Raw genomic sequence first — 110561 nt, 5'->3', positions numbered from 1 at the left:
CTGCACGACTTCTCGTCGTCGAGCATGCGGATCGACCACAGCTTGCGCGCCAGCTGAGCCGCCTTCTCCTTGGTGTCCTCGTGGGTGACCCCGACCAGGACACACAGGCCCTCGCCCTCGATCGCGCCCACCGTCTCGCCGTCCACGACGACACTCGCGCCGTCCACCCGCTGTACCACCGCTCGCATGCGGCCATCATGCCGTGCCGCCCGCAACCCCCGTTACCGGGCCTCTTTTTGATCCTTTAGCCACCATCTGGGGCCGTTCGGGGGCACTCGGTCACATAGCGGCCACTTGGGGTGGCACGATGCTGTCCACACGCCGGTTCGAGGGGACGCCAGAGGCACATGAGCACACCGAGTACCGGGCGGCTGGGCGCGACCACCCAGCGCACGCCCGCGCAACGCAGCGACAGTCCACCGCCCGCCGGCGGTCCCCGGCTGCCCGTGGATCCGCCGGAGTACGACCTGTCCCGGATGAGCCTTGCGGAACTGCGCACCCTGCGCCGGGACGCCCAGCGCGACGAGGCCGACCTCAGCTACGTACGCCGGCTCCTCCAGGGACGTATCGACATCCTGCGCGCCGAACGCGCCCGCCGGGGCACGGCGCCCGCCCCCACCGCGCCCGGCGCCTCCGTCGTCGCCCGGCTCTCGGAGATCCTCACCGACGCCCCGGCCCGCCAGCGCTCCTCCGCCCGCCATGTCACCGTCGGCACCCCGCAGCGCGAGGAGTACGGGCAACTCGCCGCCGACATGCTCGCCGAGGTCGAACTGTCCGACCTGACCGCCCGCACCGACCCCGAGCTGGACGAGGCCATGGCCCGCCTGGTCCGCTACGAGCAGCACATCTCCCGCCACCGGCAGGCCCTGCAGCGCACCCACGACGACTGCAGCGCGGAGATCGCCCGCCGCTACCGCGAGGGCGAGGCCCAGATCGACGACCTGCTCGTCTAGGGCCTGTCCGGCGGATCCGGCCGCAGACGCGGGGCCTGGCACGCCCTCCCCCACTGCCTTAAAGGCGTGGGGGGACCCCCAGCGGCGTTGTCGTCGGTTGCCGATGCTCCGCATCGCCGCCCTCCTCCGCCTTGCAGCTGGACGCTCCCCCACGCTCGAACTTCGCTCGCGCGGGAGGTACCCCCATCGGCCCCGCTCACCTGCGCTGACGAGGTACCGCCGATCTCCTGCGACCTGATTCGCCGGACAGGCCCTAGGGCCTCTCTCACGGGAAAATTGCCGCGACACGGCACCCGCTCCCTCCTACCGTGGCCCCATGACGACCTCTCCCGGCGGCATCGACGTACGCCCGATCACCGAAGCGGAGATCCCCGACTGGATTCGGGCGATGCGCGTGGGGTTCCTGCGCGGCCCCGAGGTGTCCGAGCAGGAGCTCTCCGACCGCGGCGCGATCATCGACCCGGCCCGCACCCTGGGCGCCTTCGAGGCGGGACGGTGCGTGGCGACGTACCGCTCCTTCCCGCAGGAGCTGACGGCGGTCGGCGGCCGTACGCTCCCCGCCGACGCCATCTCCAACGTCACGGTCACCCCGACCCACCGCCGGCGCGGGCTGCTCACCCGGATGATCGCCCAGGACCTGGCCGCCGCGAAGGAACGCGGGGACGCCCTCGCCACGCTGATCGCCGCCGAGTACCCGATCTACGGCCGCTACGGCTTCGGGCCCGTCACCACCACGACCCAGTGGACGATCGACGTGCCCCGCTCCGGCCTCGACCCGCGCTGGTCGGGGCCCGAGGACGGCGGCCGGATCGACCTGATCGACGCCGCGGAGGTCCGCAAGACCGGCCCCGAACTGCACGATCGGGTGCGGCGGGCCCAGCCCGGCGCGATCGACCGCGACGAGCGCTGGTGGCGGATCAACACCGGCGCCCTGCGCATCGGCGGCGACTGGAGCGCCCCCTACTGGGCCGTGTACCGCTCGGCGGACGGCCAGGTCGAGGGCATGGTCGCCTATGAGACGGACAGCAGGTGGGGCGACGGCAAGCAGCCCCTGAACACGGCGTCCGTGGACTGGCTGATCGCGACGAGCCCGGCCGCCGAGCGCGCCCTGTGGTACTACCTGTGCTCGATCGACTGGGTGACGACGGTGAAGTCCGGCGACCGGGCTCCCGACGACCTGCTGCCGCACTTCCTGCCCGACCCGCGCGCTGCCCGCGTCACCACCCAGGCGGACTGGCTGTGGGCCCGGCTCCTGGATGTCGTACGGGCCCTGGAGGCGCGGACGTACGAGGGGGAGGGGGCGCTGGTCCTGGACGTCCGGGACGGGGACGGGCTGACCGGCGGGCGGTATCTGCTGGAGGCCTCGCCCGAGGGCGGCGCCTGCGTCCCGAGCACCCGGAGCGCCGATCTCACGCTCGATGTCGCCGACCTGGCGTCACTGTGGCTGGGCGACGCGTCGGCGGTGCGGCTGGCGGCGCTGGGCCGGGTGCGCGAAGAACGAGCGGGCGCCGCCCGGAAGGCGGACGCCCTGCTGCGTACGTCCAGGCGGCCTTGGTGCCCGGACCAGTTCTGAGTGCGGCTCCTTTCCTTCCCGGCGACGACGGCGGCTCATTCATCCGTAGGTGGGGCTATGAAGTTGTCGGTGTTCAGTTGTGACTGTGCGCGATCTTCGGTTGTGGCTGTTCCCGGTGTTCAGTTGTGACGGTGCCGTCGTGCTGGTCGCGATGCCGGGCTCCCGGCTCCCCTCCGGAAGAGAGCCCGACCAACCATCAGGAAGCTTGACCATGTTCCCGAAGTTGGCTGCCAACTTCACTGTTCTTATGTCCGCTTGGAAGCGGCCTATAACCATCTCTTGGTGAACTGCCCAAAGATGGCGGGAAGTTGTACTGTTTGGCCGTGGAGCCGGAACTCCCCTCCGCCAATGGGCGGAAGAGGCAACAGCGGCCACAGAAGTCACATCGCGAGGTGGCCGACGAACTGCGCACCCGGATCAGGACCGGAGTGCTGCGGCCGGGCCAGCGCATGCCCACACAGGCCAAGCTGGCGGACGAGTTCGGTGTGGAGCGCGGCGCGGTGCGCCAGGCCCTGCGCATCCTCCAGTCGGAGCACCTGCTCACCGACGCCTCCAGGGGCGCCCCGGCGACCGTGGCCCCGGACCTGGGAACGAGCCGGATCGGGTTCGGCCCGGCGGCTTCGCCGCAGCCCACGATGGTGGCGCTCGCGCCGCGCATCGCCGACGCGTTCGCGGCCGAGCACGTCGAGATAGACGCGTTGTGCCTGACCGCCGTCTCGCTCACCCTCGCCATCGGCGAACCGCTGCGGCAGATTCACGCGGAGCGATGGAAACCGGCCAAGGTCGACGTCCGCGTGCTGCTTCCCTCGCGCAACATCGACCTCGCCTTCCCCGCCCCTGTCGACGCCGCCTCGGACGCCGACCGGCTGCGCCACCACTGGCTGCGGCACCGCAACGCACAGGTCCAGGTGCTCGGGCACAATCTGCTGGCCCTGCGCAGCACGCACGGCATCGATGTGAACGTGACGTTCCGGGCGCTGCCCTTCACCCCGCCCGTGAAGCTGTATCTGCTGAACCGGGCGGAGGCGCTGTTCGCCTACTACCGGCTGGAGCGGCGTGAGCAGGTCGTCGATCACGAGCAGTTGGTGATGTACGACGCCGAGGGCACCCAGTCGATGCTGTTCGCGTTCGAGCAGGGTGCCGGGGCGCGGGACACGACGTTCGTCGAGCAGTCGAGGCTGTGGTTCGACGCCCTGTGGGGGACCATCTCCTCGGAGCTGGTGCTCACGAGTTGACGGCGGGCCCGGTGACCAGGACGGCGAGGATCACGGCCCCCGCGGAGCTGAGGCCGGGGCTCTTGGCCTTCAGGCCGATGGTGAGGAGCAGGAGACCGACGGCGCCGGCGGTTCCGTACTTCCACTGGACGGTCTGTTCCAGGACTGCTGAGAGGAGGGTGAGAGCAGGCACGGTGCTTACCTCCTTTCGCCAACTCGGGGAAGTTGGCAACCAACTTTGACTATGTTGTCCCCACTTGGTGACAACCCTCAAACAACTTTCAAACAACTCCCCATAGATGGATCTCAGTTGTAGCGTTTGGTCGTGACCCAGGAGAACGTGGCAGTGAACGGCAGCAGAAGGCTCACGCCCCAGGAGATCGCCGACGCCCTGCGCGAGCGCATCCGCGTCGGCGACCTGAGGCCGGGAGACCGCCTGCCCACCCAGGCCGAGCTCGCGGACGAGTTCGGCGTGGAGCGCGGTGCCGTGCGCCAGGCCCTGCGGGCACTCCATGAGGACGGTCTGCTGACCAACGTGAGCAAGGGCAGCCCCCCGAAGATCGCCCCCCAGCCGGCCCCCGCGCGCGACGCGCCCCAGCCGACGATGGTCGGGCTCGCGCCCCGGCTCGCGGAGGCGTTCTCCGCCCGCGAGGTACACGTCGACGTCGTCTGCCACACCTCCCAGACGCTGCTGCTGGCCCTCGGCGAACCCCTCCGCATGATCCACGAACACCGGGTCACCCCCGAGTCGATCAAGGTCCGGGTCCTGCTGCCGTCCCGCGACATCAACCTCGCCTTCCCGGTGCCGGTCGAGCCCCACGACGAGGACGACACGGTCCACCGCCGCTGGCTGGAGATGCGCAACGCCCAGGCGCAGGTGCTGCGGCACAACCTCCAGGCCGTCCGCGCCACGCACGGCATCGAGGTCGAGGTCACCTTCCGCGCGCTGCCCTTCACCCCGCCCGTGAAGCTGTACCTGCTCAACGGCGACGAGGCGCTGCTCGGCTACTACATGCTGGAGCGGCGCGAGGAGGAGTACCACAGCCAGACCCTGGAGATGTGGGACGCCCTCGGCTCGCAGTCCCTGCTGTTCTCCTTCGAGAGGCGGTCCGGCCAGAAGGACGCGGCGTTCGTCGACGAATCCCAGAAGTGGTTCGACGCCCTCTGGGAAACCATCACGACGGACCTGACACTCTCCTAGTGACTTCTACCGAGACCGAGAACGAGACCATGGAGCTGCCAGAGCTGCGGGAGCTGATCACTCGTACGCGGGTCGTCCTGTGGGACTTCGACGGGCCGATCTGCCGGCTGTTCGCCGGGCACAGCGCGGAGAACGTGGCGAAGCTCCTGGTCGAGTGGCTTCAGACGCGCGGACTGCGGGACCTGCTGGCGCCCGAGGAGCGGGACTCCCCGGACCCGCACGTCGTCCTGCGCGCGGTGGACCGGCACCGCCCGGGCAGCGACCTCGTCGCCGAACTGGAGCGGTACCTCACCGACGAGGAGCTCAGGGCCGCGAGGGTGGCCAGGCCGACGCCCTGGGCCGACCCGCTCATCCAGACCTGGCGGGCGACGGGCTCCCGGATGGCGGTCACCACGAACAACTCGCCCGTGGTGGTGCGCGAGTACCTGACGCGCCGCGGCCTCACCTCCTGCTTCGAGCACGTCTACGGCCGCACCGACCAGCTCCAGCTCCTCAAGCCCGACCCCTACTGCCTCAACCGCGCGCTGAGCGTGATGGGTTCGGCGCCGGCCGACGCCCTGATGATCGGCGACGCGGTCACGGACTACGTGGCCGCGACGGAGGCAGGCGTCCCCTTCCTCGGCTACGCCCGCAACGAGCGCAAGGAGAAGCAGCTCAGGGGGGCGGGGGCTACGGCGGTGGTGAACACGCTGGAGCCCCTCCTCGAGACGATCAGGTCCCTCTACACCTGACCTTCGTACGCCTGGCCCGTCGGTGCCGGATCCGGGTCCCCCTACGCCTGACTCATGAGCACCACCAGCGCCATGGCGGCCCCCACGGCCAGCCCCTGGTGCCGGGCCCTGATCCCCACGCCGAGTCCGAAGAGCAGGACCATGCCCACCGGGCCGAGTCTGGACTGCGTCAACGACGCCGCGGTCAGCTCGGCCAGTCCGCGCAGTGCCGCGAGCAGAAGCATTCCCTCCACCTCCCTGCCATTCCCAGTGAACCGATCAACTCCCGGTCCAATTGGACTGGTTGTCGTGAGGTGGATTTCCCCGGCTGGCGTGATCCTCTAACCGGCCGACCGCAACCGGCTTTCAGCCAGGCTGATTTGACTGAAAGTGGTTTGGTCACCGGGGCGTCGGCGGTACGGTCGGGGTGTGGACGCACAGCAGAGCGGTGACGGAGGCGGCAGGGAGTTCCAGCGGGTCTTCAGCGCGGTGCTCGCCCGGCTGGCCGAGGGCACGTACGCGCTGGGGTCCTTCCTGCCACCCCAGCGCCACCTGGCCGAGGAGTTCGACGTCTCCCGCGACACCATCCAGCGCGTCATGCGCGAACTGGTCAACGAGGGCTGGATCGAGACCCGGCAGGGCAGCGGATCGAGGGTGGTCAAGACCCAGCGCATCCAGTCGCCGAGGACCAGGGCCCGGCAGGGCATCACGCTGGGACCGCTGCTCGGCGACATCTTCGAACAGCGCGAAGTCACCCTCGACGTCTACACGTTGACCTCCGAGTCGCTGGACGCCCACATCCGCCTCCAGGTCGAGCGGATCCGGGCCGGCGAGATCGCCCCGGAGCGGATCGCCCTGCGGATTCTGCTCCCCGACGACACGGCGCCCCTGCCCTATCCGGCGGTCAAGGACGCCCCGGACGACACCCGTGCCTTCGAGCGCATGCGCGTCATCACCCGCCGGCACACCGCGTCGCTCCTCCAGGCCCTGAACGACCTGAGGACCGAGCGATTCGTCCCCTCGGTCGACATCGAGATCCGGCACGCCCCGCTGACCCCGGCCTTCAAGCTCTACCTGCTGAACGGGACCGAGGCGCTGTTCGGGCCCTACGAGGTGCTCGAACGCACGGTCCAGCTGGACGACGGGGAAGAGGTGACCATCCTCGACGTACTGGGCCTGGGCGCGACCCTGATCCATCACGTGAAGGACGCCGACCCGAACTCGTCCGGCACCGTCTTCGTCGAATCCATGCAGACCTGGTTCGACTCGGTCTGGAAGCGACTCGCCCGGTAGGCGCAACAACGGTGCGCTAGCATGCGCGGACCGCGGCCGCCGACGGCACTCTGGTCGTGCGGCGCATTCCATCCCAGCGTGAGTACCCGGAGCGGCCCAGTGGTCGACCCCCTTGTTCCCCAGGATCTTCTCGGGGATCGAGCCTCCGACGGCCCGTCCGACGCCGTCCTTCTCCGGAGATTCGCCCAGGACGCCCGGCGGCGGGGACAGGCCAGCAGCGGCTTCCACAACAGCAACTACGTCGCCCCCGTGACCGAGGCCGTGTCCCGCCTGCTGGGCCTCGCTCCGGGCACACCGGTGACGGTCCGCGTGCCGCGTGCCGACGCGCCGTCGGTGGTCATCAGGACCTGGAAGGACGAGGCCGCGATTCTCCGCGCGCTGCGCGGGTGGCTGCCGCACGCCCCCCACTGCCTGGCCAAGCAGCCGGGCTTCGCCATCCACAGCTATGTGGAGGGAACGCCGCTGTCCGCCGTCTGCCTCAACGGCAAACCCGTGGACACCCTGCTGGTGCACGCGCTGTGCGACCTGCTGGCCCGCATGACCGAGGTGCACCCGCGCGCGCTGCCGCCGCTGCCGGACTCCTGGCCCGCCGGCCGCACCGACAGCCAGGGCTTCCTGCGCACCCTGGCCGGGCTCGCCGACCGCCAGATCCGCCAGTCCAATTGGCAGGAGTTCGGCGGCCTGTTCACCGCCCTCGGGATCCCCGAGGACGCCCTCCTGTCCTTCGCCGAGCGGGTCCCCTCGATGACCCGCAGGCCGTTCAGCCTGCTCCACGGCGACCTCCACCGGGACAACCTGATCCTGTCCTACGCCGGTGACCCGCCCCTCATCTGCGTCGACTGGGAACTGGCGACCTACGGCGACCCCCTGCACGACCTCGCCACCCATCTGGTCCGCATGCGCTACCCCGACCATCAGTGGGAGGACGTGATCGCCCTGTGGGCGGCGAGCATGGAGCGGGTCCGCCCGGACGCCGTCCGGGGCCTGGACCGGGACCTGCGGCACTATCTCGACTTCGAATGGGCGCAGTCCGTCTGCCCCGATGTGATGCGGGTCGCCCGCTCGCTGGTGGAGTCCTGCACCGGCCGGCGGCTCGACGAGGCCACGACGGAGGTGCACCGGGCCCTGCGGACCGCGCAGCGCCCCCTGGGGCTGAGAAACGTTCCGGCTGAGCGTGAGATCGAGAAGGCCCTGCTGCGCTGGCTGGCCTCACGCGGGGAGGGAACGCACAACGCCTGGATCCGCGACGCCCGGAACTGGCAGTTCGACGAGCGGGTCCCGGAGAACCCCGGTTTCGACCGGCAGGCCGTACAACAGGCCCTGCTGGCCGAGGGCGGCGCCCCCGCGGCGCGCGTGTTCAAGGGCTCCGCGCACCTCAACACGGTGGTCCAGCTGCCGGGCGGCCACCAGCCGGTGGTGGTCCGCCGCGAGCTGCCCAACGTCGTGCGCAGGGAACCCCGTTACCTCAGCGAGCACGCGGTCCTGCGGGCGATCGAGGAGGACTGCCCCCGGGTCGCCGCGCCGAAGGTGCTGGCCCTCGGCAGGAGCCACCTCGGGGACCCCTTCACCATCCACACCTACGTCGGCGCCCGCCTCGACCGGCCACCCGCCCACCCGGTCGACGGACTGCGCCCGAAGGAGGCGGACGGACTGATCGACCAGTTGTGCGCGCTGACCGGCGTCGACTATCTGCGGCTCGACCCGACCGCCGGCGAGGGCGGCTTCTACCGGTGGCTGACCGAGCAACTGGTCCTGCTGATCGGCAACCTGCCCCGTGAGTCGCTGCGACTGGCGCGCACCCTCGGCCTGCCCGACCCCGTCCGCCTGCGGGAGATCCTCGCCCTGCACCGGGTCGGTGAGCGACAACCCACCCTGCTGCACGGCGACCTGAACCCGTGGAACCTGGTACGCCGTTCCGGCCCTCCCGGCGTCACCATCATCGACTGGGAGATGGCCGTCGTCGGCGACCCCCTCTACGACCTCGTCCGCCATATGCACCTCACCCCGACGCGGGGGGAGATCAGGGACCGCATGTTCCACCGCTGGGAGCGGCGGCTGCCGCCGGCCTACACCCGGGGATGGCGACGGGACTGGCCGGTCTACCGCCGGCTGGAGATCGTCCGTTCCGCCTACATCGACCTCGACCGGCTGGTGACCGGCGCGAGCCTCGACGTGCCGAACGTCCGGCGCGCCGTCGAGTCGTACGGCACCACGCTGGCGGCGGCGCGGGCCGCGCTGGGGCTGCCGATGCCGGAGCAGGCGAACCCGTACCTGCCGAAGGCGCTCTCGTAGGGTCGGTCGGCCGGTCCTCGTAGGCTCGACCCCATGACTGACCCCGGCCTGCGTGAGCGCAAGAAGCAGCGGATGTACGAGCGGGTCTCGGAGATCGCGATCGGCCTCTTCATCGAACGCGGATTCGACGCCGTGTCGGTCGCCGAGATCGCCGCCGCCGCCGAGATCTCCAAGCCGACCCTCTTCCGGTACTTCCCGGCCAAGGAGGACCTCGTCCTGCACCGGATCGCCGATCACGAGGACGAGTCGGCGCGGGTCGTCACGGGCTCGGAGCTGCCGCCGCTCAAGGCCCTGCGCCGGCATTTCCTGGAGCGCCTGGCCGCCGAGGACCCGGTCACCGGCCTGAGCGACCACCCGGCCGTCCTCGCCTACCACTCCCTGGTCTACGGCACCCCGTCCCTCGCCGCCCGCCTGCACGCCTACCAGGAGCGCTCCGAGGAGGCGTTGGCCGGGGCCCTCGGCGGCGACCTGGAGGCACGACTGGCCGCCGGCCAGATCAACGCCGTGCTCCGGATCCTCGCGCTGGAGAACTGGCGGCGGATCTCCGCGGGGGAGCCGGTGGCCGAGGTGCGCCGGGACGCGGTGACGGCGGCCGAGCGGGCGTTCGGCCAGCTGGCGGAGGGGCTGCGGCGGTACGCGTAGCCCGTCACCGCTCTCCGTTCCTCGGTAAAATATGTAACCCGGTCACGTTTTCGCGTACCCTCGTGGCATGGACTACCGCATGGACCACGGCATGGACCACGAACTCCAGCGCGAACGAGCCCATCACGAGAACTGCCGTACCGCCCTCGCCGCGATGGTCTCCGGCGCCGCCGAGCAGGTCGTCACCGGCGAGGACGTCTCCGCCTCGGGAGCCGACGCCGAGGTCCTCGGACACCGGCTGCGCAGCCACGCCAAGGCGATGCGCGAGCTGCCCGAGGGGCCGCTGTTCTTCGGGCGGCTGGACTTCGACGGCGAACAGGAGGGCCGGCTGCACATCGGCCGGCTGCGCATCAGCGAGCACCCGGCGGCCCCGCCCCTGGTCGTCGACTGGCGGGCACCCGTGGCCCGCGCCTTCTACCAGGCGGGCGCCCGCGACCCGCAGGGCGTGGCCGTCCGCCGCCGCTTCGGCTGGGCGGCCGGCAGCGCCGGCGACTCCGCCGACCTGACCGGCCTGGAGGACGAGCACCTCGGCCGGGGCGAGTCACGGCACAGCGACATCGTCGCGCGCGAGATCGAACGGCCGCGCGTCGGCCCCATGCGGGACATCGCGGCGACCATCCAGCCCGAACAGGACGATCTCGTACGGGCCGGCCTGGCCGAGTCGGTGTGCGTCCAGGGCGCCCCCGGCACCGGCAAGACCGCGGTGGGCCTGCACCGCGCCGCGTACCTCCTCTACACGCACCCGCAGCGCGTCCACCGCGGCGGCATGCTCGTCCTCGGCCCCAACCGCACCTTCCTGTCGTACATCGCGGAGGTGCTGCCCGCCCTCGGCGAGACCGGCGTCCGGCAGTCGACGCTGCACGACGAGATCGCCCGCCACCCCGTGAAGGGCACCGACGCCCCGCTCGCCGCCGCCGTGAAGCACGACGCGCGCATGGCGGAGGTGCTGCGCCGGGCGCTGTACGCGCGCGTGGCCGCCGACCGGGCCGCCGAACTCGCGGTGCCCGACGGGTCGTACCGCTGGCGGGTACGGACCGAGGAGGTCGCGGAGATCGTGACCGACGTGCTCGCCGAGGAGCCGCCGTACGAGGTGGGGCGCGAGCGCGTACGGGCCCGGCTGGTCCGCCGCGTGCTGGAGCAGGTGGAGCGCAGGGCCGGACCCCCGCCGAACGCCTGGCTGCGGCGTATGGAGCGCTCACGGGCGGTCGGCGCGTGCGTGGAGGCCGTGTGGCCGAAGGCGCGACCGGAGGAGGTGCTGACCGGACTCCTCACGGACGAGCGCGAGTTGGCGCGCGCGGCGGAAGGGCTGCTGGACGCGGACGAACAGCGGGCGCTGCTCTGGACCCGCCCCCCGCGCTCATGGAAATCCGCCCGCTGGACGGCCGCCGATCTGGTCCTGCTCGACGAACTCGCCGGCCTGATCGAGCACCCCGAGAGCTACGGCCATGTCGTGGTCGACGAGGCGCAGGACCTCTCCCCGATGGAGTGCCGGGCCATCGCCCGCCGGGTGCGCTTCGGCTCCCTCACCGTCCTCGGCGACCTCGCGCAGGGCACCACACCGTGGGCGGCCCGCTCCTGGCGGGTCCAGCTGACCCACCTGGGCCGCCCCGACGCCCCCGTGGTGCCGCTGACCACCGGCTTCCGGGTGCCGGGCGCGGTGGCCGACCTCGCCAACCGGCTCCTGGAGCGCCTGGACGTCGACGTACCGCAGGCGCGCTCCCTGCGCACCGACGGGGACCTGCGCATCCGGCGGGCGGCCGGCGATCTGCCGGCGCAGGTCGTGGCGGCCGTGCGCGATGCGCTGGCGCTGGAGGGCTCCGTCGGGGTCGTGACGGCGGACGCGCAGACCGGGACGGTCCGCGAAGCCCTCACGGCGGCCGGCCTGCCGGAGACGGACGGGCGGCTGAGCGTGGTCCCGGCCAGTGTGGTGAAGGGCCTGGAGTACGACCACGTGGTCGCCGTGGAGCCGATGGCGATCGTCGAGCAGGAGGAGCGCGGACTGAACCGGCTGTACGTGGTCATCACGCGCGCGGTGTCGCGGCTGGAGGTGGTGGAGGGGCGGGGGCTGCCGTGGGAGGCTGCTGTGACATGACCGTTGAAGCACCTGTCGCAGAGGCGTTTGCCGCCATACCGACCACCACCCTCGCCGACCTGCTGGGCCGCGCGCAGGTCATGGACATCGGCGTACGGCCGTTGTGGGGGCCGGCCGCCCGGGTCGCCGGACCGGCGTTCACGGTGAGCTGCCCGCCCGGCGACAACCTGATGCTGCACGCGGCCATCCATCGGGCGCCGGCCGGCTCGCTCGTGGTCGTGGAGTCGGGAGACCTGGACTGGGCGCTGGCCGGCGGCAACGTCTGCGCGGTCGCCCAGCGCCGGGGCATCGCCGCCTTCGTCCTGGACGGCCTGATCCGCGACCTCGCCGAGGTCCGGGAGATGCGCTTCCCCGTGTTCGCCCGCGGGGTCATCCCCGTCCCGGGCGCCAAGAAGGCCGTACGCCCCCTGGGCGAGCCGGTGACCTGCGGTGGCGTACGGGTCGCGGCGGGCGATGTCGTCGTGGCCGACGAGGAGGGCGTGGTCGTCGTCCCGTCCTCCCGCGCCGAGGAGACCCTCGCGGCGGCCCGCGCGAAGCTCGCGAAGGAGGCCGCGGAGACCCTCGACGCCTGGGAGACGGCCCACCGGACCCGCATCGACACGATCCTGACGGAGCAGGGCTACGACGGCTGACGCCGCGCTAGCGCACGCCGGAGAGCCAGTCGAGGAGGGCTCGGGTGCCGCCGGCGATCACTCCGCTGATCACGAGCCTGAGTACTTCCTTGAGTTCGCGCGTCGTGCGCCGGGTGCGGGGCATGAGGACCTCCGGGGTGAAGTGGCCTGCCGGCCGGGATGTCGAGGAATAGGGTTGGCTCAGGGGTGGCCGGAGGTCCGGGAACCTGACGAGGACCGAAGCGGTGGGGCGAATCGCCTGGTCGGGGCAGGTTTCCGGGTGCAGGCCCCGAACGTTTCCGAACGGCGGGCGGCGGTGAGGGAGGACTGCGCGCGGGATGGTGAGGACCCCCCAGGAGCGGTTCGCCGACCAGCTCAACGAACTGCGCGTCTCGGTCGGCAATCCGACGTACGACGCGCTGGTGCGGCACAACCGGACGGCCGCGCCCGCCGAACTGCGCGGCGCGCTCACCCCGGCCGGCCTCAGCGCGCTGTTGAACGGCAAATTCGTGCGAGCGCCCCGCTGGGAAGTCGTCATGGGGTTCGTGGACGCCTGCCACGCCTCGGTCCGCGACGCCTACGGGAACGTACCCGCGCACGTCCTGCCGCTCGTCGCGACGCAGCTGTGGCGTGACCGGCACACCGCGATGATCGAGGTGCTCCGGCTGCGCGGCCCGAGCCCCGCACCGGAGCCCCGACCGGCGGCGGTCGCGTCCGGCGACCGTTACGGCGCCACGCGCACCGCCTTCGAGCGGTACCACGCGAACGTCTTCGACCGCGAGCGGGAGCTGCGGGAGTTGATCGACTCCCTGCGCGGACCGGGTACGTATCACGTGATCGAGGCACCCGCGTTCGCCGGCAAGACCGCCTTCATGGTCGAGTCCTACCGTCGGCTGCGCGAACTCGGCTGCCCCGTGGCCGTGTTCTACGTCGTCGACCGCTACTCCAACCGCGCCCAGCACTTCCTCGAAGCCGTCATCGGCCAACTGCTGTCCGTCCTGGGGGTGCCGGACGACGTCGGCCCTCCCGAGCGGCAACCCGCCCAGTTCGCCCGGCTCTGGGAGGACTTCGCGGCCCTGGGCACCGTCGAGCGCCCCGCCGTCCTGCTCGTCGACGCGCTCGACGAGCAGCTGAGGGCGGACGGCATCAGTCCGCTGCTCCCCGTGCACCTCTCGGGCCACGCCCATGTCGTCGTCGCGACGCGCAGCCTGCCCGACTTCCGGGCCGCGGTCCCACGGCACCACGCACTGGCGAGCACACCGGTGGCCGTCGTCCCCCTCACCCCCAGCCCGCACGCGGAGATCCGGCACGACGACGCGCGGCGGCACCTGGAGGAGTGGCTGTCGTCGCCGGACCCCGTGACGGAACGCATCGCGACCCTCCTGTGCGTGACGGAGGAGCCGCTGACCCGGCTGGACCTGGCCGACCTGCTGGGCCTGGGCGTCGGGCAGATCGCCCGCCTGCTGAGCGAGGTGGAACGGTGTCTGCTGCCCCTGGCCATGGAGGCCGGGGGAGTGGGCTACCAGTGGGCGCACACCACCTACGGCCGCTTCGTCGACGAGCGGGTCGGGAAGGGGCGGTACGAGCGGGAGGTCCGCGCAGTGCTCGCGTGGGCCGACGCGTACGCCGAGCGCGGCTGGCCCGAGTCGACCCCGCCCTTCCTCCTGCACGGCCTGCACCACTTCCTGCGTACGCACCGGGCCCTCGTGGGCGGGCAGCGACTGGTGGACCTGGTGACCATCGCCCGCCGGCAGCGCCTGCTGGCGGCCTACGGCCACGACGGCGTCTTCCTGGAGACCATCGCCTGGGCCCGCGAGGACCTGGCCGGCGACTCCACGGACGTCCTCGCAGCACTGTTCCGCCTCGGCCTGCACGAGGTGGTCGTCGAGGCCGGAACCATCGATCTGCCGCCCGGTCTGCTCGCGCTCCTCGTCCGCTCGGGGCAGCACCGGCAGGCGGAGGGGATAGCCCTCTGCATGGAGGACCGGTACCGCGCGCGGGCGATGGCGGAGGTGGCCGGGGCACTGGTGACCGTCGGGGCAGCTGCGCGGGCCGCCGAAATCACCGACCAGGCATGGAAGTTCACGGCACGCCCGGAGGACGAGTACTGGCAGCTGGTCTCCCTTCAGGACTGCGCGCGAGCGGCCGTGGCGGCGGGCGCGGCGGTACCGGCGTCGGCCCCGGACACGTACGTCGGCCGGGAGGACCAGCGCCTGCTCATCGCCTGCGCGGAGTACTTCCTGGCGGTCGACGAACCGGCGCGGGCGCGGGCCGCCCTCGACGGCCTCTTCGCGTACGAGCGGACCCACGGTGACCTGTATCTGTGGGCGCTGGCCGACGCCGCCGCGGTGCTGAGCGAGCTCGGGGATCACGACACGGCCCTGCGCGTGGCGCACAAGGCCCTCACGAAACGGGGTTCCTTCTCCCTGGGCGCCGGACAGGGAGTGGCACGGCTCGGCCGGACCGTCCGCGCACTGGTACGGGCGGGGCGTACGGAGGACGCGGTCGCCGTCGCCGCCGCGAGCGACATCGGCGGCGACTACCTGCGCGCGGGAGTCCACGGGGCGCTGATCGAGGCGCTGTCGGCCCAGGGGCAGGGCGCGCGGGCGGAGACCGTCCTGAAGCGGGAGGTGGCGCTGGCCGCGGCACTGGCGCACCCGGCGACCCGCTGGGTGGCCCTGGCCCATCTGAGGGCGGCGCAGGCCCGCGCGGGACGCCCCGACCTGGAGGCGATGCGTCGACTGCGCGAGGAGGCGGACGAGTTCGAGCAGATGGACGCCGACGACGTGTCCGTCGGCCTGGTGGAACTGGGCGACGGGTTCCTGGCGGCCGGTCGGCGCGAGGACGCGGTCGAGACGGCTCGACGGGCCCTCGCGATGAGCGGCCACTGGAACATCGTGCTGGTCACCGACATCGCGGAGTCCTTGATCGCCGCCTCGATCGAGTCGGGGGACCTCGTCGGCGCGCGCAGGGTGGCCATGGCGGATCCCGAAGCGGCGTGGAGAGACGCCCTGCTGCGCCCGGTCGAGTACGCCGAGGCGCTCGCCCGAGGCCCGCGACCGGCTGCGGAGTACGCGAAGTGGCCGGTCCGGGAGCGGGCGCGACTGGCCGTCGCCCTGGCCGCCGACGAGGGGACGGCCGCTTACGCCCGGGAGATGGCCCACGCGGTCGGGGTGGAGGTCGGGTTGCTGGGGCGGCCGGTGGAGTCGTTCGACCGGGGCGAGCGATGGTTCGCCGCCCTCGACGTCGTGGCGGCACTCGAACGCACCGACGGCGTCGAGGGCTGTACGGCCGTCGTGTCCCGCATCCGGCCCGCCGCCGAACGGGCCGAAGCCCTCGCCACGCTCTCCCGGTGCCACCGGCGGACGGACGGCGGCGCGGCCGACGCCCTGTTCGAGACGGCCGTGGAGACGGCGGGCCGGCTGAGGGACCGCGACAGCCGTGTGTCCGCGCTCTGTGCCGTACTGTCGGCCGCCGGACCGCTCCCGCACGAGACGACACCGGGTGTGGCGCGCGTCCTGAAGCTTCTGCGGCAGACGATCGGCCACCCCCCGGACCCGGACGACCCGGCCGGGATCGGTCTCGGCGCGTCGGCGGCCATCGCGCTGAGCCGCGCCGGACTGCACGGCCCGGCGCGCGACTTCGCCCTGGCGGCGCACGACGCCTACGAGGCCCACGGGGCGGCCTCGCCGGACGCGGTCCGGCTCTGCGACGCACTCATCGACTCCGGCGAGCACGACCGCGCCTTCCGCCTCGCGGAACGTCTGGCGAACCCCTTCCCCTTCGTCGCCATCGGTACCGGCCTCGCCAGGGCGGGCGACCCGCGCGGCGCCGAACGGGCCGCCGAGCGTGCTCATGAGGTCTGGCTGGCGGATGCCGACCGGGACTTCGACGGGAGCGAGAGCCTCTTCGAGCTGCTGCTCGACGTGGGACGTACGGACCTCGCCATCTCGCTGTTCAGGGCGTTCGAGAGGTCGGGGGCCGAGAAGGGGGACGACGTCCAGGTCTTCTTTCAGCGCCTGGTCACGCACGGGCTCGCGCGCGAAGCCCTGTCGATGGCCTGCGGGCTCGAACTCGTCTCCTGGCGCATGGCGGCACTTCTCGGCTGGTGCACGTCCCCGAGCTGGCCGCAGGAGACGCGCCGACGACTCCTGCGTCTCGTACAGGAACAGGCCATCAGCAGCTCCGGCGGCGCGTGGTCGTGACAGGGGCCGATCAGCGGCCTTCGGTCCGAGCGGGTTCCCAGACCGAACAGTCGTGAGCGAAGAGCACACGTCGCGGGTCGAAGTCGGCGATTCGGTCCAGCCAGGGCTGATAGGGGGGAAGCGGCTGCTCCACGCCCTGAAGTGCCGCGTGACGGGCCAGCTGCTCGGACGCGAAGTGGGCGGCGAAGTCGTGTGCCTGCCCGGCGAGGACCACGGTGCCGTCGTCCTGGCGGAGGACGAGCGACTGATGTCCCGGGGTGTGTCCGGGCGTCGGAATGATCCAGACTCCTGGCCAGACCTCGGTTTCGCCGGCGACCTCCTCGTAGGTCGCGCCGGGGAAGTCGATCAGTTCATCGACGGTGTAATCGCCCCGGCGGGCCGTGGCCAGCTCGACGTCCTGAACCAGGATGGGCTTGCCGCCCAGGAGGGGATTCCCGCCGCAGTGGTCGAAGTGCAGATGGCAGTTCACGACCAGGGAGATGTCGTCGAGGGCGACTCCGGACGCCGACAGGGCGTCCCGCAGGGCGCGGCGCCGGGGGCGGTAGTGCGCCTCGGTTTCGGGGCCGGCGTCACCGATGCCGGTGTCGAAGAGGATCAGCCCGTTGTCGTGCCGCACGAGGTAGGCGAGGACGGGTTCGACGCGTGGTTGTGGTCCGCCCGTCTCCGACGCGGGCCGGATGAAGTACCCGAGATCGAGCCGACGCACCGTCATGTTGTTCCCCATGCGGCCATCCTGGGCAGCTCGTCGCAGCACATCCAGCCGGTCTGCCGACAGCAGAACGGCTCTGGCTCGTGGGGCCCGTGTGACGGCGACACGTGGCGTGGCGCACTCTTGCAAGCAGGTGCTTGCAATAGTTAGCGCAAGGGTGCACTGTGGAGTCATGGCATCGCTCAACGTCGGCAATCTCGGTGAGTACCTGCGCGAGCAGCGGCGCAACGCCCAGCTGTCGCTCAGGCAGCTCGCGGAGGCCGCCGGGGTGTCCAATCCGTATCTGAGCCAGATCGAGCGCGGGCTGCGCAAGCCGAGCGCGGAGGTCCTCCAGCAGGTCGCCAAGGCCCTGCGGATCTCCGCCGAGACGCTGTACGTGCGCGCGGGGATCCTGGACGCCGAGCGCGACCGCGACGAGGTCGAGACGCGCGCCGTCATCCTCGCCGACCCCACGCTCACCGAGCAGCAGAAGCAGGCGCTGCTCCAGATCTACGAGTCCTTCCGCAAGGAGAACGGATTCGGGCCCGACGGCGCCGACCCGGGCGACGGCGGCAGCGAAGCCGATCCGCAGCGGACGGCCAGTTGACCGGACCAGGGGACCGGCCGCCCCACTGCGGATCCACACAACCCTCAGCCGACATCGACCAACGCGAAACCGGGAGGACCCTCACCATGGCCATCACCGACGACCTGCGCAAGACCCTCAGCGACCCGACTCCGCTCTACTTCGCCGCCGGTGCCGCCGACCTGGCCTTCCAGGAGGCGAAGAAGGTGCCGGGCCTGGTGGAGCAGCTGCGCGCCGAGGCCCCGGCCCGCTTCGAGGCCATCCGCAACACCGACCCCAAGGACGTGCAGGAGAAGGCGACCGCCCGCGCCAAGGAGGCCGGTGCCAAGGCCCGCGAGGCCCAGGAGAACCTCCAGACCAAGGTCACCGACTTCTTCGCCACCCTCGACGGCGACCTGAAGAAGCTCGGCTCCACGCTGGACGCCGACATCAAGAAGCTCGGCGAGTCCGCCCAGGACCTCGCCCTGCGCGGCGTGGGCGTCGCCGCGGAGTACGCCGTGAAGGCCCGCGAGACCTACGAGAAGGTCGCCGAGCACGGCGAGCAGGCCGTACGGCAGTGGCGTGGCGAGGCCGCCGAGGAGATCGAGGAGCTGGCCATCGCGGTCGAGCCGGAGCCGGCCTCCGCCCCGGCCGAGCAGAAGACCGGGCCGACGACCGAGTCGAAGACCGAGTCGACGACCCAGGAGGAGCCGAAGTCCGCCGAGGCCGAGGCCGCCGCCGCGAAGAAGCCGGCCCGCAAGGCCCCCGCGCGCAAGACCACCGCGAAGAAGACCACCCCGCCCGCGAAGTGACCCGCGACGGGATGTGACGGGCCGGGCACTCCTGGGGTGTCCGGCCCGTTCTACGGGTAGCGGTACCGCGGATGCGGGTACGGTGACCGCGTAAGGACAAGCCGAGTCGGGTGGTGGACGACGTGCTGATGCAGGGCTTCGCAGGGTTCATGTGGCTGCTGTACCTGGCCATGCTGGCCCTCGCCGTGGTGGCCTTCGTGGTGGCCGCCCTGTTCCGCGAGGACGCCTATCGCGCCGCGGACAAGCAGAACAAGGGCTTCTGGCTGATCATCCTGGGCATCGCGGTGGCCGTGAACCTCCTGGTCCCGATGCTGTTCCTCCAGCTGGCGGGCCTGGTGGCGTCGATCGTCTTCTTCGTCGACGTACGCCCCGCACTCCAGCAGGTCTCCGGCGGCAGGGGCCGAGGCCGAGGCCGCGGCTCAAGCAGCGACGGCCCGTACGGCCCGTGGAACGGCGGCAGGTAGAGGTCTTTCAGGGGCCCGGGGGCGAAGCCCCCGAAAGGGGCGCGGGGAACTGCGTGACCAGCCCCCACCCCGCCGCACCCGGCACCCCACCCCAACCCTCTACCCGCTAATCCGCACGCTCCCGCTCCAGCAAGAGCAACGCCACATCATCGGTGAGCTCACCCCCATTGAGCTCCCGCACCTCATGCACAGCCGCCTGCAGCAACTCCTCCCCCCGCAAGCCCTCGGCCAGCTGCCGCCGGATCATCGCCACCATCCCGTCCTGCCCCAGCCGCTCCCGCCCCCCGGACCCGTCGCGCCCCTCGATCAGCCCGTCGGTGTACAGCAGCAGACTCCACTCGGCCCCCAGCTCCACCTGCATCCGAGGCCACTGGGCCCCCGGCAGCAGCCCGAGCGCGGGCCCGTTGTTGTCATAGGGCAGCAGCCGCGCGACCTGCCCCGGCCCCGCCACCAGCGGCGCGGGATGCCCGGCGAGATACAGCCCCGCCCGCCGCCCGTCTGCCGAGATGTCGACCGTGCACAGGGTCGCGAAGATCTCCTCGTCGTCCCGCTCGTGTTCGAGCACCTGCTGGAGCGTGTTCAGCAGCTCGTCCCCGCACAGCCCCGCCAGGGTCAGCGCCCGCCAGGCGATCCGCAGCTCGACGCCGAGCGCCGCCTCGTCGGGCCCGTGCCCGCACACGTCACCGATCATCGCGTGCACGGTCCCGTCGGGCGTGCGCACGGTGTCGTAGAAGTCGCCGCCGAGCAGCGCGCGCGAGCGGCCGGGCCGGTAGCGCGCGGCGAAGCGCAGCGGGGAGCCCTCCAGGAGCGGTGTGGGCAGCAGCCCCCGCTCCAGGCGGGCGTTCTCCTGGGCGCGCAGCTTGCCCTCGGCGAGCCGGCGCTCGGCGGTGTCGGACCGCTTGCGCTCCACGGCGTAGCGGATCGCCCGGCTCAGCAGCCGGCCGTCCAGCTCGTCGCGGAAGAGATAGTCCTGCGCGCCGACGCGCACGGCCTCGGCGCCGCGCTCGGCGTCGGCGGACGCGGTCAGCGCGAGCACGGCCTGCCGGGGCGCGAGCCGCAGCACGCGCTCCAGCACGGCGAGCTCGCCGTCGCCCTCCTGCGCCCGGCCGGAGACCGGCAGCGCGAGGTCGAGCAGGATGCAGTGGACGTCGTCGGTGAGCAGCCGCTCGGCCTCGGTGAGGTTGCGGGCGGTGCGCACGCGGATCGGCTTGCCGGACGAGTCCATCAGGTCCGGGACGAGCGGCGACGCGGCCGGGTCGTCCTGGATCAGCAGCAGGGTCAGGTTGTGGTGGGCGGCGTCCGCGGCGCCATGGCCGTGCGGAGCGTTCCCGGCGGGAGCGGTGTGGTGGGTGTCGTCGTGGGGAGTGATGTTCTTCTCGACCGCCTGACCACTCTCCACGACGGGGATCGCTCTCTGCCGCGGTACGGGTACGGGCATCGTTATGGGTTCCTTCCCTCCCCCCGAGGGCACGGCGGGACCGAGGGACCTCGATCCACCGACGGGGACCATAGCGGGAGAGGCCGCCGCAGCGGAATGGTGTACGGCACGTCGCTTGAACTCAGGTCAGCGTCATATGCCGCTTTATCCGCCGCAGTTGGGCGGCCCGCCGCATGGGCGGGGATGACGAACGTCACGTCCGTGCCCCGTTTGAACGGCGGTTGAGGTGGGCCAGGTCACGTGGCCCGGGTCACTAATCCGTCAAGTCCGACATGCGGCGCACGTGAACCCGGCTCACGCGTCCGGCCGCACATGGCTCACGCGTCCGGCCGCACGACCCCGAGTATCGGCATCGTGCCCGCTCCGGCCATCGTCACCGTCCGCCCCGGCCGCGGGGCGTGGATGATCGCGCCGCCGCCGATGTACAGCGCGACATGGCTGGCGTCGTCGAAGTAGATGATGAGGTCGCCGGGGCGCATGTCCCTGATGTCGACGTGCCGGAGCTGCTTCCACTGCTCCTGCGAGGTGCGCGGAATGCCCACCCCCGCGTTCGCCCACGCCTGTGAGGTCAGCCCCGAGCAGTCGTACGTCTTCGGGCCCTCGGCGCCCCACTCGTACGGCTTGCCCATCTGCGCGGTGGCGAACCGGACCGCCTTCTCGCCCTGCGCGGAGGCCGATCCGTGCACCCACGACAGGATGCCGGAGTCCAGCCAGGCGGTCTGGGCCTGCCGCGCGGCCTCCTCCTCCAGCTTGGCGAGGCGCTCGATCTCCTCCTTCTGCAGCTGGGCCTCCAGCTGCTTCGCCGCCGCGATCTGCTGCTCGATCCGCTTCTGGGCGGCCGCCTTGGCCTTGCGGTTCGCCTCCAGCTTCTGCCACTGCGCGGAGGCGTCCCGGGCGTACTGCTCCAAGTCCTGCTGGGTGCGGGTCATTTCCTCCAGCAGGTCCTTGGTCGCCTTCTCACCCTGGAGCACCCGTCCGGTGCCGTCGAGGAACGCCTCCGGGTCGTCGCTGAGCAGCAGGTGCGCCTCGTCGGGCAGTCCACCGGTGCGGTACTGGGCGCGGGCGGCGGCGCCGGCGCGGTCCTTCAGCGCCGCCAGCTTCGCGCGGCCGTCGACGATCCTGCGGGCCAGGTCGACGATGGCGGCGGACTGCTTCTTCGCCGCCTCCTCGGCCGCGTTGTAGGCGTCGGTGGCGACGGCGGCGTCGTGGTAGAGCCCGTCGAGCTTCTCGCGGACGGCTTCCAGGTCCTTGCTGGCGGGCGGGACGCGGGTCGTGGACGCGGTGGTGGGGGCGGAGGAGGTGGGGGCCGGCTCAGGGCTTCTGGCGAACGCCGTGCCCGGCGCCGCCAGGACGGTGACCGCGCAGACCACGGTGACGGCCATCGCGATCAGGCCGCGCTTGCCCGTACCCATACCGCTCCCCCAAACTGATTTCCCGTCAGTAACATACGGATTCCTGGGGGATCGTGCCATGTCGCGCCGGAAAACGACAGAGGCGGCGCCACGGTCGGCACCGCGGACAGTACTTCCCGTCACCGGGGCCACCCATGACGATCCTCCCGCCTGTGTGACGAACACCCCACGGAGATCGTTCCGTATCGGCCCCGAATGCCCGCGAACGAGGGATGAAGCCGTCATCGCGCCGGTGCCAAGGCCCCCCAGCGCACCGACACTTCACCCTGCCGCCACCGCACCGGCCCGTCCGTCACCGGCCAGTCGGCCGTGAGATCGCGCACCGCCCGCATCCACCGCTGCCGCGCCCCGTACGAGGCGTAGGGCGCCGCGGCCGCCCAGGCGCGGTCGAAGTCGCGCAGAAAGGCGTGCACGGGCTCCCCGGAGACGTTCCGGTGGATCAGCGCCTTCGGCAGCCGCTCCGCGAGGTCCGAGGGCCTCTCCAGCGATCCCAGCCGGGTCGCGAAGGTCACCGTGCGCGGACCCTCCGGCCCGAGCGCCACCCACACGTGCCGCCGCCCGATCTCGTCGCACGTCCCCTCGACGAGCAGCCCGCCCCGTGAGCCCGACGCCGGGTCGGCCGGCGCGAGTCGCGCGCACAGCCGCTCCCAGACCGCGGCGACCTGGTCCTCGTCGTACTGCCGCAGGACGTTCGCCGCGCGCACGAGGTGCGGCCGCCCCGCGACCGGGATCTCGAAGCCGCCGTGCCGGAAGACGAGCCCCTCGCGCTCGTACGGCCGCGCGGCCGCCACGCGCGCGGGATCGATCTCGACGCCCACCACGCGCGTGTGCGGCGCCGCCGAGCGCAGCCGGGCGAGCAGTTCCACGGCCGTCCAGGGGGCGGCGCCGTAGCCGAGGTCGACGGCGACCGGGTCGGGGGCACGCCGCAGCTCGGCGCCGTGGACGGCGGCGATCCAGCGGTCCATGCGGCGCAGCCGGTTGGGATTCGTGGTCCCGCGCGTGACGGTGCCCACGGGTCGGGCGGCGGGACGGGAGGGCATGGATACGAGGGTATGCGGCGCGACGGGCGCCTTCGGACCGGCGTACAGAACGCGCCCCGCGCTCGAACGGTTGATCGATCAGCGGTAACCCTTCGGCAAAAAACCACTTGACTTCGCGTCCCGCCGGAATGGGAACACATCCCTCCGGTGTTCCACCCCGTGGAGGGAGCCCGCCCTCCTGTCCGGCCTGCCCGCAGCAAGGAGGATCGCCACGTGAGCCAGTACGTCAGCAGGCTCGGGCGTCGCTCCCCGGCCACGTCCTCGCGGCTCAGGCTGCCGCACCGCCGGCCCCGCCGCATCGCCATGCTCTCCGTGCACACCTCACCGCTGCACCAGCCCGGCACCGGCGACGCCGGCGGCATGAACGTCTACATCGTGGAGCTCGCCCAGCGCCTCGCCGCGATCAACATCGAGGTCGAGATCTTCACGCGGGCCACCACCGGCGCCCTCCCGCCCGCCGTGCAGCTCGCCCCCGGCGTGCTCGTCCGGCACGTCGACGCGGGCCCCTACGAGGGTCTCGCCAAGGAGGACCTCCCGGCGCAGCTGTGCGCCTTCACGCACGGCGTGATGCAGGCGTGGGCCGGCCACCGCCCCGGCCACTACGACCTGGTCCACTCGCACTACTGGCTCTCCGGCCACGTCGGCTGGCTCGCCGCCCAGCGCTGGGGCGTCCCCCTCGTGCACGCCATGCACACCATGGCCAAGGTCAAGAACGCCAACCTGGCCGCCGGCGACAGCCCCGAGCCGCCCGCCCGGGTCATCGGCGAGACCCAGATCGTCGCCGCCGCCGACCGGCTCATCGCCAACACCGCCGAGGAGGCCGACGAACTCGTCCGGCACTACTCCGCCGACCCCGCGAAGGTCGCCGTCGTCCACCCCGGCGTCAACCTCGACCGCTTCCGCCCCGCCGACGGCCGCGCCGCCGCCCGGGCCCGCCTGGGCCTCCCGCAGGACGCCCTCGTACCGCTCTTCGCGGGCCGCATCCAGCCCCTCAAGGCCCCGGACGTGCTGCTGCGCGCGGTCGCCGTCCTGCTGGACGAGCGCCCCGAGCTGCGCTCGCGCCTGGTCGTGCCGATCGTCGGAGGCCCCAGCGGCAGCGGCCTCGCCAAGCCGGAGGGGCTGCAGAAGCTGGCCGCCCGCCTCGGCATCGCCGACGTCGTACGGTTCCGTCCGCCCGTCGGACAGGATCAGCTCGCCGACTGGTTCCGCGCCGCCTCCGTGCTCGTGGTGCCCTCCTACAGTGAGTCCTTCGGCCTGGTCGCCATAGAGGCGCAGGCCGCCGGGACGCCCGTGCTGGCCGCCGCCGTCGGGGGACTGCCCGTGGCGGTGCGCGACGGCGACACCGGCTTCCTCGTCCAGGGGCACGATCCCGCGTCGTACGCGCGCGTGCTGGAGCGGTTCGCCGACGACCCGCAGCTGGTGCCGCGCATGGGCGGGGCCGCCGCCCGGCACGCGCGGTCCTTCGGCTGGGACGCGTCGGCCGCGGCCACCGCGGAGGTCTACACGGCCGCGATGCATGCCTACCGCCGTCGCGTACGCTCCCACCATGGCTGACGCGCACAAGGTCATCGAGGACGCCCTCAAGGACGCCGAACTCACCTGGGAGAGCCCCGAGCCCGGCGCCTACGTCGTCACGCTCCCCGGCACCCGCAAGCTGTCGACGACCGTCTCCCTCCGCGTCGGCCGCCACTCCCTGTCGGTCAACGCCTTCGTCATCCGCCACCCCGACGAGAACGAGGCCGGCGTCCACCGCTGGCTCCTGGAGCGCAACCTCAAGCTGTACGGCGTGAGTTACGCCGTCGACCACCTCGGCGACGTCTACGTCACCGCGCGCCTCCCGCTCGCCTCCGTGACCGCCGACGAGATCGACCGCCTCCTCGGCCAGGTCCTCGAAGCCGCCGACGGCGCCTTCAACACCCTGCTGGAGCTGGGCTTCGCCTCGGCGATCCGCCGCGAGTACGCCTGGCGGGTCTCGCGCGGGGAGTCCACCCGCAACCTGGAGGCGTTCAGCCACCTGACGCGGCCCCCGAGCGAGGGGTGACCACCGGACCTGGGGTGCCCAGCACGTCGTAGCCGACGAAGGTGAACATGCGCCGCCCCGGCTGCAACGGTCCGCCCGGCCCGAGATAGCGGTGCGCGCCGACGCCGTACGGCACGTCCGGGCCCGACACCCACAACGGCTCGAAGTCGCGCTCCTTGAGCCAGTCGCACACGCCCGTGTCGTAGTGCCGCGTCCGCGTCCACACCAGGACGCCGCCCGGCCGGCACAGCCGCGTGCAGTGGTCGAAGGTGGTCCGTACGTCGGCGTCGGTGATGTTGCCGAGCACCCCGCACAGCAGCACCAGGTCGGCGGGCGCCATGCCCGCGTAGGCGTCGGTCGAGGAGGCGTCCCCGGCGACCACCTCCACGCCGCCGAGCCCGGCCGCCCGGGCGGCCCGCCGGGTCACCGCCACATTGCGCTCGTCCAGCTCGACCAGCCGGGCCCGCACATCGGCCCGCCGGGGATGCCGGGCGAGGACGCCCAGCAGGTCACGCCCCTGCCCCGCGCAGACGCTCACCGCTCGGAGCGGCCCCGGCGGAGCCGTGTCGAGCGCGTGCGCGATCCGCTCCTGGACGAGGGCCAGGCGCCTGCTGAGATACGAGTCGGGCGTGTCGTACGAGTGGTGCCACTCATGCCAGTCCACGGGTCCCCCGGAGCCAGATGAAGCGTCAACAACCGGGATCCCTTTCCGCGGCGGGGTCAGCGCATGCGCGGTCTTGCGGCATCGGATAGCGGTGTGGTAGCGCGGTACCGCCCGGGCGTCACGCCCACCAACTTCCGGAAATGACGGGTGAGATGGGCCTGGTCGAAGAAGCCCGTCGCCGTCGCGACCTCGCCCGGCGCGAGCCCGTCCAGCAGCAGCCGACGGGCCCGGTCGACCCGGCGGGACGTCAGATACTGGTGCGGGGCGATGCCGTACGCGGTGCTGAACGCCCGTACGAGATGGGCGGGGTGGGCGTGCAGGAGCACCGCAGCCCGGTCGAGGGTGAGCCCGTCGACCACGTGTTCGTCGAGGAGTTCGCGCAGCCGGCGGGCGAGGGCGGGGTCGGGTCGCGGCGCGGCCGCGGGTGCGGCGCCCAGGGCGGCGCGCAGCCGCTCGGCGACGAGGGTCAGCCTGCTCTCCGCCTCCAACTCCTCGCCGCGCGGCACGAGCGCGCTGTGCAGCTGCCCCACGCGCCGCCGCAGCAGCGGATCCCGCAGATCGGGCCCGTCGACGGCGGCCCCGACCAGGTGCGCGCCGAGGACATCGGTGTCCAGATACACGACCCGCTTGCGGAAGCCGTGCGGGGTGGCGGGGGAGCCGTTGTGCGGGACGTGCGGCGGGAGCAGGGTCACGGTGTCGTCCGGGGTGCCGTGCTCATGCCGGTCGAGGTCGTACCGTACGGCCCCGTCGTCCACGATGAGCAGCGTCCACGCCTCGTGGACGTGCATCGGGTAGGCGTACTCGGTGAAGTGGGCGTGGAAGACCTCCACGACGCCCGGTATGCGCGGGCGCCACGCGGAAACCTCCTGCCGGGGGTGCCGGGGGTGCCGGGGTTGCCGGGGGGCCATGCAAAGAACGTACAAGACGGGGCCGTACGGCGGCCCGCATCCTCGGATCATGAGCGACGACGCACCCATCCGATTCGACACGAAGATCGCCGTGCTGCTGCGGGACGACCTGGAGCCGTGGCAGCGGCTGAACGTGACCGCGTTCCTGGTCAGCGGCCTCGGAGCGGAGCTCCCCGAGGTGATCGGGGAGCCCTACGAGGACGCCGACGGGGTGGGCTATCTGCCCATGTTCCGCCAGCCGGTACTCGTCTTCGAGGGCGGCAAGGAGACCCTGAAGGCGGCCCACGCGCGCGTACTGGCGCGGTCCCTGCCGAGAGCGGTGTTCACGAGCGACCTGTTCGCCACCGGCAACGACCGGGACAACCGGGCGGCGCTGCGGGCCGTACCCACGGACCAGCTGGATGTCGTGGGACTCGCGGTGTACGGCGCGCGGGGCGCGGTGGACAAGGTGCTCAAGGGGGCACGGATGCACCCTTGAGCTCAGGGAATCCTCAGGGGGTCGGACCTCAGGGAGTCGCGGTCGCGCCCGTGAGCTCCTTGCCGGCGGTGGGCTCCGGCGCGGTGGACTCGTCGGGCAGCCGGCGCATGAGGACGCCGTACCCGACGCCGGCCACCGTGCCGATCACCGCGCACATCGCCCACAGCCACCCGGCGCCGAAGTGGTCGATGACGTACCCCGACATCAGGGGGGCGACCAGCGCGGCGACCGACCACGACATCGTGGCCATGCCCTGGTAGCGGCCGCGCCCCTGCGCCGGGGAGAGCCGCACGACGAGCCCGGCCTGGGTCGGCGCGCTGACGATCTCGGCGAGTGTCCACACGCAGACGGTGAGCGCGAACACGCCGACGGATCCGGCGACGGCGGTGAGGCCGAAGCCGTACCCGGTGAGGAGCGAGGACACGACGAGGAGGCGGCGCGGGTCCCGGTGTTCGATGAACCGGGTCACGGGGATCTGCAGGGCGACGATCAGGATGCCGTTGACGGCGATGGCCAGGCCGTAGTCGGCGGGGGAGAAACCGGCCTCGCCCATGGCGACGGGGAGTCCGACGGAGCCCTGCTGGAAGATCAGGGCGACCAGGAAGGTCAGTCCGACGACGCTCATGAACCGCCCGTCGCGCAGCACGGTCCCGAGCGAGACGGAGTCCTCGGCGGCCGCCGACGCCGTGCTCTCCACCGGCTTGGACTCGGGCACCTTCAGAAAGACGACGATCGCGCAGACGAGGGTCATGCCGGACTCGATGAGGAAGCCGGCGAGATAGCTGACCTGGGCGATGAAGCCGGCGGCCATGGACGAGACGGCGAAGCCGAGGTTGATGGCCCAGTAGTTGAGGGAGAAGGCGCGGACGCGGTCCTCGGGCCGGACGATGTCGGCCATCATCGCCTGCACGGCCGGCCGGGAGGCGTTGGAGGCCATGCCGACGAGGAAGGCGACGGCGGCGATGGCGACGGGATCGCGCACGAAGCCGAGGAGGGCGACGGAGGCGGCGGTCGAGAGCTGCGCGATGAGCAGCGTGGGCCGCCGTCCGAGCCGGTCTGCCATGACACCGCCCCCGAGCGAGGAGACCACACCGCCCAGCCCGTGCAGGGAGGCGACGAGACCGGCGTAGGAGGCGGAGTAGCCGCGCCCGATGGTGAGATAGAGGGCCATGAAGGTGGCGACGAAGGCGCCGAGCCGGTTGACCAGGGTGCTGGTCCACAGCCACCAGAACTCACGGGGCAGCCCGGAGACGGACTCCCGGGCCGCTCGTCTGAGACCGGCGACGGACATGGGACCCCCCGAAATCGATGTAAGCGCCGAACGCGGAGTTCACAACTTACGAGGGGTGGGCCGGGGAAGGCCACTCAATTAACAGGAGCCGTCAACCGTCCACAGGCCGGGCACGGGGCACCCCACCCCAAAACCTTCGATTACGCTCGGACGCATGGCCGACGCACCGTACAAGCTGATCCTCCTCCGCCACGGCGAGAGCGAGTGGAACGCGAAGAACCTGTTCACCGGCTGGGTGGACGTCAACCTCAACGAGAAGGGCGAGAAGGAGGCAGTCCGCGGTGGCGAGCTCCTGAAGGACGCCGATCTCCTCCCCGACGTGGTCCACACGTCCCTCCAGAAGCGCGCGATCCGCACCGCGCAGCTGGCCCTGGAGGCCGCCGACCGCCACTGGATCCCGGTCCACCGCAGCTGGCGCCTGAACGAGCGCCACTACGGCGCCCTCCAGGGCAAGGACAAGGCACAGACCCTCGCCGAGTTCGGCGAGGAGCAGTTCATGCTGTGGCGCCGCTCCTACGACACCCCGCCCCCGCCGCTGTCGGACGACTCGGAGTTCTCCCAGGCCGCCGACCCGCGCTACGCCTCCATCCCCCCGGAGCTGCGCCCCCGCACGGAGTGCCTGAAGGACGTCGTCGTCCGCATGCTCCCCTACTGGTACGACGGCATCGTCCCCGACCTCCTGGCCGGCCGCACGGTCCTGATCGCCGCCCACGGCAACAGCCTGCGCGCCCTGGTCAAGCACCTGGACGGCATCTCGGACGCCGACATCGCGGGCCTGAACATCCCGACCGGCATCCCGCTCTCCTACGAACTCGACGCCGACTTCAAGCCGCTCACCCCGGGCGGCAAGTACCTCGACCCGGAGGCGGCGGCAGCGGCCATCGAGGCGGTCAAGAACCAGGGCAAGAAGAAGTAATCGCCCACGCGTAAGCCCCCTGCCTGCGGTTTCCCCGCTGGGAGGGGGCTTTCCGCTGCCTCTGGGCCGTCTCTGGGCCCGTCAGGGCGATGGAGCCGCGTGCTCTCGGGGCTTTGGGTCCTGCTCTTGTCTCCACTCCGCTCTGGCGCCGGCGCTCTGGAGCAAAGCGACAGCGGACTGGGCCCTGCATGCAGACAGCCCCTTTTGGAGGGTGACGGGCGCTTGGCGCGCCAGGTCCCGGCTGCGCCACAAGCTGTGCCCGGTCACCTTGCGCACCGCCAGGATCACATCCATCTCGCGGGGCCCGCAGTCGACGAGCACCCCGTGGCCGGAGTTGGGGTGCCCGTCGATGCGTGGTGGGGGCGAACTAGGGTTTCGGGTATGGCCTTGGGACCCGATGAGTTTTATGAGCACGCGATGGTGGCCGCCGATCGTGACGGGCGGCTTCCGTTGGCGCGGATGACGGGGTGGGACATCAGCCCCTTCGAGTCGGACGGGTTGCGGGTCTCGCCGCTGCGTCCCCCGGTTCTGCCCGAGCCCGCGCGGCACGGTGAGGACCCGGCGGACTGCGAGGCGTGCCGCGCACGGGACGTGGGGATCTGGCTCGACGACCGCTGGCGGCTCATCCGGATCCCGGGAGTCGGCGTGCCCCTGGTGCTCATGCTGTATCCGCGGGACCACTACGACATGGCCGACCTGCCCGACGAGCTGGCGGCCGAACTGGGCGTGCTGTCCACGCACGTCGTCCGCCACGTACAGGCCCTGCCGCACATCTCACGGGCCCACGTCTACCGCATCGGGGACGGCGGCGCCCACCTGCACATCTGGTTCTTCGCCCGGCCCGAGGGGCAGGCCCAGCTGTACGGATCGTGGATGCCGGTCTGGGACGATCTGCTCCCGGAGTACCCGGCGGACGTCGCGGACGCGGACGCGGCGATCGTGGCGGACGCGCTGGCCGCATCGTACGGAGGACATCGTACGAACGGCCAACGCGGCGACGACGCCTGACAGGGCGTCACCGAGACGTGCGCCGGTCTCAGACCGACAGCGGTACCGCGTGGATCTCGTCCGCCTTGTGGCCCGCGCGTTCGTGCACGCGCTGGACCGCTTCCGCCGACGGGCCCTCCGAGAGGCAGTAGACGAGGCCCGACTCCGGGTCCGCCCACGCCTGTTCGAAGTGGACGTTCTCGTCCTTCTCTATCGCGAGGTCGGCGTTGTGAGCCTCGCGCAGCTGGTCCGCCGTGATGCCCTGCATCCCGCGGTGGACGTCCATGAACTTGGCCATCGCCACGCACCTTCCTTCCTCTGCCCCGCCCGTTGCACTCCCTCCATGCTGCGCCTCCTCCTCGCGACCCGCAGACGATCAAGGGGCCCGGTGATCGCGTCACCGGGCCCCTCGGAGGGTTCCGCTCATCCGCACTGGCAGGGATTTCCCGCCTGGCACCCGCATCCGCACCCCGAGCCGCAGCCGCAGGCGCCGATCAGGGTCAGGTTCCCGATCTCCGAGGGCTGCTCGGTCGGGCGCTCCTGGGTGGGGTCGGGGTTCGTGCTGGGGGATTCGGCCATGGTTCCTCCCGGCTAGAGGCTGGTGCCTGTGCCCATTGCATGCCCGTTTCCCTGGGCGCATCAACGGCGCACAGTGGCTCGCGCAAGCCCCCCGGCTCCAAGCGCAAGCCCCCCAACCCGCCACCCGCAGGCCCCCGCCCACGGCGACACCGCCCCACCCGCAAGCGGCGCAGCCCTACGCCCCCTCCACCTCCCCCACCCCCGCCTGCACCGCCGGCAGGTCCTGCTGGAGGTCGTCCGCGTGTTCGCCCGTCACCAGGAACACCACGCGCTTGGCCACGGCCACCGCGTGGTCGGCGTACCGCTCGTAGTAGCGGCCCAGCAGCGTGACGTCCACCGCGGTCTCGATGCCGTGCTTCCAGCGGTCGTCCATCAGGTGCTGGAAGAGCGCGCGGTGCAGCAGGTCCATCGCGTCGTCGTCCTGCTCCAGCTGCATCGCCAGATCGACGTCCTTGGTGATGATGACCTCGGCGGCCTTCGCCATCAGGCGCTGCGCCAGCTGCCCCATCTCCAGGATCGTCGCGTGCAGGTCGGCCGGGACCGCGCGCGCCGGGAAGCGCAGCCGCGCCAGCTTGGCCACGTGCTGGGCCAGGTCGCCCGACCGCTCCAGGTCGGCCGACATGCGCAGCGACGTCACGACGATGCGCAGGTCCGTCGCCACCGGCTGCTGCCGCGCGAGCAGCGCTATGGCCCGCGCCTCCAGGTCGTGCTGGAGCTCGTCGACCTTCTGGTCGGCCTCGATCACGCTTTCGGCCAGCTTCAGATCGGAGTCGAGGATGGCGGTGGTGGCGCGTCCGATCGCCGATCCGACCAGGCGGGCCATCTCCACCAGACCGTCGCCGATCGAGTCCAGTTCCTCGTGGTACGCGTCCCGCATCAGGCTTCCCTCTCGTACGTGGTTCCTGGGGTTTTCCGGCTCCTGCCAGTCTCCTGCCAACCCCGACCCTGCCACCATTGGCCCCGCACGCGTCGAATTCCGCCACCCCAAATGAACCGACCCTGGCTCCAAGGTGAACTCTGGGCGACGAGTGTTCGAGGTCGCACCTCCATGGCTGTGGCCACGACGTATCCCATGCCTAACCTGGATGCATGGACGTGAACGCGGCGGTCGCCGCAGCGGCAGCGATCGCCGGGGTACTCACCGGTGTCATCGCCATGCTGGCGTTCCGCTGGAGCGAGCGCGACCTGAAACGCCCCACCCGTACCTCCCTGCACACCGACCCCGTGCTCCCGCCCGGGGTCGACACGGTGCTGTCCGTGCTGCGCTCCTCGGCCGTCGTCCTCGACGAGGCCGACGCGGTCGTCAAGGCCAGCTCCGCCGCGTACGCCCTCGGGCTGGTCCGCGGCGGCAAGCTCGCCGTGGAGCCCATGCTCCAGATGGCCCGGGACACCCGGCGCGACGGAGAGATACGCCAGGTCGAGCTGGACCTGCCCCGGCGCGGCACCGGCCGCGGCGAGGCCCTCGCGGTCTCCGCGCGCGTCGCCCCCCTCGGCTCCCGGCTGGTGCTGCTCCTCGTCGAGGACCTCACCGAGGCCCGCCGTATCGAGGCGGTCCGCCGCGACTTCGTCGCCAATGTGAGCCATGAGCTGAAGACCCCGGTCGGCGCGCTCTCCCTGCTCTCCGAGGCCGTCCTCGACGCCTCCGACGACCCGGAGGCCGTGCAGCGCTTCGCGGGCCGTATGCAGATCGAGGCGACCCGCCTCACCAACCTCGTGCAGGAGCTCATCGACCTCTCCCGGGTGCAGAACGACGACCCGCTGGAGGACGCCGAGCCCGTCCGGATCGACGAACTCGTCGCCGAGGCCATCGACCGCTGCCGCCACCAGGCCGGCACCAAGCAGATCACCATGGCCACCGGCGGCACCGCCGACCTGCACGTCTGGGGCAATCGCGGCCAGCTCGCCGCCGCCCTCGGCAATCTCGTCGAGAACGCCGTCAACTACTCCCCGGCCCGCACCCGCGTCGGCATCGCCGCGCGCCGGGTGTCCATGCCCGGCGGGGACCTGATCGAGATCGCCGTGACCGACCAGGGCATCGGCATCTCGGACAAGGACAAGGAGCGCATCTTCGAGCGCTTCTACCGCGTCGACCCCGCCCGCTCCCGGGCCACCGGAGGCACCGGTCTGGGTCTCGCGATCGTCAAGCACGTGGTCGCCTCGCACGGCGGGGAGGTCACGGTGTGGAGCGCCGAGGGTCAGGGCTCCACGTTCACCCTGCGGCTTCCGGAGGCGGGCGCGGCCCGCGACCGGGCCCAGCAGCATCCCGAGGTCGACGACGAGGACGACGTCGTCCACCCCTCTGCCGGGCCGGGCTCCGCCGACCCGTCCCCTGTCACACCCCCCGACTCAACCGCGTACGAAACGCTTTCCGCCCCGGAGGTCCTTCCGTGACCCGTGTGCTCGTCGTCGAGGACGAGGAGTCCTTCTCCGACGCCCTGTCGTACATGCTCCGCAAGGAGGGCTTCGAGGTCGCCGTGGCGGCCACCGGGCCCGACGGCCTCGACGAGTTCGAGCGCAACGGCGCCGATCTCGTGCTCCTCGACCTGATGCTGCCGGGGCTGCCCGGTACGGAGGTGTGCCGTCAGCTGCGCGGCCGCTCCAACGTCCCCGTGATCATGGTGACGGCGAAGGACAGCGAGATCGACAAGGTCGTGGGCCTCGAAATAGGAGCCGACGACTACGTCACCAAGCCCTTCTCCTCGCGCGAGCTGGTCGCCCGTATCCGGGCCGTCCTGCGCCGCCGCGGGGAGCCGGAGGAGGTCACCCCGGCCGCCCTGGAGGCCGGCCCGGTCCGCATGGACGTGGACCGCCACGTGGTGACGGTCTCCGGCTCCAAGGTCGACCTCCCGCTGAAGGAGTTCGACCTCCTGGAGATGCTCCTGCGCAACGCCGGCCGCGTCCTCACCCGTATGCAGCTCATCGACCGCGTGTGGGGCGCCGACTACGTGGGCGACACCAAGACCCTCGACGTCCACGTCAAGCGCCTGCGCGCCAAGATCGAGCCGGACCCGGGCGCCCCGCGCTACCTGGTGACGGTCCGCGGCCTCGGCTACAAGTTCGAGCCGTAAGCCGTACGACGGTCGACGTCGAGTACGACAAGGGCGGCACCCCGGCGAGGGGTGCCGCCCTTGTCGTCATACCGCTACGGGGCGTGCCGCTACGGCCTTCAGCTCGCCGACGCCGACGGGCTCGCGGTGCCGTGGCCGGCCGGGGACTGGGACGGGCTGCCGCTCGGCTTGGTGGAACCGCTCGGCTTGGCCGAACCGCTCGGGCTGGCGGAGCCGGTCGCCGCGGGGCTCGTGGAAGGGCTCGCGCTGGGGCTGGGGATCTCGCTCGGGCCCCACTTCGAGAAGTAGCTCTTGGCCGGGACGACGTAGGCGCTCAGGGTCACGTCACCGGTCTCGCTGAGGGTGAAGGTGACCTTGCGGACGCTGGCGTTCCGGGTGGCTTCGCTGCCCTTGGCCAGCGTGGCGCTGGCGTTGCCCTTGCCACCGATCACGACGGAGCCGTGGGCGGGCACGATCACCTTGCCGTTGCCCTTGGCCGGCTTGACCTCGGCGGTCTGGCCGACGTTCGGAAGCTTGATCGCGTCGACGGTCTGGTCGTCGTCCCCGCTGTTGAAGAGGGTCGCCGAGATGACGGCCGGGCCTTCGGTCTCGGTGTCGGGCTGTGTGATGACGAGGGCGTTCTGGATCTTGATGGCGCCGACGCTGATGGCCGCGTTGTCGGGCTTGATCTCCAGCGTCTGTGCGTTGTTGCCGGCGCCACAGGCGGCGAGCGAGGCGATCGAGAACGCGATGGCGGAGGCGGCGAGGGCGCCGCGTCGAAGGCTGCTGCTCACGGCGGCGGCAACTCCTTGAACGCAGGGGCGGCTTTCCTTATAAAGCCGCCCTAAGTGTCTGTCAGCGGCCTTAGGTTACCGAGCCGTTCCCGCGCCACCGCACCCGACCCGCCTCTAAGGCCCACCGGGCCGCACGCGACGCCCTCGGCGCACCCGTGGACAGCCGTCCCGAAGCACACACCACAGCTCGCACCACAGCACCCGCCGGAACACGCGCGGAGGCGCGCACCGGAGCGCACAAGTGACTCACGAGTCACATTGCCTTCTTCCTGGTAGTTCCGTTCCGCGGGTTCTCCCGGTTCTCTCCCGTAGCACGCCATTCACATAAGCGCCGTGATGCGGACGCGCGGATTTTCCGTGAAGGAATGCGTGGTGAACCCGGGAATTGATCACCCGGTCGGAGCTTCCCGGACCCTTCCGCGGGTGGCTTGATCAATTCGCGGAAACGACGCGCAACCGTCACGGCTCGCCGAACGGAGTAGCGGAAGTCGCACATCTGGAACCGGACATTTGCGGACGTTCGACCGGCTGCGCGGACCTCCGGGGGTGGGTAACGTGTGCGTTTCTCCCACCTCGGACAGCGGCTCCGACCTGCGAATACCCGCCTCCGGGGCCTCGCCGCAGCACGTCCGTGTCGCTGTTGTCAAGCCCCGAGATATGCCCTGACCTGCGAAAACGCCATTCAGGAACCGCCGTTTCCGTGTTACTCTGGATAGCCACGGAAGGGGTACCTGTCACATGACGTTCAAGGTTGGCGACACCGTGGTCTATCCCCATCACGGGGCCGCGCTGATCGAGGCCATCGAAACTCGCCAGATCAAAGGCGTGGACAAGACCTACTTGGTGCTGAAGGTCGCCCAGGGTGACCTGACGGTACGTGTGCCAGCGGACAATGCGGAGTTCGTCGGCGTGCGTGATGTGGTCGGTCAGGATGGGCTGGACCGGGTCTTCGAGGTGCTGCGCGCGCCGTACGCCGAGGAGCCCACGAACTGGTCCCGTCGCTACAAGGCAAATCTGGAGAAGCTCGCCTCCGGCGATGTCATCAAGGTCGCGGAAGTCGTGCGTGACCTGTGGCGTCGCGAGCGTGAGCGCGGACTGTCCGCCGGTGAGAAGCGCATGCTCGCCAAGGCCCGCCAGATCCTGGTGAGCGAGCTCGCCCTCGCGGAGAACACCAACGAGGACAAGGCCGAGGCCCTGCTCGACGAGGTCCTCGCGTCCTGACGCCAGGGCCCCGGTCCGGCGCAGCACACCTCAGCACATCGAAATGCCGCGGTGCCCGATGACAAAATACTGTCGCCGGGCGCTGCGGCATGTTCGTACACGTGGTGCGCCTTGCCCGGCAGAGGCTGGTGCGCGAGTCCCCCGCCGTACAGGTGTTACGACTGCGGTGCGGTGTGCCGGGCCCGGGCAGCTGCCTCGACCGGCGCGTCACGGAAGGGTCCGTTCAAGGAGTCGCGCCCGGCACTCCTTCCAGGCCATACCCACGTAGGCTCAAGCCACAAACCTGACAGGTACCGATGTCTGACGATTCGCTTCCCGCACGGGCGGCCGCCCGCACGGCGGCGGTGATTCCCGCCGCCGGCCGCGGTGTCCGCCTCGGCCCCGGCGCCCCCAAGGCGCTGCGCGCGCTGAACGGCACCCCCATGCTCATCCACGCGGTGCGCGCGCTGGCCGCCTCCCGCGCGGTCGCCCTCGTGGTGGTCGTGGCCCCGCCGGACGGCACGGCGGAGGTGAAGTCGCTGCTCGACGCGCACGCCCTGCCGGAGCGCACGGACTTCCTGGTGGTCCCCGGTGGCGAGAGCCGCCAGGAGTCGGTGCGGCTCGGCCTGGAGGCGCTGCCGCCCGAGTACGAGATCGTGCTGGTCCACGACGCGGCCCGCCCGCTCGTGCCCGTCGACACCGTGGACGCGGTCATCGAGGCCGTCCGCGAGGGCGCGCCGGCCGTGGTCCCCGCGCTGCCGCTCGCCGACACGGTCAAGGAGGTCGAGCCGGCGGCGACGCCCGGCGCGCCCGAGCCCGTGCTGTCCACGCCGGAGCGGGCGCGGCTGCGCGCGGTGCAGACCCCGCAGGGCTTCGACCGGGCCACGCTGATCCGCGCCCACGAGACGGTCACGGACGACGTCACCGACGACGCGAGCATGGTGGAACAGCTCGGCGAGCGGGTCGTGGTCGTGCCCGGTCACGAGGAGGCGTTCAAGGTCACCCGGCCGCTCGACCTCGTCCTGGCCGAGGCGGTCCTCGCGCGCAGGAGGCTGAACGATGGCTTCTGAGCGGCCGCCGCTGCCGCGGGTCGGCATCGGTACGGACATCCACGCCTTCGAGGAGGGCCGCGAGCTGTGGTGCGCCGGCCTGAAGTGGGAGGGCGAGGGCACCGGCCTCGCCGGCCACTCCGACGCGGACGTCGTCGCGCACGCCGCGTGCAACGCGCTGTTCTCGGCGGCCGGCCTCGGCGACCTGGGCCGGCACTTCGGCACGGGGCGCCCGGAGTGGTCCGGCGCCTCCGGCGTCACCCTCCTGAGGGAGGCCGCCCGCATCGTGCGTGAGGCCGGCTTCGAGGTCGGCAACGTGGCCGTGCAGGTGATCGGCCCCCGCCCGAAGATCGGCAAACGCCGCGACGAGGCGGAGGAGATCCTCTCGGAGGCGGCGGGAGCCCCGGTGAGCGTGTCGGGCGCGACGACGGACGGCCTGGGCTTCCCGGGAAGGGAAGAGGGCTTGATGGCGGTGGCGACGGCACTGGTCGTCCAGGTCGTCCCCGTGGGCTGAATGGTCCTGTCCCCCGCACTCCCCGGTGCCCACTACCCTGGTGTCGTGACTATTCGCCTGTACGACACCAGCGCCCGGCAGATCCGTGACTTCGCCCCGCTCACGCCGGGTTGTGTCTCGATCTACCTGTGTGGCGCCACCGTGCAGGCGGCCCCGCACATCGGCCACATCCGCTCGGGCCTGAACTTCGACATCATGCGCCGCTGGTTCGCCTACCGCGGCTACGACGTCACGTTCATCCGCAACGTCACCGACATCGACGACAAGATCATCGCCAAGTCCGCCGACCAGGGCCGCCCCTGGTGGGCGATCGGCTACGAGAACGAGCGCGCCTTCACCGACGGCTACGCCGCCCTCGGCTGCCTCCCCCCGACCTACGAGCCGCGTGCCACCGGGCACGTGACCGAGATGGTCGAGATGATGCGCGGCCTCATCGAGCGCGGCCACGCCTACGAGTCCGACGGCAACGTCTACTTCGACGTGCGCTCCTTCCCCGGCTACCTCCAGCTCTCCAACCAGGAGCTGGAGAACCTCCTCCAGCCCTCCGGTGAGGGCGAGACCGGCAAGCGCGACCCCCGCGACTTCGCGATGTGGAAGGCCGCCAAGCCGGGCGAGCCGACGTGGGAGACCCCGTGGGGCCGCGGCCGCCCCGGCTGGCACCTGGAGTGCTCGGCCATGGCGCACAAGTACCTCGGCTCCGCCTTCGACATCCACGGCGGCGGCCTCGACCTGATCTTCCCGCACCACGAGAACGAGATCGCCCAGGCCAAGGCCTACGGCGACGAGTTCGCCCGGTACTGGGTGCACAACGCCTGGGTCACCATGAGCGGCGAGAAGATGTCGAAGTCGCTCGGCAACAGCGTCCTGGTGTCCGAGATGGTCAAGCAGTGGCGTCCCGTCGTCCTGCGCTACTACCTCGGCACCCCGCACTACCGCTCCATGATCGAGTACAGCGAGGAGGCCCTGCGCGAGGCCGAGGCGGCGTACGCCCGCATCGAGGGCTTCGTGCAGCGCGTCGTCGAGCTGACCGGCAATGTCGTCGAGCCCGCCGCCGAGGTGCCGCTCGCCTTCGCCGAGGCCATGGACGACGACCTGGGCGTGCCCCAGGCTCTCGCCGTGCTCCACACGACGGTCCGCCAGGGCAACAGCGCCCTCGCCGCCGACGACAAGGAAGCCGCCGTGGCCCGCCTCGCGGAGGTGCGGGCCATGCTGGGCGTCCTCGGCCTCGACCCCCTCGACCCGCACTGGGCGGGCGAGGCGGACCGGGGCGAGGACCTGCACAGCGTGATCGACGGCCTGGTCCGCATGGTCCTCGACCAGCGCGAGGCCGCCCGCGCCCGCAAGGACTGGGCGACCGCGGACGCCATCCGCGACCAGCTCGGCCAGTCGGGCCTGGCCATCGAGGACAGCCCGCAGGGCCCGCGCTGGAGCATCGCCCCGCGCTGACAAGAGAACGCGAATGTGCCGCCCGGCCTCTCGGGCGGCACACTTGCACTGACGTACGTACACACGCTTTCACGGAGACAGGTAGGTCATGGCCGCTAACAACCGCCGCATGTCCGGCAAGAAGGGCGCGCAGGTCGGCAGTGGCGGCCAGCGACGCCGGGGCCTCGAGGGCAAGGGGCCGACGCCGCCGGCCGAGATGCGCAAGGGGCACAAGAAGAACCGCATCGCCACTGCCAAGACCAAGCAGGCCCAGCGCCGCCCGGTGGCGCGCGGCCGGGGCGGCAAGGGCACGTCCGAGATGGTCGTCGGCCGCAACCCGGTCGTCGAGGCGCTGCGCGAGGGCGTCCCCGCGTCGACGCTCTACGTCCAGCAGTTCATCGACAACGACGAGCGGGTGCGCGAGGCGCTCCAGCTGGCGGCCGAGCGCGGCGGGATCAACCTCATGGAGGCGCCCCGCCCCGAGCTGGACCGCATGACCAACGGCCTCAACCACCAGGGCCTGGTCCTCCAGGTCCCGCCGTACGAGTACGCGCACCCCGAGGACCTGGCCGACGCCGCCTACGACGAGGGCGAGGACCCGCTGATCGTCGCCCTCGACGGCGTGACCGACCCCCGCAACCTCGGCGCGGTCGTCCGCTCCGTCTCCGCCTTCGGCGGCCACGGCGTCGTCGTCCCCGAGCGGCGCGCCGCCGGCATGACCGCCGGTGCGTGGAAGACGTCCGCCGGCACCGCCGCCCGTACGCCGGTCGCCCGCGCCACGAACCTGACGCGCGCGCTGGAGTCGTACAAGAAGGCGGGCATCGTGGTCGTCGGCCTGGCCGCCGACGGCGAGCACGAGATCGGCGAACTGGAGGCCCTTCAGGGCCCCGTCGTCATCGTGGTCGGCAGCGAGGGCAAGGGCCTGTCCCGCCTGGTCGGCGAGACGTGCGACTTCCGCGTCCGCATCCCCATGCCGGGTGGCGCGGAGTCGCTGAACGCCGGTGTGGCGGCGGGGATCGTGCTGTACGAGGCGGCGCGCAGGCGCGTCTGAACACGCGTCCGTACGTTCACTCGTACGGGTCAATTCCGGCGTCCCGGACAAGCTTGACGCGGTCCGGACACATCCGGCGGGTCAAAGCAGTGTCCTAAACACACGTCACTCGGTTAGATGAGTGTGGACACCAGAACACCCCGCACGCCCATGGGGGGCCGCTCGTCGGGATTCGATTCCGGGTTCGACGACGCTCCCGCGCTGAGCATGGTGAAGGTGCCGAGCGACCCGGCGCAGATCATCGTCAACCACGCGAGCTTCCGCGTGCAGTTGGGCGCGTCGTCGGTGCGGCGCGCCCCCTCCCGGACCGCACGGCCCGGGAGCGCCGAGGACACGGCGAGGATCCCCGTCGGCGCTGCGGGCAGAGCCGGCGCCGCGCGGCGCCGGCCCGTCGTGTGGAGCGGCCGGTCCGCCCCCGACGACACCGGCGCCCACCGTCTGCTCCAGGCGGTGCGGGCCGGCAGCGTCGGCCACGGCGAGGACACGGGCGCGGACGCCGGGGCCACGCAGGTCATCCCGCGCGTCGACGTCGGCGGCGGCTACCCCGGCGACGACTACGACGGCGACCTCGCCTCCCAGACCCTGGAGACACCCGTCGTCGGCGCCCAGCGCGGCCCCGGCGACGGAGAGCACCGGCTGCTCCCGCCGATGCGCACCGTCGACAGCGTCTACGACGAACAGCCCTACGCCGACCCGGAGTTCCCCGCCGACCCCGAGCGCACCGGCGCCGGCCAACGCGCCAAACGGCACGGCGACGACCCGGCACGGCACGCCTACTACCCGGGCCGCCGGATGAACCTCGGCGTCGTCCTGCTCCCGCTGCGCGTCTTCCTCGGCTTCATCTCCATCTACGCCGGCATGGGCAAGCTGTGCGACCCCGTCTACTTCGACGGCGGCAAGCGCGGCTCGATGGTGAAGTGGCTCAACACCCTGCACCCCTGGGAAGTCGCCGAGCCGCTGCGCCAGTTCGCCCTGCACCACCCGGTCGGCTCCGGCCTCGTGATCGCCTTCTTCCAGGTCATCGTCGGCGTCCTGACGATCCTGGGCTGCTGGCAGCGGGTGGCGGCGGTCGTCGGCGCCCTGCTCTCGGCCGCCCTCATCGTCACGGTCAGCTGGAAGACCGTCCCCGTCTACGACGCGCCCGACATCATCTACCTCGCCGCCTGGTCCCCGCTGATCATCGCGGGCGCGCCGGTGTACTCGATCGACGGCCGCCTCGCGGCGAGCGCCTGGCGCCGGCTCGGCCCGCGCTCGGAACTGTGGGAACTCCGCCGGTTCGTGCTGCGCAGGGGCGCCCTGATCACGGCCATCGTCATCGGCCTGACGCTCCTCATCGGCTCCCTGCTCGGCGGCGCCGTACGCGACGCCGACCGCGTGGTCGTCCCCGGCCCCGGCGAGGCCCCGCGCAACGAACTCCCCGGCTCCCCGCTCCCGGAGTCCTCCGGCAAGCACAAGGCGAGCCACGGCCCGTCCGCGTCGACCTCCCCGACCCACGGCGCCACGTCGGCCCCCACGACCGGCGACGCGGCCCCCGGCTCGACCCGCGACACCGACGAGGCGACGACGGGCGCCCCGAGCCAGACCCAGGGCACGGTGGGCGACACGGCCCCCCGGCAGTCCGACACCTCCGACGACACCCCGAGCACCACGACGACCTCCGGCGGCTCCAGCAGCACCGGCGGCTCGACGAGCGGCAGCCCCGAGGGCGGAACCGGCGGCTCGTCGAGCGGCCGGCCGGGGCTGGTGGGCGGCCTGCTGGGCTGACACCGGCCACAACGACGAGGGGCCCCGCGTCGCTATGACGCGGGGCCCCTCGTCGTCGTGCGGGACGTATCAGCGCCCCAACGCCGCCAATTCCTTCGCCGCCTCCGTCAGATCCTTCGCCGTGTCGATCGCCCGCCAGTAGGCGCCCTGCGGAATCGGGAACCCGGCGAGCCGCCGCTCACGGGCGAGGTGGGGAAACGTCGTCCGCTCATGGTCCCCCCGCTCGGGCAGCAGCCCCGTGAACTCGGGCGAGAACACATACACACCCGCGTTGATCTCGAACGTGGACGGCGGCGCCTCGATGAAGTCGGTGATGTGACCGAACCCGTCGGTCTGCACCGCGCCCCAGGGAATCCGGGGCCGGGCCAGGGCGAGCGTGGCGACGGCGTCCCGCTCGGCGTGGAAGCCGGCCATGTCCCGCAGGGAGAAACGGGTCCAGATGTCGCCGTTGGTGGCGTACCAGGGCCGGTCGGGGTGGGGGAGGTGCTGGGCGGCGTACTTGAGGCCACCGCCGCGCCCGAGCGGCTCGGGCTCCACGACGGTGTTCACCCGCACGGGCAGCGTGGCCGTCTCCAGCCACGTCTGGAGCACGTCGGCGAGGTGGCCGCAGGACACGACGACGTCGGTGACGCCCTCCTCGGCGAGCCAGGTCAGCTGATGGCCGATGATCGGCGTCCCCGTGCCGGGGATCTCGACCATCGGCTTGGGCCGGTCGTCGGTGTAGGGGCGCAGCCGGGATCCCTGGCCACCGGCCAGGATGACGGCTTGTGTGGGGCGTGCGGCGGCGTGCGGGTGAGTCATGCGCCGCAGGATACGCCGGGCCTCGGCTCGACTCCGGGCCTGGGGCACGGCGCCTCAAGGGGCACGGAGCCGCATATCGATACAGCCCCCGCCCCTTTCACGCCGGTCAGCTCACGCCGGTCAGGTGTGCGCTGCCATGACTCCCGAGGCGAACGCCGTGTCGCAGACCGGGCGGGCGTAGGACTGGGCGCGGGACGGGCCGTAGATGCGGACGGCCGCCTGTCCCAGGGCGCGGGCGATGGACGCGCAGTGCTTGGCGAGCGACGGCTTGCCGTTCACGGCCTCCTGGAGGTGGGTGAGGGCGACGCCCGGGTCCTTCTCCTGGAGCTCGGACAGCAGCTGGTCGCGCAGGACGTCCTGCGGGGCCCGGGGGGCGCCGTGGGCGGCGCGGTGCGCGGTGGAGACGTCGGAGGCGGTGAGCACCGATTCCGAGGGGTTCCCCGACCAGTTGACCCGGGTGACCGCGAGGGTTCCCGAGAGCACCATGACGACGGGCAGGACGAGGGCGAGAGAGCGACCGATCCGTCGGGCGGGGCCCCGGCCGCGTCGCGACGGTTGCTGGGTGGAGTGGTTCACGGAGTGCTTCACGCGAGTGAGGGTAGCGCCCGGTAATGATTTGGCGACATTTAGTCACCCAGATGGGGGATGATGGAGTGCCTCTTTTTGGGTAATGCGTTGACGGAACGGCTTCCGGGCGGACGAGAAGGGGCCCCGCAGCGTGCTGCGGGGCCCCTTCTCACGTGGGAAGACGGATGCCTCAGTCCGACAGGCGCTCGCCCGTCGAGGTGGAGAACACGTGGGTCTCGCCCGCGCGCGGGACGACGTGGAGCGTGCTGCCCTTCTCCGGGACGTCACGGCCGCCGACGCGGACCACGAGGTCCTGCGTCTCGCCGCCGACCTGGGCGCTGCCGTAGACGAAGGCGTCGGAGCCGAGCTCCTCGACCACGTTCACGGTGACCGCGAGACCCTGCTCGGCGTCGGTGGTGACGTCGAAGTGCTCGGGGCGGACGCCGACGGTGACCGTCTTGTCGGTGGCGGAGGCGAGCGCGTCGCGCTGCACCGGCACCACCGAGTTGCCGAACTTCACGCCGCCGTCGGCGATCGGCACCTCGACGAGGTTCATCGCGGGGGAGCCGATGAAGCCGGCCACGAAGAGGTTGGCGGGCTTGTCGTACATGTTGCGCGGGGTGTCGACCTGCTGGAGCAGACCGTCCTTGAGGACCGCCACGCGGTCGCCCATCGTCAGGGCCTCGACCTGGTCGTGGGTGACGTAGACGGTGGTGATGCCGAGGCGGCGCTGGAGCGAGGCGATCTGCGTACGGGTCGAGACACGGAGCTTGGCGTCGAGGTTCGACAGCGGCTCGTCCATGAGGAAGACCTGCGGCTCACGCACGATGGCGCGGCCCATCGCGACACGCTGGCGCTGACCGCCGGAGAGGGCCTTCGGCTTGCGGTCCAGGTACTCGGTGAGGTCGAGGATCTTCGCGGCCTCCTCGACCTTCTGCCGGATCTCCGCCTTGTTGACGCCGGCGATCTTGAGCGCGAAGCCCATGTTGTCGGCGACCGTCATGTGCGGGTAGAGGGCGTAGTTCTGGAACACCATGGCGATGTCCCGGTCCTTGGGCGGCAGGTGGGTGACGTCGCGGTCGCCGATGCGGATGGCGCCGCCGTTGACGTCCTCAAGACCGGCGAGCATGCGGAGCGAGGTGGACTTTCCGCAGCCGGACGGGCCGACCAGGACGAGGAACTCGCCGTCCGCGATCTCGATGTCGAGGCCGTCGACGGCGGGCTTGGTGGAACCCGGGTAGATCCGGGTCGCCTTGTCGAACGTGACAGTGGCCATGGCTCAGAGGCCCCCTTCTACCGGCAGGAACGTGCCGGACGATCCGTTGTAGGAAGGTGGTTGGTGTAGTCCACATGAGTGAACTGGGTCAGGACGGTACCTGGCATTCACCTGCTCTGTCAGTACCCCGAGGACCGTGAACTTCGCGGAAATTTTCGACAGAACGCTCCGCGGACCTGGGTACACTGCACGGGCGCGTGTCTCGCACACCCGCGCATGCCTCCTTAGCTCAGCTGGTCAGAGCGCCGCTCTTGTAAAGCGAAGGTCGTCGGTTCGAATCCGACAGGGGGCTCTGCGATCCACCTGCGTCAACGCCCGCACGGTCCGGGACCGTCAGGGCGTTGACGGCAAATCTTGACGGCAGTCCGGCTTAACGGCGCCGTTTCAGCAGACGATCCATGTGGCCCATGGCCTCTCGCCGGTGATCGTCGCTCACGTGTGTGTACACGTTCATGGTCACCGCGATCTGCGAGTGGCCGAGGATCTCCATCACGGTGCGGGGCGCAACGCCTGCCGCGAAGAGCAGGGACGCGCAGCCGTGGCGGGTGTCGTGTAGGCGCACCCTCGGCAGGTTCGCGGACTCCGAGATCCGGAGGAACGACCGGTAGAGGTTCCGGGGCTCGATCGGCCGGCCGCTGCGCGTCGTGAACACATGATCGCTCTTGTGCCAGTCAGCGCCGGCCGCCGCGCGGCGCACGGACTGCCGCATGCGGTGCCACCGGAGCGGCGCCACGCACATCGTGGGAATCGGGATCACCCGCGACCGCCGGTTCTTGGTCGTGTCCAGGTAGAGAGCCTTTCCACCCCGGTTGAGGGTGGTCCGGACCGTGAGGGTGCGCCGGTCAAGGTCGACGTCCCGCCACTGCAAGCCGAGGATCTCACCCCGGCGCAGACCGAGGGCGACGGCGAGGACGAACGCGGTGTAGAGCGGATCCGTCCGCGCGGCCTCCAGGAACGTGAGGGTCTCGTCGAGCGCCCAGGGACGGAGCTCCCGTGGCTCGACCCGGGGCGCGGGAACGAGTTGGACGACGTTGCGGCTGATCAGTTCGTCGCGGCACGCGGCGGTGATCGCCGTACGCAGCACGCGGTGCGCTTCCTTCGCAGTCGCGGCCGACGACTGCGCGGTGACCTTCGAGATCATCTGCCGTACGTTCGCCGTGGTGAGCGACTCCAGCCGACGACTGCCCAGCAGCGGCACCAGGTAGAGCCGTACGTGCATCTCGTACTTCACGTACGTCGTCCGCTTCCGGTTGGGCCGGATGTACTCCTCCAGCCAGTACGGCAGCCACTCCGAGAGCTTCGCCGACCGTGAGGGCGTCGGGATCCCCTGACGGTCGCGGCGCACGAGTTCCTGCCGCTTCTCGTCGCACTCCTCCCAGGTGGAGCCGTAGACGGTCTTGCGCTTGCGGGTGCCGTCGGGCTGGGGGACGTAGACGCGCGCCTCGAAGCGTCCGTCCTTGCGCTGCCAGATGCTGCCGGCGCCGTTCGGGTTCCTCTTGCGGGGGGCCATCAGGCTGCGTTCTCCTCAAGTCGGTTCTGCATGTACTCGCGGACGGCCTCCACCGGGATGCGGCGGGCACGGCCGGACGTGTAGCTCGGGAGTTCCTTGGAACGGATCAGGTCGTAGACCTTGCTGCGGCTGAGGCGCAGGGCGGTCATGACCTCGGGGACCATGAGCGCTTGCGGGGGCGGGGGCACGGTGATGCTCACGCGAGATCTCCTCAGGGGCGGGGTGGTCCGTGCTGTCCGAAGCGGGGATTTCTGCGTCATCGCGTCACCTGCGTCAATCAGGGTTCTGACCTGCGGGTTCCTGTGACGCAAGGGGGCGGGTCCTGCGTCACCCATGACACGGCCGCTCGTCACGGGGGTGACGCTGATGACGCGGGATGACGCAGGATTCGCCGTCTGCGTCACCGCTGTCGCCGCAGGTCAGCGGCCGTCTGTCGGGCAGGTGGTGACGCAGTGACGCAGACCTTCCCTACTTAGGACAAAGAGGGGTGGGTGTCTGTGGGTCTTTACGTCCGCTCAGGCTTGAAGAATGGGCCGCTTCGCGGCGCGACCTGTGCAGGGGCGGCTGTCGCCGCCGAACGGCAAGAGGAGCACCCCGGGCGCGGCGTGCTCCTCTTGCTTGTCCGACTGTCCGGGCGGGCTGTCAGAACGCGATCTGCTGCTCGGGCGGCGGGGGCGGGGTCTGGCGGCTGAGTTCGATGTAGCGGGCGGCGCTGGTGCGGCCCCAGTCGACCAGGACGCCCCGCGCGGCAAGGGTGGGCTGGATGCGCCTCAGCCGGTCGGAGAGCACCTTGCCGGTGGTGGGCCAGCCCTTGGGCAGGGGGCGGCATTCCTCGCCGCTGTAGAGGGCGGTCAGGGCGTACAGCCACTCCGCCGACGTCATCCGCACCTCTTCGCCGGGAGGGAGTTCGGCGGCGTACTTGAGGACCGTCTGCGCCAGGAGGTCACCCTCGATCACGTCGTCGTTGAGGTCGTCCAGGCTGGCCCGGTACGCCTCCAGCGTCCCGAAGCCGGTGGCGCTGTCGAGCTGCGCGCACAGGTGGGCGAAGTCGGCCATCCGCAGATCGGTCGGGGCCTCGGCCTGCACCGCGCGGACCTTCACGGTCAGGTCGAGCAGAGAGCCGAGGACGACGGGCAGGATCTCGGCGTACTCCGCCCACAGCTCCGCTTCGGTGCGCCGCACCCGGGGGCGTTCCAGCCGCAGGGTGAGGAGCCGCTCGGCGAGGTCGGGCCGGATGACACCGACGTCGATCCCGGTCAGCAGCATCGGTCGGCGGTAGCGGGAGCGGACGACGTCGCCGTCGGTGAACAACGCGCGCTTGATGCTCTCGGCCCCGGTGATGACGCAGCACATGAGGTCGGACAGGTCCGGGGGCAGGTGGGAGAGGTTGTCCAGGGCCGTGATCCACCCGGCCGCGACCGCCGTGATCATGTTCTCCTCGTCCTTGGGCGCCCGCCGCAGGTCACCGGTCATGCCCTCGATGATCCGCACGAGCATCCGCCCGCCGGTCGACTTGCCGGCGCCCTGCGGTCCGGTGAGGAACGGGGCCGGGACAGGCACGGACGGCTCCAGGCAGCCGATGAGCCACGCGATGGCGAGGGCTTCGGTCTTGGCGTCGGCGAAGTTGCACAGCCGCATCAGCAGGTCGATGCCCTTGCCGTTGGTGTCCTTCGCGGGCAGGGGGAGTTCCCCGGTGAGCTGGGTGCGCCGCCAGCACACCTCCTCGGGGTCGGGGACGCGGATGTCCCAGCCCGTGGGGTGGATGCGGACAGACTGACCGTCGTCGCGGCCGAGGTCGAGCCAGGTGGCCCCGTCGAAGCCGGGGGCCACGCGGATGTGGGTGGGCTGAACCCGCTCGGTCAGGGCGAGAGCCTCGATCAAGTCCAACGCCTCCTTGAGGGCGGTTCCGTTGAAGACGCCGACCCCGTCGCGGAAGAGGCCGACCATGAGTTCCTGGCGGTGGCTACCGGTCGTGCCCTGGGAACGGATCGGGCGCGCGACGGGGTGGCCGTTGCGCTGCGCGTACACGGTTCCGTCGGCGGTGCGGAAGTAGCGGAAGTGCGCCTGCGCGTAGTCGGTGATGACCTGCCGGGCGGGGTTCTTCTCTTCGTCGGACACGGTCACAGCCCCAACGTGGTGCGGGCGTTGGACCACGCGTCGGCGCAGTGTCTCGGTGATTCGCCTTTGGCCCACGCGGCGGTGAACAGCCGTGCGACATGGGCTTCCGTGAGGCAGCCGCACCGGCCGTGCGTCGACAGCACCGCGAGGAACGTCCGGTACACCGTGGCGTGGATTGCGCTGGGGGCGTCGGTGATGCGCTGCTCGGCCATGGCGATCCCACGGTCCAGGTATGTGGTGGTGCGGTGAGGGCACTCCCCCTGTCTGCCCCTCAGGGGCACTGTGGGCGTCTGTGGCGCCCTGCGAGCCGGAGACGGCTTTGCTGCCAGCGCGCGCACAGCGTCCGGGAGAGCGGCGGTGGCGCCGATGCCGGGGCCGAGCCAACGGGCGTAGGACATCGCGGACTTGATGTCGACGCCCTCACGGACGCCGTTCACGGACCGCATGACGCCCTGGTAGATCCAGTGCTCTCCGCGCGTAGTGGTCACGGTTTGGGTGGCGGGCAGGGTGGCGCGGGCCCAGTCGACGGCTGCCTCGTCGTCGAGGTCGACGACGGTCACGCCGGCGCCGCCGGGGTGGTAGGCGAGGGCGGCGGCCCTGCGCCACGCGGACGCCCACGGTGGGGAGGCGAGGACGTGGGGGTCGGTGGTGGCGGCGGCCCAGCCGTGGCACGGGCGCGGGCAGATGCAGGGACCGGGAGCCTTCATGTTCGATCGGCCGCCACACGCGTTGTCGGCGCAGTCGGGGCAGTTGCCGAACGGCACCTTCCCTGCCCGCAGGGGCAGCACGGGGACGCCGCGCGCGGCGAGGGCGAGCGCTCGCCGAAGGTGGGGTGGTTGCGTCATGCTGGGAGACCTCCAACAGGTCTGTTGAGGACTGGTTGGCAAGGGCGGCCCCGTGATCTTTGGCGAGATGAGGGGGGCCGCCCTTGGCGTAGCTAGAAGGGCGGTTCGTCGCTGTAGCCGCCGGGGGCCCACGGGTCACGGCCGGCGCCGGTGCGGCGACGCAGCCACCGGGGGCGGCGCGGGAGCGGCAGCAGGACGATGCCCCATTCCGTCCAGCAGGGGCAGGACTCCCACTCGGTGCCGGCGTACTCGCCGGTGTGGTCGCCGTAGTCGTGCGGGATGCCGCCCCCGCCGTCGCAGTCGACGCAGTCGGGTCGGGGTGTATCGGTGAGGATCAGGGCGTTGCGGGGCAGCGCGGTGCGCTGGATACGCAGTCGCATCACGGGATGAATCTCCTTGTCAGCCGTAGAACTTGTTGCGCTTGATGACGGCTTTGCGGATGTTGACCGTGGTCCCGGGGGTGCTGTGGCCGCGTGTGCTGAACACCTGGACGGCGATCCACCCGCCGAAGATCACGGCGGCGAGGGTGATGAGCTGGGTGATCAGCGCGGTGAGCGCGGCGATGAACGACGTGAGGATGAGCAGTCCGCCGCACACGGCGAGGAACCCCACGCCCCCGAGGGCGACGTTCACCGCTGCGCGGGAAACGGCTGGCTTGGCGAGTACGGGTTCGGGCTGCGTGGGGGTGATGGCGTAGCCGGTGACGACGCGGCCGTCGGGCAGGACGACGCTCGCTACGGCCGGGGCGGCGCCCGGCTGCACTGGGATGAGCGGCGCCGTTTGGACGACGACGGCGGGCTGTCTCGGGGTCGGCTGGTGGACCTCCACGGCCCCCGGTACGGGGGCGTGGCTGGTGTTCTCGGGGTACATGCGGAATCCCTTCCGGCGCGTAGGCAGGGAGGCGGAGACACCCCCTTCGGAGTGCCGTGTGGAGGGGTGTTTCAGGGGTCTGACCTGCGCGCCTCCCTGACTCCCTGAACGATCATTTGTGCAGGTCAGAGCGAGGGAGGCGGGTCAGGGAGGCGTTCAGGGAGTTCTCCCTGTCTCCCTGACCCGTCGACGGTCGGCTCCCTGCCGTCAGTCGGCGGAAGCGGAACCCTCGGTGTCGCGGTTGGCGAGGGCGCGGGCCACGCGGTCGCGGGCGACGACCATCACGCCGTCGGACTTGTAGGGCTCCGCGCCGGCGTCGTCCAGGACGCGCTTGAGGTCGATGAACGACCAGCCGCCGTAGGCGTCCGCGTTCCGGGTGGCGAGCCGCGCCAGCACGTCCTTGGTCCGCACGCGGGGCGCGTCGCCGAGGACGGCGGCGATGTCGGCGAGCGGATCGTGCTCTGCGCCGTGCTCGATGGCGTGCAGGGTGGTCACGCCGTCGCGCAGGGCCTTGGCCCGGTCGGTGATGGCTTCGGCTGCGTCGTCGTCGATGTAGTGCGTGCGCACGGTGATGGACGACTGTCCGGCCGGGATGGTGATGCCGTCGGAGGCGACGACCAGGGTTCCCCGGTCCAGGCCCGGACGCAGCAGGTTCGGGGCGGCGCCGCCGTCGACGGCCTTGTCCCCGAGTGCCATGCGGGCCTGGGACTCGGTGCCCAGGGCGAGGGATGCGCGGGTGTGGGCGCCCTCGCGGACCAGCTTGGGAAGGTTCTCGTTGGTCGGGTCCTGGGTGCCCTGCCACATCAGCACGTTCACGGCCCGTCCCTGGTTGTGGATCTTCCGGACGGCCATGAAGTACCGGGAGTTGGCCTTGGAGCCGCCGTAGGGGCGCTTGTCGGCGTCCTTGGCCGGGCACATGAACGCCACCTGTGCTTCGTCGACCAGCACGATCAGCGGCGGGAACACCGTGCCGGGCGGCGCCTGGATACGGCGGTTCATCTCGTCGACGGCGCCCTCGACCATCTCGGTCACCTGGATGACGTGCTCATCCGTCGGTCCCTGGATCAGGGTGGTGGCGAGCCCGTCGAACATGGCCCAGTCGCCCACGCCCTTGAGGTCACCGATCAGGAACTGCACCGACTTGTCCAGCGCGAGCCACAGGGCCAGGGAGCGCAGGGCCACGGTCTTGCCCTGGTTCGACAACCCGGTGATGAGCAGGTGGCGCTGATACAGGCTCAAGGCGGCGGCGTCGCCGCGCAGGTCCTGACCCCACGGGGCACGCCCCTTGGCGTAGTCGGCGGTCATGGTGTCGTCGGTGACGAGCGGGGACGGGCCGATCGGCTCGTCCAGGGCGCCGGAGTCGGCGATCCACAGCCGCACCGTCCGCGCGGCGGTCGGGATCGTGATGAACACCTCGTGCTCGTGCCGGGTCAGGTTCTCCGCGAGCTTGCGGCGCCTGTTCTGCACCTCATTGGTCGACACACCGGAGGGAAGGGCCACGTCGACCTCCACGCCGCATCCGGCGATGGTGATCGGTCCGAGCATGGACGCGCCGGCGTCGCCCATCTCCTTGATCGCGTTGCGCAGGGCGGGCACGCCGAGGTCGCGCAGGGCCTTGACCACGATGGACGGCGTGATCGGCTCGCCCTCGCCGTTGCGGACGTTCGCGGGGAGGGCCCACTGGGGTGCGGCTTGCTGCTTGCTGCCGACCGCCCACAGGGCGAGCAGGGCGAGGAACGGCCCGAGGGTGAGGGCCGGGCCCCACACCACCTGAACGATCGTGATGAGGAGATTGACGAACTCCACCGTGGCCATGAGTGGCGTGACGACGTGCGTGACGTCCTTCGTCGCGATGGCCATGACGACGCCGAGGGCGACCAGGGAGCCGATGCCCATGCCGGCGGTGACCGCAGCGCCCTTGGCGGCTTCCAGGGGCGCGTGGAGGAGGTCCATGCGGCGGTGGTGGCGGGCGGCGCGGTAGCGCTGGCCCCGCTCCTCCCACTCCATGGCCGCGTCCATGTTTCCCGCGGCTTCCGCCGCGCGCATGAACCGCTCGTAGCGGGCGGTCGTCTTGCCGTCCCAGGTGCGGCGGCTCACGATTCGCGCCCCGCCCCACACGTACAGGCCGTGCCGGGCGACCGCGCGGGCGGCGGTCTTGGTGGTCTCGTGCGTGACCGCGTGGCGGACGGCGCGGCCGGAGCGGACCCACAGCGGGACGGGTGCGGGCGGGGCGGGGTCGGGGACCACGGTCAGCGTGGTCACGGCGGCGGGTTCGATGGACGGGTCGGTGTTCTTGTGCAGGTGGACGACGGTGTCACCCATGATGGGAGCACTCCTGACTGCCCCATGCGGGGCGGGAAGTGGAGGGAGCCCCGCCCGGCAATCGGGCGGGCGGGGCGGTGGTTCAGCGGCCGTGGCGTGCATGGTGAGCGATCTCGCTGAGCTGGGACGGCTCGACGCGGGGGCCGTCGAGCCAGCAGAACGGGCGCAGGCCGGCGGCAGCTTTGAACACGCGGATGGCGGCGCCGGGCGGGGCGTCGGGCAGGGGGTAGACGCGTCCGCCGGCCAGGGAGGCGAGCAGGCGGGCGCCGTGGTGCTCGCACCCGTCGGCGCCCGCGTTGGCGCGGTCCAGCACGGTCACCACGACCCCACCCACGCACGGGGTCGGGTCGTCGGGGTGAGCAGCCGGGCAACGGCCGTACCCGGGCGGGGTGTTCACCACCACCGCGACGCGCCCTTCTTGGCGGCCTTGGCGCGGGCGGCCTCGGTGATCAGGCGCTGGCGCTCGCCGTGCAGCGCGGTCAGCTCCGCGTTCAGCCGCGTCTCGGCGGCCGTGCCGATGGAGTCCATGCGGTTCTCCGCGCCCTGCGTGCTGCGGCCCTTGTAGACGTTGCGGGCGCCACCGGCCATCGCGCGTGTCATGGCGAGGCGTTCACGGCTGGTCAGCGGCCACCACTCTCCCCGCTTGACGGCTTCCAGCTTCTTCGTGGTCTTTTCGATCTCGCGGTCCAGGCGGCGTATCTCGGAGTTGCCCATCAGGTATTCCCTTCGGACCCATCCGGGTCGGGGTAGGCGCAGGGCACGCACATGCCGAGCGAGGTGGGAATGATGTATCCGGCGTCACGCCGGCAGGCGGGGCAGGTACGGCGGGCGGCGTTGGCCCGCTCCAGCGCCGCCCACCGCGCCGGCGTCATGGGCCGCACCGGCAGGGCGCGGTCGACGCGGTAGAGGTAGGCGACCAGCGGTCCCCGGCGGCGGCGCGGCCGTTCGAGCTCAGCGGCCACGCCTTGACCGCCCGGGCGCAACCCTTGTGCGCGGAGTTGGCGGCGTGTGGCGTAGCCGTCCGGGGCGAGCCGCCACCGGAACACTGGCAGCGCGGCCATCAGGCGACGACGCGCTTCCACGCGGCGCGCAGGCGCATCTCGGATGCGGAGTGGCCGGCCGCGCGGAAGCGGATGGCCATCTCGCGGTAGGACAGCGCGGGCGTCTGGCTGTGCCGGATCTCGTCGACCAGCGCGTCAAGCGCCGCGTCCGACAGGGCGTTGCCGTCCCCCGCCGGGAGCGCGGCAACCGGCTCTGACGGCCCCCACACGGGCAACTCCCACGCGGGCGTGACGTCGGGCGTGACGCGGGCCGTCACGCTGGTCAGCGCCCTGCCGGTGTCCTCACCCCGCCGCGCCGCCTCCAGCGTCGACCACGCATCCGCGAGGGTCGCGGCGGTCTCGGCCTGGACGCGTGCGACGCGCGCCCCCGCCTGCGTCACGGCCGTCAACCGGGTCTCCTCGGTGGAGGCTTCGGCCCGCAGTCGGGCGCGAGCCACGGCCGCCTCATCGCGGGCCTCCTGCTGGATGCCGGCGATGGCGTCCAGCGCGGCCGGGGTCAGCGCGGTGCGCTCCCACAGACCGTGCACCAGCCACAGCGCCTTCGCCGCGACCGGGAGCCACGCCACGGCCAGCCACGCGCCGCGCGAGTGGTCGACCATCAGCGCGTGCGCGACCAGGACGCCCGTGGCGACCAGGCCGAAGCACCAGCCGACGGCGGTCACCGGACGGCTGTGGTCGCCCTGCGCGGACAGGCGGCGCTCGTAAGCGAGGGTGGCAAGCCATCCGCCGTCGATGCCCAGACCGACGACCAGGGCGACGGGCCACGGCATCGCAGTGCCCAGCCACATCACCACCACGGCGAGGGTGAGCACCATGGACACCGCCGTCATCGCGACGGCGGGCAGAATCGTCCGGACTTTCACGCCGCACCGCCCGGCACGCTCGCGCCGGCCGGGCGGTTGGTCAGATCGCGGCGGGCGGCGAGGACACGGTTGCGGGCCCGGCGGATGCGGCGCGTGTCGACGTCGTTCGCGGGGCGGTCCATGGCCTTGATCTGCGCGTCGAGCAGGTCGACCTCCGCCAGGATCAGCGGGGACTCCAGCTCGATCGCGTCCAGCTCCGCAAGCGTCGGCTCACGGTCGAACTCATCGGCGGTAACAACCACCTGAACAGCACCGATGTGCTTCATGGGTCAGTGTTCCTCTCACACAGGAACGGCCCGACAGCGGTCCCGGGTCTAGCCACCCGGGGCCGCGCGCCGTTGAACGGGAACCGCGTGCGATACGCGGAGCGACCGCAGGACAGCGGTCGGAGTGCCCCGGGCGGGATTCGATCCCGCGCCCTTCACGGCTGCATGCCGGGGCTGAGGTCGTGCAGTAGTGCAGGTGTCTCCTTCGGGAACACGGGCTCCCGTTTGTAGGCGTATGGAGACGTTGGCCTTTCGGCCTAGCCATCCGGTTGACCAGGGATCCGGTGCCCTCAGCCCGCTCTGTCCCGGGCCCCTAGCCGTGCGGAAGGCAACCCAAAGAAGGCCCTTCCGTCTCGCTGTCCTAGGACTGCGAGCGGCCTGAGACGAAGATGGCACGCAGTCCTGGGACTGTCAACAGTCCTAGGACTGTGCTTCACTGGTTCGCATCGAGAGGAGTTCTGCGTGGCACCGAAGTGGCGCGACCTGGCAGACAGGCTCGCGGAGCAGATCAGGAACGGTCAGTACGCACCGGGCGCCCAGTTGCCCCAGATCCGGGAGCTAGTTGAGGCAGGGGAAGGCTCGAAGGCCACGGTCCATCAGGCATACAAGGCACTGGAGGCCGAGGGGCTGGTGACGTCCACGCGTGGCCACGGAACCGTTGTGCGGCCGCGCACTCCCCTCAAACGACTCGGTATCGCCCGCTATGACAAGGTGAAGTGGCGCGATGGGGACGAAGTCGCGTTCATCGCCGACCGCGTCGCGTCGGGTCGCTCGTACAAGCGCGACGAGCAGACGCAGACGGTGACTCGCGAGCAGGCGAGCAGCCTTGTGGCGGAAGGACTTGGAGTCCCCGTCGGCTCCGACGTCTACGCGCGCGCCCGCCTTGTGAAGGAGGGGACGCAGCCGACGCATTCTCTGACCAGCTACTACAGGCCCGAACATGTCGAGGGAACGCGCATCGTCAACCCCGCCCCCGGTCCGGCCGGCCGGGGCGGCGGGTATCGCGTCCTTTACGACGCCGGATACGAGATTGACCACATGAAGGAGGCGCTGTTCGCGCGCGTTCCCACGGCGCACGAGGTGCAGCTCCTTCAGCTCCCCGCCGGTGAACCTGTGGTCGAGCTGCACCGGACGACGTACACGGCGGACGGTACGGTCGTCGAGTTCGCCGTCGGCATCCACTCGGCATCCCGCTTCGCGTGGGAGTACGAGTTCAAGGTTCCCGACTCCGCCAACGACAATGGCGCGGAGGGTTCAGCGTGATCTCCGAACAGGACTGGCAGGACGCCCAGCTCTTGTGGGACTACCAGCAGATGCACCACGAGCCGCGCCCCTGCTCGGTCGCTATCGGTCTCGGCAGCCATGATCTGGGTGTTGCCGACACCACCGTCGACCTGTACCGGCGCGGCATGATGCCGCTGATCGTCTTCACGGGTGCCACCAGCCGGACCACACAGGACCGCATGCCGCGCGGTGAGGCTGAGCACTACCGGGATCGAGCCCTTGAGCTCGGTGTGTCTGCCGACGTCATCCTTGTCGAGCCTCACGCCCGCAACACCGGCCAGAACATCACGCTGTCCCGTGCTTTGCTCGAAGAGCGCGAGATCGATGTGTCGTCAGTCCTCCTCATCAGCAAGCCGTACGAGGAGCGCAGGGCCTACGCCACTGCGCGGAGGTTGTGGCCAGGCGTGGAATTTGTCAGCGCTTCCACGCCCATGGCACTTTCTGCGTACGTCGAGACTATCCAGGATGCGCACCTGGTGATTGACATGCTGGTCGGTTCGCTGCAACGGCTATTGATCTATCCAGCCCAGGGATTCATGATCAAGCAGGACGTGCCAACCGACGTGATCCGGGCCTACGATCGACTCGCCTCCCGTGGCTTCACCAATCGCCTTGTCTCCGAGGCGGTAGGGAGTGTCACATAAGCAAGCAAGTATCCGTATTTTCCATGCATCCCTGTCGAGGATTATGCGGGCCATCAAGTCAGGGTCATTGGCCTACGAACAATCCTGCAACATCATCCCACCCAGAGATCGTGCCGATTGTGTTTAGCAACTCCTCTGCGATCGGCGCAGCGAGGGAGGGGTCTTCCATCGCTGCACGCACCATGGCCAGCAATTGAACGGTTGTTACCAGGCAGTGCTCTCGGGGAGCGCTGAAGGTAATCATCTGGTGAGGAAAAGAAGGATTTGATCTTGCCTCAGGCGGAGTCTGTCGGTAGCTATTAACTACCAAAATCCCCTTTGCTTTCCCTGTTCCCGACAACATCTCTTCTGAGATCCATTTTTCGAGCTGTGCGGCATTCTTTTCGGCCGCGCTTCCATTCAACCCCTTCACTTCGGCTACAGCTCGATTTGACTTGTACTCAAGGACGATGTCAGCGCGCCCTTCTGGCCCCCTATTCGCCTCGAAGCCGAACAGTCGAAAGGCTTCGATGACTTGATCCTCCAATTCGTCGCCGGTGGCGTACAGTAGTCTTTTCCATCGATCGGAAATCTCGCTTGATGACTTCAGCGCCTCGATCTCGGCAGCGATTTCAGCAGCCTTTTCTTCAAGATCTGCCATCTTTGACGCGGTGGCGGCATCCTCGGCGAAGCGGTAACGGTGTAGCCAGGCTGGCGGCGGTTCCTGATCGCTGGTGCGCAGCGATTCTATCCAAGTAAGTAGCTCGACGGCTGCCTGGTCCGGCTGCTCAACTGTAACTTTGTCCTCGGCCTCCAACTCTGTGTCAGAATAGGAATCCTCGGTGTTAGAGATGTCTTCGACGTCTTCTTCTGGCTCCGGGTAATCAGGACCGATTAGATCCGGCAGGAAGAGTAGCATTCCTCCTTTGTCGTTTCGGTATACTGACCCAACACACTTGTTCGTCCCTGAGACCACTGCGATGGAATCTCCGGGAAATTCTTCGAGGATTGCCCGATACCACCATCTATCGGGGTTTGAGTCCAGAAGTGAGCGATAGTTATTTGTGCGTGCAGATATGCGCGTCCCTTCTCCTGTCGTGACTTTGAAACTCGCTGGAACCGCTCTCTCTGTCAGTTCCATGTGATCCAGAAGGGTTGTCACCTTCTGATTTCTCCCAGTGCCGGATTTCTCGCGGTTTCCCGTATCGAACCAGAAGTGTTGCTGGGGGGCGACGAAAATCGCCAGGGTGCGACCCATTTCTAGGAACTCTGCAAACTCCTTGCGTCGCCTGATGATGTCTTGCAGGAGGGCTGTCGATTCATGGTCCGCAATGCGGGGGTGCCCCTTGTAGCGGGAGCCACCCGCCGCCCACTCGTAGGTGTCCAGGGTATTTGCTGGATCCCAGACGACAACGTCATATTCAAAAATTGAGGCTCTGGCCCTAAAGTTTCCATTCACGGCACTCGGAGCGCCCAGGTATGCATCAAGTGTTAGAACGCGCATTTCTTGTCCTGGTAGGTAGTATTTGAGTGTGACATGGTGCGGGTGGTGGGATTATGCATCAACTTATTCAAGGGATGCGAGTTGTTTCCAGTAAGTCATGATGGTGATGGTTTGGGTGCTTTAAGGCTTCCGGTGCCCTTGCGTAGCGGGTCCGTCTTCGTGTCCCCTTTGACGGCAGCCTCTGACGGCAACACCGTTACACGTTGCCGTACTAGGAGGGTCGGCTGCGCACCCTGCTATGCAGGCCCAGGGGTCGAGTCCCTGGCTCCTCGGCCGCTGGGGTGAACTTGTAAAGCGAAGGTCGTCGGTTCGAATCCGACAGGGGGCTCAGGGAAAGCCCAGGTCGGAGCCCGTCTTCGGCCTGGGCTTCGGTGTGTCGGCGGTGGCTCGTCCGCGGAGCCTGCGGGCGATCTCCAGATGGTCCGGGACCGGTGGCCGGCCGCCCTCGATCTGCCACAGGCTGGTCTGCAGGACCCGCCCCAGCGTCCAGGCCCGCGCCCGTTCCCGGTCGAGCCCGAGGACGGCGGTCATCGCGTCGAAACGCCAGCGGATCTCGTCGGCGTCGAAGCGGTTGTCCAGCGCCGGGAACAGTTCGAAGCCGGGGTCGCCGGCGAGCGGCTTGGGGTCGATGGCGAGCCAGGGGCCGCGGTCGCCGGCGAGGACGTTCTCGTAGTGCAGGTCCCAGTGCAGGAGGCGGTCGCCGGGCTCGTCGGCGACCTCGCGCACGGCGGCCGCGCAGTCGGCGAGCAGGCGTCGCTCGGCCGGGTCGGGGACCCGTTCCAGCGCCCCCGGGGTGCGCTCCAGCGCGGCCGCCGCGATGTCGCCGAGCCGCCGTAGCCCGTCGGGCGCCGGCCGCGCGGTCAGATGGGCCAGCAGCCGGGCGATGACCAGGGCGGCTTCCCGGCTGTCGGGCAGGTGGGACAGCATCCGGGCCGGGTCGAGGCGTTCGAGGAGCAGGGTGCCGGTGGCCTCGTCGTGGTCGAGGAGCCGTACCGCGCCGTCGCCGTCCCACACCCGCAGCGCGACCGGCTCGCCCGCGGTCTCCTCGTCGAGGAGTTGCATCTTCAGCACGGCCGGGTCGCCGTCGGCCCGCAGCACCGGCAGCACCAGCGCGCACTGGCCGTACATCGACGGCCCGTCCAGGGTGAGGTCCCACCGCCGCAGGAACGCGTCGGCCAGGGCCGGCAGGCCGGCGACGAAGTCGCGTCCCGCCCGCCCCTTGTATCTCTCCTGCGTCCGTATCAGTTCGCCAGGAATCTCGATCACGCCTCGGACGATACTGAGGGAGATGAACCGGCTCCGGCGAATTCTTCGCGCGGCCCCGGGAGCGGTGTGGGCCTATGTCCGTGCCGCCCCGGGCACGTACGTGTGGCTCGGCATCCTGTTCATCACCACGGTCGCCCTGCACCACATGTCCCCGGAGTTCGAACGGGAGTTCCTGCGGCAGCGCTCCACCAACATCCATGAGCTGTCCAGCAACCCCGTGCGGGTGCTGGTCGCGAGCGCGATGTGGATCGACGGGGGCCACTGGGTGCCGTACGCCGTGCTGTACAGCGTCTTCCACGCCCAGGCCGAGCGGCGGCTCGGTACCGCCCGCTGGCTCCTGGTCTGCGCGGCCGCCCACGTCCTGGCCACCCTGATCAGCCAGGCCGTCCTGCTGATCGCCATCCGGCGGGGCATCGCCCCCCACTCGTACGTCGACACCCTCGACATCGGGGTGAGTTACGCGCTCGCGGGCGTCGTCGCCGTGCTCACGTATCTGATCCGGCCGCCGTGGCGGTACGCCTATCTGGTGGCCGTTCTCTTCATGTACACCGAGCCGCTGGCGGGCGCCCCGACCTTCACCGACGTCGGTCACTTCGTCTCCGCGCTCATCGGCCTCGCGTGTTATCCGCTGGTCAGAGGGCGGAAAAGTCTACGGAATCCGAAGGAGACAGTGCCCGTCGGCGACGGTTAACGTCCGGCCATGAACAGCTCGGCACCCGGTCTCGTCAACGGCGGCATCTCCTTCTGGTTCGCGCACGACGGCCTCCCGGCGGCCCGCCCGCCCCTGTCCGGCGACGCGCGCGCCGATGTCGTCGTGGTCGGCGGCGGCTACACCGGCCTGTGGACCGCGTACTACCTGAAGAAGGCCGACCCGGCCCTGCGCGTCGCCGTCCTGGAGCAGAAGTTCTGCGGCTACGGCGCCTCCGGCCGCAACGGCGGCTGGCTCTACAACGGCATCGCCGGCCGCGACCGCTACGCGCGCGTGCACGGCCACGACGCCGCCGTACGCCTGCAGCGGGCCATGAACGACACCGTCGCCGAGGTCGTCCGCGTGACACGGGCCGAGGGCATCGACGCCGACGTGCACCAGGGCGGCGTCCTGGAGGTCGCCCGCACCCCCGCCCAGCTGTCCCGGCTGCGCGCCTTCCACCAGCACGAGCTGTCCTACGGCGAGACCGACCGCGAGCTGTACGGAGCCGCCGAGACCGCCGAGCGGATCCGCGTCGCGGACGCGGTCGGCGCCTCCTGGACCCCGCACGGCGCCCGGGTGCACCCGGTCAAGCTGGTCAAGGGCCTCGCGGCGGCCGTCGAGGCGCTCGGAGTGACGGTGTACGAGTCGACCCCGGTGACCGAGATCCGCCCCGGGCGGGCGATCACCCCGTACGGCACCGTCCACGCGCCGTACGTGCTGCGCTGCACCGAGGGCTTCACGGCCGCCCTCAAGGGCCAGAAGCGCACCTGGCTGCCCATGAACTCCTCCATGATCGCCACCGAGCCGCTGACCGGGGAGCAGTGGGCGGCGATCGGCTGGGAGGGGCGGGCCGCGCTCGGGGACATGGCCCACGCGTACATGTACGCCCAGCGCACCGCCGACGGCCGGATCGCGCTCGGCGGGCGCGGAGTGCCGTACCGCTACGGGTCGCGCACCGACAACGACGGGCGGACGCAGCCGGCGACCGTCGAGGCCCTGCGCGGCATCCTCACCGACTTCTTCCCCGCGCTGGCCGGGGTGCGCATCGAGCACGCCTGGTCGGGGGTGCTGGGCGTGCCGCGCGACTGGTGCGCGACGGTCACCCTGGACCGCGCGACGGGCCTCGGCTGGGCGGGCGGCTACGTCGGCTCGGGCGTCGCCACCGCCAATCTGGCCGGTCGCACCCTGCGCGACCTGGTCCGCCTCGACTCCGGCCAGGACGGCCCGACCGAGCTGACCGGGCTGCCGTGGGTCGGCCACCGGGTGCGCAAGTGGGAGCCGGAGCCGCTGCGCTGGCTGGGCGTCCAGGGCCTGTACGCCACCTACCGGGCCGCCGACCGCAGGGAGCGGGAGCTGCGCGGGGCCGGAGGTTCGTCCCGGCTCGCGCGGGTCGCGGACTGGGTGTCGGGGCGCCACTGACCCGGCGCGGCCGCGGTGGCGTCCGGCGGGCTGTGCCGCAGGCGTGACGTGATCCGGCTGCGGTGGTGTCTGTGGGACATGCCCGCAGGCGCGACTGGATTCGGCTGCGGTGGTGTCTGGCGGATCATGCTGGCAGGTGCGACTGGATTCGGCTGCGGTGGTGTCTGGCGGATCATGCCCGCGCGCGACTTGATCCGGCCGCGGGGGTGTCCGGCGGGACCGTGCCGCAGGCGCGACCTGATCCGCCGGACAGGCCTTAGCCTCGGGGCATGATCCGTGTCGCCGTGCCTGCCGACGTCCCCGTCATCCACGCCCTCGTCCGGGAGCTCGCCGCCTACGAGAAGGCGCCGGACGAGGCCCGGGCCACCCCCGAGCAGCTGCGCGAGGCGCTGTTCGGGGAGCGGCCCGCCGCCTTCGCGCACATAGCCGTCGACGACACCACCGGCGAGGCCGTCGGGTTCGCGCTGTGGTTCCTGAACTTCTCCACCTGGCGCGGCGTCCACGGCATCTACCTGGAGGACCTCTACGTCCGCCCCGAGGCGCGCGGCGGCGGTCACGGCAAGGCGCTGCTCACCGAACTGGCCCGGATCTGCGTCGAGCGCGGCTACCAGCGCCTGGAGTGGTCCGTCCTCGACTGGAACCGGCCGGCCATCGACTTCTACGAAGCCCTCGGCGCCCGGCCCCAGGACGAGTGGACGGTGTACCGGCTGACGGACGGGGCGCTCGCCGCGCTGGGCGCGACCCGCGGCTGAGGCGGGCGGGCCGTCGGCGCTCAGGCCACCGACTCGGGGACCGGCGCCTCCGCCGCCCCGTGCTCCGGGGGCTTCGTCGTCACCATCAGGCCCGCGACCAGGCCGGCCAGGAGCATGATTCCGGCGGCCCACCAGATGGCGACCGTATAGCCGTGCACCAGGCCCTGCGGGACCACCGTCGCCTTGTCGGCGGGGTTCTGCAGATGGGCGCTGATGTACGCGGAGCTGCTGGTGGTGGCGATGGTGTTCAGCAGGGCCGTGCCGATCGAACCGCCCACCTGCTGCGAGGTGTTGACGGTCGCCGAGGTGACGCCGGAGTCGTGCGGGGCGACACCGGCGGTGGCGGTGGCGAACACCGGCATGAAGGTCAGGCCCATGCCGAGGCCCATGAGGACGAGGGCGGGCAGGATCTCGGTCGGGTAGGAGGAGTGGACCGTCATCCGCGTCAGCAGCATCATGCCGCCCGCGGCGAGGACCATGCCCGGCGCCATGAGCATGCGCGGGGCCACGCGGGGCAGCAGCCGGGCGGAGATCTGGGTGGAGCCGGTGATGATCGCGGCGGTCAGGGGCAGGTAGGCGAGGCCGGTCTTCAGCGGCGAGTAGCCGAGGATGGTCTGCAGGTAGTAGGTCATGAACAGGAACAGCCCGAACATGCCGATGACCGCGAGCATCATGGTCAGGAAGCAGCCGGCCCGGTTGCGGTCCTTGATGATGTGCAGCGGGAGCAGGGGGCTCGGCGCCCGGGTCTGCCACCACACGAAGGCCGCGAGCAGGGCCGCCCCGCCCGCGAACAGGGCGAGGACCAGGGGGTCGGTCCAGCCGCGCGGCTGGGCCTCGCTGAAGCCGTAGACGATGGCGACGAGTCCGCCGCAGCCGAGAATCGCGCCGGGGACGTCCAGGCGGACCTCCTTGTGGCCGGGGCGGTCGTGCAGGAGGGCGAGGGCGCCGAAGACCGCGATGATCGCGATGGGCACGTTGACGTACAGGCACCAGCGCCAGTCGAGGTACTCGGTCAGCAGTCCGCCGACGATGAAGCCGATCGCCGAGCCGCTGCCCGCCAGGGCGCCGTAGATGCCGAACGCCTTGCCGCGTTCCTTCGGGTCGGTGAAGGTCGTCGTCAGCAGGGACAGCGCGGAGGGCGCGAGAAGGGCGGCGAAGGCGCCCTGGAGGGCGCGGGCGCCGAAGAGCATGCCCGAGGTGGTGGCCGCGCCGCCGAGCGCGGAGGCGCCGGCGAAGCCGATCAGGCCGATGACGAAGGTGCGTTTGCGGCCCACCAGGTCGGCGACGCGGCCGCCGAGCAGGAGCAGCCCGCCGAACGCGAGCGTGTAGGCGGTGATCACCCACTGCCGGTTGGCGTCGGACATGCCCAGGTCGCTCTGCGCGGACGGCAGCGCGATGTTCACGATCGTCGCGTCCAGCACCACCATCAGCTGAGCGAGCGCGATGATCACCAGTCCCCACCAGCGGCGGGGATCGGCGTCCACGGATTCACCTGTTCGGGTGCCGGTGCCGCTCATCTGGTCAGAAGACCATGTTTCAGGATGTATCGCATCTGGGAGTGACTTGTGCCTGGTCATGGTTCCAGGACCACCTTTCCGGTTGTTCCACGGGTTTCGAGCGCCCGGTGCGCGGCCGCCGCCTCGGCGAGCGGGAAGCGCGTCACGGCGGGGACCAGCCGGCCCGCCGCGGCCTCGGCGAGGGCGCGCAGTTCGAGGGTGCGCACCGGGTTCGGGCCGCCGGCCCTCTGGAGCATCACGGGCCCGAGGACCTGCTCGGAGACGCCGTCGACGAGGTATCCCTTGCCGTCGCGGATCCCCTCCGCCGACCAGCCGAAGACGAGGTGTCGCCCGCCCGGCCCGAGCAGGGCGACGGCCTCGCGGGCCACATCGCCGCCGACGCCGTCGAAGACGACGGTGGCGTGCCGCCCGCCCAGGTGGGCGCGGACCTTCCCGGGCCACGCCGGGTCCTTGTAGTCGACGGCGAGATCGGCGCCGTACTCCCGTACGAGCGCCACCTTCTCCGGGCCGCCCGCGAGGCCGATCACGGTGGCGCCGGCGTGCCGGGCGTACTGCACGAGCAGGCCGCCGATGCCCCCGGCGGCCGCCGGGACGACCGCCACGGAGTCCGGGCCCAGCTCGGTGAACTGGAGGATCCCCATCGCCGTGCGGCCGGTGCCGATCATGGCGACGGCCTGGGCGGCGTCGAGGTCGCGCGGGATCTCGTGGACGCGGTCGACGTCGGTGACGGCGAGTTCCGCGTATCCGCCCGGCGCGAATCCGAGGTGCGCGACCACGCGCCTGCCCCGCCACAGCTCGGCAACACCTTCCCCGAGCGACTCGATCACGCCCGCGACCTCGCGGCCGGGGATGGTGGGCAGGGTGGTCGGCTGGGGCGAGGGGCCCTGCATGCCCTCGCGCAGGGCGGTGTCGAGCAGGTGCACACCGGCCGCCTCGACGGCGATACGGACCTGGCCGGGGCCGGGTACGGGGTCCGGCACGGTCTCGTAGGTGAGGTTCTCGGCCGGGCCGAAGGTGTGCAGGCGGATGGCGTGCATGGGGACCCCAGTGGTGTCGTCGTGATGTCGTCGTGGATGGCCCAGCGTCCAACCCCAAGTGCGCTTGAGGTCAAGGTGCGTTGGTGATCACGCGCGCCTAAGGTGAGGCCGTGCCTGCCTGCTCACGCGTGCGTGACGTCAGGCCGTCCTCCGGCTCACGCGGGCCTGACGGCCAGGGGGCGTCGGCCGCGGCCGGAGCCGAGGGCCAGTGATACGGCGGTCAGCGCGCTGTTGAAGGAGACCTCCGACAGGACGCCGGGCGCCGCGACCTGGTCCCCGGCCAGATAGACGCCGTCGCCCCGGTCCACCGAGGGCCGGTCCCGCCAGCTCGTGCCGGGCAGGTCGACGGCACCGGTACGGCCGGTCGCGGTGGCCTCCCGCCGCCAGGTGACGCGCTCGCGCCAGCCCTCGAAGGCCAGGTCGAGCAGGTGTTCGGCGCGGGCGATGCCGTGGTGGCGGGACTCGTGCGGGGCGATCGGGATCTGGCCCTGGACGAGCTGCTCGCCCGCCGGGGCCAGGGTCCGGTCCTGCGCGGTGAACCGCTCGATCCAGCCGGGCGCGTCCAGATCGGACACGGCGAACGCGTCGCCGCGCCGGGTGCGCAGGGCGAGGTCGATGAGCACGGTGCGGCCGCTGGTCCAGGTCAGCGAGTCGTCCCGGAGGAGGCGCCGGGCGGCGTCGAGAGAGGTGGCGACCACGACCGGATTGCCGGTGGGCAGGGTGTCGACCCGGGACAGGGTCTCCATCCGGACGCCCAGATTCCAGGCGCGGGCGGCCATCCGGTCGATGACGGTCGCCCAGCCGCCGCGCGGATAGTGCGCCTCGGGCGGCAGCTTGGTGGCCCGCCGCAGCCGCTCCTGCACGAACGCGGCGGACAGGGCGCCGGGATCGTGGTGGAAGAGGGCGACGGCGGAGTAGTTGGCGGCGGCGACGGCCGCCTCCTCGCCGGCCTGCTCGGTGGCCCAGGTGCGGAAGTCGACGTCGACGGGGGCCTGCCGGGCGGTGCGGCGCAACAGCTTGAGCATCGCGAAGGGCGGGGTGCGGCGCAGCACGCCGTGATGGCGCAGCCGCAGCCGGGCCGCCTCCAGCGGCGGGAGCGGTGCGAGCGGGCCGATGAGGTCGCGCTGCTTGAGCCACGTCCAGTGCGGGCCGCCGCTGTAGAGGGCGTGCGGGCCCTCGTTCGTCCGGTACGGCCCCTCGGCGGTCCGGGCTCGCCCGCCGAGCGTGTGGTGCGCCTCGTACAGGGTGACGTCGGCGCCCGCCTCGGCGGCGGTGATGGCCGCGGTGAGCCCGGCGAGGCCGCCGCCGATGACGGTGATGCGGTGATGCATGGAGAACTCCCTCGGACTGGAACGCTGGAACGCCGGAAGGCCTGTCCTGAATAGGACCGATCGAGGGGGCCGGTTTGTGACATCGGGCGGATTTGCGCAGGTCAGGGGGATTGTCAGTGGTGGGGTGCACGATGGGGGCATGGCGAGGACAGGGCAGGCGGGCGGGTCGGGCGGGTCGGGCGGTGGGCGGCGGTCGGTGAAGGGCGCGCGGCGGCCGGAGCTGAGGCTGCCGGCGCTGGAGCCGTTCGCAGGAGGCGAGCTGGAGCCCGACGGGGACTACGACGGGGTGGAGTTCAAGGAGCTCGACCTCGCGGGCCAGGACGGCGCGGGCGCCCGCTTCATGGACTGCGCGCTGCGGGGGTGCGCGCTGGACGAGACGGGGCTGCGTCACGCGCGCTTCCTGGACTCGGCGCTGAGCGATGTCAGAGGCGTCGGCACGGACCTGGCGGAGGCCACGCTGAGAGACGTGGAGCTGACGGACGCCCGGCTGGGCGGCACGCAGCTCTACGGCGCGGTCCTGGAGCGGGTGGTGATCCGAGGCGGCAAGATCGACTACCTGAATCTCCGTCAGGCGCGCCTGAGAGACGTGGTCTTCGAGAGCTGCGTCCTGTCCGAGCCGGACTTCGGGGGCGCCCGGCTGGAGCGGGTGGAGTTCGTGGACTGCGTCCTGAAGGGCGCGGACTTCACGGCGGCGACCCTGACGGACGTGGACCTGCGGGGAGCAGCGGAACTGACCATCACGAGCGGCGTGGACCGCCTGTCGGGCGCCGTGATCAGCACGGCCCAACTGATGGATCTGGCGGCCGTGCTGGCGGGGGAGCTGGGGCTCAGGGTGGAGGACTGAGGGGCGGGGGAGGAGGGGGACCGGGTGGAGGGCTGGGGGTGACGGGCGCCGGGTGGAGTGCTGGGGCCAGCGGGCGCCGGGTGGGGTGCCGGGGGGGGGGCCGGGCTCGGGGGAGTGCGGGGGCGCCGGGCGTCGGGTGGAGTCTCGGGGCGGCCGGGCTCGGGGGAGTGCCGGGCCGCCGGGCGCGGGGAAGTGCACGGGCAGGAGCGCGTCGAGCACTTCGGCGGCCCGCGCGCGAACGCGATGTGGGTCATGGTGACGGACGCACGGGGGGAGTGCTCGGGCTGAGGGTTGCGGAGTGCCGGAGTTGGCGCGGCGACGGGCGCGGGTGAGGAGGGGGATAGGTTGCGCGGGTGATTCTTGAATCGTTGCGTCTCGGGCCCGACCATGACATTCCGGCCGTGCTGCTCACCGAGTTGACGGCCCTCTACGCCTCCAACCGGGAGTTCCACGCGCTCAGCGGGGACTTTCCGGATGCCGACGACGTCCGGCCGGAGCAGGTGGCGGCGGCCTTGGCCGACGATCTGGCGCATCCGGACGCCGAGGTGCTGCTGGCGCGGTCCGAGGGGCGGCTCGTCGGGGTCGTGGCCACCCTCGCCCGTCATCCCGATCCGGCGGACCCCGATCCATGGATCGGTCTGCTGATGGTGGACGCACGGGTCCACGGCAAGGGGCTAGGGCGGCGGATCGCGCAGGCCGTGGAGGAGCGGCTCCGGCGGGACGGCCGGGACGCCGTGCGGCTCGCCGTGCTCGACGCCAACCCCAAGGGGCTCGCCTTCTGGACCGCGTTGGGCTACGAGGTGATCGACCACCGCGCCGACCGCGCGCTCGCCCGTCCCTGCAGTGTCCTGCGCAAGCGGCTCACCGGGTGACGTTCCGCGCCCCAACGGCGCTGTTGCGAGTAGGGAGTTGACCCACTCCCGGGCGTCCGGATAACGGATCCGATGACCCGTTATTTGGCTACAAACACGTAAAGTCTTGTCGGTGCTCTGTCAAACAGGGTGGTCGGAATGCCAGTCTCTCCCCGCCGCCGCAACTCTGTGCCCCACCTGTGCCTCCACCTATGAGGCCCGTCCTGCGCCTCCACCCGAGGCCAGTGAAGAAGGAGACCGAGTGAGACTGCAGTCCCCCACTCCCCGGACCACCGCCCTGCGCACCGCCGCCCTGATCGGCTCGGCGGCGATGGTCGTGCTCGCGATGCAGAACGGCGCCGCCACCGCGGCCCCCGAGAAGGTCAACGGCGCCACCGCCCTCCCCCTGACCGCCTCCGCCCGCACCGTCGCGATCGCCTCCGCCCAGGACGCCGCCCCGGCGACCGCCCGCGAACTGGGCCTCGGCGCGCAGGAGAAGCTGGTCGTCCGGGACGTCGTCAAGGACGCCGACGGCACGGTCCACACCCGCTACGAGCGCACCTACGCCGGCCTCCCCGTCCTCGGCGGCGACCTGGTCACGCACGTCGCGAAGAGCGGCTCCCTCAAGAGCGTCAGCAAGGCGACCGGCGCCCGCATAGCCCTGGCCTCCACCGACGCCGCGATATCCGCCACCTCCGCGCGGAAGTCCGCCCTGTCCGCCGCGGCGCACGGCACCTCCGCCACGGCCCGCAAGGTCGTCTGGGCCGGCGACGGCAAGCCTGTCCTGGCCTACGAGTCGGTCGTCAAGGGCCTCCAGCACGACGGCACTCCGAGCGAGCTGCACATCGTCACCGACGCCACCAGCGGCAAGAAGCTGTACGAGTACGAGGCCATCGAGACCGGCACCGGCACCAGCCGGTACAGCGGCACGGTGACGCTCGGCACCACCGCCTCCGCCTCCGGCGGCTACGACCTCACCGACTCCGGCCGCGGTGGCCACAAGACGTACGACCTCAACGGCGGTACGACCGGCACCGGCACCCTCTTCCACGACGCCGACGACGTGTGGGGCGACGGCACGGTCACCAACCGCCAGACCGCCGCCGTCGACGCCGCCTACGGCGCCGCCGTCACCTGGGACTTCTACAAGACCGCGTTCAACCGCAACGGCATCGCCGGCGACGGCAGGGCCGCCTACTCGCGCGTCCACTACGGCAACGCCTACGTCAACGCCTTCTGGTCCGACAGCTGCTTCTGCATGACGTACGGCGACGGCACCGCCAACGCCGACCCGCTCACCTCGCTCGACGTGGCCGGCCACGAGATGAGCCACGGTCTGACCGCGGCCACGGCGAAGCTCAACTACAGCAAGGAGTCCGGCGGCCTGAACGAGGCCACCTCGGACATCTTCGGCACCTCGGTGGAGTTCTTCGCGAACAACTCCTCCGACCCCGGTGACTACCTCATCGGCGAGAAGATCGACATCAACGGCAACGGCACCCCGCTGCGCTACATGGACAAGCCCAGCAAGGACGGCGGCTCCGCCGACTACTGGTCGAGGACGGTCGGCCGGCTCGACGTGCACTACTCGTCGGGCGTCGCCAACCACTTCTTCTACCTGCTGTCCGAGGGCAGCGGCGCGAAGACGATCAACGGGGTGTCCTACAACTCCCCGACGTACGACGGCTCCACGGTCACCGGCATCGGCCGGGCCAAGGCATACCAGATCTGGTACAAGGCCCTGACCACGTACTTCACATCGACCACCGACTACGCCGGCGCCCGCACCGGCACCCTTCAGGCCGCGGCCGACCTCTACGGGTCGGGCAGCGCGGAGTACAACGCCGTGGCGGCCGCCTGGAAGGCCGTGAACGTCAAGTAGACGCCGCGCGGCCGAGGCCGTACGGACGGCCCCGCGCCCCAATTGGGGCGCGGGGTCACGGCTTTCCCTCTCCGTACAGCCAGGCGTCCCAGATCGGGTCCCAGTCCTCGTCCGGGGCCATGTCCTCCACGTAGTCCGTGAAGTCCTCCGTGTCCGCCGTGCCGTGGCGGTGCCGGGTCGGCCAGCCCTGGAGGATGTCGTAGAAGGTGTCGTCGCCCACGGTCTGGCGGATCTTGTGGAGGACCATCGCGCCTCGCTGGTAGACGGGATCCGAGGAGATCTCCGAGGCGTCCGGTGGCTCGGCGGGCGGGAAGGCCCAGAGGTCCTTGTACTCCTTCTCGCCGTGCGCGTAGAGGTCGTCGAAGGTCTCCTGGGCGGTCGCGCCGTCGTGGTCCTCGTCCCAGAGCCACTCCGCGTAGGTCGCGAAGCTCTCGTTGAGCCACATGTCCTGCCAGGTGCGGGGGGTGACCGAGTCGCCGTACCACTGGTGGGCGAGTTCATGGACGAGGAGTTCGATGACGGGGGCGCCGGGGAAGACGGGCCGGTTCTGGGTCTCCAGGGCGTACTCGGCGTCCTCGGGGCGGTCGACGATCGCGCCGGTGGAGGAGAAGGGGTAGGGGCCGAAGTTCTCCTCGGCCCACTCCATGACCTCGGGCAGGCGGGCGAGGACGGTGCGGCTCGCCCCGTCGACCGACGGGTCCACGGCGACGTAGACCGGCAGTCCGTCGCGGGTGGTGGAGCGCCGGACGGTGTAGCGGCCGATGGCGAGGGTGGCGAGGTAGCTCGCCATGGGCTCGCCGGTGTGCCAGACGAAGGTGGTGCGCCCGCCGGTGGTCCGCTCGCTTCTCAGCTCCCCGTTGGAGACGGCCGTCAGCCCCTCGGGGACGGTCACCGTGAGGTCGTAGGCCGCCTTGTCGGACGGGTGGTGGTTGCCGGGGAACCAGGCCATGGATCCGGTCGGCTCGCCGAGCGCGAGGGCGCCGTCGGCGGTGCGCAGCCAGCCCTCCCGTGTGCCGTCGGGGTCGGTGATGGCCGCCGGGTGGCCGGAGTAGCGGACGGTGACCTCGAAGTCGTCCCCGTCGTCGAGGCCGCCGGTCGGGCGGACGGTCAGTTCCTGGCCGTCGCGCGTGGTGCGGGCGGTGCGCCCGTCGACGGTGACCCGCTCGACGTCCAGGCCCTTGAGGTCGAGATGGAACGCGGAGAGGTCCTCGGTGGCGCGGGCGGTGAGGGTGGCGGTGCCGGTGAGGAGGGCGGTGGCGGGGTCGTAGGCGAGGGTGAGGCCGTAGTGCGCGACGTCGTAACCGCCGTTGCCCAGCTTCGGGAAGTACGGGTCGTCCACGCCCGCGGCGCCGCTTCGCGGCCCGCCGTCGCCGTCGCACGCGGTGAGCGCGAGCGCGAGGAGAGCGGCGACGGCCGGGACAAGGCGCGCGGATCGGGACATGTCAGGGATCCTACGGGCGTGATCGCCGCGGCGGACGTGACACCATCGCGTACGTGCTCGACATCGGCTACGCCCTCTCCAACCGTTTCCCCGATCCGCCGCAGACGGACTACCGTCGCGCGGATGTGCGCGCGCTGCGGCACGACCTGTTCTGCGGAGACGTCTATCTCGCCGACACCGAGAAGGACACCGAGCTGTCCACAGCCTGGGGATGGGTGCCGGTGCTGGACTTCGCGTGGGCGCTGTGCGACATCGTGGAGCAACTGGACCGGGATCCGGCGGGCTCCCGCGCCTCCCGCCCGCAACACGCCGAGCTGGACTTCACCGAATCCACCGACCGCATGCTCTTCGAGCGCCGCTTCGGCTGGGTGGACATCGAGGCCGACTGGATGCCCGCCGAGGAACCCCCGCTCAGCTTCTCGCACGCCGAACTGCGGCGCGAGGCGCGGGACTTCCTGCACGACCTGCTCGCCGACCTGATCGACCTGCACGAGGACCTGGGGGAGAACCCGGCGATCTGGACCCTCCAGGCGAAGTTCCCGCGCGTGGGCTGAGCGGGCCCCCGGCCGATGAGCCGGGGGCCGAAGCGCCGGCGGACGTCTCAGACGTTGACGCCGAAGTCCTGCGCGATGCCCACCAGGCCGGACGCGTAGCCCTGGCCGACGGCGCGGAACTTCCACTCCGCGCCGTTGCGGTACAGCTCGCCGAAGACCATCGCCGTCTCCGTCGCCGCGTCCTCCGAGAGGTCGTAGCGCGCGATCTCGGCGCCACCGGCCTGGTTGACGATGCGGATGTAGGCGTTGCGGACCTGGCCGAAGTTCTGCGAGCGGTTCTCCGCGTCGTAGATGGAGACCGGGAAGACGATCTTGTCGATGTCCGCGGGGAGGGCGGCGAGGTTGACGTTGATCGCCTCGTCGTCGCCGGCGCCCTCGCCCGTGCGGTTGTCGCCGGTGTGGACGATCGTGTTGTCCGGGGTCTGCTTGTTGTTGAAGAAGACGAAGTGGGCGTCGGAGTAGACCTTGCCCTGGGCGTTGACCGCGATCGCGGAGGCGTCGAGGTCGAAGTCCGTGCCGGTGGTGGTGCGGACGTCCCAGCCGAGGCCCACGGTGACGGCGGTCAGGCCCGGAGCCTCCTTGGTGAGCGAGACGTTGCCACCCTTGGACAGGCTTACAGCCATTGTTGGGAGTCCCTTCCCTCGTTGCGTACGGGCTGCGTACGGCTTCGTACGGCACGAAGCTACAGCTACCCCTATGAACGCGGAGAAGGGCGTGCAAGGTTCCAGCTCTCTTTACTTTCTTTACTCGAGCCGCTCTTTGCCGAGCCGCGCCTCGCATATTCGCGTGACGTGGACCGGACAGGGCGGGACCATAGGGGGCATGTCTGGTCCGTACGTCATCCGTGGCTCCGTCTCCCTGCCCGAGGCCGAGCTCATGTGGCGTTTCTCGCGGTCGTCCGGGCCGGGTGGGCAGCACGTCAACACCAGCGACTCCCAGGTGGAGCTGCGCTTCGACCTGGCGAGCACGGAGGCGCTGCCCGAGGTCTGGAAGCAGCGGGCGCTGGAGAGGCTGGCCGGCCGTCTCACCGACGGCGTGATCTCCGTACGCGCCTCCGAGCACCGCTCGCAGTGGCGCAACCGCGAGACCGCCGCCGTCCGCCTGGCCGCGCTGCTTGCCGAGGCCACCGCCCCGCCGCCCAAGCCCCGCAGGCCGACCCGCGTCCCGCGCGGCATCAACGAACGCCGCCTGCGCGAGAAGAAGCAGCGCTCCGAGACCAAGCAGGGCCGCTCGCCGCGCAACTGGAGCTGACGCTCGCCCCTGTCACACCGGACAGCCGCGCTGACGGTGTCAGTCGAGGTCCAGCACGCCCACCGTCTGGTCGCCCGCGGTCTCGCCGGTCTCGCGGAAGCCGAGGCTCCGGTAGAAGCCGCCGGGGCCGGTCGGGCCGGGGTGCCAGGAGACGTGGAGCCGGTTGCCGCCCCGCGCGCGGATCAGGGCCGCGACCGACTCGACCGCGTAGCGGCCGTAGCCCCTGCCCTGTTCCCCGGCGGCGATGTTCAGGCGCCAGAGGCCGGAGCGGTGCTCGGTGCCGTCGCCGTGCCAGTCGATGTCGAGGAAGGCCATCAGGAAGCCGACCGGCCGCTCGCCGTCGACGATCAGCCGGGGCCAGGCGACGCCCGGCGGATGCGCGTACGCCTCGGCGAGGGAACGGATCACGGGTGCGACCGCGTGCTCCTGGTCGGGGCGGACCCGGATCCCGGTGGCCGCGTCGAAGTTCACCGGGGTGACCTCCTCCAGGCGGAGTGCCGATGCCGGGCCGAGTCCTGATGCGATCATGCGGGCACCCTAAGCAGCGGCCACGCACGCGTGCGACCGGTTATCGACCGAGGCGAGGGCGACGGACACCGCCGGGAACAGCCGAACGCCGACGCGAGGGCCGCCGGGGACAGCGGACCGCCGACGCGAGGGCCGCCGGGGACAGCGGACCGCCGATGCGAGGGCCGCCGGGGACAGCGGACCGCCGATGCGAGGGCCGCCGGGGACAGCGGACCGCCGATGCGAGGGCGCCCGCGGAGAGCCGACCGCCGACGGGCGGGCGCCCGGGGACAGCCAACCGCCGATGCGAGGGCCGCCGTAACAGCCGGTTGCCGAAGCGACGCCCCCCGCGGAAAGCCGACCGCTGACTCGACGCCCCCTGTGGAAAGCCGACCGCCGACGCGCCCCCCGGGCGGGGACAGCCAGCCGCCGACGCGACGCCCCCCGGGCGGGGACAGTCGACCGCCGACGCGACGCCCCCGGGGACAGTCGGCCGCGGAAGCAGTCCGTCAGCCCAGCTGCCGGTACTGGCCCCGGAAATCGTCCCAACTGCCGGTACTGGCCCCGGAAATCGTCCGTCAGCCCAACTGCCGGTATCGGCCCCGGAAATACACCAGTGGGCCGCCCTCCGCGCTCGGTACGTCTGCCGTCAGTACCCGGCCGATCACGAGGGTGTGGTCGCCCGCGGGGACCCGCTGTTCCGTGCGGCACTCCAGGGTGGCCAGCGCGCCGCCCACCAGAGGCGCGCCGGTCGCCTTCCCGCGCGCGTAGGCGATGTCCTCGAAGAGCAGGCGGTCGCTGATGCGGCCCTTCATGGCGAAGCGGCCCGCGATGTGGCGCTGGCTCTCCGAGAGGACCGACACGGCCCACAGGGGCTGTTCGAGGAGCAGGTCGTCCATGCGGGAGCCCTCGCGCAGGCTCACCATGACCAGGGGCGGGTCGAGGGAGACGGAGACGAACGCGGTGGCCGTCATGCCGACGTCCTCGCCGAGCGGCGCGGCGGGGTCGTCGGGGTCCAGCGGCGGCTCCTGCGCGGTCACCAGGACCACACCGCCGGCCAGCCGGGCCATGGCGGCACGGAACTCGTCGTTGCTCACCCCCTCAGCATGCCCGGAGGCGGCGGAGGGCGGCGTCGGTACGGCCGGAGGCACGGCGGGGGGAGTCGTCAGCACGCCCGAAACGCTAGTCTCCGCCCCGCACGGCACGCATCGGACCTCTGGCCGAGCGGAGTCCTAGGACCCCGGTCCGACCGCGGTCCGAGGCCCTTGCGGCGCTGTTCCGACGACCTTCGGGTGACCTTCCGACGAGACCGGGCCCGGAATGGTCGGGGGATGCCGCATACTCGCACAGTGTGCGTTCAGTAATCGCACAGGAAACACGCGGTAAGCGCAGAAACTCCACTCAATTGTTCACGTTTTCATGTGACTTGAGTCACAAGAGCCAGGAATTGTTGACCCTGTGTACCGAGTGAGCAGCGCGCTGTGATTCAGTGGCTGGGACGCTGCAGGGACGGTACGCCGTAGACAACCCTTGATTCGCTGCGAAGTCTCGGGGGGAGGGCGAGCATGGAGACCGAGTCGGAGCCGTACGTCCGTCTTGCGTCCCTGCGACAGCTGCACCAGGTCATGGCCGACATGAACACGGCCCGCAGCCTGGCGGACACACTGCAGACGGTCGCCGACGGCGTGGTCTCCGCGCTCGGCTACGAACTCGCGGCCGTGAACCTCGTCCGTGCCGACGGCGACCTCGTGGTCGCCGCCCTCTCCGGCAACCCCGCCGCCGAGGCCCTCATCACCGGCCGGGCCGGCTCCCGCGAGTCCTGGGAGCGCCGGCTGAACATGGGCGAGCGCTGGGGCGATCTGGTGTTCATCCCGCACACCGAGGGCTGGGTCCTCGACGACGACGACGTCCCGCAGTGGTACACCGACGGGCCCGCGCCCCGCTTCGAGGACGAGTGGCACCCCAGCGACCGGCTCTTCGCCCCCATGTACACGCCGTCCGTGCCGGGCGGCTCCGGCGGTGAGCTGATCGGCGTGCTGTCCGTGGACCGCCCGCGCAACGGCCGGCTGCCGGGCGCGTGGGGCCGCGAGGCGCTCCAGATGTACGCGTTCCAGGCCGCCATCGCCATCAGCAACGCGCGTCTACGTGCGAACATGCAGCGCGCCCTGGTCCGCCTGGAGCGCGAGCAGCAGGCCCTGCGCGCCAGCGAGGAATCCTTCCGGCAGGCCTTCGAGTACGCCCCCTCCGGCATGGCGATAGCCGAGATGGGCGGCGAACAGCACGGGCGCATACTCCGCACCAACGACGCCCTGTGCCGGCTGCTCGGCCGCCCCGCTTCCGCGATGCGCCGCTACTCCTTCTCCGACCTCGTGCACCCGGAGGACATAGGCACCCTGCTGCGCACCTCCGCCGAGGGCGGCCGCGCCGAGCTCCGCCTCGGCCGCCGGGACGGCACCTACGTCTGGGTCAGCCTCCGCAACTCCGTCGTCGCCGACGCCGCCGACGGGCCCCGCTTCCTCCTCACCCACGTCGAGGACATAGAGGAACGCAAGCGCCGCGAGCTCCAGCTCGCCCACCGCGCCTCCCACGACTCCCTCACCGGCCTGCCGAACTCCGCCGAACTGCGCTCCCGGCTCTCCGCCCGGCTCTGCCAGCGCCCGCAGTCCACCCACCCGGCCGCCGTCGACGCGTTCGACTCCCACGACGCCGCCTACGGGCACGCCGCGCACGACGCCAACGGCCACGGCTTCGACTTCCGGCCCGCCGGCTTCGGCACCTACGACGGTTACGACCACCACGTCCACACCATCGCCCCCGAGGACCTCCAGGACGACGGCACCAAGGGGCTCGCGGTGCTCTTCTGCGACCTCGACGGCTTCAAGTCGATCAACGACCGGTTCGGCCACAACGCGGGCGACGCCGTCCTCATCGAGGTCGCCCGGCGGCTGTCCCGGGCCGTCCGTGACGGCGACACCGTGGCGCGGCTCGGCGGCGACGAGTTCGTGATCCTCGCCGACGGCCTCGGCCGGGCGGACGCGCAGGACCTCGCCGTACGCCTGCGCAACGAGATCATCCAGCCCATCCGCGCCGAGGGCCGGGCCGTCCGGGTGGGCGCCAGCTTCGGCATCGGGTGGGCCCACTGCGGCATGACGGCGGACGAAGTGCTGAAGTCGGCCGACGAACGGATGTACGTCGAGAAACGATCTCGTCCCAAACAGCACCGACGCGCCGGATGACCCGCAGGTCAGGGAGCTGAAGCGATCCGAGTCACCCGTTCGGGTGCGTGGGAGCGGGTAGGCTCGCACTTCGCCACACGTATTTGAAGACGTACCGCATCCACCCTGCACCTGTTGAGGAGTCGAAAGGATGACGCCCGGCAACAACGGCGCGAGCACGCCCGAGGACGACGACCCGTTCGGCTACCTCTACGCCGACGGACAGGCCAACGGAGCCCAGCCGCCCTCCGGGGGCTACGGCTACCCGAACTCGGTCAGCCGGGTGCGGACGGTCGGCGAGCGCCAGTACGGCGGCCCGCAGCAGCAGTACGCCCAGCCCGGCCAGCAGGCCGGAGTGCCGCACCAGCAAGGCGCGTACGGGCAGCCGAACGCGCACTACGCGGCGCCGGAGAGCTTCGCCGGGGGCGGCGGTGCCTCGACGACCCGCCAGCAGCAGGTGCCGTCGGGCGGCCGCCGCGGCCCCAACACCAAGGGCCTGCTGATCGGCGCGGTCGCGGTGGTCGCCGCGGTCGTGATCGGCATCGCGATCGCCATGACCAACGGCAACACGGACAAGGAGAGCAAGGGCGGCGGCACGTCGACGTCCCCGAGCACCGCCCCGAGCGCCTCCCCGAGTGAGTCGAGCACGAGCGAGGCGAGTGGGGACGAGCTGCCGAAGATCGACGCGAAGGCGCTCCGCTTGGAGGGTTCCGCCACAACGGCCTCGGACGTCCAGGGCGCCAAGGCTGGCGGCGGCGTCTACGTGGCCGGGTTCAATCAGGTCGGAGCCGCGCTCACCTGGACGGCCAACGCCATTCCCGAGTCGGGGAAGTACACGCTCTACGTTGCCTACGGCGTTCCTGGCAAGGACTCCAACGCCACGATCACGGTCAACGGCACGGCCCAGACCAGGCCCGTCAACATGGCGAACTTCGCGAAGGCCCCGGCGGGCGACTACGCGAAGGGCTGGACCTCCACCTGGGTCAACATCGAGCTGACCAAGGGCACCAACACGATCAAGATCTCCTGCGAGCAGGGCAACACCTGCGACGCCAACATCGATCAGCTCTGGCTCGAAAAGGGCTGGAAGAACTGACCCTCAGGCCGCGCTGACCTCCCCGGTCACCGTCACCCGGTTCAGCAGCTCTCCGTAGGCCGTCGGGTCGAACTCGCCGGCCGTCGGGGAGAGGACCGTCGCCGTGGACAGGGCTACCGCCCGGGTCAGGCGGGCGGGCCAGGGGAGGTTGGTCACCAGGCCCGACAGGAGGGCCGCGGAGACCGTGTCGCCGGCGCCTGTCGGGTTGCCCGATACACGAGTTGGTGGGGTGGCTCGCCAGGTGCCCTCCGGGGTTGCGGCGATCAGGCCCCCGGGGCCCAGGGAGGCCACCACCGCGCGTGCTCCGCGCCGACGGGCGTCCTGGACGGCCCGGGTCGGCTCGTGCGAACCCGTCAGTTCCGCCAGTTCGTCCGCGTTCGGCTTGATGATGTCCGGGCGGGCGGCCACGGCCCGGCGCAGTGCCTCGCCGCTCGTGTCCAGGAGGACCGGCGTGCCCGCGGCCCGGGCCGTGCGGATCAGCCCCGCGTACGCCCCCACCGGCACCCCCGGCGGCAGGCTGCCGCACAGGGCGACCGCCTCGGCGCCGGCCACCAGATCCTCGTAGACCTCCTGGAAGGCGGCCCACTCGGCGGTCCCGATCGAGGGTCCCGGCTCGTTCAACTGGGTGGTGTCACCGGTGAGTTCGTCGACCACGGCGATCGTGCGTCGGGTCGCGCCGGATATCGGGACCAGGGCGTTCGTCAGCCCGGGGACCGTCGCCAGCCGTGCCTGGACGGCCTCGCCCGTCGCCCCGCCCGCGAAGCCGGTGGCCGTCACCTCATGGCCGAGCGCGGCCAGCACCCGGGCCACGTTCAGCCCCTTGCCGCCGGGCCGTTCCATGACGTCCGACACCCGGTGCGAGGTGCGCGGCCGCAGGGACCGTACGCGATAGGTGATGTCGAGAGCGGTGTTCAGTGTGACCGTGAGGATCACCTGGTGGACCTCCCCCGATTCCGTGTTCGTCACTTTGCCGGGGCCCGATCATGCCAAAGAGACGGCGACCGGCCCAGCCTCGGGTCGGTCACCGTCTGATGAAGCCGTCCGACGAAGAACGGGACGTTTCAGTCCAGTTGGGGATCGACCACCCAGTCGCCCTGCCGCATCACGCCCTTGACGTCGAAGTTCTCGTCGAGAAGGACCAGGTCGGCGTACTTGCCGGGCTCCAGGGAGCCGATCCGGTCGTCCAGGCCGAGCAGCCGGGCCGGGTTGGCCGACAGGGCCGCCACCGCGTCCTCGACCGGCAGCCGGTCGATGGTCACCGCCCGCTTGAACGCCCGGTCCAGGGTGAGGGTCGAGCCCGCGATCGAGCCGCCCTCCACGAGGCGTGCCACGCCGTCCGCCACCTCGACCTCCAGCGGGCCCAGCATGTAGCGGCCGTCGCCGAAGCCCGCCGCGTCCATCGCGTCGGTGATGAACGCGACCCGGTCCGCGCCCGCGTGATGGAACGCCAGCTCCAGGGCCGCGGGGTGCAGGTGTGTGCCGTCGTTGATGAGCTCGACGGTGACCCGCTCGTCCTCCAGCAGGGCCGCGATCGGGCCGGGAGCGCGGTGGCCGAGCGCCGGCATCGCGTTGAAGAGGTGCGTGGCGACGGTGGCGCCCGCGTCGATCGCCTCCACGGTCTGCTCGTACGTCGCGTCCGTGTGCCCGATCGCCGCGATGACGCCGTGCTCGGCGAGGAGCCGTACGGAGTCGATGCCGCCCGGCAGTTCGGTGGCCAGGGTGACCATCGTGGCGTGGCCGCGCGCGGCGTCGATCAGCTTGCGGACGTCCGCCGGTGCGGGGTGGCGCAGCAGTTCCTCGGAGTGCGCGCCCTTGCGGCACGGCGAGATGAAGGGGCCCTCGAAGTGGATGCCGGCGATGTCGCCCTGCTCGGCGAGCTCGGACAGGAGGCCGGCGCGGTGGACCAGGAAGTCCATCTCGCCGGTGACGGTGGAGGCGACGAGGGTGGTGGTGCCGTGGAGGCGGTGGGTGTGGATGCCCTTGATGACGTCGTCCACGGAGCCCGAGGTGAAGGAGGCTCCGCCGCCGCCGTGGTTGTGGATGTCCACGAAGCCTGGGACCAGGTAGTGGCCGGTCGCGTCGATCATCCGGGCGTTCTCCGGGGTGTCCGCGGAGATGTACTTGCCCTCCACGGTGAGATGCCCGCCCTTGGCGACCCCGGTGGGCAGGACCACGTGGGCGCCGGAGAGCACCAGAGGGGTTCCGGCCGTCGCGGGGTGCGGGTGCGTCGTGGTGTCTCGCGCAGTTCCCCGCGCCCCTGGGGGGGTTGCCATTAGGGAGTTGCCTCCTTGAGGTTCGTCGAATTGAGGAGATCCCAGGCCAGTAGTCCTGCGCCTCGGCATCCCGCTGTGTCGCCCAGAGCTGCGGGGACGATCTCCGGCAGCTTCTGGAAGGTGACCCGTCGCCGGACCGCGTCCCGCAGTGGTGTGAACAACGTTTCCCCCGCCTCGGCGAGCCCGCCACCGATGACCAGCGTGCGCGGGTCCAGCAGGGTGAGGGCGGTGACGAGGCCGTCGGCGAGGGCGTCGACCGCCTCCTGCCAGACCCGGACGGCGTTCGGGTCGCCGGACGCGACGGCCTTGGCGCAGTCGGCGGCGTCCGCCTCCGGGTCCCCGGACGCCTCGGCCCATGCCTCGCTGACCGCCGCGGCCGAGGCGAACCGCTCCAGGCAGCCGCGCTGCCCGCAGGGACAGGCGGGGCCGTTCCGCCGTACGACGACATGGCCGATCTCGCCCGCGAAGCCGTGCGCGCCCGCCTCCACCCGGCCGTCGACGCCGATGGCGCCCGCGATGCCCGTGCCGAGGGCCACGAACAGGAAGCGGTCGGCGCCCCGGGCCGCGCCGACGCGGCCCTCGGCCAGGCCGCCGGTGCGGACGTCGTGTCCGAGGGCCACCGGGCTGCCGTCCAGCCGCTCGGCGAGCAGGTCCCGCAGGGGTACGTCCCGCCAGCCGAGGTTCGCCGAGTAGGCCGCCGTGCCCCGGGCCTCGTCGACGATCCCCGGGACCGCGACGCCGGCGGCGGCCGCGGGTTCGCCCAGGTGCCCGGCGCCGTACGCGCGCAGCTCGGCGGCGAAGTCCAGGATGGCGGCGACCACCGCGTCGGGGCCGCGCTCGCGTCCGGTGGCCCGGCGGGCCTGGTGCAGCAGAGCGCCGTCCGCGCCGACCAGGGCGGCCTTCATCCCGGTGCCGCCCACGTCGAGGGCGATGACATGTCTCACGGGGGACAGTGTGGCCCGAGGACCCGCAAGAGGTCTAGTCCACTTGCGTGGTGTAGACCTTATTCCGTTATACGGACCCCGGGTGTGGATCAGCGGGGTCCGATCACAGGCAGAAGCGACACAAGCGACAGAAGTGACAGGGGAGACAGCGGTGCAGCGGCGGGCCATGCGGGCGCGGACAGGGACGATCGCGGTGGTGTCCGCGCTGGGAATGACGGCGGTCCTCGGCGGCTGCGGCGTGACCGGGAGCGACGGCGACACCACCCTGACCCTGGTCGCCGCCGACTACGGCGACAGCGCGGCCAACAGCTCCGAGAAGTACTGGGCGAAGATCGTCGACGCGTACGAGGAGAAGCACCCCGACGTCCACGTCGAGGTCACCGTCCGCTCCTGGAACGACGTCGACCGCGAGGTCCGCCGGCTGGTCGACGCCGGCAAGGCGCCCGACATGGCGCAGATCGGCGCCTACGCCGACTACGCGGCCGAGGGCCGCCTCTACAAGGCCGGCGAGCTGCTCTCCATCCCCGTCCAGGCCGACTTCGTCTCCCAGCTCTCCAAGGCCGGCGAGGTCAACGGAACCGAGTACGGCATGCCCTTCGCCGCCTCCACGCGGCTGCTGTTCTACAACAAGACCCTCTTCGACCGGGCCGGGCTGAAGCCCCCCACCACCTGGGCCGAGCTCGCCTCCGCCGCCGCCAAGCTCAAGGACGAGGGCGTGACGTACCCGTACGCCCTGCCCCTCGGCCCCGAGGAGGCCCAGGCCGAGACCATGCAGTGGCTGCTGAGCGGCGGGGGCGGCTACACCTCGCTCGTCGGGGGCTACAGCATCGACTCCGACGAGAACGTCGACACCTTCAGCTGGCTGAAGAACGAACTGGTCGACAAGGGCCTCACCGGCCCGGTCGCGCCCGCCAAGCTGAACCGCGCCGACGCCTTCGCCGCCTTCGCCGCCGGCCGGGTGGGCATGCTCAACGGACATCCCTCGCTGATGAAGATGGCCGCGAAGAAGGGCGTGAAGTTCGGCATGGTGCCGATGCCCGGGAAGAAGGGGCCCAGCCGGTCGACCATGGGCGTCGCCGACTGGATGACCGCGTTCAAGCAGAACGGCCACGCCGAGCAGATCGGCGACTTCCTCGACTTCGTCTACGACGAGGAGAACGTCCTCGCCTTCTCGCGGGAGTACGACCTGCTGCCGGTGACCACCTCCGCCAGCGAGGTCATGGCCTCCGCCGCCGAGGACCAGGACCTCAAGCCGTTCCTCGACGAGCTGGCGCTGTCCGAGCTGTACCCCGTGGGGCGGACGTCCTGGGCGGCGGTCAGCGCGGACGTGAAGAAGCGGATCGGCTCCGCCGTGGCCCCGGGGGGCAGCCCGGCGTCGGTGCTGAGCGAGTTGCAGACCGAGGCGATGACGGCGGACAGCTCCGCCACCGGGTGAGCTAGCGTGCGGGTATGGAGCTGGAGCGGATTCTCGCCATGGAGCGGCGCAGTTTTGCCGGTCCGGGCGCCAAGGAGCGGGCCATACGGGAAGAGCTGGGGCTCGCTCCCGTGCGCTACTACCAGCTGCTGAACGCGCTGCTGGACGACCCTCGGGCGCTGGCCATGGACCCGGTTACGGTCAATCGGCTGAGGAGAGTCCGGGAGACCCGGCGTTCGGAGCGATGACCCCTCTATGGTCGAACCCATGGGAACTCTGCCTACTCCCGTCACCTCCGCCGGGCGCGACGCCCTCGACGCCCTTCTCGCGCGGCCCCGGTCCGCTCTGATCGCCCTCGACTTCGACGGGACCCTCGCGCCCATCGTCGAGGATCCCGAGAGCGCCCGGGCCCATCCCGATGCCGTGCCCGTGCTGGCCTCGCTCGCGCCACACGTCGCCGCCGTCGCCGTCGTGACCGGGCGGCCCGCCGACGTCGCCGTGCGCCACGGGGGGTTCGGCGGGGTCGGCGGCCTGGAGCGGCTGCATGTGCTCGGGCACTACGGGGCCGAACGATGGGACGCCCGCACCGGGGAGATCACCGCCCCCGACCCGCATCCCGGTGTCGCCGCCGTCCGCGAGGAGCTGCCCGGCGTCGTCGAGGGCACCGGGGTGTGGGTCGAGGAGAAAGGGGGGCGGGCCATCGCCGTGCACACCCGCAGGGCGCCCGATCCCCAGGGGGTGTTCGACGCGCTCCGCGAGCCCCTGACCGCCCTCGCCGCCCGGCACGGACTGGTCGTCGAGCCGGGGCGGATGGTGCTGGAGCTGCGGCCGCCCGGGATGGACAAGGGCGTCGCGCTGACCCGGTTCGTACGGGAGGTCGGCGCCGGGGTCGTCGTCTACGCCGGGGACGATCTCGGGGACCTGCCCGCCTTCGCCGCCGTGGAGAAGCTGCGGTCCGACGGCGTGCCCGGGCTGCTCGTGTGCAGCGGCAGCGCCGAGGTCACCGAACTGTCCGAACGCGCCGACCTGGTCGTCGACGGCCCGGCCGGGGTCGTCGCACTGCTGCGGGACCTCGCCGCTCAGCTCGGCTGAATCGCGCGCAGCGCCTCGAGCTGGTCCAGGAACCACTGCGCCGGGGGCAGGGCCGTCGCCGCCGCCGCGAGTCTCTTCGAGCGTTCGGCGCGCTCCTCCGGCTTCATCGTCAGGGCCTCGTGGAGCGCGTCGGCCGTCTCCAGGATGTCGTAGGGGTTCACCACGATCGCGTCGTCGCCCAGCTCCCAGTACGCCCCCGCCTCCCGCGACAGCACCAGCGCGCAGCCCCCGTCCGACACCACCGGGACCTCCTTGGCGACCAGGTTCATGCCGTCCCGGATCGGGTTGACGAGGGCCACGTCCGCGAGGCGGTACGCGGCGAGGGAGCGGGCGAAGTCGTCCTTGAGGTTCAGCAGGACCGGGGTCCAGCCCGGGGTGCCGTAGCGCTCGTTGATCTCCTGCGCCACTCGCGCCACCTCGGCCGTGTAGTCGCGGTAGACGGCCAGGTCCTGGCGGGAGGGGTAGGCGAAGGCCACATGGACGACCCGCTCGTGCCACTCCGGGTGGTCCTCCAGGAGCTGCCGGTACGCCAGCAGGCCCCGCACGATGTTCTTCGACAGCTCCGTGCGGTCGACCCGGACGATCGTCCTGCGGTCCCCCTCGCCGCCGATCTCCTCCCGCAGCTCCGCGATCCGCTCCTCCACGTCCGGCTGGTGGGAGCGGGCGCGCAGGAACTCGGCGTCGGCGCCGAGCCCGTACACACCGATCCGGGTCCTGCGCACCGGAGGGACGCCGTCACGCAGGTGTTCGACGGTCTTGACCGGGTCGCCCGCCGGCCAGCTCAGGGTGATGTCGCCCCGGCCGGTGGCCTCGGCGCAGGCCATGAAGGCACGCGCCCAGCGATAGGTCAGGAAGCCGAGCTGGTCCGCACCGAGCATCCCCCACACGAGCTGCCCGCGGATGTCCTCCGGGAGGATCTCGAAATACTCCACCGGCGCCCACGGCGTGTGCGAGAAGTGACCGATGCGCAGGTCGGGGCGCAGGTCACGGAGCATCCCGGGGACCAGACAGAGGTGGTAGTCCTGGACGAGGACGGCCGCGCCCGGCGCCGCCTCCTGCGCCAGCGCCTCCGCGAAGGCGCGGTTGTAGCGCTCGTACGACGCCCACCGCCGCCGGAACTCCGCGTCGAAGACCGGCTCCAGCGGGGTCTGGTACAGCATGTGGTTGATGAACCACAGGACGGAGTTGGCGATGCCGTTGTAGGCGTCCTCCAGCACGTCGGCGGGGACGGCCAGCATGCGGGTGCCGGGCTCGGCCACCCCGCGCCGTACCGCCTCCCGGTCGCCGTCGGACAGCGCGGCGCACACCCAGAGCGCGCCGGCCTCCGGCCCGATCGCCGACAGCCCGGAGACCAGCCCGCCCCCGCCGCGTCTGGCCGTGAGCGAGCCGTCCTCCCGCACTCCGTACGAAACCGGGCCGCGATTGGACGCGACCAGCACCTCAGCGCCGTGCGTGGAAGCCATACGCCTCAACTTAGCCCTACCGCGAAACGCTCAAACGTACGGTTCCGCTCGGTGGGCGACCGTATACGGAGACGTACCGGCTTCAGGCCACCTTGCGGGCGGCGTACTCGGCGATCTCCACCATGGGCGGCCGCTCCTCCGTGTCGACGGAGTACGTGCGGGGTTCGAAGCCCTCCTCGCCCCGCTCGAACTGGGTGAGGGAGGGGCGGACGAGGTGACCGCGGGCCAGCCGGAGCTGGGCCGTGCGGTAGATCGCCGCCGCCATCCGGCCCAGCGCCTGCCCGTCCTGGTGACGGTGCTTGCGCACCCCCACGTCGACCTGCGCCAGGGCGTCCAGACCCACCAGGTGCAGGGCGTCCACCAGCATGCCCAGCTCCACGCCGTAGCCGACGGGGAAGGGCAGCTGCTCCAGCAGGCCGCGGCGGGCCGCGTACTCGCCGCCGAGCGGCTGCACGAAACCGGCCAGTTGCGGCCAGTGCATGTTCAGCAGCGGGCGGGCCATCAGCTCGGTCACCCGGCCGCCCTGGCCCGCGGCGCCGGCCAGCGGACGGTCGTACATGCCCTTGACGAGATCCACGCCCGGGTCGGTGAACAGCGGGCCGACGATCCCGGTGACGAAGTCGGAGGAGAACTCCTTCAGGTCGGCGTCGATGAAACAGACGATGTCCCCGGTGGTGACCAGCAGGGACCGCCACAGCACCTCGCCCTTGCCGGGCAGGGCCGGGATGCGCGGCAGGATGTCGTCGCGGTGGACGACCCGGGCACCCGCGGCGGCGGCGACCTCGGAGGTGCGGTCGGTGGATCCGGAGTCGACGACGACGATCTCGTCGACCAGCGGCACCTGCCGCATGAGGTCGTGGCGGATCACGGCGACGATGTCCCCGACCGTCTCCTCCTCGTTCAGCGCGGGGAGCACGACGGACACGGTCTGCCCGGTGGCGCGCTTGGCCGCCATGACCCGATGGAGCGGGCGATCGGCGACGGACCAGGAGCGGGTGGCCAGCCAGCGCTCGACTTCTTCCAGCACAGTCAGCGGCTCCTCACGGGTTGTCTCGCGGTTCGGACGACTCTCTCAACTGTCCTGGCCGTCGGTTACAGTCTTGAACAACGCTGATGACCATCGCATGTCGGTGGATGTCGGCGCCCAAAAAGTTCATACCGCTCATCCAGAGGGGCAGAGGGACACGGCCCGATGAAGCCCCGGCAACCCTCCAGTCGGTTCTCGTAGATCAGTGTTTGATCGTTCCGCGAGGCTCCCGGCTAGGGAAGGTGCCAAATCCGTCTCACGGCGAGGTGCGTCGTGAGGAAGATGAGGAGAAAGGGCCTCGCCTCACATGGCTGCGCAGACTGTTGCAAGCACCACTGATTCCACCGTAGACCTCGGTCCCGCCGCGGCGCTGAGCTGTCGCGAGTGCGGCCACCGCGTGCCGCTCGGCCCGGTCTTCGCGTGCGAGGAGTGTTTCGGCCCGCTCGAGATCGCCTACGACTTCTCCGCGTACGACAGCGAGGAGCTCCGCAAGCGCATCGAGGCGGGCCCCGCGAACATCTGGCGGTACGCGCCGCTGCTGCCGGTCCCGGCCGACGTGGCCGACAAGCCCAACATCAACCCCGGCTGGACCCAGCTCGTCAAGGCCGACAACCTGGCGCGCGAGCTGGGAGTGACCGGCGGGCTGTATGTGAAGGACGACTCCGGCAACCCGACGCACTCCTTCAAGGACCGCGTCGTCGCCCAGGCGCTGGAGGCCGCGCGGGCCTTCGGCTTCACGACCCTCTCCTGCTCCTCCACGGGCAACCTGGCCGGTGCCGTCGGCGCCGCCGCCGCCCGCGCCGGCTTCCGCTCCTGCGTGTTCATCCCGCACGACCTGGAGCAGGGCAAGGTCGTCATGGCCGCGATCTACGGCGGCGAACTCGTCGGCATCGAGGGCAACTACGACGATGTGAACCGCTTCTGCTCGGAGCTGATCGGCGACCCGGCCGGCGAGGGCTGGGGCTTCGTCAACGTCAACCTGCGGCCGTACTACGCCGAGGGCTCCAAGACGCTGGCGTACGAGATCTGCGAGCAGCTCGGCTGGCGGCTCCCCGACCAGCTGGTGGTGCCGATCGCCTCCGGCTCCCAGCTCACCAAGATCGACAAGGGGCTCCAGGAGCTGATCAAGCTCGGGCTCGTCGAGGACCGGCCGTACAAGATCTTCGGCGCGCAGGCCGAGGGGTGCTCGCCGGTGTCGGTGGCCTTCAAGGCGGGGCACGACGTGGTGCGGCCCCAGAAGCCGAACACCATCGCCAAGTCGCTGGCGATCGGCAACCCGGCGGACGGCCCCTATGTGCTCGACATCGCCCGCCGTACCGGTGGTGCGGTGGAGGACGTGACCGATGAGCAGGTCGTGGACGCGATCAAGCTGCTGGCGCGGACCGAGGGGATCTTCGCGGAGACCGCCGGCGGTGTGACGGTGGGTGTGACGAGGAAGCTCATCGAGAACGGTCTTCTCGACCCCACGCTCACGACCGTCGTACTGAACACCGGTGACGGCCTCAAGACCCTCGACGCGGTGGCCGGCACCGGCCTCACCGCCACCATCCGCCCGAACCTGGACTCCTTCCGAGAGGCTGGCCTCGCATGAGCGTCAACGTCCGCATCCCCACCATCCTGCGCACCTACACGGGCGGTCGGGCCGAGGTCTCCGCGGAGGGGGCGACCCTCGCCGAGGTCATCGCCGACCTGGAGAAGAACCACACCGGCATCGCCGCACGGGTGCTCGACGACCAGGGCAGGCTGCGCCGGTTCGTGAACGTCTACGTCAATGACGACGACGTGCGTTTCGAGCAGGGCCTGGAGACGGCGACCCCGGACGGCGCGGGTGTCTCCATCATCCCGGCCGTCGCGGGCGGCTGATCATTACCTTCGGTAACGGGAGTTACCGAGAGTTCATCGAATTGCCCCCTCCGTGAGAGAAGCGGAGGGGGCAATTCTGTGTGATTGAGCGCGGTACAGTTGGGGAACGCGCTCCCGGCCCCCCGGTTGGAAGCCCTTGATTTCTGCCTTACACCCGACAAGAAGTAGCCAAACTGTGCGCTTCTTTCGCGGCTTTTGTTCCCTTTGTGGGGCCCGACTTGACCCGAAGTCAGGGCAATTGTCCCCACATTCCGGGCCTGTCGTGCCCAGAATTCTCGTCCGATTGACCTGTTGCAGACGGCAGTTGGACAGATACATTCAGCCGCGGTCGACGCGTTCCGGCGCACGCCCCCAACCAAGACTGGGGGGTGAGGTCTGACCCGGATCCGCGAAGTGTGGATCTGTGCAAGGGCCAGTAATAGGGGAGTTAGGCATGGCTCAGGGCACCGTCAAGTGGTTCAACGCGGAGAAGGGGTACGGCTTCATCGCGGTCGACGGTGGTGCGGACGTCTTCGTCCACTACAGCGCGATTCAGATGGACGGCTACCGCACCCTGGAAGAGGGCCAGCGGGTCGAGTTCGAGATCTCGCAGGGCCAGAAGGGCCCGCAGGCCGACATGGTTCGCGTCACCGCCTGAACATTCATTTCCGCGAAGGGCCCGCACCCGTCATGGGTGCGGGCCCTTCGCGCTGCCCGGAGCCGGCCGGGGAGCCGCCGACACGTGGGCCGCAGGGGGTCCCTCTGCGAGAGGCGCTTGCACTCGGCAGGGGCGAGTGCTAATCATTGGCGTTAGCACTCTGAAGGTGAGAGTGACAAAGAAGGACCGGGTCGGTGAGGCCCGCAGGCCGGGTGGGGCAAGGAACCACGAGGCAGGCAGGCCGTCCGTCGCGGGCGCGGGCGCGGTCCGAAGGAATCACCCCCAGTCCTGGAGGGACCACTTCACATGGCCAAGATCATCGCGTTCGACGAGGAGGCGCGGCGCGGCCTCGAGCGCGGCATGAACCAGCTCGCGGACGCCGTGAAGGTGACGCTCGGCCCCAAGGGCCGCAACGTCGTCCTCGAGAAGAAGTGGGGCGCCCCCACGATCACCAACGACGGTGTGTCCATCGCCAAGGAGATCGAGCTCGAGGACCCGTACGAGAAGATCGGCGCCGAGCTGGTCAAGGAAGTCGCCAAGAAGACGGACGACGTCGCCGGCGACGGTACGACCACCGCCACCGTCCTCGCCCAGGCGCTGGTCCGCGAGGGCCTTCGCAACGTGGCCGCCGGTGCCAACCCGATGGCTCTGAAGCGCGGTATCGAGAAGGCCGTCGAGGCCGTCTCCGCCGCCCTCCTGGAGCAGGCGAAGGATGTCGAGACCAAGGAGCAGATCGCTTCCACGGCCTCCATCTCCGCCGCCGACACCCAGATCGGCGAGCTCATCGCCGAGGCCATGGACAAGGTCGGCAAGGAAGGCGTCATCACCGTCGAGGAGTCGCAGACCTTCGGTCTGGAGCTTGAGCTCACCGAGGGCATGCGCTTCGACAAGGGCTACATCTCCGCCTACTTCGCGACCGACATGGAGCGTATGGAGGCCGTCCTCGACGACCCGTACATCCTGATCGCGAACTCGAAGATCGCGAACGTGAAGGACCTGCTCCCGCTCCTGGAGAAGGTCATGCAGTCGGGCAAGCCGCTGCTGATCATCGCCGAGGACGTCGAGGGCGAGGCCCTGTCGACCCTGGTCGTCAACAAGATCCGCGGCACCTTCAAGTCCGTCGCCGTCAAGGCCCCGGGCTTCGGCGACCGCCGCAAGGCGATGCTGAACGACATCGCCATCCTCACCGGCGGCGAGGTCATCTCCGAGGAGGTCGGTCTCAAGCTCGAGAACACGACCCTCGACCTGCTGGGCAAGGCCCGCAAGGTCGTCATCACCAAGGACGAGACCACCATCGTCGACGGCGCCGGCTCCTCCGAGCAGGTCGCGGGCCGCGTGAACCAGATCCGCGCCGAGATCGAGAACAGCGACTCGGACTACGACCGCGAGAAGCTCCAGGAGCGCCTGGCGAAGCTCGCGGGCGGCGTGGCCGTCATCAAGGCCGGTGCCGCCACCGAGGTGGAGCTCAAGGAGCGCAAGCACCGCATCGAGGACGCCGTGCGCAACGCCAAGGCGGCCGTCGAGGAGGGCATCGTCGCCGGTGGTGGCGTGGCCCTGCTGCAGGCCTCCCAGGTCTTCGAGAAGCTGGAGCTGGAGGGCGACGAGGCCACCGGTGCCGCCGCCGTCAAGCTGGCCCTCGAGGCCCCGCTGAAGCAGATCGCCGTCAACGCCGGCCTCGAGGGCGGCGTCGTGGTGGAGAAGGTCCGCAACCTGACCCCGGGTCACGGCCTCAACGCCGCGACCGGCGAGTACGTCGACCTGGTCGCCGAGGGCATCATCGACCCGGCGAAGGTGACGCGCTCCGCGCTGCAGAACGCGGCCTCCATCGCCGCGCTCTTCCTCACCACCGAGGCCGTCATCGCCGACAAGCCGGAGAAGGCCGCGGCCCCGGCCGGCGGCGGCATGCCGGGCGGTGACATGGACTTCTGATCGACCTCTGGTTCGATCAACCGTCCTACGGACCGAGGGCGGCACCCACAGCCACGGCTGGGGGTGCCGCCCTCGGGCGTTTTTCGGCTTGAGCTTCCGGGGCTCACTCGGGGCACGCGCCGTCCGTGACGTCCACGTCCAGCATCGCCTTGTCGCCGTGGGGGACAGAGGTGATGTGCAGGCAGAGCGCCGCGTCCGTGCCTGAGCCCGTCACCGTGTACGTCGAGTCGGTCGTGCGGGTCACCGTCGGGCCGTACGAAGGGCCCACGCCCGCCTTCTCGAAGGCGTCGTCGATGTACATGTCGTAGCCGAGCCACTCGTCGACGACCACCGGTTCCGCCTCCAGCCTCGCCGCCGCCTTCCGCGTCGCCTCCCGCAACTCGCCCTCGCTCCACCTCGACTCCTGCCGCAGAAAGATCAGCGCGCCGATCACGAAGGCGAGGGAGAGGAAGATCAGAGCCAGGCCCAGGGGGTTGTTCGGGTTGTAGTAGTACCGGCCCCGCTTTCTGGTGAAGACCGGCTCGTCGTCCCTGCCCTCGCTGCCTCCGCCGCCCCCGCTCGTCATGGGCGTCATCCTGTGCCACCGCGCCACGGGGCGCCAGAGACTTTCCCCCTGTGTCCGCCGCCTCGCCGGATGGGGGACGTGGTCCGTGTCACACCGGCTGGGGGCGGCGGGGCGGAATGGGGGAGGGGCGGGCTCCGTTCTCGTAGGCGTGGTGCATGCGTATGCACATACCGTCCAGTCGCTCACAGAGGAGCCCCCGTGACCCTCACCTCCCCCGAGTCCGCCGCTTCCCGCGCGGCCGAGATTCTCGCCCGGCCCGTGTCCATCAACGGCCTGACCCTTCCGAACCGCATCGTGATGGCGCCCATGACCCGGATGTTCTCGCCGGGCGGCGTGCCCGGTGAGGACGTGCGGTCGTACTACAGCCGTCGCGCCGCCGCCGGTGTCGGTCTGATCGTGACGGAGGGGACGTACGTCGGGCACGACTCGGCGGGGCAGAGCGACCGGGTGCCGCGGTTCCACGGGGAGGAGCAGCTCGCCGGGTGGGCGAAGGTCGCCGACGCCGTGCACGCGGCCGGCGGGAAGATCGTGCCGCAGCTGTGGCACATCGGGATGGTCCGCAAGGAAGGGGAGCCGCCGTTCGCCGACGCTCCCGCCGTCGGCCCCTCCGGGATCCGGCTCGACGGGACCGAGGGCGCCGGTCGGGCCATGACCCAGCGCGACCTCGACGACGTCATCGGGGCCTTCGCCGAGGCCGCTGCCGCCGCCGAGCGGATCGGCTTCGACGGGGTCGAGCTGCACGGCGCCCACGGCTACCTCATCGACCAGTTCCTGTGGGCCGGCACGAACCGCCGTACCGACGCCTACGGCGGTGACATCGCCGCCCGCACCAACTTCGCCGCCGAGATCGTCGCCGCCGTGCGCGAGACCGTCTCCGCCGACTTCCCCGTGATCTTCCGCTACTCGCAGTGGAAGTCCGAGAACTACGACGCCCGGCTCGCCGAGACCCCCGAGGAGCTGGACGCCGTCCTCGCCCCGCTCGCCGCGGCCGGTGTCGACGCCTTCCACGCCTCCACCCGCCGCTACTGGCTCCCCGAGTTCGAGGGCTCGGACCTCAACCTCGCCGGCTGGACGAAGAAGCTGACCGGCAAGCCGGCCATCACCGTCGGCTCGGTCGGCCTCGACGGCGACTTCATCCGCGCCTTCGCGGGCGAGGGCGCGCCGATCGGCAGCCTCGACAATCTCCTCGACCGCCTGGAGCGCGACGAGTTCGACCTCGTGGCGGTCGGGCGCGCGCTGCTCCAGGACCCCGAGTGGGCGGCGAAGGTGCTGGCCGGCCGCTTCGAGGACCTGGCGCCCTACGACGCGGCGGCCCTGAGGACCCTCAGCTGATCGCCAACGCCCGTGTATGGTCCGGGAGATGAGGATCCTTCATCTCTCGGACACGCACCTCGACCGCACCGACGCCCCCAACGCGCGGGGCGTCAACGCCACCGAGTCCCTGCGGCTGATGCTCGCCGAGCTGCGGCATCTGCGGGGGGTCGACGCCGTGATGGTGACCGGTGACCTCGCCGACGACGGGGCCGTGGAGGCGTACACGACCCTGCGGGAGCTGGTCGGCGGCTTCGCGCGCTCGCTCGGCGCGCCCGTCTTCTACACCACCGGCAACCACGACGAACGGTCCGCCTTCACCAAGGTGCTGGGCAACGGGCACGCCGAGGCGGAGCTCGCCCTGCCCGGTGAGGAGCGGGCCGCCGTGAGCACCGTCGGCGGGTGGCGCCTGGTCACCCTGGACTCGCTGGTGCCGGGGAAGGTGTACGGGCGGCTGGGCGAGGGGCAACTCGCCTGGCTGCGGGAGGTGTTGAGCACGCCCGCCGAGCGGGGGACCGTCCTCGCCTTCCATCATCCGCCCATCGCCCTGGACCTCTCGGCGACCCAGCGGCACTTCGGGCTGCGCGACGCCGGGGAACTGGCCGACGCGATCCGGGGAAGTGATGTGAAGGCGGTGCTCACCGGGCACTACCACCTTCAGCTCTCCGGCTTCCTGGAGTCGGTGCCGGTGTGGGTGACGCCCGGCGTCGTCAATCGCATCGACCTCACGACCGCGCCGGGGACCGAGCGGGCCGTGCGCGGGGCGTCCGCCTCCCTGGTGGAGCTGGGCGGGCCGGGCGGTCCGCTGTTCCACACCTTCCACGCCCGGGATCCGCGCGCCCACGAGACGGTGTACGAGATCGACGAGGAGCGGACGCGGGCGTTCATCGCCCGCGAGAGCTGAGCGCAGGGGGTGTGCGCCGTCAGAGATTGCCGAGCGGCTCGATGTCGACCTTGACCGGGTTGCCCCAGACGCGCAGCACCTCGTAGTCCGTGAACTCGTGGACCAGCCGGTACGCCATCGCCGGGCGGGAGCCGCGGCGCAGGGCGGCCAGATACAGCTCGGCCTCCCGGCGGTCGCGGCGCGGGGTGCCGCACAGCTGCCACTCCTGGCCGTTCCACAGCTCCGGCAGCCAGCGCTGCTGGGGCTGCGGGCGGTCGCCGCGGACGCCGTAGCGGGAGGGGGCGGTCTCGATGTGCTCGGCGGGGCGGGGGCGGCCGTAGGCGCCGTCGAACTCGGAGCGGCGTGCGGTGCGCCGCCGGGTCTCGCACAGCAGGCACAGGTCGGGGGCGCTCTCGTCGACGGGGCCGTTCGGATGCTCGGCGCACCGCGTGGTGGCGGGCGTACCGACGCTCTCGTCCAGGAGCTCCAGGGCCCGCCGCAGATCGGCCTTGACCTCGTGCAGCCGGGCATCGGGCGTATCGGCGGTCAGCGCCTCACCGTGCTCCCCGAGCAGACGGAGGGCACGACCGAGGGCGGTGAGCTGGGCGTGGTTCACGACTACCAGCGTCGCATACGGGGGTGACAACGCCGTCGGGTCGGCCTTCAGGTACTGCGGCCGACCTTCAGTACGTAGACCGTGACGGTATCGCCGTCCGGCCGATAGAGCGCTCGCCAAGTGCCGACGTGCAGTCGGTAGTACCCGGATGTGCCAGCGCCCGAGCGCCCTCCGGACGAGGGTTTTCAGCAAGCGCTCGTACTGCTGCGGCGGTCGCCTTGGCGCCGACGGGATCAATCGCCCGGAGCCGTCGGAAGTCGTTCATGGCGTGGTGTTCCCACACCACCGCATGGATCACGAGGCGACCTCTCGGCGGTCCTCTTCCTCCAGCTGCGTCATGAACTCGTCGTGCGCCATCGAGGGGCCGGACGGAGCCGCCTCACGCGCACGCGCTTCCGCGATATCCGCTTCGTCCCGAAGCCTCTGCAGCTCCTCAAGCTCGCTTATGGGGATGAGCGCGGCCGCGGGCTTGCCGTACTCGGTGATCAGGATGTGCTCCTGACCGTGCCGGACCCGGCCGACAAGCTGACCGAGCTGGTTCCGGGCCTCCACGAGCGGATACGTCTCCATGGCAAAAGTGTACACATCTGCGGGTGCGTACAGTCTGCTCATGCGGGTGTCCCTTCTCGCCGTTGGTTCATCGCGCCACGGATCTCGGCCACCCGGGAGCGGACCTCTGGAGGGGACAGGGGCGTGTTGTGGCTGATGGGGGCGCGTGCGCCTCGGCATGCGCCGCAGATGCCGCCCGGCAGTGCCTCCGGGCGGCCCGGGGCGCGGCACTTCGCGCACTCCAGGATGCGGAGGGGCGGGCGAGCGGGAGGCCGGGCCGGTTCGGGCGGGAGTTTGTCGGTGAGGCGTCTGCGGAGCAGGGCGGCCGGGTGGTGCACGGGGGAGGGCAGGCCGCTGGTCAGGGCCTGCACTACGTGCTCGTCCGTGGCCCCCCGCGCGAACCACTCCGTGAGCAGCGGGGCGAGCTCCGCGCAGTCGGCCTGGGAGAGCGACAGCGCGGGGGCCGTACGGCCGAGGGCGGCGAGGAGGATGTGGGCGCGGGTGCGGGTGAGGACCGGGCGGTCGGGCGGCTGCTCCGGTGCCGGTACGTCGCCTCGCGTGAACGCCGCCCACCAGTCATCCCCGCGCGCGGTGCGGGACCACCACGATCGGGTGATCCAGTGCTGGGTGCCCGAGCCGGCGAGATGTTCCCGGCCCCTCCTCAAGTGCCCTGCCTGCTGGATCCTGTTGAGGGCCGTGCGCAGGGCGCACTGTCCGTACGGCAGCTGCTTGGCCAGCGTCTTCACCGAGATGTCGGCGCCGTCGGGGAGGCGGTCGATGTACGCGGCGATGGCGGCTTCGCGGGGTGAGAGGTGGGCGAAGTCGTGGTTCGTGCGGGGGTGTTGGTCCGGTGCCGAGCGCTTTCCGTACCCCGGATTGGCCATGGGGTGCGGGGAGGCGTGCGCGGGCAGGACGGTAGCACTAAGGTTGGCTTCAGCCATGGGATCGGGCCTTCGATCTCGTTGGTTAAGCCCCCGCAGGTGTTGGTAGCGCCTGGCGGGGGCTGTTTCGTTCGCTATTCGGGCACGCTAGACGATCGTGACTATGCGTGGCAAGCCGAACGCGTCGAGTCAACTCGCCGGGTGGGAGGGTGGGTTGAGGGCCTCCACCCGTTCCTTGAAAAGAGGGCTCGGGGTTCGGTGCCCGAGGCTCAGATGGGCTCAGACGCCGAGATTCTTGAGGTCTTCGACGAACGCGGACCAGGCCTCCGGCCGGAACACGAGCTTCGGGCCGGAGGGGGTCTTGGAGTCCCGGACGGCGTAATCCTGCGCCAACGCCTCAATCAAGGCTAGGGACTTCTCCTGCGAGAGGGCTGAGGCCACGAGCAGATCGAACACGAACCTCAGTTGGGCGACGGTGGCCGGGTCGTCCTCCAGCCGAATGCGCACCTGCACCGCACGGCAACACCTGCACGATGTGCGGAGGGTGAACAGGGCGGGGAGACTGCCCTGTTGAGGGCGAAGCTCGCGGGGTCACCGGAGGTGGTCAGGCCGCCCTGTTGGTTGCCGGTCCGGCACGGTCAGTGTGCAGCGGCCGTCCCCGCAGGTGCGCTGGAGGCGGCCACGCGAGATGGTCTGGATCAGGCCGATGGTCCAGCACATCGGGCAGCCGCGCAGGGCCAGTAGGCCGACCGGCAGGAGCAGCAGGCTGACCGGGCCGGCGGTCGGGAGGAGCGCGACCGAGCCGATCAGGGCGCCGAAGCCGATCAGGCCCCGGACCAGGTGGCGGGGGAGGGACGTACTCGCGAAGTCAGGGCCTTCGGTTTTGGTCGTCGTCATGACGGTCTCCAGGCGTCGGTACGGGCGTGGCGTGGAGCGACTGCTGAACCGCCGTGCGGGCGCGGTGCAGACGTGACTTCATCGCGGCGGTGCTCAGGCCGAGCGCCTCGGCGGTCGTGCGTCCGCTGTGGCCCTGGACGTCCCGCATGATCAGCACGTGGCGCTGCTCGGCCGGCAGGGCGGCGATGGCGGCCGCCACCCTGCTCGCCTCGACGCGTTCCAGGGCCACCTCCTCGGCCGAGGGCGCGGCTGCGTCCGGCGGGGCCGCGTCCGGCAGCGGCGTGGGGGCCGCCCGTAGCGTCCGTGCGCGCCGTAGGCACTCGTTGCGGACGATGCGGAACATCCAGGACGCCAGGGCCCCGGACGCCCGTAGCGTCCCGATCTTGCGATAGAGGGTGATCAGGGCTTCCTGGGCCGCGTCCTCGGCGTCTTCGGGCGTGGCGCAGAGCGAGCGCGCGAACCGCCGCACGTTCGGGTGCGAAGCAGAGACCAGCGCCGCGATCGCGTCGACGTCGCCGCGCCGGGCGGCGGCGATCAGCGGTTCACCGGGCCAGGACGCGTCAGCCACGGGCCTGCTTCCGCTTGCGCGTGACGACGTAGGCGCAGGTGCAGAGCAGTACGGCTCCGGCGGCGATGGCGATGACTGTGATCACGAAGAGCTCCTCGTCCCGTCCCGGCGTTCGTCGGGACATGTATAGGAGGCGGGGACTCGTCGAAAGGATTCGGGGATGCCGAGGACGTATGTCACGGCGAAGCCGACGCCGTACCCCGTCAGGAGGCCGCCCGCGTAGATCGCCGCCGTGACGGCGAGGCCGCGGTTGCCCGCGAGCAGGGGGAAGAGGGCCCAGCCCGAGGGGCCGATGGCCGTCGCGCCCACCCGGTCTCCGAGCATCGCGAAGAATCCGACGAAGGCCCCGCCGGCCGCCCCTCCCGCGCAGGCGGTCAGGAACGGGCGGCCGAGCGGCAGGGACACGCCGTAGATCAGCGGTTCGCCCACGCCCAGCAGTCCCGCCGGGAGCGCCGATCTGATCGTCGTCCGCAGGGCGGTGTCGTGGCGCAGCCGGACGTACACAGCGCAGGCCGCCCCGACCTGGCCCGCACCCGCCATCGCCAGGAGGGGCAGCAGATTCGTGGAGCCCTGCTGCTCGATGAGGGTCGCGTGGATCGGGATCAGCGCCTGGTGCAGGCCCAGCATGACCAGCGGCAGGAACAGGCCGCCGAGGACCAGTCCCGCGAAGGCGCCGGTGGTGTCCAGCAGCCAGTTCGCGGCGGTCCCGATGGCGGAGGAGACGACACCGGCCGCGTACATGAGGCCGTACAGCGTGGCCAGTCCGGCGACCAGGACGGTGACGGTCGGCGTCACCAGCACGTCCAGCGCCTCCGGCACCCGCCCCCGGCACGCCTTCTCGACGTACGTCGCGAGCAGCGCCGCGGCCAGCGCCCCGAGCACCCCGCCCTGCCCGGGCGCCAGCGTCACCCCGAACGCCGTCACCTTCGCGACCCCCGGGTATACGACGACGGCGGCGACGGCACCGCCCAGCACCGGCGTCCCGCCGAACTCCCGGGCCGTGTTGACGCCGACGAACACACAGATCAGCGCCATGAAGGCGGCGGCCACGGCGGTGAGCGCGGGGGTCAGCCCGGGCAGCCAACCGGCGTTGACCAGCAGCCCGTTGATCCCGGCGAGGATGCCGCAGCCGACGAGGGCGGGGATGAGGGGGACGAAGACGGAGGCGACGCGGCGGAGGGCGGTCTTGAGGGGGGTGGTGTTGTTTTGCGCAACGGCCCTTTTCCGGTGCGGTCCGGTGCGGTCCCGCTCCGGTCGAGCCTCGGCGGTGAGCAGTTCCTCGAACGCGGTCGTCACCCGGTCCACCACCCCCGGCCCGACCACCACCTGGTACGACCCCCCGTCCACGACCACCCCCAGCACCCCCGGCACGGCCCGTACCGCCTCCTCGTCGACGAGGGACGGGTCGGTCAGGCCGAGGCGTAGGCGGGTCATGCAGTGGGCGACGGAGGTGACGTTGGCGGGGCCGCCCACCAGGGGGAGGAGGGCGGCGGCCGTGGTGCGGGGGTCGGTGCGCATGTGCCGAGCGTGCGGCTCAGCGGCGGGCGGCGGCCAGCGCGGCACGCAGATGGCCGCCGGACTCCTCCAGAAGGCGGGCGGCGGCGGGCCCGTCCACGTCGGCGAGCAGGGCGAGGATGGCGTTCTTCACCTCCCCGTCGGTGGCGGTGAGTGCGGCCTCGATCTCGGCGTCGTCGGCGCCGGTCGCGAGGGCGACGATACGGCGGGAGCGGGCGCGCAGCTTGTCGTTGGAGGCGCGGACGTCGACCATCAGGTTCCCGTAGGTCTTGCCCAGCCGGATCATCGTGATCGTCGACAGCATGTTGAGCACGAGTTTCTGCGCGGTGCCGGCCTTCAGCCGGGTGGACCCGGTGATCAGCTCGGGCCCGACGACGACCTCGATGCCGTACTCGGCGGCCGCGCCGAGCGCGCTGCCCGGGTTGCAGGCGAGCCCGACGGTCAGCGCGCCGAGGGCACGGGCGTGCTCGACGGCACCGACGGCGTACGGGGTGCGGCCGGAGGCGGAGACGCCGACGACGGTGTCGGCCGGGGTGAGAGCGAGCGAGTCGAGGTCCTTGACGGCGAACTCCCGTGAGTCCTCGGCGCCTTCGACGGACGTGACCATGGCGTCGGGACCGCCGGCGATGAGCCCGACGACCTGACCCGGGGCGGTGTTGAAGGTGGGCGGGCACTCGGAGGCGTCGAGCACCCCGAGCCGCCCGGCGGTCCCGGCCCCGGCATAGACCAACCGCCCGCCGCGGGCCATGCGTGCGCTGATCGCGTCGATCGCGGCGGCGATCCGCGGCAGCTGCGCGGCGACGGCGGAGGCCACACCGGCGTCCTCGCCGTTCATGAGGCGCGCGATGTCGAGGGTGGGCAGCCGGTCGATGTCGGCGAGGTCGGGACGGAAGGCCTCGGTGGGCAGGGAGGAGAGCTGGGAGAGAAGGTCGTGGTGGGGGTGGGGGGTGGCAGAGGTCATGGGGAAGCGGCTCTTTCGGTACTTCTCGATCAGGGGGCGACAACCCCTACGGTCTACCGGTGCCGATGCGCCAACGCCTCGTACGACGCGGCCAACGCGGGTGCCGCCGACTCATAGGTCCGCTGCGCCACCCCGACGAAGAGACAGTCCACCACCAGCAGCTGACTGGTCCGTGAGGACATCGCCGCGGGCCGCAGTTCGCTCTCCCGCGCCGTGGACGTGGTCAGCACATGGTCGGCGTACTGCGTCACCGCGCTGTCCGGCCGCCCGGTGATGGCGACGGTCGTCGCGCCCCGCTCGAAAGCGACCCGCAGCGGCTCGATCACATCCCCCGTGGACCCCGAGTGCGTGATGGCGATCGCCACATCCCCGGAACGGAGTTGCACCGCGTTCGTCACGGCGAGATGCGGATCGCTGTGGGCGTGGGCTATCAGCCCTATGCGCAACAGCTTCTGTGTGAGGTCCTGCGCGACGAGCCCGGAAGCCCCGATGCCGTACACATCGGTGCGCCGCGCCCCGGCGACCGCCGCGACGGCGGCCCCCAACTGCACGGTGTCCAGCCCCGCCGCCGTATCGGCCAGCGTCTGCTGCTCGTCGTAGGCGAGCTTGGCGACGACGTCGGCGAGCGGGTCGTCGACGGCGATGTCGGTGGTGATGGCGGGCGCCCGCCCCGACTGCTGCTGGGCCGCGAGCCCCGCGAGGGCGAGCCGTAGATCGCGGTACCCCGGATACCCGAGCAGCCGCGCGGTGCGCACCACGGTCGCCTCGCTGGTCCCGGTCAGCTCGGCGAGGCCCGTGACGGTGAGGGCCGCGCAGCCGGCGGGATCGCTCGCGACCGCCTCGGCGACGCGCTGCATGGAGCGGGTCATGGAGGGCGCGAGCGTACGGACCTTGGCGGTGAGGGCGGCGGGCGGTGGGCCGACGGACGGGGCCGCGACCCGCGACGGGGCGAAAGTTTCCTTCACATTCTGGGTCACCTTTGAAAGATATTTTCGTTTCGGGGAGCGGGTCAAGAGTGCGCACAATGGGACCATGGACCCCGTAAGCCCGCTGGAACAGGCGCTGCATGCCGCACGCGCGCTCGTGCTCGCCGATCTCGTCGCGGGCCAGGTGGCCGAGGCGGACGTCGTCTCCCTCGTCGAGGAGTCCGTCGTACAGCGCCGCTGGTGGGTGGAGCAGTGGCCGGAGGGCGCGGAGTACGTGGCGGGGCTGGTCGCCCAGGACGTCCAGGACGCGCTGCTGGAGCGGTACGGCCGCTGGCCGCTGTGCCCGGTGTGCGGCTCCGGCGACCCGCACGCCCTCGACGTCGAACCGGAACTGGGCCCCGACCCGCACTGGGTGTGCGGCAAGGCGGGCGTCCGGGTGGCGGCGGTCGGCCGGCTCGGCGAGGCCACGGGCGGCGGGGCCATCGGCGGCGGGGCGGCCTCCTCATGACCCTGTACATCGATCCCCCGATCTGGCCCGGCCACGGCCGCCTGTGGTCCCACCTCGTCAGCGACCTCTCCTTCGACGAACTCCACGCGTTCGCCCACGGGTTGGGCGTCCCGAGGCGGGCCTTCGAGCGGGACCACTACGACATCCCCTCGCACCGGTACGACGACGTGGTCGCGGCCGGCGCGGTCGAGGTCGGCTCGAAGGAACTGGTCCGCAGGCTCACCCGGGCAGGGTTGCGGCGGCCGAAGGGACGTCCGGCGCCGGCGGGCTCCGCCTGAGCGCACCGCCGCGCGTCGCTCAGGTGTGCAGCCACCAGTACTCCGCCGCGTGCCGCAGGCCGAGGCGGGTCGCCGTTCGGGCGACCTCGCGGAAGGGGCGGCGCAGGACGAGGGCGGCGTGGGCGATCTCCGCGAGTGCGGCCCGGTGGTTCCCGATGGGGACCGCGTGGAGGGAAGCGGGGGACTGGATGACGCGGATGAGCAGTTGGTCGTGGGCGGCGTCCTCCGCGGGGGCCTCCATGCCCTTGCGTCGGCGCTCGGCGCCGGGCACCTCGGAGTTGTTGAGCAGGGCGGCGGCCCGCACCTGACGCGGGGACGAGAGACCGAGCCGGCTGTCCAGGTCCGTGGCGCGGTTCACCGTGTTCCGGAGCCGGGCGATGGTGCGGACCTCGGTGTAAGGCCTTTGCTGGCAGCCGAAGTCGACCACGTTCTGGGTGGCGGTACCGGCCCGGAACGTCTGGAAGTCCGCGACCGTGACCATGTTCTCCTTCACGGTGAGGGGCCACCCCACGCTCAGTCGGGCGGTGAGTTCGTGGCTGCTCGTGAAGTCCGCCAGGAAGCCCACGGTCGGCAGTGTGAAACCGAGTTCGGTCAGCGCCTCCGAGACGGTCCGCAGGCCCAGCTGGGTGAGCGCGGCGGTGAACAGGAGCTGGCCTCGGGTGACCCAGCGGGCCTGCGTGGCCGTGTTCGGCAGGGCGTGCGGGTGACACAGCAGCGCCCGCACGATCGCGCGGTTGGCGCGCGTGTACCCGTCCCGGTCGGCGAGCTGGTCGCACGGCCAGGTGGGCACGGAGAACCCGAGTTCCCTGAGCCGCTTGGCCGCTTCGATCGGCCGGTCCAGTGCGGCGAGATGGGCGAGCGGCACCACGGTGTCGGGGAGGAGGAACTCGTAGGCCGAGGTGGGGTGTCGTTCGCCCGCGGCCACGAATCCGCCGAGCACCAGCAGCGGGAGGTCCTCGACCGTCGCCGCGATCAGGGAGCCCAGGTCGGGGACGGCGTAGCCGATGGCGCGCAACCGGGTGGCGACGTGATCGGGGGCGAGCCCCCTGCGCAGGGCGATGTCCAGGATCTGCGCGGCGGACACCGACGATTCCCCCACGTGCCATCGCGGGACGCTCTCCATCAGCTGGACGGCGCTCAGGTGCTGCGACGGCGGCTCGTTCCGGCGGTGCCCGCGCACGTACGTCTCCTTGGCGCCCTGGAGGGCTCTTCGCCAGGACCCGGTGCTGGGCCGGGCGAGCAGGGCCAGATCCGAGGGGAGCGCCGGAGGGAGCGAGTCCGCCGGCAGTTCGGGGTGCAGGGCGCGCAGCCGCCAGCCGAGAACGGCTTCCGGCATGCCGAGCACCAGCAGGGCCGCGGCGGCGTCATGGTCGCCCTCGGCCCAGGGGAAGACGCCGGTCACGGCGGGCAGGAGCAGAAGGTCCAGGGGGAAGAATCCCGTTCTGCCGACGTCGAACTCCCAGTCGTAGCTCTGCCAGACGCCTCCCTTCTCCGTGGCGCGGTCCGCGATCTCCTCGGCCAGCTCCGGGTCGTCGGCGGTCAGGGCGTCGAGCCAGGCCGGGCCCAGGATCCCGGGGGTGGCGAACAGGTCGTCGACGGCCTCCCTGCACCGGTCGTGAACGAGCCGCCGGTCGTGGTGGACGAGCGTCTTGCGATCGACGGACAGGGACGCCTCGTCGCCGCCGTGGAGGTCCACCACCCGGCCGAACAGGGCGGTGTCGTTGCCGATGCCGTCCACCAGGACCGCGCCGGGGCCGTCCGTCCACCACATGCCGCCGCGCCGGTGGGCCGTCACGGTCGAGGGACGGTCGTGGCCGGACCGGTGCAGGCGCTCCCGCTTGGCGTACTCGATCTCCCAGGACCAGACGTAGGGCATGGACTGCGTCGCCGGCCACGACGTCGGCTCGCCGAGCCGCCTCGCGTGCGGGACGCCTCTGCCGCTGTCCGGCTCCCTGAGCGTCAGCCGGCCCGGCTGCCACCGCCGCGTTCCCCGTCTTCTCGGCGCGGACACCGGCGCGGACACCTCGTACGGCGACACCCACAGGTGCTTCTCCAGTTCCTCCCCGGACGACGGCACCTTCGTGCCCGGCATTCCGTAGAGGCGGACCGTCGTTCCCGATTCCCTGCCCGGGCCCAGGTCCTCGACCCGGAACAGGTTGCCGGGCCCGGCGATCGTCACCTTCAGCAGGGGTCCGGGACGCCCCTGCCGGTCCAACCGGCAGGTCCACACGGTGAGTTCGTCGGCGATCATGAAGTAGCTGAGGACGCCCAGACCGAACCGGCTCACCGGGACCAGCTCCACCGGCGGGTCCAGCGAGGCCCACAGCGCCCCCTCCTCACGGAACTCCGGCAGGTCCACGAAGCGGGCGCCGCCCTGGGAGAAGGAGCGGCTCAGCTCGGTCACGCCCATGCCGATGCCGTTGTCGGAGCACTGGAGGTACGGGCGGCCGGTCTGACCGTCGGTGCCCTCGGTGAAGGTGACATGGCCCACCCAGGGGCGCACCTGTGCGCCGGTGCGGCGCAGATAGGTCGTGCGGGCCGTCCGGTAGCGGAGCGCGTCGAGGGCGTTCTGGTACAGCTCGCGGATGGCCAGGGCCCGGTCGCCGTAGAGCTGTTCGCCCATGAGGAGTTCCTGGACCCGGTCGTCGGCGAGCCGGAATCTGATGCCGCTGGCGAGCTCCTTCGGGGCCGCGCCGCTGGGACGCACCTGCTGCGCGTCGGCGTAGGCGGGCAGCGTGACGAGGGGCGCCAGGATGCTGTTCTCCTTCGCGGCCACCCGGTTGACGTCCCTCAGGAGCACGTCCACCGATGTGGCGTGCCGCTTGAGGGCGAGCTCGATCGCCGGGTGGCCGCACAGGGCGCTGAGCGAGCGGCCGGCGCCCGCCGGCAGCCATTGCGAGGACGTGCGCAGTGTGGCCCGCAGGTCCTCCAGGGAGACGCTGTCGGAGATGCCCAGGTGTTCGACGAGGACCTCGGGCAGATCCGCCGGGTCGATGGCGAGGGCGTGCGCGGCCTTCAGCAGGGTGGAGACGAGCCGTTCGCGCACCCGGTGCTCATGGTGGGTGCCCGGAGCCACGTCGCGTACGTCGCGCAGTGCGGTGGTGCGGGCGGTGCCGGGTACGGCGGACGGGGCGACGCGGTGTTCCTTGAGGTAGGGCAGCAGCCCGGTGGGCGACAGCTCCTCGCCGATCCAGTCGGGCGTGCCGTCCGGGAGCGTCGGGCCGTCGCCGAGGAAGTCGGGGGTGAAGGCGTCCGGCTGCTGGACGAGCCAGCGGTGGAAACCCCACCAGCGGATGTCCTGGAGCGCCTGTGGCGGGCGCCGCTCCAGGATGCGCAGCCGGCGGCCGAGCCGCGGGAACGTCCGCAGGAACTCGTCGAGTTCGGGCAGGGGCAGCGGTCGGTGTGCCGCCTGCCGCACCCAGTGGGCCTGCGACGCGAAGGGCAGCACGCTGAGCAGGGCGGCCTCGGTGGGGGACAGCACCGTGCCGTCGGCCGTGCGGGAGACCAGGAAGCCGAGGCGTTCCGTGACCCGTTCGGCCAGCGCGCGGTCGTACCAGGGGTCGTCCGCGATCACCGGTTCGGCGTCGGCGCAGGCGCGGGCGTAGTGACCGGCGAGCAGCGCGCACACGCTCCTGAGCCTTTTCACGACGTCCTCGTGCGCCGGGGCGGTGTGCTGCCAGGCCGGATGGGTCTCGGCCTTCTCGGCCCAGACCCGTTCGTCGCCGCGCAGATGCGCGGTCGTCTCGGTGGGCGGAAAGAGCACGAAGGCCGCCTCGTCCGCCTCGCTGAGCACGATCACGTTCTGCGGCAGGCCGTCCTTGCCGTACGCCCGGTGCAGTGCCGCTACGCGCCTCTGGGCGGCCTTCGCGAACTCGTGCAGCGTGCTCACCGGGCCCGCGAGCAGGTCGCTGACCGTGCGGGAGAAGATGCTGAAGCTCTCCCCGGGCCGGGTGCCGACGTCGTGCCCGTCCCGGACGGACTCCGTCTTCTGCACATAGCGCGCCACCTCGGCCTGCGAGCAGGCGTAGACGTAGGCGACCTTGCGCCGCAGCGCGGCGGCGATCTTGCGCTTGGTCCAGCGTTCGGCGGCCATCCGGTCGCTCACGCCCTCGCGGCAGGCGTCGATGAGGAAGACCACCTGGGCCGCGGAGCTGTTCTCCAGCTCGTCGCGCCAGTCGATCTCGACGCACCCGCTGGTGAACGGGGTCAGCGCCGGGTGGATGTCCTCGGGCACCAGGTAGTCCTTGCCCCGGGAGTGCACCCCGTGGCCGCTGAGCACGATCAGCAGCCGGTCATCGGCGGCCGCCGCGGCCAGGAACCCCGCCACCTCGCCGTTGATCACATTGCGGGTGACCGAGCGGCCTTCGACCCTGCGGACGTCGTGGAAGCCGCGGGTCGTGAGCTCCGTGGCCATCCGGTCCAGGTCGTCGGGGATGAACGGGAGCGGGCTGATGCCCGGCACGTCGTACTTCGCGGCCCCGATGAGCAGGGCCTTGTAACGGGCCACCCCTGCGCCGGGTTCAGGACCGCTTGAAGACCAGCGTCAGGCCACGGCTGCCCTGCATCTGGCCGCTGCCGATGAGCTGTACGCCGCCGCTCGCCGTCACCTGGAAGTTCAGCTGCGCCTCGGCGAGGGAGAGGGTGCTGTCGCGGGCGGCCGCGTCGGCGAACAGCTGCTGGAGCGCGTCGATCGTCGCCGTGAGGTTCTTGCGCAGCGGGCCGAGCGGGACCGAGCGCAGGACCGGCTCGCCGCTCGGCCGGCCGAAGATGCTCATCGAGTCGGCCCCGGTGCCGTCCTCGTCCTCGACGACGGTGACCCAGAACGGCAGGCTCGGCTCGCCGAGTTCCGCGCTCTCGCCCATGGTGGTGTCCCCTCCCCCTGACAACGCTGGGAAAACCCTAGGGCGCCGCGGACACCGATGAGGAGCGATCCCGCCGATTCACTTCCGAAGGACGTACAACCGCAGCCGGGACTGTTCCTCCGTCTGCCGGTGGTGGGCCGTGGGGTCCTCCTCCAGCGGGACGGGGAGGAAGCCCGTCCGGGTCACCACGGCCTGGGACGGGAAGTTGTCGTGGTCGATCACCGCGCACAGGGTGCGGACCGTGGGGCGGGACAGGGCCCACTCGGTGAGCGCGCCCAGGGCCTCGGTGGCGTAGCCGTGGCCGCGTGCGGGTTCGACCAGGTCGTAGCCGACCTCGGCGCGGCCCTCCTCGTCGGGGGTGCCGTGGAAGCCCATGCTGCCGATCGCGCGGTCGTCCTCACGTCGTACGACGACGAAGACCCCGAACTCCGGTCGGTAGACGCCCGTTTCGTACGCCTTCACCACCAGGCCGGCCGCGTCCCGGGAGCCCTGGAGCGGCGTGCCGCCCAGCCAGTCGTAGCCGCCGTCGCCGCCGTCGCGCAGATCGGTGGCGGCCGCCGGGGTGAGGGCCTCCAGGGTGACGCGGGGGGCGGGCAGCACGGGGGCGTGGTGCCACTGCCAGGCGGTGACCGGGGGCCGGCCGGGCAGCTCGCCCCGGCCGGTGGCCCACAGCAGGGTCGGCCAGGGGTCGGCGTCGGGGCGGATGTGCGGGAGGAGCCGGGTCAGGGTGAACTCGGCCAGTTCGGCCGGGGGCCGGTAGGGGAGTCCGAGGCCCTGCGCGATGTCGTGCGTGTGCGTCAGGACCTCGCCCACGGCCAGGGCGGCGAAGCCCTCGCGGTTGGCGGTGCCGTGGGGGCAGGGGTGGAAGGCGCGGATGTGACGCGGGGTGGTGCGGACGGCGGCGGCGAGCAGGGTGCCGGCCGTCTCGACGACGTCGATCAGTCCCTGCCGGCCGGCGCCGGCGTCGGGCCGGATCGCGAACGGCACGTGCGGGGTGCGGCCGCGTCCCGCGAGACGGCTCGCGTAGATGAGGAGCGCCTCCGCGATGTGGGCCGCCGTCTCGCGGCAACTCCACTCCAGCCGCCCCGCGTTCACCGCGTCCCAGTCCCGGTCCAGCGCTTCCCGCAACAGCCCGGCGCCGCTCGCGACGGCCGCCTCCACCTGATCTCCGCCCCATGTCCGCATGGGGGCAGCGTAAGCGGGGCGGACGGTCAGTTCGACAGCATTTCCAGCTCGGCGGTGATGTTGTAGCGGGCGGTCGCCTCCCAGTGCTCGCGGCCGTACGGGGTGGTGAACAGGCGGGGCAGGGCGAGGAGTTGGCGCAGGATCTCGGCGCGGCCCTCGCGGAAGGCGGGGTTCGGGACGAAGTGGTACTCCTCGCGGACGTGCGCGGTGTAGTCGGCGTACGCCGACGGCGGCGCGGCGAGGATCGCGAGGTCGGCGTCGCACAGGACCTGGCCGTCGCGGTCGTCGTCGGCGGGGTCGTGGCCGACGGTGAGACGGACGAGGCGGGCCACCTCGGCGGTCTTCGCGGCGGGGAGGCCGGCCTCGGTCAGGGCACGCTCGGCGAGACGGGCGGAGCGCTCCTCGTTCTCGGACCGGTCGGGCAGATAGACGGCGTCGTGGAACCAGGCCGCGAGCCGTACGACGTCGGGGTCGTCGGCGTACTCCCGCAGCAGGTCGACGTGGTCGAGGACGGCGGTGAGGTGGGCGAGCGTGTGGTAGCGCCGCTGCGGCTCCCGCCACCGCCGGATCAGGTCGTCGGCGTACGGGACGGCGTCGGGGTCGGTGACGGGGGAGCGGGCGGCGTCGAGGGCGCGGACGAAACGAGCACGAAGGGCAGCCTGCGGATCGGCGTCGGCGCCGGCATCGGCGGCGGGGGTGTCGGCCATGGGGCCATTGTGGCGCCGGGGGGCCGGTCTTCGCGGGTTGCCTGGGGCCGGTCCTCGCCGGTGCCGTGGGGCGGGGCGTTACTCTGGCATTGGACTAGACCTGTCGGCCATGGAAGGGGTCCTATGAGCACGCGTGCAGTCCTGGAGGTGATCGCCCTCGACGTCGAGGACGCGCTCGCCGCACAGGCGGGAGGCGCGGACCGGCTGGAGCTGGTCACCGACATGGCCGCCGACGGCCTGACCCCGTCCGTGGCGACCTTCGCGCGGATCCGCGCGGCCGTCGACATCGACCTGCGGGTGATGCTGCGGCTCGCCGACGGGTTCGCCGCGGGCGACGTGGAACGGCTCGTACGTGTGGCCCGGGAACTGCGCGGCGCGGGGGCGGACCAGTTCGTGCTCGGGTTCCTGGACGCCGAGGGCGGGGTCGACCTGGGCACGGTGGAGCGGCTGGCCGGGGAGCTGGACGGCTGCCGCTGGACCTTCCACCGGGCGATCGACCACGCCGCGGACCGGAACGCGCTGCGCAAACAGCTGGACGGACTGCCGGGGCTGGACACCTACCTCACCGCGGGTGCGGCGACGGGCGTCGACGAGGGCCTGCCGACCCTGCTGGCCGAGGCGGCGCGGAGGGGGGAGCAGGGCTACGAACAGCAGATCCTGGTGGGCGGCGGCCTGACGCTGCCCCACGTGCCGAAGCTGCTCGCCGCGGGAATCGACGCGTTCCACATCGGCGGCGCGGCGAGGCCGGGCGGCTGGCAGGGCCCGGTATCGGTGACGGCGGTGGAGGAGTGGCGGGGGGTACTGGACGGGGGGTGAGGCGTGCCGGCCTGAAAGGGGCGCGGGGCTGTATCGATATGCGGCTCCGCCGCGTGGGCGCGACCAGCCACCCACAACCCGCACCCCGCAGACGACAAAGCCACCCCTCAACCCAACTGCACCGGCAACGGCGCCCCATGCGTCACGATCAACCCCGACACCGCCCGAGTCAGCGCCACATACAGCCGCCGCAACCCCGTCCGCTCATCGGGCTCCCCGTCCACCACGGCCCGCGGCTCGTCCAGGACCACGTAGTCGTACTCCAGCCCCTTCGCCAGCGACGCAGGAACCAGCGTCAGCCGGGTCTCCGCCGTCGTCTCCTCACCCGGTTCCAGATACGCCAGCCCCGCCGCCGTCAACGCCCGCGCCAGCTCCGGGATCCTCGCGTCCGCCGCGATCAGCCCGACGGACCCCTCCCGGCCCAGCAACTCCTCGCAGCCCGCGATCACTTCCGCGTCCCCGGAGACCTCCCGCAGATCGAAGAAACCGGGGTTCTCCCGCACCGACGCCACCGGCGTCAGCCCCGGCGCGATGTGCGGCAGCAGCCGGGAGGCGTACGTGATGACGTCCGTAGGGACACGGAAACCGGCCGTCAACTCCTCCACCACCGCGTCCTGTTTGCCGAGGTGCGCCAGCGCCTCCGCCCAACTCCGCGTGGCCCACGGCGTCGTACCCTGCGCCAGGTCACCGAGCACCGTCGCCGACCCGGTCGTACAGCGGCGCCCCACCGCCCGGTACTGCATCGGCGACAGATCCTGCGCCTCGTCCAGCACCACATGCCCCAGCGACGGCGTGCGCTCGACCAGGTCGGCCGCCTCGTCGATCAGCACCGCGTCCGCCGCCGACCACCGCGCCGACTTCACCGAGCGCACGGCCTTCGCCCACAGGATCGTCTTCTGCTCCTCCTCGCTCAGCACACCCTCCGCGTGCTCGGCGAGGAACTCCGGCTCCGTCAGCAGCCGCAGCACCAGCTTCGCCGGGTCGACCGGCGGCCACACCGCCTTCACCGCCGCCTTCACCGCGCTGTTGCGGGCGACCGCGTCCTGCACGCGGTCGTCGGGCGCCTCGCCCGACCGTTCCATCTGCACCAGCACCGCGTGCGCGATCCGCTGCGGCAGGGCCTCGCGGGCGGCGCCGTAGCGCATGTCCCGGCCGAGCAACTCCCGTACGATCTCTTCGAGTTCATACGCCGGCACCCGCCACCGCCGGGATCCGCGCACCACGACCACCGGCTCGGTCGGCAGGGTCACGTGCGCGTACAGGGCCCGGCGCAGCACCTCCGCCATCCGCGCGTCGCCCTTGACCACCGCGGCCGCCGCCTCGTCCTCGCCGCGCACCTCCACGTGCGCGACCAGGTCGTCCACCGTCGCCTGGCGCACGGCCAGCTCGCCGAGCGCGGGCAGCACCTGCTCGATGTAGTGCAGGAAGGACCGGTTCGGCCCGATGACCAGCGTGCCGGTGCGGGCCAGCCGCTCCCGGTGGGCGTACAGCAGATACGCCACCCGGTGCAGACCGACCGCCGTCTTCCCGGTCCCGGGGCCACCCTGCACGCACACGGTGCCGCCGAGCCCGCTGCGGACGATCTCGTCCTGCTCGGGCTGGATCGTCGCCACGATGTCCCGCATCGGACCGACGCGCGGCCGCTCGATCTCCTGCTGGAGCAGCCTGCTGGTGCGGGCCGCCTCCGCCGGGTCCGACAGATGCTCGTCCTCGTACGCCGTGAGGTCGCCGCCGGTGTAGCCGAAGCGGCGGCGCAGCGCGACGTCCATCGGGTCCTTCTTCGAGGCCCGGTAGAACGGCTGGGACACCGGCGCACGCCAGTCGATCACCATCGGGTCGCCGTCGCCGTCGTGCACATGGCGGCGCCCGATGTAGAAGCGCTCCCCCTCCGCGCCCTCCGCCTGATCGGCGCCGGGGGCGTGCAGGTAGTCGAGACGGCCGAAGAACAGCGGGGTGTCACTGAGGTCGGCGAGCGCCTTGATGCGCTCCTCGATCTGCCGCTCCAGGATCTGGGCGTTGACCCAGTTCGCGGTGACATCGCTGATGTCGAGCGCCTCGACGTCCTCGCGCATGGCGCGCAGGGCGGCACGGGAGGCGGCGAGGTGGGACCGCTCACGGGAGAGGGGATCGTCGGCGGGCAGGGGCGTGGACAAGGGGGATGCCTCCGGAGGGTTCTGCGGTACGCGGTGGTTCGATCTCGCGTCTGATCTCGCGTTCGGTCTCGCGACCTCGGAAGCCGACCGGTTTCCGACCGGGCGACGGGCCTCCGTCCGGGAGGCGGGCAAGAGCGGAGATTCTAGGCGCGGCCACCGACCGAAGGCCAACGCATTTACGGCCCCTCCCCTAGATGAATGAGTCCGATGTTTGTGCTGGCCGCGACCATGGCGAAGGGCGCCCGTTGGCTCGTGTGTGACTACCAGCCTGGACGCCCTTCT

110 protein-coding genes, 1 tRNA gene, 1 pseudogene and 1 riboswitch (1 of these 113 running past the window's edge) are annotated in these 110561 nt (G+C 71.3%); of the genes and pseudogenes, 52 read left to right on the top strand and 60 right to left on the bottom strand.

The genetic code is table 11. The annotated features are described in order from the left end of the window. Positions 1-188, bottom strand: the start of a protein-coding gene (dtd, locus tag ACZ5NW_RS34425) for a D-aminoacyl-tRNA deacylase (protein WP_468747940.1). The gene continues 238 nt to the left of window position 1, outside the view; 188 of the gene's 426 nt are visible here — the first part of the coding sequence; it begins with the start codon at positions 186-188; the stop codon falls past the left edge of the window. A gap of 159 nt (positions 189-347) precedes the next feature. On the opposite strand from dtd, the gene ACZ5NW_RS34420 reads away from it, so the two are divergent. The 3 genes from ACZ5NW_RS34420 to ACZ5NW_RS34410 all read left to right on the top strand — a co-directional run bounded on the left by ACZ5NW_RS34420 (position 348) and on the right by ACZ5NW_RS34410 (position 3761). After that, positions 348-953, top strand: coding sequence for an RsiG family protein (locus tag ACZ5NW_RS34420; RefSeq protein WP_468747939.1), 606 nt, complete (start codon positions 348-350; stop codon positions 951-953). 316 nt (positions 954-1269) lie between these two features. Then, positions 1270-2526, top strand: coding sequence for a GNAT family N-acetyltransferase (locus tag ACZ5NW_RS34415; RefSeq protein ID WP_468747938.1), 1257 nt, complete (start codon positions 1270-1272; stop codon positions 2524-2526). Between the two features lie 317 nt (positions 2527-2843). Then, complete coding sequence (locus tag ACZ5NW_RS34410) at positions 2844-3761, top strand: winged helix-turn-helix domain-containing protein (protein ID WP_468747937.1); 918 nt, start codon at positions 2844-2846, stop codon at positions 3759-3761. Here ACZ5NW_RS34410 and ACZ5NW_RS34405 read toward each other — a convergent pair. After that, a complete protein-coding gene (locus ACZ5NW_RS34405; protein ID WP_468747936.1) occupies positions 3751-3933 on the bottom strand; it encodes a hypothetical protein in 183 nt (60 codons plus the stop codon). The two genes, ACZ5NW_RS34410 and ACZ5NW_RS34405, sit on opposite strands and share 11 nt — an antisense overlap. Positions 3934-4059: 126 nt before the next feature. Between ACZ5NW_RS34405 and ACZ5NW_RS34400 the strand changes: the two genes are divergently transcribed. Next, positions 4060-4941 carry a winged helix-turn-helix domain-containing protein gene (locus tag ACZ5NW_RS34400; RefSeq protein ID WP_468747935.1) on the top strand — a complete coding sequence of 294 codons (882 nt, stop codon included), beginning with the start codon at positions 4060-4062 and terminating at the stop codon, positions 4939-4941. Further along, a complete protein-coding gene (locus ACZ5NW_RS34395; protein WP_468747934.1) occupies positions 4890-5672 on the top strand; it encodes an HAD family hydrolase in 783 nt (260 codons plus the stop codon). The genes ACZ5NW_RS34400 and ACZ5NW_RS34395 overlap by 52 nt, the downstream gene beginning before the upstream one ends. 41 nt (positions 5673-5713) lie before the next feature. Here the strand turns inward: ACZ5NW_RS34395 and ACZ5NW_RS34390 are convergent, their stop codons facing one another. Further along, positions 5714-5896, bottom strand: a complete 183-nt coding sequence (locus tag ACZ5NW_RS34390; RefSeq protein ID WP_468747933.1) for a hypothetical protein — start codon at positions 5894-5896, stop codon at positions 5714-5716. A gap of 184 nt (positions 5897-6080) precedes the next feature. Here ACZ5NW_RS34390 and ACZ5NW_RS34385 point away from each other — a divergent pair, with 184 nt between their 5' ends. From ACZ5NW_RS34385 to ACZ5NW_RS34360, 6 genes are all read left to right on the top strand, one after another. Beyond that, a complete protein-coding gene (locus tag ACZ5NW_RS34385) occupies positions 6081-6944 on the top strand; it encodes a winged helix-turn-helix domain-containing protein (RefSeq protein ID WP_468747932.1) in 864 nt (287 codons plus the stop codon). A 78-nt stretch (positions 6945-7022) separates the two neighbouring features. Further along, positions 7023-9236: a phosphotransferase family protein gene (locus ACZ5NW_RS34380; RefSeq protein ID WP_468747931.1), complete on the top strand. Its 2214-nt coding sequence runs from the start codon at positions 7023-7025 to the stop codon at positions 9234-9236. Between the two features lie 33 nt (positions 9237-9269). Continuing rightward, positions 9270-9878, top strand: coding sequence for a TetR family transcriptional regulator (locus ACZ5NW_RS34375; RefSeq protein WP_468747930.1), 609 nt, complete (start codon positions 9270-9272; stop codon positions 9876-9878). A 67-nt stretch (positions 9879-9945) separates the two neighbouring features. Beyond that, positions 9946-11970, top strand: coding sequence for a HelD family protein (locus tag ACZ5NW_RS34370; RefSeq protein WP_468747929.1), 2025 nt, complete (start codon positions 9946-9948; stop codon positions 11968-11970). Next, the gene (locus tag ACZ5NW_RS34365) at positions 11967-12602 is read left to right on the top strand and encodes an RraA family protein (RefSeq protein ID WP_468747928.1); all 636 of its coding nucleotides are present in this window, start codon (positions 11967-11969) and stop codon (positions 12600-12602) included. Before ACZ5NW_RS34370 ends, ACZ5NW_RS34365 begins: the two co-directional genes overlap by 4 nt. A gap of 317 nt (positions 12603-12919) precedes the next feature. Further along, a complete protein-coding gene (locus tag ACZ5NW_RS34360; protein ID WP_468747927.1) occupies positions 12920-16786 on the top strand; it encodes a hypothetical protein in 3867 nt (1288 codons plus the stop codon). Positions 16787-16796: 10 nt separating this feature from the next. Here the strand turns inward: ACZ5NW_RS34360 and ACZ5NW_RS34355 are convergent, their stop codons facing one another. Next, the gene (locus ACZ5NW_RS34355; RefSeq protein ID WP_468747926.1) at positions 16797-17510 is read right to left on the bottom strand and encodes an N-acyl homoserine lactonase family protein; all 714 of its coding nucleotides are present in this window, start codon (positions 17508-17510) and stop codon (positions 16797-16799) included. A gap of 157 nt (positions 17511-17667) precedes the next feature. Here ACZ5NW_RS34355 and ACZ5NW_RS34350 point away from each other — a divergent pair, with 157 nt between their 5' ends. The 3 genes from ACZ5NW_RS34350 (at position 17668) to ACZ5NW_RS34340 (ending at position 19315) form a co-directional block, all read left to right on the top strand. Continuing rightward, positions 17668-18081 carry a helix-turn-helix domain-containing protein gene (locus ACZ5NW_RS34350; protein WP_468747925.1) on the top strand — a complete coding sequence of 138 codons (414 nt, stop codon included), beginning with the start codon at positions 17668-17670 and terminating at the stop codon, positions 18079-18081. A gap of 86 nt (positions 18082-18167) precedes the next feature. Next, entirely contained in the window at positions 18168-18851 is a 684-nt protein-coding gene (locus ACZ5NW_RS34345) for a hypothetical protein (RefSeq protein ID WP_468747924.1), read from the top strand. A gap of 128 nt (positions 18852-18979) precedes the next feature. After that, a complete protein-coding gene (locus ACZ5NW_RS34340; RefSeq protein ID WP_468748009.1) occupies positions 18980-19315 on the top strand; it encodes a DUF2516 family protein in 336 nt (111 codons plus the stop codon). Between the two features lie 106 nt (positions 19316-19421). Here the strand turns inward: ACZ5NW_RS34340 and ACZ5NW_RS34335 are convergent, their stop codons facing one another. From ACZ5NW_RS34335 to ACZ5NW_RS34325, 3 genes are all read right to left on the bottom strand, one after another. Continuing rightward, positions 19422-20753 carry a PP2C family protein-serine/threonine phosphatase gene (locus ACZ5NW_RS34335; RefSeq protein ID WP_468747923.1) on the bottom strand — a complete coding sequence of 444 codons (1332 nt, stop codon included), beginning with the start codon at positions 20751-20753 and terminating at the stop codon, positions 19422-19424. Between the two features lie 317 nt (positions 20754-21070). Further along, complete coding sequence (locus tag ACZ5NW_RS34330) at positions 21071-22165, bottom strand: C40 family peptidase (protein ID WP_468747922.1); 1095 nt, start codon at positions 22163-22165, stop codon at positions 21071-21073. Positions 22166-22386: 221 nt separating this feature from the next. Next, complete coding sequence (locus tag ACZ5NW_RS34325; protein WP_468747921.1) at positions 22387-23205, bottom strand: class I SAM-dependent methyltransferase; 819 nt, start codon at positions 23203-23205, stop codon at positions 22387-22389. 213 nt (positions 23206-23418) lie between these two features. On the opposite strand from ACZ5NW_RS34325, the gene mshA reads away from it, so the two are divergent. Next, complete coding sequence (gene mshA / locus ACZ5NW_RS34320) at positions 23419-24759, top strand: D-inositol-3-phosphate glycosyltransferase (protein WP_468747920.1); 1341 nt, start codon at positions 23419-23421, stop codon at positions 24757-24759. Beyond that, positions 24752-25246 (top strand): type III secretion system chaperone family protein, encoded by a 495-nt coding sequence (locus ACZ5NW_RS34315; protein WP_468747919.1) that lies wholly within the window; start codon positions 24752-24754, stop codon positions 25244-25246. Before mshA ends, ACZ5NW_RS34315 begins: the two co-directional genes overlap by 8 nt. Here ACZ5NW_RS34315 and ACZ5NW_RS34310 read toward each other — a convergent pair. Together ACZ5NW_RS34310 and ACZ5NW_RS34305 are read right to left on the bottom strand one after the other, a co-directional pair. Beyond that, positions 25212-25889: a methyltransferase domain-containing protein gene (locus ACZ5NW_RS34310; RefSeq protein WP_468747918.1), complete on the bottom strand. Its 678-nt coding sequence runs from the start codon at positions 25887-25889 to the stop codon at positions 25212-25214. The two genes, ACZ5NW_RS34315 and ACZ5NW_RS34310, sit on opposite strands and share 35 nt — an antisense overlap. Positions 25890-25945: 56 nt before the next feature. Further along, positions 25946-26797 (bottom strand): helix-turn-helix transcriptional regulator, encoded by an 852-nt coding sequence (locus ACZ5NW_RS34305; RefSeq protein ID WP_468747917.1) that lies wholly within the window; start codon positions 26795-26797, stop codon positions 25946-25948. A 49-nt stretch (positions 26798-26846) separates the two neighbouring features. Here ACZ5NW_RS34305 and ACZ5NW_RS34300 point away from each other — a divergent pair, with 49 nt between their 5' ends. Beyond that, positions 26847-27275: a DUF2000 family protein gene (locus ACZ5NW_RS34300; protein WP_468747916.1), complete on the top strand. Its 429-nt coding sequence runs from the start codon at positions 26847-26849 to the stop codon at positions 27273-27275. 28 nt (positions 27276-27303) lie between these two features. On the opposite strand, the gene ACZ5NW_RS34295 is transcribed toward ACZ5NW_RS34300, so the two are convergent. Beyond that, positions 27304-28566: an MDR family MFS transporter gene (locus tag ACZ5NW_RS34295; RefSeq protein ID WP_468747915.1), complete on the bottom strand. Its 1263-nt coding sequence runs from the start codon at positions 28564-28566 to the stop codon at positions 27304-27306. A 154-nt stretch (positions 28567-28720) separates the two neighbouring features. On the opposite strand from ACZ5NW_RS34295, the gene ACZ5NW_RS34290 reads away from it, so the two are divergent. Then, the gene (locus ACZ5NW_RS34290) at positions 28721-29482 is read left to right on the top strand and encodes a phosphoglyceromutase (protein ID WP_468747914.1); all 762 of its coding nucleotides are present in this window, start codon (positions 28721-28723) and stop codon (positions 29480-29482) included. Positions 29483-29563: 81 nt separating this feature from the next. On the opposite strand, the gene ACZ5NW_RS34285 is transcribed toward ACZ5NW_RS34290, so the two are convergent. Then, positions 29564-29803, bottom strand: coding sequence for a ribosomal protein L7/L12 (locus ACZ5NW_RS34285; protein ID WP_468747913.1), 240 nt, complete (start codon positions 29801-29803; stop codon positions 29564-29566). 138 nt (positions 29804-29941) lie between these two features. Between ACZ5NW_RS34285 and ACZ5NW_RS34280 the strand changes: the two genes are divergently transcribed. Continuing rightward, positions 29942-30490 (top strand): hypothetical protein, encoded by a 549-nt coding sequence (locus tag ACZ5NW_RS34280; RefSeq protein ID WP_468747912.1) that lies wholly within the window; start codon positions 29942-29944, stop codon positions 30488-30490. 28 nt (positions 30491-30518) lie between these two features. Here the strand turns inward: ACZ5NW_RS34280 and ACZ5NW_RS34275 are convergent, their stop codons facing one another. Together ACZ5NW_RS34275 and phoU are read right to left on the bottom strand one after the other, a co-directional pair. Next, on the bottom strand, positions 30519-30767 hold the full coding sequence (locus tag ACZ5NW_RS34275; protein WP_468748008.1) for an SCO4226 family nickel-binding protein: 249 nt from the start codon (positions 30765-30767) through the stop codon (positions 30519-30521). Positions 30768-31223: 456 nt separating this feature from the next. Next, positions 31224-31925 carry a phosphate signaling complex protein PhoU gene (gene phoU / locus ACZ5NW_RS34270; RefSeq protein ID WP_468747911.1) on the bottom strand — a complete coding sequence of 234 codons (702 nt, stop codon included), beginning with the start codon at positions 31923-31925 and terminating at the stop codon, positions 31224-31226. 212 nt (positions 31926-32137) lie between these two features. Here phoU and phoR point away from each other — a divergent pair, with 212 nt between their 5' ends. Both phoR and phoP read left to right on the top strand, forming a co-directional pair. Then, positions 32138-33439, top strand: a complete 1302-nt coding sequence (phoR, locus tag ACZ5NW_RS34265; RefSeq protein ID WP_468747910.1) for a two-component system sensor histidine kinase PhoR — start codon at positions 32138-32140, stop codon at positions 33437-33439. Between the two features lie 5 nt (positions 33440-33444). After that, a complete protein-coding gene (gene phoP, locus ACZ5NW_RS34260) occupies positions 33445-34116 on the top strand; it encodes a two-component system response regulator PhoP (RefSeq protein ID WP_018568744.1) in 672 nt (223 codons plus the stop codon). 98 nt (positions 34117-34214) lie between these two features. Here phoP and ACZ5NW_RS34255 read toward each other — a convergent pair whose 3' ends face one another. Beyond that, the gene (locus ACZ5NW_RS34255) at positions 34215-34889 is read right to left on the bottom strand and encodes a DUF461 domain-containing protein (protein WP_468747909.1); all 675 of its coding nucleotides are present in this window, start codon (positions 34887-34889) and stop codon (positions 34215-34217) included. A 738-nt stretch (positions 34890-35627) separates the two neighbouring features. Here ACZ5NW_RS34255 and ACZ5NW_RS34250 point away from each other — a divergent pair. The 6 genes from ACZ5NW_RS34250 to ACZ5NW_RS34225 all read left to right on the top strand — a co-directional run bounded on the left by ACZ5NW_RS34250 (position 35628) and on the right by ACZ5NW_RS34225 (position 41892). After that, positions 35628-36110 (top strand): CarD family transcriptional regulator, encoded by a 483-nt coding sequence (locus tag ACZ5NW_RS34250; protein ID WP_003953493.1) that lies wholly within the window; start codon positions 35628-35630, stop codon positions 36108-36110. Positions 36111-36406: 296 nt separating this feature from the next. After that, a complete protein-coding gene (gene ispD / locus ACZ5NW_RS34245; protein ID WP_468747908.1) occupies positions 36407-37159 on the top strand; it encodes a 2-C-methyl-D-erythritol 4-phosphate cytidylyltransferase in 753 nt (250 codons plus the stop codon). Continuing rightward, positions 37149-37652, top strand: a complete 504-nt coding sequence (ispF, locus tag ACZ5NW_RS34240; protein ID WP_468747907.1) for a 2-C-methyl-D-erythritol 2,4-cyclodiphosphate synthase — start codon at positions 37149-37151, stop codon at positions 37650-37652. The genes ispD and ispF overlap by 11 nt, the downstream gene beginning before the upstream one ends. A gap of 45 nt (positions 37653-37697) precedes the next feature. Then, positions 37698-39098: a cysteine--tRNA ligase gene (gene cysS / locus ACZ5NW_RS34235; RefSeq protein ID WP_468747906.1), complete on the top strand. Its 1401-nt coding sequence runs from the start codon at positions 37698-37700 to the stop codon at positions 39096-39098. Between the two features lie 88 nt (positions 39099-39186). Further along, positions 39187-40128, top strand: a complete 942-nt coding sequence (rlmB, locus tag ACZ5NW_RS34230) for a 23S rRNA (guanosine(2251)-2'-O)-methyltransferase RlmB (protein WP_468747905.1) — start codon at positions 39187-39189, stop codon at positions 40126-40128. A 117-nt stretch (positions 40129-40245) separates the two neighbouring features. Beyond that, positions 40246-41892, top strand: coding sequence for a DoxX family protein (locus ACZ5NW_RS34225; protein ID WP_468747904.1), 1647 nt, complete (start codon positions 40246-40248; stop codon positions 41890-41892). A gap of 69 nt (positions 41893-41961) precedes the next feature. On the opposite strand, the gene ACZ5NW_RS34220 is transcribed toward ACZ5NW_RS34225, so the two are convergent. The 3 genes from ACZ5NW_RS34220 to ACZ5NW_RS34210 all read right to left on the bottom strand — a co-directional run bounded on the left by ACZ5NW_RS34220 (position 41962) and on the right by ACZ5NW_RS34210 (position 44536). Further along, complete coding sequence (locus tag ACZ5NW_RS34220) at positions 41962-42693, bottom strand: nucleotidyltransferase family protein (protein WP_468747903.1); 732 nt, start codon at positions 42691-42693, stop codon at positions 41962-41964. 120 nt (positions 42694-42813) lie between these two features. Beyond that, positions 42814-43269: a hypothetical protein gene (locus ACZ5NW_RS34215; RefSeq protein ID WP_468748007.1), complete on the bottom strand. Its 456-nt coding sequence runs from the start codon at positions 43267-43269 to the stop codon at positions 42814-42816. Between the two features lie 181 nt (positions 43270-43450). Beyond that, positions 43451-44536, bottom strand: coding sequence for an ABC transporter ATP-binding protein (locus tag ACZ5NW_RS34210; RefSeq protein ID WP_468747902.1), 1086 nt, complete (start codon positions 44534-44536; stop codon positions 43451-43453). Between the two features lie 218 nt (positions 44537-44754). Here ACZ5NW_RS34210 and ACZ5NW_RS34205 point away from each other — a divergent pair. Then, positions 44755-44828, top strand: a tRNA-Thr gene (locus tag ACZ5NW_RS34205). Between the two features lie 78 nt (positions 44829-44906). Here the strand turns inward: ACZ5NW_RS34205 and ACZ5NW_RS34200 are convergent. The 12 genes from ACZ5NW_RS34200 to ACZ5NW_RS34145 all read right to left on the bottom strand — a co-directional run bounded on the left by ACZ5NW_RS34200 (position 44907) and on the right by ACZ5NW_RS34145 (position 54391). Then, entirely contained in the window at positions 44907-46046 is a 1140-nt protein-coding gene (locus ACZ5NW_RS34200) for a site-specific integrase (RefSeq protein ID WP_468747901.1), read from the bottom strand. Further along, positions 46046-46210: a helix-turn-helix domain-containing protein gene (locus tag ACZ5NW_RS34195; protein WP_468748006.1), complete on the bottom strand. Its 165-nt coding sequence runs from the start codon at positions 46208-46210 to the stop codon at positions 46046-46048. Before ACZ5NW_RS34195 ends, ACZ5NW_RS34200 begins: the two co-directional genes overlap by 1 nt. Positions 46211-46688: 478 nt before the next feature. Beyond that, complete coding sequence (locus tag ACZ5NW_RS34190; RefSeq protein WP_468748005.1) at positions 46689-48164, bottom strand: ATP-binding protein; 1476 nt, start codon at positions 48162-48164, stop codon at positions 46689-46691. 2 nt (positions 48165-48166) lie between these two features. After that, positions 48167-49009, bottom strand: a complete 843-nt coding sequence (locus ACZ5NW_RS34185; protein WP_468747900.1) for a bifunctional DNA primase/polymerase — start codon at positions 49007-49009, stop codon at positions 48167-48169. 92 nt (positions 49010-49101) lie between these two features. Beyond that, positions 49102-49389: a hypothetical protein gene (locus tag ACZ5NW_RS34180; RefSeq protein WP_468747899.1), complete on the bottom strand. Its 288-nt coding sequence runs from the start codon at positions 49387-49389 to the stop codon at positions 49102-49104. A 19-nt stretch (positions 49390-49408) separates the two neighbouring features. Beyond that, a complete protein-coding gene (locus tag ACZ5NW_RS34175) occupies positions 49409-49879 on the bottom strand; it encodes a hypothetical protein (protein ID WP_468747898.1) in 471 nt (156 codons plus the stop codon). Positions 49880-50086: 207 nt separating this feature from the next. Then, positions 50087-52201, bottom strand: coding sequence for an FtsK/SpoIIIE domain-containing protein (locus ACZ5NW_RS34170; protein WP_468747897.1), 2115 nt, complete (start codon positions 52199-52201; stop codon positions 50087-50089). Positions 52202-52283: 82 nt separating this feature from the next. Next, the gene (locus ACZ5NW_RS34165; RefSeq protein WP_468747896.1) at positions 52284-52523 is read right to left on the bottom strand and encodes a hypothetical protein; all 240 of its coding nucleotides are present in this window, start codon (positions 52521-52523) and stop codon (positions 52284-52286) included. Positions 52524-52594: 71 nt separating this feature from the next. Then, entirely contained in the window at positions 52595-52915 is a 321-nt protein-coding gene (locus ACZ5NW_RS34160; protein WP_468747895.1) for a hypothetical protein, read from the bottom strand. Then, the gene (locus tag ACZ5NW_RS34155) at positions 52915-53262 is read right to left on the bottom strand and encodes an RRQRL motif-containing zinc-binding protein (protein ID WP_468747894.1); all 348 of its coding nucleotides are present in this window, start codon (positions 53260-53262) and stop codon (positions 52915-52917) included. The genes ACZ5NW_RS34160 and ACZ5NW_RS34155 overlap by 1 nt, the downstream gene beginning before the upstream one ends. Then, the gene (locus ACZ5NW_RS34150) at positions 53262-54092 is read right to left on the bottom strand and encodes a protein spdB (protein WP_468748004.1); all 831 of its coding nucleotides are present in this window, start codon (positions 54090-54092) and stop codon (positions 53262-53264) included. Before ACZ5NW_RS34150 ends, ACZ5NW_RS34155 begins: the two co-directional genes overlap by 1 nt. A gap of 29 nt (positions 54093-54121) precedes the next feature. After that, entirely contained in the window at positions 54122-54391 is a 270-nt protein-coding gene (locus ACZ5NW_RS34145) for a DUF6284 family protein (RefSeq protein ID WP_468747893.1), read from the bottom strand. A gap of 462 nt (positions 54392-54853) precedes the next feature. Between ACZ5NW_RS34145 and ACZ5NW_RS34140 the strand changes: the two genes are divergently transcribed. Both ACZ5NW_RS34140 and ACZ5NW_RS34135 read left to right on the top strand, forming a co-directional pair. After that, positions 54854-55654, top strand: coding sequence for a GntR family transcriptional regulator (locus ACZ5NW_RS34140; protein ID WP_468747892.1), 801 nt, complete (start codon positions 54854-54856; stop codon positions 55652-55654). Beyond that, complete coding sequence (locus tag ACZ5NW_RS34135) at positions 55651-56319, top strand: YdcF family protein (RefSeq protein ID WP_468747891.1); 669 nt, start codon at positions 55651-55653, stop codon at positions 56317-56319. The genes ACZ5NW_RS34140 and ACZ5NW_RS34135 overlap by 4 nt, the downstream gene beginning before the upstream one ends. A 64-nt stretch (positions 56320-56383) precedes the next feature. On the opposite strand, the gene ACZ5NW_RS34130 is transcribed toward ACZ5NW_RS34135, so the two are convergent. Together ACZ5NW_RS34130 and ACZ5NW_RS34125 are read right to left on the bottom strand one after the other, a co-directional pair. Continuing rightward, positions 56384-57802 (bottom strand): hypothetical protein, encoded by a 1419-nt coding sequence (locus tag ACZ5NW_RS34130; protein WP_468747890.1) that lies wholly within the window; start codon positions 57800-57802, stop codon positions 56384-56386. Between the two features lie 327 nt (positions 57803-58129). Then, a complete protein-coding gene (locus ACZ5NW_RS34125; RefSeq protein WP_468748003.1) occupies positions 58130-59080 on the bottom strand; it encodes an aminoglycoside phosphotransferase family protein in 951 nt (316 codons plus the stop codon). A 10-nt stretch (positions 59081-59090) separates the two neighbouring features. Between ACZ5NW_RS34125 and ACZ5NW_RS34120 the strand changes: the two genes are divergently transcribed. From ACZ5NW_RS34120 to ACZ5NW_RS34110, 3 genes are all read left to right on the top strand, one after another. Next, the gene (locus ACZ5NW_RS34120; RefSeq protein ID WP_468747889.1) at positions 59091-59759 is read left to right on the top strand and encodes a rhomboid-like protein; all 669 of its coding nucleotides are present in this window, start codon (positions 59091-59093) and stop codon (positions 59757-59759) included. A 9-nt stretch (positions 59760-59768) separates the two neighbouring features. Beyond that, positions 59769-61178, top strand: a complete 1410-nt coding sequence (locus ACZ5NW_RS34115) for an NAD(P)/FAD-dependent oxidoreductase (protein ID WP_468747888.1) — start codon at positions 59769-59771, stop codon at positions 61176-61178. A 269-nt stretch (positions 61179-61447) separates the two neighbouring features. Then, positions 61448-61930, top strand: a complete 483-nt coding sequence (locus ACZ5NW_RS34110; RefSeq protein WP_468747887.1) for a GNAT family N-acetyltransferase — start codon at positions 61448-61450, stop codon at positions 61928-61930. A 20-nt stretch (positions 61931-61950) separates the two neighbouring features. On the opposite strand, the gene ACZ5NW_RS34105 is transcribed toward ACZ5NW_RS34110, so the two are convergent. The 3 genes from ACZ5NW_RS34105 to ACZ5NW_RS34095 form a co-directional block, all read right to left on the bottom strand. After that, positions 61951-63447: an MFS transporter gene (locus tag ACZ5NW_RS34105; RefSeq protein ID WP_468747886.1), complete on the bottom strand. Its 1497-nt coding sequence runs from the start codon at positions 63445-63447 to the stop codon at positions 61951-61953. A gap of 56 nt (positions 63448-63503) precedes the next feature. After that, on the bottom strand, positions 63504-64484 hold the full coding sequence (locus ACZ5NW_RS34100) for a zinc-binding dehydrogenase (protein ID WP_468747885.1): 981 nt from the start codon (positions 64482-64484) through the stop codon (positions 63504-63506). A 155-nt stretch (positions 64485-64639) separates the two neighbouring features. After that, positions 64640-65815 carry an FAD-dependent oxidoreductase gene (locus tag ACZ5NW_RS34095; protein ID WP_468747884.1) on the bottom strand — a complete coding sequence of 392 codons (1176 nt, stop codon included), beginning with the start codon at positions 65813-65815 and terminating at the stop codon, positions 64640-64642. 139 nt (positions 65816-65954) lie between these two features. On the opposite strand from ACZ5NW_RS34095, the gene ACZ5NW_RS34090 reads away from it, so the two are divergent. The 3 genes from ACZ5NW_RS34090 to ACZ5NW_RS34080 all read left to right on the top strand — a co-directional run bounded on the left by ACZ5NW_RS34090 (position 65955) and on the right by ACZ5NW_RS34080 (position 69392). Next, on the top strand, positions 65955-66659 hold the full coding sequence (locus tag ACZ5NW_RS34090; RefSeq protein ID WP_468747883.1) for a pentapeptide repeat-containing protein: 705 nt from the start codon (positions 65955-65957) through the stop codon (positions 66657-66659). A 353-nt stretch (positions 66660-67012) separates the two neighbouring features. Next, entirely contained in the window at positions 67013-67531 is a 519-nt protein-coding gene (locus ACZ5NW_RS34085) for a GNAT family N-acetyltransferase (RefSeq protein ID WP_468747882.1), read from the top strand. Between the two features lie 310 nt (positions 67532-67841). After that, positions 67842-69392: a M4 family metallopeptidase gene (locus ACZ5NW_RS34080; RefSeq protein WP_468748002.1), complete on the top strand. Its 1551-nt coding sequence runs from the start codon at positions 67842-67844 to the stop codon at positions 69390-69392. Between the two features lie 55 nt (positions 69393-69447). On the opposite strand, the gene ACZ5NW_RS34075 is transcribed toward ACZ5NW_RS34080, so the two are convergent. Beyond that, complete coding sequence (locus ACZ5NW_RS34075) at positions 69448-70833, bottom strand: M1 family metallopeptidase (RefSeq protein WP_468747881.1); 1386 nt, start codon at positions 70831-70833, stop codon at positions 69448-69450. 53 nt (positions 70834-70886) lie between these two features. On the opposite strand from ACZ5NW_RS34075, the gene ACZ5NW_RS34070 reads away from it, so the two are divergent. Further along, the gene (locus ACZ5NW_RS34070) at positions 70887-71387 is read left to right on the top strand and encodes a hypothetical protein (protein WP_468747880.1); all 501 of its coding nucleotides are present in this window, start codon (positions 70887-70889) and stop codon (positions 71385-71387) included. A gap of 47 nt (positions 71388-71434) precedes the next feature. Here ACZ5NW_RS34070 and ACZ5NW_RS34065 read toward each other — a convergent pair whose 3' ends face one another. Then, positions 71435-72010, bottom strand: coding sequence for a TerD family protein (locus ACZ5NW_RS34065; RefSeq protein ID WP_381081219.1), 576 nt, complete (start codon positions 72008-72010; stop codon positions 71435-71437). A gap of 190 nt (positions 72011-72200) precedes the next feature. On the opposite strand from ACZ5NW_RS34065, the gene arfB reads away from it, so the two are divergent. Further along, positions 72201-72638 (top strand): alternative ribosome rescue aminoacyl-tRNA hydrolase ArfB, encoded by a 438-nt coding sequence (gene arfB, locus ACZ5NW_RS34060; RefSeq protein WP_468748001.1) that lies wholly within the window; start codon positions 72201-72203, stop codon positions 72636-72638. Between the two features lie 39 nt (positions 72639-72677). Here arfB and ACZ5NW_RS34055 read toward each other — a convergent pair whose 3' ends face one another. Both ACZ5NW_RS34055 and ACZ5NW_RS34050 read right to left on the bottom strand, forming a co-directional pair. Further along, complete coding sequence (locus ACZ5NW_RS34055; protein WP_468747879.1) at positions 72678-73166, bottom strand: GNAT family N-acetyltransferase; 489 nt, start codon at positions 73164-73166, stop codon at positions 72678-72680. Between the two features lie 557 nt (positions 73167-73723). Next, positions 73724-74317: a flavin reductase family protein gene (locus ACZ5NW_RS34050; protein WP_468747878.1), complete on the bottom strand. Its 594-nt coding sequence runs from the start codon at positions 74315-74317 to the stop codon at positions 73724-73726. Between the two features lie 393 nt (positions 74318-74710). On the opposite strand from ACZ5NW_RS34050, the gene cdgB reads away from it, so the two are divergent. Both cdgB and ACZ5NW_RS34040 read left to right on the top strand, forming a co-directional pair. Continuing rightward, complete coding sequence (cdgB, locus tag ACZ5NW_RS34045) at positions 74711-76381, top strand: diguanylate cyclase CdgB (protein ID WP_468747877.1); 1671 nt, start codon at positions 74711-74713, stop codon at positions 76379-76381. Positions 76382-76511: 130 nt separating this feature from the next. Beyond that, a complete protein-coding gene (locus ACZ5NW_RS34040) occupies positions 76512-77456 on the top strand; it encodes a CBM35 domain-containing protein (protein ID WP_468747876.1) in 945 nt (314 codons plus the stop codon). A gap of 3 nt (positions 77457-77459) precedes the next feature. On the opposite strand, the gene ACZ5NW_RS34035 is transcribed toward ACZ5NW_RS34040, so the two are convergent. From ACZ5NW_RS34035 to ACZ5NW_RS34025, 3 genes are all read right to left on the bottom strand, one after another. Continuing rightward, a complete protein-coding gene (locus tag ACZ5NW_RS34035; protein ID WP_468748000.1) occupies positions 77460-78389 on the bottom strand; it encodes a 1-phosphofructokinase family hexose kinase in 930 nt (309 codons plus the stop codon). 128 nt (positions 78390-78517) lie between these two features. Continuing rightward, positions 78518-79729 (bottom strand): N-acetylglucosamine-6-phosphate deacetylase, encoded by a 1212-nt coding sequence (nagA, locus tag ACZ5NW_RS34030; protein ID WP_468747875.1) that lies wholly within the window; start codon positions 79727-79729, stop codon positions 78518-78520. Then, on the bottom strand, positions 79729-80673 hold the full coding sequence (locus ACZ5NW_RS34025) for an ROK family protein (RefSeq protein WP_468747874.1): 945 nt from the start codon (positions 80671-80673) through the stop codon (positions 79729-79731). Before ACZ5NW_RS34025 ends, nagA begins: the two co-directional genes overlap by 1 nt. 166 nt (positions 80674-80839) lie before the next feature. Here ACZ5NW_RS34025 and ACZ5NW_RS34020 point away from each other — a divergent pair, with 166 nt between their 5' ends. From ACZ5NW_RS34020 to otsB, 3 genes are read left to right on the top strand one after another with little or no spacing between them, the layout of a single operon-like run. Then, positions 80840-82108 (top strand): ABC transporter substrate-binding protein, encoded by a 1269-nt coding sequence (locus ACZ5NW_RS34020; protein ID WP_468747999.1) that lies wholly within the window; start codon positions 80840-80842, stop codon positions 82106-82108. 14 nt (positions 82109-82122) lie between these two features. Beyond that, positions 82123-82335 (top strand): DUF3263 domain-containing protein, encoded by a 213-nt coding sequence (locus ACZ5NW_RS34015; RefSeq protein WP_468747873.1) that lies wholly within the window; start codon positions 82123-82125, stop codon positions 82333-82335. Between the two features lie 19 nt (positions 82336-82354). Continuing rightward, positions 82355-83179 (top strand): trehalose-phosphatase, encoded by an 825-nt coding sequence (gene otsB, locus ACZ5NW_RS34010; RefSeq protein ID WP_468747872.1) that lies wholly within the window; start codon positions 82355-82357, stop codon positions 83177-83179. Here otsB and ACZ5NW_RS34005 read toward each other — a convergent pair. Beyond that, complete coding sequence (locus ACZ5NW_RS34005; RefSeq protein WP_468747871.1) at positions 83167-84642, bottom strand: alpha,alpha-trehalose-phosphate synthase (UDP-forming); 1476 nt, start codon at positions 84640-84642, stop codon at positions 83167-83169. The genes otsB and ACZ5NW_RS34005 overlap by 13 nt on opposite strands. Positions 84643-84724: 82 nt before the next feature. Then, a complete protein-coding gene (locus ACZ5NW_RS34000) occupies positions 84725-85669 on the bottom strand; it encodes a glucosyl-3-phosphoglycerate synthase (RefSeq protein ID WP_468747870.1) in 945 nt (314 codons plus the stop codon). A gap of 132 nt (positions 85670-85801) precedes the next feature. Then, positions 85802-85958: riboswitch (SAM riboswitch) on the top strand. Positions 85959-85976: 18 nt separating this feature from the next. On the opposite strand from ACZ5NW_RS34000, the gene thrC reads away from it, so the two are divergent. The 4 genes from thrC (at position 85977) to groL (ending at position 90098) form a co-directional block, all read left to right on the top strand. Beyond that, on the top strand, positions 85977-87260 hold the full coding sequence (gene thrC / locus ACZ5NW_RS33995; protein WP_468747869.1) for a threonine synthase: 1284 nt from the start codon (positions 85977-85979) through the stop codon (positions 87258-87260). Further along, complete coding sequence (locus ACZ5NW_RS33990) at positions 87257-87532, top strand: MoaD/ThiS family protein (RefSeq protein WP_468747868.1); 276 nt, start codon at positions 87257-87259, stop codon at positions 87530-87532. The genes thrC and ACZ5NW_RS33990 overlap by 4 nt, the downstream gene beginning before the upstream one ends. A gap of 433 nt (positions 87533-87965) precedes the next feature. After that, a complete protein-coding gene (locus tag ACZ5NW_RS33985) occupies positions 87966-88169 on the top strand; it encodes a cold-shock protein (RefSeq protein WP_004986573.1) in 204 nt (67 codons plus the stop codon). Positions 88170-88475: 306 nt separating this feature from the next. After that, positions 88476-90098: a chaperonin GroEL gene (gene groL, locus ACZ5NW_RS33980; protein ID WP_398863975.1), complete on the top strand. Its 1623-nt coding sequence runs from the start codon at positions 88476-88478 to the stop codon at positions 90096-90098. A gap of 103 nt (positions 90099-90201) precedes the next feature. Here groL and ACZ5NW_RS33975 read toward each other — a convergent pair whose 3' ends face one another. Continuing rightward, complete coding sequence (locus tag ACZ5NW_RS33975; RefSeq protein ID WP_468747867.1) at positions 90202-90663, bottom strand: hypothetical protein; 462 nt, start codon at positions 90661-90663, stop codon at positions 90202-90204. Between the two features lie 198 nt (positions 90664-90861). Between ACZ5NW_RS33975 and ACZ5NW_RS33970 the strand changes: the two genes are divergently transcribed. Together ACZ5NW_RS33970 and ACZ5NW_RS33965 are read left to right on the top strand one after the other, a co-directional pair. Continuing rightward, a complete protein-coding gene (locus ACZ5NW_RS33970) occupies positions 90862-91995 on the top strand; it encodes an NADH:flavin oxidoreductase (protein ID WP_468747866.1) in 1134 nt (377 codons plus the stop codon). Between the two features lie 28 nt (positions 91996-92023). Beyond that, positions 92024-92878, top strand: a complete 855-nt coding sequence (locus ACZ5NW_RS33965) for a metallophosphoesterase family protein (RefSeq protein WP_468747865.1) — start codon at positions 92024-92026, stop codon at positions 92876-92878. A gap of 19 nt (positions 92879-92897) precedes the next feature. Here ACZ5NW_RS33965 and ACZ5NW_RS33960 read toward each other — a convergent pair whose 3' ends face one another. The 11 genes and pseudogenes from ACZ5NW_RS33960 to ACZ5NW_RS33910 all read right to left on the bottom strand — a co-directional run bounded on the left by ACZ5NW_RS33960 (position 92898) and on the right by ACZ5NW_RS33910 (position 99821). After that, a complete protein-coding gene (locus tag ACZ5NW_RS33960) occupies positions 92898-93473 on the bottom strand; it encodes a hypothetical protein (protein ID WP_468747864.1) in 576 nt (191 codons plus the stop codon). Positions 93474-93520: 47 nt separating this feature from the next. Then, a pseudogene (locus ACZ5NW_RS33955) lies at positions 93521-93625 on the bottom strand (type II toxin-antitoxin system RelE family toxin); the annotation flags it as partial. A gap of 142 nt (positions 93626-93767) precedes the next feature. Continuing rightward, the gene (locus tag ACZ5NW_RS33950) at positions 93768-94085 is read right to left on the bottom strand and encodes a type II toxin-antitoxin system Phd/YefM family antitoxin (RefSeq protein WP_468747863.1); all 318 of its coding nucleotides are present in this window, start codon (positions 94083-94085) and stop codon (positions 93768-93770) included. Then, positions 94082-94963 (bottom strand): hypothetical protein, encoded by an 882-nt coding sequence (locus ACZ5NW_RS33945; protein ID WP_468747862.1) that lies wholly within the window; start codon positions 94961-94963, stop codon positions 94082-94084. The genes ACZ5NW_RS33950 and ACZ5NW_RS33945 overlap by 4 nt, the downstream gene beginning before the upstream one ends. A gap of 219 nt (positions 94964-95182) precedes the next feature. Then, positions 95183-95416 carry a DUF397 domain-containing protein gene (locus tag ACZ5NW_RS33940; protein WP_468747861.1) on the bottom strand — a complete coding sequence of 78 codons (234 nt, stop codon included), beginning with the start codon at positions 95414-95416 and terminating at the stop codon, positions 95183-95185. Between the two features lie 78 nt (positions 95417-95494). Further along, on the bottom strand, positions 95495-95800 hold the full coding sequence (locus tag ACZ5NW_RS33935; protein ID WP_468747860.1) for a hypothetical protein: 306 nt from the start codon (positions 95798-95800) through the stop codon (positions 95495-95497). Further along, positions 95772-96368 carry an RNA polymerase sigma factor gene (locus ACZ5NW_RS33930; protein WP_468747859.1) on the bottom strand — a complete coding sequence of 199 codons (597 nt, stop codon included), beginning with the start codon at positions 96366-96368 and terminating at the stop codon, positions 95772-95774. The genes ACZ5NW_RS33935 and ACZ5NW_RS33930 overlap by 29 nt, the downstream gene beginning before the upstream one ends. Continuing rightward, positions 96361-96453 carry an LPXTG cell wall anchor domain-containing protein gene (locus ACZ5NW_RS33925; RefSeq protein WP_468747858.1) on the bottom strand — a complete coding sequence of 31 codons (93 nt, stop codon included), beginning with the start codon at positions 96451-96453 and terminating at the stop codon, positions 96361-96363. Before ACZ5NW_RS33925 ends, ACZ5NW_RS33930 begins: the two co-directional genes overlap by 8 nt. Beyond that, the gene (locus ACZ5NW_RS33920; protein WP_468747857.1) at positions 96450-97886 is read right to left on the bottom strand and encodes a PTS transporter subunit EIIC; all 1437 of its coding nucleotides are present in this window, start codon (positions 97884-97886) and stop codon (positions 96450-96452) included. The genes ACZ5NW_RS33925 and ACZ5NW_RS33920 overlap by 4 nt, the downstream gene beginning before the upstream one ends. Before the next feature lie 16 nt (positions 97887-97902). Continuing rightward, the gene (gene murQ / locus ACZ5NW_RS33915) at positions 97903-98844 is read right to left on the bottom strand and encodes an N-acetylmuramic acid 6-phosphate etherase (protein ID WP_468747856.1); all 942 of its coding nucleotides are present in this window, start codon (positions 98842-98844) and stop codon (positions 97903-97905) included. Between the two features lie 53 nt (positions 98845-98897). Next, positions 98898-99821, bottom strand: coding sequence for a MurR/RpiR family transcriptional regulator (locus ACZ5NW_RS33910; protein ID WP_468747855.1), 924 nt, complete (start codon positions 99819-99821; stop codon positions 98898-98900). Positions 99822-99876: 55 nt separating this feature from the next. On the opposite strand from ACZ5NW_RS33910, the gene ACZ5NW_RS33905 reads away from it, so the two are divergent. After that, the gene (locus ACZ5NW_RS33905) at positions 99877-100278 is read left to right on the top strand and encodes a hypothetical protein (protein ID WP_468747854.1); all 402 of its coding nucleotides are present in this window, start codon (positions 99877-99879) and stop codon (positions 100276-100278) included. After that, complete coding sequence (locus tag ACZ5NW_RS33900) at positions 100275-100556, top strand: DUF4031 domain-containing protein (RefSeq protein ID WP_468747853.1); 282 nt, start codon at positions 100275-100277, stop codon at positions 100554-100556. The genes ACZ5NW_RS33905 and ACZ5NW_RS33900 overlap by 4 nt, the downstream gene beginning before the upstream one ends. A 19-nt stretch (positions 100557-100575) precedes the next feature. On the opposite strand, the gene ACZ5NW_RS33895 is transcribed toward ACZ5NW_RS33900, so the two are convergent. From ACZ5NW_RS33895 to ACZ5NW_RS33880, 4 genes are all read right to left on the bottom strand, one after another. Continuing rightward, positions 100576-105063 carry an HD domain-containing protein gene (locus tag ACZ5NW_RS33895; RefSeq protein ID WP_468747852.1) on the bottom strand — a complete coding sequence of 1496 codons (4488 nt, stop codon included), beginning with the start codon at positions 105061-105063 and terminating at the stop codon, positions 100576-100578. Positions 105064-105076: 13 nt separating this feature from the next. Next, positions 105077-105418, bottom strand: coding sequence for a Pepco domain-containing protein (locus ACZ5NW_RS33890; protein WP_468747851.1), 342 nt, complete (start codon positions 105416-105418; stop codon positions 105077-105079). A 78-nt stretch (positions 105419-105496) separates the two neighbouring features. Continuing rightward, positions 105497-106603 (bottom strand): GNAT family N-acetyltransferase, encoded by a 1107-nt coding sequence (locus tag ACZ5NW_RS33885; protein WP_468747850.1) that lies wholly within the window; start codon positions 106601-106603, stop codon positions 105497-105499. A 26-nt stretch (positions 106604-106629) separates the two neighbouring features. Further along, entirely contained in the window at positions 106630-107310 is a 681-nt protein-coding gene (locus ACZ5NW_RS33880) for an HD domain-containing protein (RefSeq protein WP_468747849.1), read from the bottom strand. Positions 107311-107433: 123 nt separating this feature from the next. Between ACZ5NW_RS33880 and ACZ5NW_RS33875 the strand changes: the two genes are divergently transcribed. Then, positions 107434-108126, top strand: a complete 693-nt coding sequence (locus ACZ5NW_RS33875; protein ID WP_468747848.1) for a copper homeostasis protein CutC — start codon at positions 107434-107436, stop codon at positions 108124-108126. 107 nt (positions 108127-108233) lie between these two features. On the opposite strand, the gene ACZ5NW_RS33870 is transcribed toward ACZ5NW_RS33875, so the two are convergent. Beyond that, positions 108234-110279 (bottom strand): HelD family protein, encoded by a 2046-nt coding sequence (locus ACZ5NW_RS33870; protein WP_468747847.1) that lies wholly within the window; start codon positions 110277-110279, stop codon positions 108234-108236. Positions 110280-110561: the final 282 nt, after the last annotated feature.

This window comes from Streptomyces sp. NPDC032126 (assembly GCF_055580085.1).
The sequence above is the reverse complement of the archived record's forward strand: the minus strand, read 5'-3'. Positions and strand labels throughout refer to the sequence as shown.

Excerpts from the sequence above, each read along its gene's own strand:
- ACZ5NW_RS34420 (WP_468747939.1), top strand. The coding sequence starts at position 348 with ATGAGCACACCGAGTACCGGGCGGCTGGGCGCGACCACCCAGCGCACG.
- ACZ5NW_RS34415 (WP_468747938.1), top strand. The coding sequence starts at position 1,270 with ATGACGACCTCTCCCGGCGGCATCGACGTACGCCCGATCACCGAAGCG.
- ACZ5NW_RS34390 (WP_468747933.1), bottom strand. The coding sequence starts at position 5,896 with ATGCTTCTGCTCGCGGCACTGCGCGGACTGGCCGAGCTGACCGCGGCG.
- ACZ5NW_RS34375 (WP_468747930.1), top strand. The coding sequence starts at position 9,270 with ATGACTGACCCCGGCCTGCGTGAGCGCAAGAAGCAGCGGATGTACGAG.
- ACZ5NW_RS34370 (WP_468747929.1), top strand. The coding sequence starts at position 9,946 with ATGGACTACCGCATGGACCACGGCATGGACCACGAACTCCAGCGCGAA.
- ACZ5NW_RS34365 (WP_468747928.1), top strand. The coding sequence starts at position 11,967 with ATGACCGTTGAAGCACCTGTCGCAGAGGCGTTTGCCGCCATACCGACC.
- ACZ5NW_RS34360 (WP_468747927.1), top strand. The coding sequence starts at position 12,920 with ATGGTGAGGACCCCCCAGGAGCGGTTCGCCGACCAGCTCAACGAACTG.
- ACZ5NW_RS34355 (WP_468747926.1), bottom strand. The coding sequence starts at position 17,510 with ATGGGGAACAACATGACGGTGCGTCGGCTCGATCTCGGGTACTTCATC.
- ACZ5NW_RS34350 (WP_468747925.1), top strand. The coding sequence starts at position 17,668 with ATGGCATCGCTCAACGTCGGCAATCTCGGTGAGTACCTGCGCGAGCAG.
- ACZ5NW_RS34345 (WP_468747924.1), top strand. The coding sequence starts at position 18,168 with ATGGCCATCACCGACGACCTGCGCAAGACCCTCAGCGACCCGACTCCG.
- ACZ5NW_RS34340 (WP_468748009.1), top strand. The coding sequence starts at position 18,980 with ATGCAGGGCTTCGCAGGGTTCATGTGGCTGCTGTACCTGGCCATGCTG.
- ACZ5NW_RS34335 (WP_468747923.1), bottom strand. The coding sequence starts at position 20,753 with ATGCCCGTACCCGTACCGCGGCAGAGAGCGATCCCCGTCGTGGAGAGT.
- ACZ5NW_RS34330 (WP_468747922.1), bottom strand. The coding sequence starts at position 22,165 with ATGGGTACGGGCAAGCGCGGCCTGATCGCGATGGCCGTCACCGTGGTC.
- ACZ5NW_RS34325 (WP_468747921.1), bottom strand. The coding sequence starts at position 23,205 with ATGCCCTCCCGTCCCGCCGCCCGACCCGTGGGCACCGTCACGCGCGGG.
- ACZ5NW_RS34315 (WP_468747919.1), top strand. The coding sequence starts at position 24,752 with ATGGCTGACGCGCACAAGGTCATCGAGGACGCCCTCAAGGACGCCGAA.
- ACZ5NW_RS34305 (WP_468747917.1), bottom strand. The coding sequence starts at position 26,797 with ATGGCCCCCCGGCAACCCCGGCACCCCCGGCACCCCCGGCAGGAGGTT.
- ACZ5NW_RS34300 (WP_468747916.1), top strand. The coding sequence starts at position 26,847 with ATGAGCGACGACGCACCCATCCGATTCGACACGAAGATCGCCGTGCTG.
- ACZ5NW_RS34295 (WP_468747915.1), bottom strand. The coding sequence starts at position 28,566 with ATGTCCGTCGCCGGTCTCAGACGAGCGGCCCGGGAGTCCGTCTCCGGG.
- ACZ5NW_RS34290 (WP_468747914.1), top strand. The coding sequence starts at position 28,721 with ATGGCCGACGCACCGTACAAGCTGATCCTCCTCCGCCACGGCGAGAGC.
- ACZ5NW_RS34280 (WP_468747912.1), top strand. The coding sequence starts at position 29,942 with ATGACGGGGTGGGACATCAGCCCCTTCGAGTCGGACGGGTTGCGGGTC.
- ACZ5NW_RS34275 (WP_468748008.1), bottom strand. The coding sequence starts at position 30,767 with ATGGCCAAGTTCATGGACGTCCACCGCGGGATGCAGGGCATCACGGCG.
- phoU (WP_468747911.1), bottom strand. The coding sequence starts at position 31,925 with ATGCGGGACGCGTACCACGAGGAACTGGACTCGATCGGCGACGGTCTG.
- phoR (WP_468747910.1), top strand. The coding sequence starts at position 32,138 with ATGGACGTGAACGCGGCGGTCGCCGCAGCGGCAGCGATCGCCGGGGTA.
- ACZ5NW_RS34250 (WP_003953493.1), top strand. The coding sequence starts at position 35,628 with ATGACGTTCAAGGTTGGCGACACCGTGGTCTATCCCCATCACGGGGCC.
- ispD (WP_468747908.1), top strand. The coding sequence starts at position 36,407 with ATGTCTGACGATTCGCTTCCCGCACGGGCGGCCGCCCGCACGGCGGCG.
- ispF (WP_468747907.1), top strand. The coding sequence starts at position 37,149 with ATGGCTTCTGAGCGGCCGCCGCTGCCGCGGGTCGGCATCGGTACGGAC.
- rlmB (WP_468747905.1), top strand. The coding sequence starts at position 39,187 with ATGGCCGCTAACAACCGCCGCATGTCCGGCAAGAAGGGCGCGCAGGTC.
- ACZ5NW_RS34225 (WP_468747904.1), top strand. The coding sequence starts at position 40,246 with ATGAGTGTGGACACCAGAACACCCCGCACGCCCATGGGGGGCCGCTCG.
- ACZ5NW_RS34220 (WP_468747903.1), bottom strand. The coding sequence starts at position 42,693 with ATGACTCACCCGCACGCCGCCGCACGCCCCACACAAGCCGTCATCCTG.
- ACZ5NW_RS34210 (WP_468747902.1), bottom strand. The coding sequence starts at position 44,536 with ATGGCCACTGTCACGTTCGACAAGGCGACCCGGATCTACCCGGGTTCC.
- ACZ5NW_RS34200 (WP_468747901.1), bottom strand. The coding sequence starts at position 46,046 with ATGGCCCCCCGCAAGAGGAACCCGAACGGCGCCGGCAGCATCTGGCAG.
- ACZ5NW_RS34195 (WP_468748006.1), bottom strand. The coding sequence starts at position 46,210 with ATGGTCCCCGAGGTCATGACCGCCCTGCGCCTCAGCCGCAGCAAGGTC.
- ACZ5NW_RS34185 (WP_468747900.1), bottom strand. The coding sequence starts at position 49,009 with ATGACGCAACCACCCCACCTTCGGCGAGCGCTCGCCCTCGCCGCGCGC.
- ACZ5NW_RS34180 (WP_468747899.1), bottom strand. The coding sequence starts at position 49,389 with ATGCGACTGCGTATCCAGCGCACCGCGCTGCCCCGCAACGCCCTGATC.
- ACZ5NW_RS34175 (WP_468747898.1), bottom strand. The coding sequence starts at position 49,879 with ATGTACCCCGAGAACACCAGCCACGCCCCCGTACCGGGGGCCGTGGAG.
- ACZ5NW_RS34170 (WP_468747897.1), bottom strand. The coding sequence starts at position 52,201 with ATGGGTGACACCGTCGTCCACCTGCACAAGAACACCGACCCGTCCATC.
- ACZ5NW_RS34160 (WP_468747895.1), bottom strand. The coding sequence starts at position 52,915 with ATGGGCAACTCCGAGATACGCCGCCTGGACCGCGAGATCGAAAAGACC.
- ACZ5NW_RS34155 (WP_468747894.1), bottom strand. The coding sequence starts at position 53,262 with ATGGCCGCGCTGCCAGTGTTCCGGTGGCGGCTCGCCCCGGACGGCTAC.
- ACZ5NW_RS34150 (WP_468748004.1), bottom strand. The coding sequence starts at position 54,092 with ATGACGGCGGTGTCCATGGTGCTCACCCTCGCCGTGGTGGTGATGTGG.
- ACZ5NW_RS34145 (WP_468747893.1), bottom strand. The coding sequence starts at position 54,391 with ATGAAGCACATCGGTGCTGTTCAGGTGGTTGTTACCGCCGATGAGTTC.
- ACZ5NW_RS34130 (WP_468747890.1), bottom strand. The coding sequence starts at position 57,802 with ATGCGCGTTCTAACACTTGATGCATACCTGGGCGCTCCGAGTGCCGTG.
- ACZ5NW_RS34120 (WP_468747889.1), top strand. The coding sequence starts at position 59,091 with ATGAACCGGCTCCGGCGAATTCTTCGCGCGGCCCCGGGAGCGGTGTGG.
- ACZ5NW_RS34115 (WP_468747888.1), top strand. The coding sequence starts at position 59,769 with ATGAACAGCTCGGCACCCGGTCTCGTCAACGGCGGCATCTCCTTCTGG.
- ACZ5NW_RS34110 (WP_468747887.1), top strand. The coding sequence starts at position 61,448 with ATGATCCGTGTCGCCGTGCCTGCCGACGTCCCCGTCATCCACGCCCTC.
- ACZ5NW_RS34105 (WP_468747886.1), bottom strand. The coding sequence starts at position 63,447 with ATGAGCGGCACCGGCACCCGAACAGGTGAATCCGTGGACGCCGATCCC.
- ACZ5NW_RS34100 (WP_468747885.1), bottom strand. The coding sequence starts at position 64,484 with ATGCACGCCATCCGCCTGCACACCTTCGGCCCGGCCGAGAACCTCACC.
- ACZ5NW_RS34095 (WP_468747884.1), bottom strand. The coding sequence starts at position 65,815 with ATGCATCACCGCATCACCGTCATCGGCGGCGGCCTCGCCGGGCTCACC.
- ACZ5NW_RS34090 (WP_468747883.1), top strand. The coding sequence starts at position 65,955 with ATGGCGAGGACAGGGCAGGCGGGCGGGTCGGGCGGGTCGGGCGGTGGG.
- ACZ5NW_RS34080 (WP_468748002.1), top strand. The coding sequence starts at position 67,842 with ATGGTCGTGCTCGCGATGCAGAACGGCGCCGCCACCGCGGCCCCCGAG.
- ACZ5NW_RS34075 (WP_468747881.1), bottom strand. The coding sequence starts at position 70,833 with ATGTCCCGATCCGCGCGCCTTGTCCCGGCCGTCGCCGCTCTCCTCGCG.
- ACZ5NW_RS34065 (WP_381081219.1), bottom strand. The coding sequence starts at position 72,010 with ATGGCTGTAAGCCTGTCCAAGGGTGGCAACGTCTCGCTCACCAAGGAG.
- ACZ5NW_RS34055 (WP_468747879.1), bottom strand. The coding sequence starts at position 73,166 with ATGATCGCATCAGGACTCGGCCCGGCATCGGCACTCCGCCTGGAGGAG.
- cdgB (WP_468747877.1), top strand. The coding sequence starts at position 74,711 with ATGGAGACCGAGTCGGAGCCGTACGTCCGTCTTGCGTCCCTGCGACAG.
- ACZ5NW_RS34040 (WP_468747876.1), top strand. The coding sequence starts at position 76,512 with ATGACGCCCGGCAACAACGGCGCGAGCACGCCCGAGGACGACGACCCG.
- nagA (WP_468747875.1), bottom strand. The coding sequence starts at position 79,729 with ATGGCAACCCCCCCAGGGGCGCGGGGAACTGCGCGAGACACCACGACG.
- ACZ5NW_RS34020 (WP_468747999.1), top strand. The coding sequence starts at position 80,840 with ATGCGGGCGCGGACAGGGACGATCGCGGTGGTGTCCGCGCTGGGAATG.
- ACZ5NW_RS34015 (WP_468747873.1), top strand. The coding sequence starts at position 82,123 with ATGGAGCTGGAGCGGATTCTCGCCATGGAGCGGCGCAGTTTTGCCGGT.
- otsB (WP_468747872.1), top strand. The coding sequence starts at position 82,355 with ATGGGAACTCTGCCTACTCCCGTCACCTCCGCCGGGCGCGACGCCCTC.
- ACZ5NW_RS34005 (WP_468747871.1), bottom strand. The coding sequence starts at position 84,642 with ATGGCTTCCACGCACGGCGCTGAGGTGCTGGTCGCGTCCAATCGCGGC.
- thrC (WP_468747869.1), top strand. The coding sequence starts at position 85,977 with ATGGCTGCGCAGACTGTTGCAAGCACCACTGATTCCACCGTAGACCTC.
- ACZ5NW_RS33990 (WP_468747868.1), top strand. The coding sequence starts at position 87,257 with ATGAGCGTCAACGTCCGCATCCCCACCATCCTGCGCACCTACACGGGC.
- ACZ5NW_RS33985 (WP_004986573.1), top strand. The coding sequence starts at position 87,966 with ATGGCTCAGGGCACCGTCAAGTGGTTCAACGCGGAGAAGGGGTACGGC.
- groL (WP_398863975.1), top strand. The coding sequence starts at position 88,476 with ATGGCCAAGATCATCGCGTTCGACGAGGAGGCGCGGCGCGGCCTCGAG.
- ACZ5NW_RS33975 (WP_468747867.1), bottom strand. The coding sequence starts at position 90,663 with ATGACGAGCGGGGGCGGCGGAGGCAGCGAGGGCAGGGACGACGAGCCG.
- ACZ5NW_RS33965 (WP_468747865.1), top strand. The coding sequence starts at position 92,024 with ATGAGGATCCTTCATCTCTCGGACACGCACCTCGACCGCACCGACGCC.
- ACZ5NW_RS33950 (WP_468747863.1), bottom strand. The coding sequence starts at position 94,085 with ATGAGCAGACTGTACGCACCCGCAGATGTGTACACTTTTGCCATGGAG.
- ACZ5NW_RS33945 (WP_468747862.1), bottom strand. The coding sequence starts at position 94,963 with ATGGCTGAAGCCAACCTTAGTGCTACCGTCCTGCCCGCGCACGCCTCC.
- ACZ5NW_RS33935 (WP_468747860.1), bottom strand. The coding sequence starts at position 95,800 with ATGACGACGACCAAAACCGAAGGCCCTGACTTCGCGAGTACGTCCCTC.
- ACZ5NW_RS33920 (WP_468747857.1), bottom strand. The coding sequence starts at position 97,886 with ATGCGCACCGACCCCCGCACCACGGCCGCCGCCCTCCTCCCCCTGGTG.
- murQ (WP_468747856.1), bottom strand. The coding sequence starts at position 98,844 with ATGACCTCTGCCACCCCCCACCCCCACCACGACCTTCTCTCCCAGCTC.
- ACZ5NW_RS33905 (WP_468747854.1), top strand. The coding sequence starts at position 99,877 with ATGGACCCCGTAAGCCCGCTGGAACAGGCGCTGCATGCCGCACGCGCG.
- ACZ5NW_RS33900 (WP_468747853.1), top strand. The coding sequence starts at position 100,275 with ATGACCCTGTACATCGATCCCCCGATCTGGCCCGGCCACGGCCGCCTG.
- ACZ5NW_RS33890 (WP_468747851.1), bottom strand. The coding sequence starts at position 105,418 with ATGGGCGAGAGCGCGGAACTCGGCGAGCCGAGCCTGCCGTTCTGGGTC.
- ACZ5NW_RS33885 (WP_468747850.1), bottom strand. The coding sequence starts at position 106,603 with ATGCGGACATGGGGCGGAGATCAGGTGGAGGCGGCCGTCGCGAGCGGC.
- ACZ5NW_RS33880 (WP_468747849.1), bottom strand. The coding sequence starts at position 107,310 with ATGGCCGACACCCCCGCCGCCGATGCCGGCGCCGACGCCGATCCGCAG.
- ACZ5NW_RS33875 (WP_468747848.1), top strand. The coding sequence starts at position 107,434 with ATGAGCACGCGTGCAGTCCTGGAGGTGATCGCCCTCGACGTCGAGGAC.